The organism is Streptomyces sp. NPDC026062 (genome assembly GCF_055568375.1).
Map to the genome: position 1 here is coordinate 1 of NZ_JBVHOQ010000039.1, position 84,368 is coordinate 84,368.

The window sequence follows — 84,368 nt, forward strand, 5'->3', positions numbered from 1 at the left end:
GCACGGCGGCGCAGCTCAAGGGGGTAACGGGAGGGTCGTGCCATGACTCAATCCTTTCACGGAATCGAGCCTCCACCTGACCCGGGACGGTTCACCGGAGAAGTCCCGATCGTGGTGCCCCGAGAACTACTGGTCGACTTCGCTCCCAAGACCCGCACCCCGCGCATCATCGACCTGGAGGCGTTCGGGAGGCTGTTCGAGACGTTCGAGCACACGGCTTGGCGGCTGGAATCGCGGCGTCGGTTCGCGTCCGATGAAGTCACCGATACATACGCGCAGTTCGCCGCCGGTCTGCCTGCCCAGTGGGACTACGACGACGACTGGTGCCGGAACGTCCGAGCGCAAACCGGACAGGGAAAGCGGTTCGAGCGAGTCCGGACCGTCGACAGCCCGCCGACGCCGGGGCAGTTGTACCTCCTCGACAACGCGAGGCGTAACTGCTCCGCTGGAGAGGACATCCGGAACCTGGGGCGGGCCGACGCCGACCGGCTGAGGCTTCCCGCAGAGGACTTCTGGATCTTCGACTCACGCCTCGTGGCACTCCTCAACTTCGATGAGGACGATGACCTCGTCGATGTTGAGCTGATCACCGAGCCGGCTGAAGTGAACCGCTACGCCCAGGCTCGGGACGCGGCATGGCATCACGCGATCCGGTACGACGTCTTCGCCTCGAATCTCTGACAGTTAGCGTGTGACCGGTGAGCACAGACTTCCAAACGGCGCGAGACGCCCTCGGCGCACGGCTCCGGGAGCTCCGGATCTCGGGCCCCGAGGGCCGGCTCACCGGTCCGCAACTGGGCGAACGGCTCGGCTGGCCGCACTCCAAGATCTACAAACTGGAGAATGGGCGGCAAACCGCGACCGCCGCCGACCTCTCGGCATGGGCGGCAGCCACCGGCAGGCCCGACGCCGTGGCCGAACTCCACTCACGTCTCAGAGGCCTTGAATCCCACGTCAGGTCCTGGCGCCGCCAACTGGCCTCAGGGCACCGCCCCGTCCAGGACGCGATCACCGCCGAGCACGCCCGGACCACCACCCTGTACGTCTGGGAGAACGCCCTCATTCCCGGGATGGTGCAGACTCCGGACTACGCCCGCGCCGTGTTCACCCGTCATGCCCAGTTGATGCGCTCCCCCAAGGACACCGAAGAGGCCGTACGGGCCCGGGTGCGACGCCAGGAAGCGCTGTACGACCGCAGGAAGCGGCACCGGATCATCATGTGGGAAGGGGCGTTGCGAGCCCTCGTATGCACCACTGCGGTGCTGGCAGCCCAACTCGACCGGCTGTCCGGCCTCACCGGTCTCGATACGGTGGAGCTGGGGATCGTACCGTTCGCCGCCCCGCTGAAGATCCAACCCGCGAACGGGTTCTGGATCTATGACGACAGGCTGGTCGTCGTCGAGGACTGGCACGCGGAACTCTGGATGGACGACGCCGACAGCATCGCCGTCTACCAGCGCACATGGGCTCTGCTACGCGAGTCGGCCATGTTCGGCGTGGACGCCCAGCGCATCATCTCGCAGGTCCAGCGCAACAGCTAGGGGCTGTCCCCGCGCCGCGACTCCGTCGCCCCGCCTCCTCCGGCATGTCCCGCGCCGCGACTCCGTCGCCCCGCCTCCTCCGGCATGTCCCGCGTCGCGTGATGCTGCCGGCCGGGCTCAGGACCCCGTCCGCGCACCGTCCGGCAGCCGCCCCTCCCGTGTCCAGCCGAGCAGTTCGTCCGCCGTCCACGTCGTGACGACGCGTTCCGCCGGGACACCGCACTCCTCGGCGCGGGCGCAGCCGTAGGCCTGCCAGTCCAGTTGGCCGGGGGCGTGGGCGTCCGTGTCGACGGCGAACAGGGTGCCCGCCGCCACGGCGCGGCGCAGTAGGCGGCGGGGCGGGTCCAGGCGCTCGGGTCTGCTGTTGATCTCCACCGCCGTGCCCGCCTCGGCGCAGGCGGCGAAGACCTCGGCCGCGTCGAAGCGGGATTCGGGGCGGCCCCTGCCGGTGAGCAGGCGCCCCGTGCAGTGGCCGAGGATGTTCGCCCGGGGGTGGCGGACGGCGGCGAGGAGCCGGCGGGTCATCGGCGCGGGGTCCATCCGCAGTCTGGAGTGGACGGACACCACGACGAGGTCCAGCCGTTCCAGCAGTTCGTCCTCCTGGTCGAGGGAGCCGTCGAGGTGGATGTCGCACTCGATGCCGGTCAGCAGCCGGAACGGCGCCCAGCGCTCGTTGAGTTCGGCCACCGTGTCGAGCTGCTGCCGCAGCCGCTCGGGCGAGAGCCCGTTGGCGACCGTCAGCCGGGGCGAGTGGTCGGTGAGCACCGCCCAGTCGTGGCCGAGCTCCGCCGCCGTACGGCCCATCTCCTCGATGGTGCTGCCGCCGTCCGACCAGTCGGAGTGCAGATGGCAGTCGCCGCGCAGCAGAGCGAGCAGGCGTTCACCGCCCTCGGTGAGCGGGCCGCTCTCCTCGGCCTCGGTCTCCAGGCGCTCAAGGTAGGCGGGCGTCCGTCCGGCGACCGCCTCGCGGATCACCTGGGCGGTGCGGGGGCCGATGCCCCTGACCCGTTCCAGGGAGCCGTTCGTGACCCGTTCCACGGCCTCGCCCTCGCCCATCGCCGCCACCGTGCGGGCGGCGGTGCGGAAGGCCTGGACGCGGTAGGTGTCGGCCTTGCCCCGCTCCAGCAGGAAGGCGATCCGCTCCAGGGCCAGGACCGGGTCCATGGACACCTCCTGGCGGGACGGGACGGGGCGGGACGGGACGGGGCTGGTCGGCCGGGACGGGCGGGGCTGGTCGGGGCGGGACGGCTGCCCGTCCAGCTTGGCCCAGTCCCGCCCGGCCCGCACACCGGCCGCGTCCCGCCGTGCCGGTCAGCCGAAGGAGGACCGGGCCAGCCAGAAGTCCAGCAGTTCCGCGTCACCCAGCACCTCGACGCGGTCGCTGTCCGGGGCCAGGCGGCGGTTGAAGACCAGCATCAGGTCGGTGAGCGGGCCCCGCAGCGCCACGGTTGCCTTTCCGTGTGCGCGGCGCCAGGTGAAGCCGTCCTCGCCGAACTCGATCAGCCACTCGGCGTCCGGTACGTCCGTGGCGTGCAGGTGGAGGGAGCGGCCGCCGCCGCGCAGCTCCGCGGCCTCCGGATCGCCCTCGGCCTGGGAGAAGGAGACGATCTCCAGCCACTCGTCGATCGTGTCGGCGGCCAGCTCGGGCGCCATCGTGTACGGCACCTCCGCGGCCAGGGCCGCGTCCGCCAGGTGGACGACTGTCTCTATCGCCATGCGCCGCGCCCAGAAGCCCGCGTTCCGGTCCCGGTACCAGGACCAGAGCTCCGTGTCCGGGCCCGCTTCCCGCAGCGCCTCGGCGGCGCCGGCCGCCCCGTCCGCCAGCCAGGCGTCGAGCACGGCGGGGTCGTCGCCGTCGGGGGTAGCCGACGGCACCTGGCCCTCCGGAACCTCATCGGTGGCCCGGGTGCGGATGATCTCGGTGACCCAGCGGTGGGCGCCGCCGACGTGGACGGCGAGGTCGCGCAGGGTCCACTCCGGACAGGTGGGAACCGTCACGCCGAGGTCCGCGCCACTGATCGCCTTTCTCAACGTCTCGGTCAGCAGGACGATTTCGTGGCAGTAGCGCTCATGCGCGAGGTGGGTCATGCCCGTACTGTAGTGCGGTCACGACCCGCCCCACATGGGGTTATCCGCTGAGCTGCGAGGCGGACGGCACCTTGTCCTTCACCTCGGCGCCCGCGCTCTTCCCGGCGTCCTTGACGCTGTTGATGACGCTCTCGAACGTGCCGATCTCCCCGTCGCCCGTCTCGCCCTTGCGGAGCTTGGTGGCCATGCCCTTGAGGGACTCGATGCCCGCGGTCAGCGGGGCGACCGCCTTCGCCAGCAGCGGATCACCCTTGGCGTTGTCGGAGGCCGCCCGGAGCCGGTTGTAGGCGAATCCGCCCGCGAGCCCGGCCTTGACCAGTGCGAAGGTCCGTCCGTCCGTGCCCTTCTTGAACTTCCCGGCGCGGTAGGGCTTGACGATCCACTGGTACGTCGCACCCGCCGCGAGCCCCGCGTTGGCGACGAACCGCGTCTTGGCGAACTTCTGCGCCTGGGCCGAGGACGTGACGGTGGGCGAGGCCGAACCGCTCGCGCCGCCGCCGTTGTCGTCGTCGCTCCCGCACGCGGTGGCGCTCACCAGCACCGAGCAGGACAGCAGCAGCGCCACGAGGAGTCGGCGCAGCGGTACGGAACGGGGCACGGCGGGCCTCCCTGACCGGGGACATCACGGGAGGCGCCGGGGCCCGGCGCTCCCCCGCCAGGCTGGCTCCGGCGGTCCCGCCCCGCCACCCCGGCACCGCCGTCCGTGTTTCACCGGGCCGAAAACGGCAACCCGGAGTCCATGTCTTACAGACGAGGCAACGGAAGCAGTACCGCAGCACGTGTCATAGCCCTGGTGGCCGACATCATGGCTTTCATCATCGGCCTGTGGATCCTGATGTACCTGCTCGACGCCAACCGGGGCAACGACCTGGTCGAGTTCGTGCGGGACAGTGCCCGGTGGCTCGCAGGCTGGTCGTACGACATGTTCACCTTCGACGCGGCATGGGCCCGGGTCGTCTGCGGATACGGCCTGGCAGCCGTCGTGTACCTCTTCATCGGTCACGCGGTGGCAGGCCGTATCCGGCGCTGAGCAGGCCGGAAGGCCGGCGGGCGCTCAGCCGCAGCAGTCCGGCTCAAGCCCCTTCGGCAGCCGTTCTCCGCCGAAGACAGCAGTGGTCGCCTCGTCCCCTCCGAGCGCGGCCACTGCCAGCAGGAGCGATCCGGCGGTCCACGCCGTGTGCTCCTCGGGCCAGAACGCCCGGTTGCCCTCGAAGACGTACCCCGTCCAGTACATCCCGCCCTCGGCCCGCAGGTGCTGGATGGACTGGAGGATCTCCAGGGCCCGGTCGGACTCGCCCATCACCCAGAGGGCCAGGGCCAGTTCGCAGCTCTCACCGCCGGTCACCCAGGGGTTGGGCAGCACACAGCGGACCCCGAGGTCCGGGACGACGAAGCGTTCCCAGCCCTCGTCGATCCGCTGCTGGGCGGCCGGTCCGCCGATCGCGCCGCCGAGGACCGGGTAGTACCAGTCCATCGAGTAGCGGCTCTTGTCGAGGAAGCGCTCGGGGTGGCTGCGGATCGCGTGCCCCAGCGCCCCGGTCGCCAACTCCCAGTCGGGCTGCGGCTCTTCCCGGCTCTCGGCAAGTGCGAGCGCGCAGCGCAGGGCCTGGTGGATGGAGGAGGAGCCGGTCAGCAGCGCGTCCGCCACCCGGGTTCCGTCGGGCTCCTGCTTCCAGCCGATCTGGCCGCCGGGCTGCTGGAGCCGCAGGACGAACTCGACGGCGGCGTAGACCGTCGGCCACATCCGGTCGACGAACGCGTCGTCGCCGGTGGCGAGGTAGTGGTGCCAGACACCAACGGCCACGTAGGCGCAGAAGTTGGTCTCCAGGCTGCGGTCGGTGGGCTGTTCCGGGTCACCGTCGTGGTAGGCCGCGTACCAGGAGCCGTCCTCGTTCTGACTGCGGGCCAGCCACTCGTACGCGCGTTCCGCGGCGGTGTGCTCGCCGGCCGCGTCCAGGGCCATGGCGGCCTCGGTGTGGTCCCACGGGTCGAGGTGGTGGCCCCGGAACCACGGGATCGCGCCGTTGTCGCACTGCACGGCGAGCACGGCGGCGACGGTCTCCGCGGCCTGCTCGGCGGTGAGTACTCCGGGCAGGACGAGGTGTTCGGTCCGCTCGGGAAGACTCACGCCTCGGCCTCGGCCTCGGCGGAGTCGGCGGCCGGCGCGGGGGCCGCGGCGGCGCGGGCCAGCGGCAGGTGCGGCTTGGTCGCGTAGGCCACGAAGCTCTTGCCGACGATCGGGTTGAGCAGCTGCTCGGCGACCCGGGTGGCCATCGGCTTCTTCATGATGTCCCAGACGAGCAGCTTGTGGTACGCCCGCACCGGCAGCGCCTTTTCGTTGTCCACCCCGAAGGCACACTTGAGCCACCAGTAGGGCGAGTGCAGGGCATGGGCGTGATGGCTGCCGTACGGCTTGAGACCGGCGCCGCGGATCTTGCCCAGCAGCTCATCGGCCTTGTAGATACGGATGTGGCCGCCCTCGACCTCGTGGTAGGCGTCGGAGAGCGTCCAGCAGACCTTCTCGGGGCCGTAGCGGGGCACGGTGACCGCGATCCGGCCGCCGGGCTTGAGGACCCGGACCATCTCGGCGAGCACGCCCTTGTCGTCGGGGATGTGCTCCATGACCTCGGAGATGATCACGACGTCGAAGGACTCGTCGGGGAACGGCAGATTGAGCGCGTCACCCTCCATCGCGGTGGCGGTGGCCCCCTCGGGCGCCTCCCCGGCCTCCTTCATCGCGGCGAACCACTTCGCGACCTCGCGGATCTCCTCGCCGTTCTGGTCGAGAGCCACGACCTGGGCGCCGCGCCGGTAGCACTCGAAGGCGTGGCGTCCGGCGCCGCAGCCCAGGTCGAGCACTCGGTCGCCTGCGGCGAGCGGGAAGCGGGTGAAGTCCACGGTCAGCACGAATGCCTGCTTTCGCGGTCGAGGGAGTCGGGAGGGTGTGCGGGGTCAGGGGATCGGGAGGCGGGGCGTCATCGTCGGCCGCCGGGGCCGGTGGCGGCGCGGGCCGCGATCGCCTCCCGGTAGAGCGCGGCGGTGCCGATCGCCGCCTGCTTCCAGGTGAACCGGGTGAGGACCCGTTCGCGTCCCGCGGCCCCGAGCCGCGCGCGCAGCTCCGGGTCGCCGAGCAGCCGGCCGAGCGCGTCGGCCAGGGCCCCGGCGTCGGCGGGCGGGACGGCCAGACAGGTCTCGCCGTCGGGGCCGGCGACCTCGGGGATCGCGCCGCCGGTGGTGGCGACGAGGGGCGTGCCGGTGGCCATGGCCTCGGCGGCGGGCAGGGAGAAACCCTCGTACAGCGAAGGGACGCAGGCTATCTGGGCGCCGCGCACCAGGTCGACGAGTTCGGTGTCGCTGATGCCCTTGACGAACTCGACGGCGTCGCCGAGTCCGTGCCGCTCGATGGCCTGGGCGACCGGCCCGTCCTCGGCCCGGCGGCCGACGACCACGAGATGGGCGGCGGGGTTCCCGGTACGGAGCTTGGCCAGCGCCTCCACGAGGTGGACGAGGCCCTTGAGCGGGACGTCGGCACTGGAGGTGGTGACGATCCGGCCGGGCACCTCGGCGACGGCGGGATCGGGCGACCAGAGGTCGGTGTCCGCGCCGATGTGCACGACACGGACCCGGTTCGGACGCACCCCCAGGTGCTCGACGATCTCCTGTTTGGAGGAGCCGGAGACGGTGAGCACGGACGGCAGCCTGCGCGCGACCCGCTTCTGCATGCGGGTGAAGGCGTACCAGCGGCGCACGGACGCGCGGCGGCGGCGGGTCGGGGCGGCGTCGAGGTCGAGCTTCCGGTCGACGGTGATGGGGTGGTGGATCGTGGTGACGAGGGGGGCGCCGAGGTCGGCGAGGAGCCCGTAGCCGAGCGTCTGGTTGTCGTGTATGACGTCGAACTCGCCGCGCCGGGCGGCGAGATGGCGCCGGACACGGAGGCTGAAGGTGAGCGGTTCGGGGAAGCCGCCGGTCCACATGGTGGCGACCTCGGTGGCGTCGATCCAGTCCCGGTACTCGCCGCGCTTCGGGGTGCGGAACGGGTCGGGCTGCCGGTAGAGATCCAGGCTCGGCAGTTCGGTGAGCGGGACGCCCTCGTCGAGTACGGGGTAGGGCTGGGCGCCGATCACCTCGACGCTGTGGCCGAGGCGGGCGAGCTCCCGGGCGAGATGGCGTACGTAGACGCCCTGGCCGCCGCAGTAGGGGTTGCCCTTGTAGGTGAGGAGGGCGATGCGCAGAGGGCGGTCGCCGACGGCCTCCGTGTCCGATGATCTGTCCGCGCCCGCACGGGGGCCCGACGCTATGGCCTCAGCGGTCACACTCGGCCCCCTTCTCACTGCGTGTTCGCCGGAGCGTAACCGCTCACGCTAATCTAGAACAAGTTATAGACCGACCGGCAAACGGAGGGCGGCCGGTCGGGGGCTCGAACGTTCGATGAGCTATGAATCTACCGGCAGGTAGCAGTGGCGCAACGGCCGGATCAGGTGATTCGCACCACGGCACGCACCCTGGCATGCTGTGCGCCGCCGGACCGGCCGCCGCGGTCTCACGGCCGCGGAGACAAGCCCTGGGGATGGGACACATGACAGCGGAAGCCAGACCGGCATCGCCGCCCCTGACGGAACGCCAGGAGGCCCGCCGCCGCCGCATCCTGCACGCCAGCGCCCAGCTCGCCAGCCGGGGCGGTTTCGAGGCCGTCCAGATGCGCGAGGTGGCGGAGGCCGCCGGGGTGGCCCTGGGCACCCTGTACCGCTACTTCCCCTCCAAGGTCCATCTGCTGGTCGCGACCATGCAGGATCAGCTCCAGCACATGCACGGGACGCTCCGCAAGCGGCCTCCGGCCGGGGACGACGCGGCGGAGCGGGTCGCCGACACCCTGATGCGCGCCTTCCGCGCGATGCAGCGCGAACCGCACCTGGCGGACGCGATGGTGCGCGCCCTGACCTTCGCGGACCGCAGCGTGAGCCCCGAGGTGGACACGGTCTCGCGGCTCACGACGGCGATCATCCTGGACGCGATGGGCCTCGACCACCCGACGCCCGAACAGCTCTCGGCCGTCCGGGTCATCGAGCACACCTGGCACTCGGCGCTGATCACCTGGCTGTCCGGCCGGGCCTCGATCGCGCAGGTGAAGATCGACATCGAGACGGTGTGCAGGCTGATCGACCTGACCGCGGGGCGGCCCGCCGGCTGAGTCCGGCGGGCGGCTGCCCATGTACGGCGCCCACATGGCCTCCGGGTCAGGTGGGGCGCCCTGCACCATATCGACGACGGCACGGTGTTCATACGGTTCGGCGACATCACAGGAACACGCCGAGGAGCCGGTCACCATGCGTCGCAGAGCCAGCAGATCCCGCAGATCCCTCACCGACACCCGTACCGTCGCCGTACTGGCCGCCGCCGGTCTGCTGCTGACCGGCTGCACCGCCGCCGGCACGGCGGGCGAATCCGGCTCCGGCGGGTCAGGGAAGTCGGCCGCCGACGCGCCGGTGAAGGTCGGCCTGGTCTACTCCCGGACCGGGCTGCTCGCGGACTACGGCAAGCAGTACCGCGACGGCTTCATGGCGGGCCTGGACTACGCGACGAAGGGCACGGGCAAGGTCGCCGGCCACCGTATCGAGGTCACCGAGCAGGACGACGCGGGCGACCCCGGCAAGGCGGTCTCCGCCGCGAAGAACCTGATCGGCAAGGGCTACAAGGTGCTGGCCGGCACCACCGACTCCGGCGTCGCCCTCCAGATGGCACCGCTCGCCGCGCAGAACAAGGTGCTGTACGTCAGCGGTCCGGCGGCCACCGACGCGGTGACCGGCGTCAACGACTACACCTTCCGCTCGGGCCGCCAGTCCTACCAGGACATCCTGACGGCGGGCGCGATGCTCGGCGAGGCCAAGGGCAAGAAGGTCACGGTCCTCGCGCAGGACTCCACGTTCGGCCAGGCCAACGTCGCCGCCGTGAAGGCGGTCCTCGGCGGCAAGGGCGCGAAGGTCGGCTCCGTACTGGCGCCGCCCAGCGCGACGGACCTGACGCCCTTCGCCCGGCAGGTCAAGGCGGGCGGGCCGGACCTGGTCTTCGTCGCCTGGGCCGGGTCCACCGCCCCGGCCCTGTGGACCGCGCTGGACCAGCAGGGCGTGCTGGGCGCGGGCAAGGTCGTCACCGGCCTCGCCGGAACCGCCTCGTACCCCGTCTTCGGGGCGGCCGGGGCCAAGGTGTCGTTCCTGGCGCACTACTTCCCGGGCGCGGGCGGCGGCAACGCCGTGGAGAAGGCGATGCTGGACGGGGTGACGAAGGCGGGCGGCACACCCGACCTGTTCACGCCGGACGGCTTCACCGCGGCCCAGATGGTCGTGCGGGCCGTCGCGGAGGGCAGCGCCACCGACCCGGCCGCGATGGTGAAGGCCCTGGAGGGCTGGGCCTTCGACGGGGCCAAGGGCAAACAGCGGGTCCGGGCCGAGGACCACGCGCTGCTCCAGCCGATGTTCGTGGCCCGGCTGTCCGGCAAGGGCACCGCCCTGAAGCCGGAGCTGCTGGACACCGAGGCGATGGACACCGTGGCACCGCCCGCGAAGCCCTCGGCGGGCTGACCCATGACCGCACCCCACACCCTCGGACACCGGAACGGCGGCCCGGCGGAACCGCCGGCCCCCGTCCTCCGGCTGGACGGGCTCGGCTGGAGCGTCGGCGGCGCGACCATCGTCCAGGACGTCTCCCTGAGCGTCCGCGAGGGCGAGTTCCTCGCCTTCATCGGCCCCAACGGGGCAGGCAAGACATCCCTGTTCAACCTGGTCAGCGGGATCACCCTGCCCACCGACGGCACGATCGCGCTGGACGGCGCGGACATCACGGACCGGCCGGCGCACGTCCGGGCCCGGCGCGGCATCGGCCGGACCTTCCAGACGTCCAGCCTCTGGCCCGCGATGAGCGTGGCCGACCACGTACGGCTCGCCGCGCAGGCCGCCCGGGGCGGTTCGTACCGCCTCTGGCGGCGCGCCGACCCGTACACCGCCGATGTGGCGGGCGTCCTGGAGCGCACCGGCCTCGGCCACCGGGCCGGGGCCACGGCCGCCGAACTGTCGCACGGCGAGAAGCGGAAGCTGGAGCTCGCCGTGCTGCTGGTCGGCGAGCCCCGGCTGATGCTGCTCGACGAGCCGATGGCCGGGGTGAGCGCCGAGGAGGTCCCCGCTCTCACCGAGCTCATCCGCACCCTGCACCGGGAGGAGGGGCGCACGGTCCTCATGGTCGAGCACCACATGGACGTCCTGCTGGGCCTCGCGGACCGGCTGGCCGTGATGCACCACGGCCGGCTGCTCGCCCTGGACACCCCCGAGGCCGTCACCGCCGATCCGACCGTGCAGCAGGCCTACCTCGGGGAGGGGCTGTGACCACGGAGCAACCCCTCCTCGACGTGCGGGACCTGCGGGTCCTGATCGGCGGCCGTCACATCCTGCACGGCGTCGACCTGGATGTCGCCGCCCACGGTGTGACCGCACTGCTCGGCCGCAACGGGGCCGGGAAGACCACGACCGTACGCGGCATCCTCGGCCTCGTCCCGCGCGAGGGCAGCGTCCGCCTGGACGGCGAGGAGACCGTGACGCTGCCGACCCACGCGCTCGTCCGGCGCGGGATCGGCTACGCCCCCGAGGACCGGGGCGTCTTCGCGGGGCTGACGGTCGCGGAGAACCTGCGGCTGGCGGAGCGGCGCGGGGCGGGCGAGCCCGCGTATGCGCTGGTCCATGAACTCTTTCCCGAACTCAGGAAAAGAGCACGTCAGTTGGCCGGGACCCTGTCCGGCGGACAGCAGCAGATGGTCGCCATCGGCCGCACCCTGCTCAACACCAACCGGCTGATCATCGCGGACGAACCCACCAAGGGCCTGGCGCCGAAGGTCGTCACCGAGGTCGCCCAGGTGCTGGAGCGGGCCGCCGAGGCGGTACCGGTACTGCTCGTGGAGCAGAACCTCGCCGTCGTCCGGCGCCTCGCCGCGCACTGCGTGGTGCTGGCCGACGGCCGGACCGCCCACCGCGGCCCGGCGGCCGGGCTGCTCGGCGACGCGGAGGCGGCCCGCAGGCTGCTCGGCGTGGGCCACGGACCGCTGACCCCACACACCGCGGAGGCGGATTCCTGATGTCCACCGTCGTGCTGCTCACCATGACCGGACTCGGTCTGGGAGCCCTCTACTTCCTCGTGGCGTCCGGACTCTCGCTGATCTTCGGCCTGATGGACGTCCTCAACTTCGCGCACGGGGCGCTGCTCTCCATCGGCGCGTACGGCACCTGGTGGGCCGCGTCCGGGAATCTGCCCGGCGCGGGGCCCGGCGGCGCCGGCTTCGTCCTCGCGGTCCTGTTCGGTACGGCGGTGGGCACCGCGGCCGCCGTGCTGCTGGAACTCGCCGTCGTCCGCCCGCTCTACACCCGGCCCCGCGAACAGGTACTCGCCACGGTCGGTGTCGGGCTCGCCGTCCCGGCACTGCTGTCGGGCATCTGGGGCTCGGACGCCCGGACCTTCCCGGGACCCGAGGCACTGTCGGGCACCTTCGGACTGCTGGGCGCGCAGGTCCCCGTCAACCGCCTCGTCCTGGTCGCGGCGGCGGTCGTGGTGCTGGTGGCGCTGCGGCTGTTCCTGGGCCGGACCCGGCACGGGCTCGTCGTGCGGGCCGGTGTCGAGGACCGGGCGATGGTCACCGCGCTCGGCGTCGACGTCCGCAAGGCGTTCACGCTCGTCTTCGCGATCGGGGGCTGCGCCGCGGCGCTCGGCGGGGCGCTCGGCGGGCTGTACTTCGGTTCGGTCGACCCCCGCCAGGGCACCTCGCTGCTGATCTTCGCGTTCGTCGTCGTGGTCACCGGCGGCATGGGCTCGGTGACCGGCGCCGCCGTGGCGTCCGTCGTCATCGGCCTGGTCCAGCAGTTCGCCAACTACTACACCGCGGCGGGCCTCGGCGATCTGGCGGTCGTCGTCCTGCTCGCCGCGCTGCTGCTGATCCGCCCGCGCGGACTGACGGGGAGGCTCGCGTGAGCACCGCCATCGAGGCACCTGACCGTACCGAGGGCGCGGTGGCCCCGAAGGGGGCGGCCAACACATCCCGGCTGCTGCGCTGGTGGCCGGCGGCCGTCCTGCTGGTCCTGGCCGTCGCGCCGTTCAGCGCCGTACCCGTACCGGGTCTGCTGGACGGCCCGCTCGGCAGCGCGGGCAGCCTGCAACTCCTGGCCACGTGCCTGCTGTTCGGCGCGCTGGCCACGGGCTACGATCTGCTGCTCGGCCGCACCGGACTGCTCTCGTTCGGCCACGCCCTGTACTTCGCTTCGGGCAGTTACGCCACACCAACATGTTCCTGCTGGAGGCGGGGCTCCCCTTCGCCCTCGCCGCGGTCCTCGGGCTGCTCTTCGGGACCGCCCTGGCCCTGGTCCTGGGATCGGTGAGCCTGCGGGTCACCGGCATCGGCTTCTCCATGGTGACCCTCGCCTTCGCCCAGGCCGGCTCGATCCTGGTGTCCCGCAACCCCGGCGGGTTCACGGGCGGGGAGGAGGGCCGGGCGGCCCCGGCCGATCTGCTCCCGTCCTGGCTCGTGGGCATCGACCACACCGCGAACCTCTACTGGATCGCGCTGGCCTATCTCGTCCTCACCCTGTCCGTCGTCGCCTGGGCGGTCCGCTCCCCCACCGGGCGCGTCTGGGAGGGCATCAAGGAGAACGAGCGCCGGGTGGAGGTGCTGGGCCTGAAGCCGTACGGATTCAAGCTGACGGCCTTCGTCGTCGCGGGCGCGCTCGCCGCGCTCGGCGGCATCGTCCACCTGCTCCTGACCGGCGGCTCCACACCGCAGACCACCACGTCCGACTTCACGCTTTCGCTGCTGGTGATGGTGGTGCTGGGCGGCTCGGGCACCCGCTGGGGCCCGATGGTCGGCGGCATCCTCTACACCTGGGCCGACCACCGGCTGGGCGACCTGGCCGGTTCGGGAGCGGTCGCCGATCTGCCGGGGGTGCTCCGGGTCCCGCTCTCCCAGCCGCTGTTCCTGCTGGGGGTGCTGTTCGTGGCCGTGGTACATCTGCTGCCCGGCGGCCTGGCCCGGCTGCCGTCCAGGCTGAGGGCTGTCGCGCACCGGAAGGAGAACGGAGACCGATGACCGCGTACGAGGAGATCGAAGTCCCTGTGAACGGGGGCCTGCTGGCCGCGCTGCGCTGGCCGGCCACCGATCCGCAGGCGCCGACCGTGCTGGCACTGCACGGCATCACCGCCAACGCGCTCTCCTGGGGCACGGTGGCCCGGCAGCTGGCAGGACGTGTCACGCTGATCGCCCCGGATCTGCGGGGCAGGGCCGGGAGTTCGGCTCTTCCGGGCCCGTACGGCATAGCCGCGCACGCGGACGACATCGCCGCCCTGGCCGAGGCCCTGGGCCTGGGCCGGGTGGTGCTGGCGGGTCACTCGATGGGCGCGTTCGTGGCGGCACTGGCCTCGGTGCGCCACCCGGACCGCTTCGGCCCGCTGCTGCTCGTCGACGGCGGCATCGGCTTCCCCGCGCCGACTCATCTCTCCCCCGACGAGCTGATGACGGCGGTGATCGGCCCGGCGATGGACCGGCTGTCGATGACGTTCCCGGACCGGGCGGCCTACCGCGCCTTCTGGCAGGCCCATCCCGCGTTCGCGGACTCCTGGTCGGACGAGGTGGACGCGTACATCCAGCGCGATCTGACGGGCGACGAGCCCGCCCTGCGTTCGTCCTGCCGGATCGAGGCCATCCGCACGGACGGCGTCGGCCTGTTCGACGCGGAGGTGCTGACGGCGGTACGGAAGCTGCCCGTCGAAGCGACGCTGCTGTGGGCGGCGCGGGGCCTGATGGACGAGGAGCAGGGGCTGTACGACGAACAGCGGCTGGCGGCGGCCGACCTGGGCGGGACCCGGGTGGAGCCGGTGGCCGTGAAGGACGTCAACCACTACACGGTCCTCACGGGCGGACAGGGCGGACGGGAGATCGCCGCGCGTCTCGTGGCGTCCGCGTACGCCTGACGGACGGGAAGGGACGGAACGGGACGGGAAGGACGGCGGGCCCCGGTGGCGCTCGGGTTCCGAGGTGCGCCGCCGGGGCCCGTCCCGTCCTGTTCCTGTCCTTCCCGTGTGTCAGGCCGTACAGCCGCTGTCCGCGATCACGAAGTAGCCCGCCGGTGACTCCTTCAGGGTGTGGGTGACGAAGACGTTGTAGAGGCCCATGTTCTGGTTCGAGCCGTTGGCGTACACGTACCCGCCGGAGGTGTGGGCCCTGCCCGCCGTCACATGCGCGTAGTTGGTGGCGGAGTGGCAGGTGGCGGGGGCGCCGCCGCCCGTGGTGGTCGCCGTCACCTGGGCCGATGCCGCGCCGGCCGTGCCCGATCCGTCGAGGGCCGTCACGGTGTAGCGGTAGGCGGTCCCGGCGGTGAGTCCGGTGTCCGTGTACGAGGTGGTGGCGGGCGAGGCGACCGTCGTCCCGTCGCGGCGGACGGCGTACGAGGCGGCGCCCTCGACCGGGTTCCAGGACAGGGCGGCCGTGGTGTCCGTGGTGCCGGTGACGGTCACGCCCCCGGGCGCCGGGAGCTGGTCGCCGCCCCCGCCGGGGGTGCCGCCGTCCAGGCCCCAGAAGACTCCCGTGTAGTACGTCGAGCAGATCGTGTTCAGGAAGTACGCGGCCGTCGTCCCGCACTGCTGGTCGCCCGTCCCGGGGCTCACGGGAAGGCCGTGGCCCATGCCGGAGACGGAGTACGTCTCCACCGCCGGGTTCCCGGAGGCGTCGTCGTAGACGCCGCGGGTGGTGTTGCCCGGGAGGGTGTCGGTGGACGAGGGCGTCTGGCCGATGCCCCAGACGTCCGTCCACTGGTCGCGCAGTGCCGTGGCGTTGGCCGGGTAGACCGTGTAGTCCGAGGTGCCCTGCCAGATCGCGACGCGGGGCCAGGGACCGGTGTAACCGGGATGGGCGGCGCGGACCTTGTCGCCCCACTGCGCGGGGCTGAGCTTCTGCGGGCCCGTCTGGCAGCCGGAGGCGGCGGCCTGGCTCGTCGCGCACTGGGCGGGCAGCCCCGAGGCCACCGAGCCGCCCGCGAACACGTCCGGGTAGGCGGCGAGCAGGTCCGCGGTCATTCCGCCGCCGGCCGAGAGGCCGGTGACGTACACCCGGCGGCCGTCGGAGCCGTAGTGCTCCTTCGCGTAGTCGACCATCTGCACGACGGAGGCGGCCTCACCCTTGCCCCGGGTGTCCTCGGCCGGGTCGAACCAGCTGAAGCAGGAGAGCGAGTTGTTCGCGGAGGTGGTCTGCGGGAAGACGACGGCGAAGCCCCAGGTGTCGGCGAACCTCGGCCAGCCGGAGTTCGCGTAGTACGCGTTCGCCGTCTGGGTGCAGCCGTGCAGGGCGACGACGAGCGGCGCGTTCGCGGGGAGCCCCGCAGGGGTGTACGCGTACATCTGGAGGTTGCCGGGATTGGTTCCGAAGCCGGTCACCTGCTGGAGGCCCGCGGCGGCGGCGGGCTGCGCGGCGGTGCCGCTCAGCATCGCGGCGAGCAGGCCGAGGACGGCCGTGGACGCCATGCGGCGGAGCAGACGTCTCAGGATGGATGGGCGCACGGGGCTGCCTCCCTGGTCGGAGAGTGGGGGGTACGGGTTGCTGCCGGAACCTATGAGCCGGGCCCGTCCCCGCCCATGGGACCGGTGGACACTCCCCGGCCCCGGCTGTGTGCGCCGCCGCCGTTGCGCTGCGGCCGGCGCCCTGGGTGCAGGGCGCCCGGGGTTGACCTGGAGCGCGCTCCAGCATGCAGACTGCGTGATTCGGCGCGCCCGTACCGATCCGGGCGCCGGGAGGGGAACCACATGCGTTACCGCACCATCGGCACCGGCCCTCGGACGCGCCGGGAGGTGAGTGTGCTCAGCCTCGGTGCCATGCGGATGGGCACGCTGACCGACGAGGCGACGTCCTTCGCGATCCTGGACCGGTACGCCGAGGCCGGCGGCACGTTCATCGACACGTCCAACAACTACGCGTTCTGGGTCGACGGCACCCAGGGCGGCGAGAGCGAGCGGTTGCTCGGCCGCTGGCGCCGCAGCCGGGGGGTGGGCGACGAGATCGTCATCGCGACCAAGCTCGGCGCCCGCCCGAACGCGCCAAGCACCGGATTCTCCCGCGACATCGAGGGCCTGTCCGCCAAGGTGATCCGGGAGTCCGCCGAGCGCAGCCGGGAGAACCTCGGGGTGGCGAAGCTGGACCTGCTCTACGCCCACGTCCAGGACGGCGCAGTGCCCATGGCCGAGACCGTCGGGGCCTTCGGTGAACTGGTCACCGAGGGCACCGTCGGACTGCTGGGCGTGAGCAACCACTGGGCGTGGCAGGTCGAACGGGCCCGCGCGCTCGCGGCGGCCGCCGGACTGCCCGGGTACGAGGTGCTCCAGTACCACCACAGCTATCTGCGGCAGCGCACGGACCAGCCGAGTCCGCGCTCCCCCGACGGCCGGGAGGGGATCATGTCGGGCGATCTGCTGAGCTACCTCCGCGCCGAGCCCTCCCTCGTCCCGGTGGCCTACTCGCCGCTGCTGGGCGGCGCCTACAGCCGTTCGGACCGGCCGCTGGGCCCGGAGTTCGAGCATCCGGGGACCGCCGCCCGCCAGGAGGCGCTGAGGACGGTGGCCGATGCCACCGGGGCGCCCCCCGGTCAGGTGGTGCTGGCCTGGCTCATCGGCGGAGAGGTCCCGGTGGTCCCGCTGGTCGGTGCCTCGTCGGTGGCGCAGCTGGACGAGAGTCTGGCGGCGGTGGACCTGGAACTGACCGAGGAGCAGCGGGCGGTGCTGGACGCCGCGCACTGACGGACCGGGCCGGTGCACACACCACGTACGCCGCCACCATGCCGGGGCGGGCGGGTGTGTGCACCGGCGCCATGTGACACGGGCCGTCGCGTACCTACGGTGACGGCCATGGAGACTTCCCGCAGACCGGATCACGCCCCCGCCGCCCCCTCCCCGGGTGGCGGACCACGACAGGCGTCCGCAGAACCGCTGCTGGCCGGGCGCACCGCGCTGGTGACCGGTGCGGCGAGCGGCATCGGGCGGGCCTGTGCGCAGGCGCTGGCCGGGGCGGGTGCGCATGTGCATGTCGTGGACAGGTCGGGCGAGGCCGCGGAGAGCCTGGCCCGGGAGCTCGGCGGGACGGCCTGGGTGGTGGACCTGGGCGACCCCGAGGTCGTCGACACGCTGCCGGCCGATGTCGACGTCGTGGTCAACAACGCGGGGATCCAGCACGTCGCGCCCGTCCACACGTTCCCGCCGGACCGCTTCGCGCTGATCCAGCGGGTCATGGTGGAGACCCCGTTCCGCATCTTGCGCCGGACCCTGCCGGGGATGTACGAACGCGGCTGGGGGCGCGTGGTCAACATCTCGTCGGTGCACGGGCTGCGCGCGAGCCCGTACAAATCGGCCTATGTGACGGCCAAGCACGCACTGGAGGGGCTGAGCAAGGTGGTCGCGCTCGAAGCGGCGGAGCACGGGGTGACGAGCAACTGCGTCTGCCCCGGTTACGTACGCACGCCGCTGGTCGAGAACCAGATCGCCGACCAGGCACGGACGCACGGCATCTCGGAGGCGGACGTGGTGGCGCGGGTGATGCTGGAACGCAGCGCGATCAAGCGGCTGATCGAGCCGGCGGACGTCGCGGAGGCGGTCCTGTGGCTGTGCGGGCCGCGCACCGGGCACATCACGGGCACCTCGCTCTCCATGGACGGCGGCTGGACCGCGAACTGACCGGCCCCGAACCCCCTATCTACGAACGCTGGACGCCATGCCTGAACCGCTCCCCTCCGCCGCACCCCACCTCCGGCGCCTGTTCGACCTGCTGGCCGACGACGCGCCCGCCGAGGCTCTGGGCGCGGTCTCCTCGCAGGCGCGGGGGGACGGTGTGCCCGCCGAGGAGCTCGCGGAGGTGGAGCGGGCCACGGCGACCGCGCTGCGGATCCGGGGCGTCCTGCGTCAGCACCGGCGCCGGGAACTCCAGCTCACCGCACTGTTCGACACGGCGGGCGACCTGGCGGCCTCGCGGGAGCTGGACGATGTCCTGAAGGCGATCGTGCGCCGGGCCCGGATGCTGCTGGGCACGGACACCGCCTACCTCACGCTTCCGGACGAGGAGGCGGGCGACACGTACATGCGGGTGACCGACGGGTCGGTGTCGGTCGTCTTCCAGCGGCTGCGCCTGGAACTCGGCGAGGGGCTCGGTGGTCTGGTGGCGCAGACCGCGAGCCCGTACGCGACACCGGACTACCCCGCCGACGAGCGCTTCCACCACACCCGCGACATCAACGCCGGGGTCCTCGACGAGGGGCTGGTCGCGATCCTGGGCGTGCCCCTGCTCCTCGGCTCCAGCCGGGGCGGCACGGGGAAGGTGATCGGTGTCCTCTTCGCGGCCGACCGGTCGCCCCGGGTCTTCAGCCCCGACGAGGTCGCCCTGCTCTGCTCGCTGGCCGCGCACGCCGCGATCGCCATCGACACGGCCCGCGCGCTCGCCGACACCACCTCCGCGCTGGCCGAACTGGCGGAGGCGAACGCGGAACTGGCCGAGGCCAACGCCTCCGTACGGGCGCACTCGGCGGCCATGCGGCGGGCCGAGGAGTCGCACGACCGGCTGACGGACCTGGTGCTGCGCGGGCGGGACGTCAAGGACGTCGCGGCGGCCGTCGCCGGGCTGCTCGGCTCGCCGCTGACCATTCACGACCCGGGCGGCCGTCCGCTGGCCGCCGTGCGCCCGGACGGTACGGGCTTCGCCGCCGACAGCATGGACGCCGGGTGGCTGGCGGACGCGGCCGAGGAGTCCCGGACGGGGGCGCGTGCGGTGCGCCGCGACGGGCGGGTGGTCTGCGCGGTGCTCGCCGGTCAGGAGCTGCTGGCCGGCCTGGTGCTGCACCGCGGCCGGGCGCTGGACGACTCCGACCGCCGGCTGTTCGAACGGTCGGCGGTGGTCACCGGGCTCCTTCTGCTCCTGCGGCGCACGGTGGCCGAGACGGAGAACCGGATCCGGGGCGAGCTGATCGCCGATCTGCTGACGGACACCGGCCGCGATCCGGCGGGGCTGGCCGAACGGGGCCGCCGTCTGGGCGTCGACCTGGACCGCCCGCATCTGCTGCTGGTCGCGGAGACGGGGACGCGGGAGCGGCTGGCCCCGGCCGCCATGCGCTATCTGTTCGGCGGCGGCATCCACGGGGTGAGCGCCGAACACGCGGGCGCGGTGGTGCTGTTGATCGAGGACGACGGTACGGGCGCGGGCCGGGCCGCCCGTTCGGCGGCGGCCCAGCTGGGCCGGCTGGCGCAGTCCCCCGTGACGGTGGCCGCCGCCGGGCCCGCCCGGGGCCCCGGGGAGCTGGCCGCCGCGTACGGCGAGGCCGCGCGCTGTCTGCGGGCGATGCGGGTGCTGGGGCGTACCGGCGAAGGCGCCTGTGTGGAGGAACTGGGCTTCCTGGGTGTCGTCCTCGGCAACGCCCAGGACGTCGACGGCTTCGTGACGGCGGCGCTGGGGCCGCTGCTGGACTACGACGCCCAGCGCGGCACCCAGCTGGTGCGGACACTGGGCGCGTACTTCGGCGCGGGCGGCAGCCTGATCCGGGCCAAGGACGAACTGCATGTGCATGTGAACACGGTGGTGCAGCGGCTGGACCGGATCCAGGTGCTGCTGGGCCGGGACTGGAACGAGCCGGACCGGGCGCTTGAACTGCAACTGGCCCTGCGGCTGCATCTGTTGTCCGGCCCCCGTCCCGTGGACAGCCGCTGAGGACCGCCTGCCGGGGCGGGTGTTCTACGGCCGGATCGGACCTGGTCTCCGTCACCGACGTCGACCGGGCAGGTGTCCGGATCGGGGTGAAGCGGGGCTCCGCGTACGACCTGTTCCTGGACCGCACCCTTGAGCGGGCGACCGCCGTCCGCGGCACGGAGGGCGTCGGCGTCTTCCGCGAGGAGGGCCTGGAGGCCGCGGCGGGCATCCGGCAGCCGCTGACCGCGTACGTCGCGGGGCACCGGGCGAGGTACGGCTGATCGAGGACCGGTTCATGGAGATCCGGCAGGCGGTGGGTACGACCCGGAGCCGGACGCCCGAGACGGTGCGGTTCCTGCGGGACCTGGTCGAGGAGCTGAAGGCCGACGGCTTCGTGGCGGACTCGCTGCGCCGCTCGGGCCGGTCCGCGGCGCCGGCCGCCCCGCCCGCCTGACGGGCGCGGACGGGGCGGTTCGGGAACACCCTGCGGGCGGGCGGACGGGGCGGTTCGGGCCCTCCTCAGTCCTCCGGCGGGAACACCACCTCTCCCGAGTCGGCCAGCGCGACCGTGATGGCCTCGACCGGGCATCCCTCGGCGGCGGCGAGGACCCGTTCGTTGGCGTCGGTCTCCGGGGCGACGGGGTGCGACTGCATGGCGGTGTCCAGCCGGAACCCGTCCGGCGCGTGGTTCACACACATCCCCGACCCGATGCAGACGCCCCGGTCGACCTCGACGCTCCAGCGGTCGCCCATCAGGCCTCGCTCCCGTATCCGGCGGGCAGGTGGATCATCTTGTGCTCGAAGTACTCCCCGTACCCCTCGGGGCCGAACTCCCGTCCCAGGCCGGAGTTCTTGTAGCCGCCGAACGGGCCGAGCATGTCGAGACTGAAGGTGTTCACGCTGTACGTACCGGTCCTGACCCGGCGGGCGATGTCGATGCCGCGCTCGGTGTCGGCGGTCCAGACGCTGCCGCTGAGGCCGTACTCGGAGTCGTTGGCGATCTTCACGGCCTCGTCCTCGTCGCCGTACGGCAGCAGGCAGATGACCGGGCCGAAGATCTCCTCGCGGGCGACGCGCATGGAGTTGTCGACGTCACCGAAGAGTGTCGGCTCGACGTACCAGCCCGTCTCCTGCGACGCCGGGCGCCCGCCCCCGGTGAGGACCTTGGCCCCCTCCTCCTGGCCGATCCGGATGTAGTCGAGGGAGCGCTGCTGCTGGCGCCGCGCGACGAGCGGGCCGAGTTCGGTGGCGGGGTCCAGCGGGTCGCCGATCTTCAGCGCCCCGGCGGCCGCGGCGAAGGCCTGGGCGGTCTCCTCGTACCGGGAACGCGGGACCAGGATGCGTGTCTGGGCCACGCAGGCCTGTCCGTTGACCATCCAGGCGAAGGGCACGATGCCGGCGACGGCGGTGTCCAGGTCGGCGTCGGGGAGGATCACCGCGGCGGACTTCCCGCCGAGTTCCAGGGTGACGCGGGTGAGGTTGCGCGAGGCGACCTCCATCACGCGCCGGCCGGCGGCGACGGACCCGGTGAACGAGACCTTGTCGACGCCCGGATGCCCCACGAGGTACTCGCTCACCTCGCGGTCGGCGGGCAGGATCGACAGCACTCCGTCGGGCAGCCCGGACTCGGCGGCGATCTCGGCCAGGATGTAGGCGTCGAGCGGCGATTCGGGCGACACCTTGAGGACGGCCGAGCACCCGGCGAGCAGCGCGGGCGCGAGCTTGGCGGCGGCGGTGAACTGGGGCACGTTCCACGGCACGACCGCCGCGACGACCCCGACCGGCTCCCGCCTCACGAGCAGCGGGCCGAGCGCCCCGTCCCGGCGCTCCTCGTACGGGAAGGTGCGGGCGACGGTGATCGCCGCGTCCCACACCATCATCGCGGCGAGGGCCTGCACCATGACGCTGGAGGTGTACGGGGTGCCGTTCTCCGAGCTGATGACCCGGGCGATCTCCTCGTACCGGACGGCGAACGCGTCCTTGATCCTTGTGACGACGGCGATGCGCTCCTCCAGCGACATCTGCGGCCAGGGTCCGTGGTCGAACGCCTGCCGGGCGGCGGCGACGGCCCGGTCCACGTCCCCCTCGGCGGCATGCGGCACGCGGCCGATGACCTGCTCGGTGTGCGGGGAGATGACCTCGATGACTTCCCGCCCGAGCGGATCGACCAACTTCCCGCCGATGAACAGTTTTCCGTGTTCGACAAGCTCGCTCATGGCTGCTGCCTCCCGCGACGCGGCACGTGACCCGACTCGTTGACTGGTTCCGCATCCGAACCCGGCATCCGGCATCCCACATCCCGTATCCGGCGTCCGGCGTCCGGCATCCCGAATTCACCTGACTGTGTGTCAGAACTGATACCAGTTCCAGTTCCAGTAGTCCACGGCTGGGACGACGACGGACCGGACTTCCTCGCACGGCGGAGGAACCGTCTTCCACGTCCACCCTCCTGGCACACCCCGCCCCCGAGGCGCCCGGACCGGAAGGAATGGATGACGGCCGGGGCTACCACTGGAACAAGTTCTCGTTACAGTGGACGCGGCGCGTCGTGGCCGTACCCGCACGCCGCCCAGACCGCTCGGAGATGGGGAGTCCATGACGCAGGTGATCAACCACGGTGGCGGCGTCCACAGCATCAAGGTCCCCATCCCGGACAACCCGCTGGGGCACACCCTGGTCCACCTCCTCGACACGGACCGGGGCCCGGTCCTGATCGACACCGGCTGGGACGACCCGGAGGCGTGGGACACGCTCACGGCCGGGCTCACCACCATCGGCGTGGACATCGCCGGCATCCACGGCGTGGTCATCACCCACCACCACCCCGACCACCACGGCCTCTCCGGCCAGGTCCGCGAGGCGTCCGGGGCCTGGATCGCGATGCACGCCGCCGACACCGCGATCGTCCGCCGCACCCGCGCGTCGGAGCCCGGCACCTGGCTGGCCTACCTCGCGGCGAAGCTGGCGACGGTCGGCGCACCCGAGGACCACATCGCCCCGCTGCTGGCGGCCCGCGAGGAGGGCGGCCGCATGCGCACCCTGCCCGGCCTGCGGGCCGCCGTCCCGGACCGCGAGATCGTGCCGGGCGAACTCCTCGACCTGGCGGGCCGCGCCCTGCGCGCGATCTGGACCCCCGGCCACACCCCGGGCCATGTCTGCCTGCACCTGGAGGAGGACCACCCGGCCAACCTCCCGGGCCGGGGCCGCCTCTTCTCCGGCGACCACCTGCTCCCCGGCATCAGCCCGCACGTCGGCCTCTACGAGGACCCGGACGACGCCACGGCGACCGACCCGCTGGGCGATTACCTCGACTCCCTTGAACGCATCGGCCGCCTCGGCGTCGCCGAAGTCCTCCCGGCCCACCAGTACGCGTTCGCGGACGCGGCAGGACGCGTACAGGAACTCCTCGACCACCACGAGGAGCGCCTGACCGGCCTGCTCACCCTGCTCTCCCGGCCGCTCACCCCGTGGCAGCTGGCCGAACGGATGGAGTGGAACCGCCCCTGGGAGCAGATCCCCTACGGCTCCCGCAACATCGCCGTCTCGGAGGCCGAATCGCATCTGCGCCGGCTGGTGAAGCTGGGGCGCGCGGAAGCGGTGGCGGGAAGCGAGCCGGTGACGTACGTGGCGGTGTGAGGAAGCGGTACGCGGAAGCGGTACGCGGAAGCGGTACGCGGCAAGGTCTGCGCAAGCGCGGGAGCCACCCCGCCGGGGTCACACCGCGGCACCGGAGTCCTCGCGCGGCCCCGCCGGGGCAGCCGGTCCCGGGGCGGCCTCGGGGGCCCGGCCGGCGGGCAGCGCGGCGGGGCGGGCGTCCGGTTCACCGGCGGGGACGCCGGCCGCCGCGCGACGACGTGCCACGAAGGCGGTCGCGATCAGGGCGAGCGCGACGGTCCCGGAGAGCGCCGGCCAGTACACGTAACGGTAGTTGGACTCCGGAGCCGTGGGCAGATAGGCCAGGAGGTACAGGAGTGAGCTGGCCCCGAGCAGCCGGATCTCCCGCGTGTACGGGCCGGCCCACCGGCGACGCAGCACCAGCACCAGCGAGACGGCCAGCCAGAACCAGCCCTGGAAGAGCATCGGCAGGTCACGGGCGAACCCGGTCACGTAGTTCCGCAGCGCGAACCGCAGCGTGTCGTTCAGCGGCTGTTCGCGCACCTCGGGGTTGAGCCGGGCACCGGCGTTGACACGGGTGCCGTCCCAGAAGATCTGGTTGCTCCGGAAGAGCAGTTTGGAGAAGACCCGGCCCCGGTACTCGGCATAGCCCTTCCAGTGCCTGGGCATCTGCTGCGCCCACATCCGCACGATCACGTCCGCGTGCCGATCGAGATACGTCACATCGAACGGCCGGCGCTGCGGGAAGCACTGGAGGTACCCGTCCGAGGTGATGTGCCGCTTCCGGCAGGTGACGGCCGCGGCGACCATACGGTCCCGCAGGTCCGCGTCCGCACCCGCCCGTTCGGCGGCGGCGCGCACCTGCTCCGGGGTGAGTACGTGGACGAGGTCGTCCACCGGGATCACCGCGTACACGCGTGTGGCCAGCGGGGCGGTGGCCGCGTCCACCGCGACACTGCCGCCCAGCACGACGGCGACGAAGACCCCGGTGGCGGCCAGCCGGTGACGCCGTCCGGGGGCGGGCCGGGCGGCGAGGACGAGCAGGGCGAAGACCGGGACCGCGGCGGGGATGCCGTTCTTGCGCACGAGGGCCGCGTAGCCGAGGAACAGCACGCCCAGCACCAGCAGTGCCCAGCGGGTCCCGACCCGGTCCCGGGGCAGCTCACGCACGGTCAGCGCGATCGCGAAGACCGCGAGGAGCGCGTACGCCAGGTGCACGTCCTTCCACACCACTCCCGTGAGGTTCATGATGTGCGGCGCGAGGCCGACCGCCGGCACCACGAGGGAGAGCCCGCGGCTCCCGGTCCGCTTCCACACCAGCAGGGCGAGGGCCCACAGCGTCCCCCACAGCACCGCGGCCTGGAGGGCGGCCATGGTGGAGAAGTCCCCCGTGATCAGGATGAGCGTCCGCCACGCGAGCGCCATCACCGGCGGATGCCAGTCGTTCACCGGCTCGTCCCCGAGCGCCTGCCCCAACTGGGTGTTGCTGTCCGCGCTGAGGTACCCGGGGTGGAAGACGGTGGCCACGGCGTAGCCGCACGCCGCCGTGATCGCCGCCAGGCACCACGGCCACGCCGTGCCGCCCTTCCAGGCTCTGCGCAGTGCGGTGGTCCACCGGTCGACGGTTGCGGACATGGGGCGGGGCCCTCCCAGCCGATGATGACGGGTCGCGTGGTCGCTCAACTGCGAACCGAGGGATAACAGTTCGCGGACAGCGTGGACGGGAATCTATGCGTAACGGATGACAGAGGACAAACCGGAACGACTATTCACCCGAACGGGAGGGCGAGGTGCGGCGGTCGGAGCCCCGGCCGCGGAGGAGCGTGTTCGCGGGAGGACAATCCCCGGCTGTGACGATCACCGCGCGCGAACTCAACCGGGCGACCCTCAGCCGTCAGCTCCTGCTGGCGCGCGAGCCGCTGAGCGTCCCCGACGGGGTGCGGCGGGTGGTGGCGCTCCAGGCGCAGCATCCGGCCTCTCCGTACATCGCCCTGTGGAACCGGCTCACCGATTTCGCTCCGGCCGAGCTGGACACCGCTTTCGCCGAGCGGGCGGTGGTCAAGGCCACCCTCATGCGCATCACCCTGCACGCCGTGCACGCCTCGGACTACCCGGCCTTCCGCGCGGCCATGGAGCCGACGCTGTACGCCTCACGACTGGGCGCCCGTTTCGCCGACGCGGGGCTGACTCCGGCGGACGCGGAGAAGCTGGTTCCGGAACTGCTGGCCTTCGCCCGCCGGCCACGTACCTCCGCGGAGATGCAGGCATGGGCCGAGAAGCGGCTCGGCGCCGAGAAGAAGGACGGCGGGTGGTGGGGGCTGAAGGGGTACGCGCCCCTGCACCACGCTCCGACGGATGCGCCGTGGTCCTTCGGCCACCGGCCGTCCTTCGTCGCGGCGGCCGACAGCGGACCGGCACCCATGGGCCGGGAGGGAGACGTCCGGGCCCTGCGGACCTTGATCCTGCGCTACTTGTCGGGGTTCGGGCCCGCGTCCACAGCGGACCTGGCGCAGTTCGCCATGGTGCGGCGGACCTCCGTCCGCGCGGCGCTCCGGACCATGGGCGACGCCGTCGACCAGTTCCAGGGGCCGGACGGCGGTCCGTTGTTCGACCTCCCGGGCGCATCCCGGCCGGCCGCCGACACCCCCTCCCCGCCCCGCCTCATGGCCATGTGGGACAGCGTTCTGCTGGCGTACGCCGACCGCAGCCGGGTGATCCCCCCGGACTACCGCCCCCTGGTGATCCGGCGCAACGGCGACGTGCTGCCCACCCTGCTGGTCGACGGCTACGTCGCCGGCGTGTGGCGCCCCACGGCGGACGGCATCGAGGCCACGGCGTTCCATCCGCTGCACCCGGCCGCCTGGGACGGCCTCGCCGCCGAGGCTCGGTCCTTGACGACGGCCCTCCTCGACGACCGCGAGACTCAGGCCTACAGCCGCTACCACCACTGGTGGGCGAAGCTCCCCGAGGGCGAGGTGCGAGTGCTCTGAGGGTGGCGGACCCGGGGATCACGATCAGCGGGAACGGCCTTGCCGCGAAGGCGAGCGGACGCTCGGCAGACACCGAGGGGCTCACGCGAGCACGGGCCGGGCCCCGCCTCCAGCTCCGTTTCGGCGCGGGACGGACCTGAGCGCCGGGAAGCCCTTCGCCCCTTCCGCGCCGAAGGCCGGACGATCGGAGATCCGAAAGCGCACGCGATGCCAACGGCCCTATTTCACGACCGAGTTCGGCGACGGACGCCGGCCGTTCCCCTCGACCGCACCATGACGGGCGGCGCTGCCCGATCGCCGTTCCTTCCGGCTATTGTCACCTGATCCACGCATGATGCCCGGCCGCGCCGGGCGTTCCCCCGCCCAGGAGGCCACATGAGCGAGGCGTACTCGCCCATACCGGAGTTGAACCTGCTCAAGGGGTTCGCGGACCGGATGGGGCCGGTCTACTACTCGGAGAGTTTCGAGCTGCGCGAGTACGGCGCGGACGTCGGCCTCGGCACCTGGTCGGAACATCCGGAGTTCCTGAGCCGATTCATCCCCTTCGCGCGAGCCACCCGCTCCGGCTCCGACTACGCCCTGTGGCGCTGCGACGATCGCACCGATCTTGCCACTCTGCCCGTCGTCCTGGTCGGCGACGGAGGGGACCTCTATGTGATCGCGCGAAGCCTGACGGAACTGTTCCGGCTTCTCACCATCGACAGCGAGCCCTTCTCCGATTGCGGGTTCTCCGGCTCCGAAAGCGTCGAGAGGCACAGCGAGGGCCACCAGGAGTTCCTCACCTGGCTGGACCAGAACTTCGGGATCGAGCCACCGGAGGACGTGGACGCGCTGTGGGCCGAGCGAGACGAGCACGACGATCGGTTCAGGGCATGGGCGAGCCGGTTCATCGATGTGGGCGATGACTGAAGGGCCACCGCAGTTCACGCCGTGACTCCGCCGCCGTCCGCGGTCTTCGATTCCGGCTCGGACGCGTCACCACCGGCCTCATGTCGCCCGACCAGGTGGTGTCACCGAAGTGCTGGAAACGGCTCTGGACACCGTAGGCGGCGGCAGGACCGAGGCATTCGCCGGACGACGGAGCGGCCCCGGACAGCGGCGCCGGCCGGGGAGGCTCCGCGATCGCGTCCTGGTGGTCACCGTGGACGCGATCATGCGACAAACGCTCTGCAATCCGTCTGCAGCCGTCTTGCAATGGGGACATGGCACTCTCCAGCGTGTGGCGCATCCGATCCACAGTGAGGAAGTCTCCATGCGCAAAATCACGCGTTCGTCCATCGGCGTCGCGGCCGCCCTCGTCGCCCTTGCTTTCTCGACCGGGGCGGCCCCGTCACAGGCCGACCCGGGTCAGCCGCGGCTGCTTGATGCGAACCCCACCTCGTACTACTACATAGACCCGCCCCGTGTTCCGGCAGCACAGGTCGACTGGTGGGACTTCGACCCGGACACGCTCGCCGATCTGGATGAGTTCTTCATCTACGACATCGCGAAGGACGGCTACGGCGTCTACGCGTCGTTCGCCCATCCCAACGGAAAGACCTATTCGGCCACGAACACCAATGGCGCGAACGCCAACGGCGTGGCGCTGAACATCGCCAATCTCAAGGACAACACAACGGGCAAGCTCAAGATCTGCCTGACGCAGAACGGGAAGCCCATCTCGTCCATGTGCCAGTCGTGGAACATCACCGAATAGTCACGGAAGGGAATGACGGGCGTGAACAACCTCACCAGGACCGCCGTCGTGGCGGTCGCAGGCATTGCCCTCGCGGTGGGCTCGCAGGGTTTCGCATCCGCGCAAGTGGGTGTGGACACCCCCAACGGGGCCGAGTTCTACCCGGCGAACGCGCAGACGGGGGTGGTGGTCTGGAACGACTACTACAAGCCTGAGCCGACCAGCGACGCGGACAGTTTCTCCGTCTCCGACACCCGTGCGGACGGGCACGGAGTCTTCCTGAGGGTCGACCATCCCAACGGGCAGACCTACTTCAAGGCATTCAACCAGGGCTACGGCGGCGGCGGCCTCGAATTCAAGCCCCCGAACCTCCCGAACGGGCACACCGAGTGGATCACGGTCTGCCTCAGCGAGAAGAGCAAGCCCATCGAAAGCACCTGCACGATGTCAAGCATTACCGAGTAGCCGACCTCACGGTGCAAGGAAGGGCGGAGTGTTGGGGCACTCAGCTCTTCCGGCCTCGTGTCGATGCGTGGTGAAGGATGGGGACAGCCTTCACCACGCCGGTGATTCAGCCGGTGTCTCGGCGGAGATTCCGTATGCGCATGCTCACACGGCCGGCAGGGCCACTCCGAACGCCGGCCCGCCCGGGTCGTCGATGTACGAAACGGTGCCGCCCTTGCGGGCGGCATGAAGCACGAGCGGGCCCGTCACGGACTGCCCCGGCCGGTACATGGTGTCGAGGCCGGGGCCTTCCGTCGTGCTGCCGGTGGTGGCGACCTGCGGGGACGTCCGCGCGTCCTCCCACGTGACAGCCCCGTCCAGCGCGACGGCGCCGGTCTCGCGCCCGATGTTCTTGATCGTGAGCGTGAGGACGACCCATTGCCCCGTCGCCCCGCGCTTGCCGCCCGCCTCCGGCGCGGCGACGTACCGGGCCTTTGGGGACTTCAGAAAGACAAAGGCAGCTGACCGGAAGGCAGTTCGGGCGTGGAGGGCCGGGGGTCAGGGCGACTTCGGCCACACATAGAGCCTGCCGCTGACCGACGCCTCGTCCGATCCGTCGTCGATGTGGTCGATCAGCGCCATGGAGACGGCACCCCGGTCCGTGACGGAGCACAGCGCCGCGCCTTCGGCGAAGCCCCGCTTGCCCCGTTCGTAGCTGTCGAGAAGCGCGAGGGCTCCGAAGCCGGTCCTCGAAGCCGCCCTGCAGGACTCGAAGGACTTCGGCATGTCGGCCTGCAGCAGCCCCACACGGGCGTTGGGCAGCGCGCGCAGCAAGTAGTTGTCCTGGTCGTTGCAGCTGCCGGGCCAGTAGAGGAGCTCGGCCCCGCGGGGATCCTTGGTCGTGCCGTTCTCCTCGCCCCTGACCGAGGCCTCCACCCGGCTCATGCCGTCGTCGAGATCGACGAGCTGTTGTTCGTGCTGGTTGCAGGGAGAGGGTGCCAGCCCCCACATCGTCCTGGTCGCCTCAGCGAATCCGGCGGGCGCCGTGAGGTCCGCGCCGGAGGAGTCGGAGGCGTCCGGGGAGGCCGGAGCGCTGCGCGAGGCCGGGTCGTCCGGGGTCGCGGCGGGAGGCTCGGTCTCCGTCGACGCGCGGTCCGGGTCCGGACGGGCGGAGGGGTCCGACGGTGCGCCGCTGGCGGCGGGGGCCGGGGCGGGCGCCGAGACGGGATCGCGATCGGAGCCGTTGCTGAAGACCACCGTCACCACGATCCCGACCAGCGGGACGGCGATTCCTCCGACCCACCACGCCCACCGGGGCGGATCCGTGCGCGGCGGCGCGGGGGGATGGGGCGGCGGGGTGGCGGGGGGCCGGGAAGGAGGCGGAGGGAATCCCCCTGCACCTGTCGTCATACCCGTCCGCCCCTTTTCAACCCGAGTGATTCGTAAGCCAGTTGCAGTTTAACGATCACTCCGCGAAAGAGCCATGGACTATTCCGGGCGTTCCGGGCGGCCCTCACCTGCTCCGCCACCGCTCAGGCCCCGGCGCCCGGCAGGGCCCCCTGAGCACCCGCCCGGTAGAGTGGGCAAGTCGTCATCATGTCCGTTCAGGGGGAAGCCGGTGCGAATCCGGCGCTGACCCGCAGCCGTGACCGCCGTACCCGGCGGGAGCCGGAATGCCCTGTCCGTGTCGTGACCGGCTCGTGTCGCCGGGGCCCCCGGCGGCCGGCACCGTCGAGGATACGGAGCCGGAGCCTGGTGCCTGTGTGTGCCTGTGCCCGGTTCCCCCAGGAGAGGCCCCGCCCGCCATGACCGTACGCCGCAGCGCAGCTGCGCTCGCCGCCACCGCCACCGTGCTCTGTGCGGCCGCAGCCCCGGCCGCGGTCGCCGCGCCGTCCCCCTCCCCCTCCGTGGCCCTGCCCTCGGGGCTGTACGGCACGAAGGACCCGACGTACGACGGCGTCTGGCGGCAGTCGCTGGCGTTCATCGCACAGCGGACCATGGGTGTCACGCCCGCCGCCAAGGCCGTCGACTGGCTGGCCGGCCAGCAGTGCGACAGCGGGGCGTTCCCCGCGTACCGGCCCGACGCCTCCGTGCCCTGCGACGCCAAGACCATGATCGACACCAATGCGACCGCCGCCGCGGTGCAGGCGCTGCACGAGGTCCGCGGCCACGAGGACCTCGTCGCGAACGGCGTCGCCTGGCTGAAGTCCGTACAGAACGAGGACGGCGGCTGGGGTTACACCGCCGGCAGCCCCAGCGACGCGAACTCCACCTCGATCGTCATCGGCACGCTCGGCCGGGCCGGGCAGAAGCTCGGTGACGTGACGACGGACGGCGGCAGGACCCCGTACGACGCCCTGCTCACCTTCGCCATCCCCTGCGGCGGCAAGGACGGCGGCGCGTTCGCGTACCAGCCCGACAAGGCCGGCAAGCTCGTCGCCAACGGCGACGCCACCGCCGCCGCCGTGCTCGGCGCCCTCGGCAAGGGCTTCGTCATCGGGGACAACGCCGCGGTCAAGGACCCCACCTGCACGAAGAGCAAGGCGCTCAAGCCCGAGCAGGCGGCGCAGAACGGCGCCCACTACCTCGCCGGGGCCCTCGCGAAGACCGGCCACCTCGACCTGGCGCCGATGCCCGGCGCCGAGGACAGTTCCCCGCAGCCCGACTTCGGCAACACCGCCGACGCGGTCGTCGCCCTGTCCGCGTCCGGTCACAAGGACAAGGCGGACGCGTCCGTGAAGTGGCTGGCGGAGAACTCCGCGGCCTGGGCGAAGGAGGGCGGCCCGGCCGCCTACGCGCAGCTGGTCATGGCCGCCCACGCCACCGGGGCGGACGTCCACGACTTCGGCGGCGCCGACCTCGTCGGCCAGCTCAACGCGACCGGGCCGGAGCCCGCCGCCGTCAAGAAGCCGACGGCCTCCGCCACCGAGGAGGAGAAGAAGGACAGCGGCGACGGGGACGGGATCGGCGGCGTCTGGTGGTTCGTCGGGATCGGACTCGCCGTCGGCGCGGGCGCCGGGTTCCTGATCAGCGGCCGCCGCAAGAACCAGCAGCTGTGAGGGGCCGTCGGGCGACCGCGGCCGCCCGGTCCGAGGCCGCCCGCCGGTCACTGGGGCGGGCCGGACGGGCCACCGCACTGCTGATGGTCCTGGGCGCCGCTCTGGCCGTGCTCGGTACGGGCACGGCCCAGGCCGCCGGCTACCGCTACTGGTCGTTCTGGGAGAGCTCCGGCAGCGGGTGGGCGTATGCCACCCAGGGGCCGTCGCTGGTCCGCCCGGACGACGGTTCGGTGACGGGCTTCCGGTTCGCCGTGAGCGCGGACTCGCAGGACGCGGCCAAGCCCCGCCGCTCCCCCGACTTCGCGAAGATCTGCGCGGACACGCCCGCCGAGGACGGCAGCAAACGGGTCGCGCTCGTCATCGACCCCGGTACAGCCGCCGACGCCCCGGACGGGGAGACGCCGCCCGCTCCGCGTACCGCGTGTGCGCGGGTGCCGCAGGACGCCAGCAGTGCGGAGGCCCTCGCGTCGGTGGCCAAACCGCTGCGTTACGGCAGTGACGCGCTGCTCTGCGCGATCTCCGGCTATCCGGCCTCCGGCTGCGGCGAGCAGGTCTCCGGGAACAGCGAGGGGAACAACGAGGGGAACGGCGAAGGGGACGGCGGGACCGCCACGGCCGACGCCTCCGCGCCCGCCTCCGCGGGCGTCGCCGCCGGCGGGGACGGTTCGGACGGCGGCGGGCCGTCCGCCGGGGTCCTCGTCGGGGTCGGCGCCGTCCTGCTCCTCGGCGTCGCCGCCGTCGCACAGGCCCGCCGCCGCCGCGGATGACCGGCACGACGCCCGGCCGGACGGACGCCCCGCCGGACCGGTTCCGGGCCTGGCGCGCCCCCGCCGCCACCCGGAGCAACGCGCTGCCCGCCGGTGCCTGGTGGCTGTGGGCGCTCGGGCTCGCCACCGCCGCGTCCCGGACGACCAACCCCCTGCTGCTCGGCCTGCTGGTCGGCGTGGCGGGGTACGTGGTGGCCGCGCGCCGCACGGACGCGCCATGGGCCCGGTCGTACGGGGCGTTCATCAAGATCGGGCTGTTCGTCATCGGGGTGCGGCTGCTCTTCTCCGCCTTCCTCGGCTCGCCGATCCCGGGTACGCACGTGGTGTTCACGCTGCCCGAGGTGCCGCTGCCGGACTGGGCGAAGGGCGTCCGCATCGGGGGCCGGGTCACCGCCGAGCAGTTGCTGTTCGCGCTGTACGACGGGGCGAAGCTGGCCGCGCTGCTGATCTGTGTCGGCGCCGCGAACTCGCTCGCCAATCCGGCCCGGCTGCTGAAGTCGCTGCCCGGTGCGCTGTACGAGGCCGGGGTGGCCGTCGTCGTCGCGATGACCTTCGCGCCGAACATGGTCGCCGACGTGGTGCGGCTGCGCACCGCCCGGCGGCTGCGCGGCCGTCCGACCGGTGGGGTGCGCGCCGTGCTCCAGATCGGGCTGCCGGTGCTCGAGGGCGCGCTGGAGCGGTCGGTCGCGGTGGCGGCCTCGATGGACGCACGGGGGTACGGGCGTACCGCGCAGGTGCCGGCCGCCGTCCGGCACACCACGAACGTCCTCACGCTCGGCGGGCTGCTGGGTGTCTGCGCCGGTACGTACGGGCTGCTCGCCGCGCAGGGTGCGGTGTACGGGCTGCCGCTGCTGATCGCCGGTCTCGTCGCCGCGACGGCCGGACTGCGGCTGGGCGGCGCCCGTTCGGTACGGACCCGCTACCGGCCCGACCGATGGGGGGCGCGGGCCTGGCTGGTCGCGGGATCCGGCGCGGCGGTCGCGGTGGCGATGATCTGGGCGGGGAGCGCGGATCCGGCGGCACTGCACCCCGGTGTCGTCCCGCTGACCGCGCCCGTACTGCCGCTGTGGCCGGCCGCCGCGGTGCTGATCGGCCTGCTGCCGGCGGTCGTCGCGCCCGTCCCGCCGTCCCCCTCGGGCGCGCCCGTCCCGCCCGCCCCCGAAGGCTCGCCCGTCCGGCCTTCCCCCACAGGCTTCGAGGAGCAGGTGTGATCCGGTTCGACGATGTTTCGGTGCGGTACGAGGGGGCCGGGCGGCCCACCCTGTCGGGGGTCGATCTGACCGTTCCCGAGGGTGAGCTGGTGCTCCTCGTCGGGCCGTCCGGGGTCGGCAAGTCGACGCTGCTGGGCGCGGTGTCGGGGCTCGTACCGCATTTCACCGGCGGCCGGCTGAACGGCCGGGTCACCGTCGCCGGGCGGGACACCCGTACGCACAAGCCCCGTGAGCTGGCGGATCTGGTCGGCACCGTGGGCCAGGACCCGCTCTCCCACTTCGTGACGGACACGGTGGAGGACGAGCTGGCGTACGGCATGGAGTCGCTGGGCCTCGCCCCCGGCGTGATGCGGCGGCGGGTCGAGGAGACCCTTGATCTGCTGGGGCTCGCCGGGCTGCGCGACCGGCCGATCGCCACCCTGTCGGGGGGCCAGCAGCAGCGGGTCGCGATCGGTTCGGTCCTCACTCCGCACCCCCGGGTCCTGGTGCTGGACGAGCCGACGTCCGCACTGGACCCGGCGGCTGCCGAGGAGGTCCTCGCGGTGCTCCAGCGGCTCGTCCACGACCTGGGCACGACCGTCCTGATGGCGGAGCACCGGCTGGAGCGCGTGGTGCAGTACGCGGACCAGGTCGTCCTGCTGCCCTCGCCGGGCGCCGCCCCGGTGATGGGCGCGCCCGCCGAGGTGATGGCCGTCTCTCCGGTGCATCCGCCGGTGGTGGCGCTGGGGCGGCTGGCGGGCTGGGAGCCGCTGCCGCTCTCGGTCCGCGATGCCCGGCGGCGGGCGTCGGAGCTGCGGGAGGGGCTGGCGGGCGTGGAGCCGGGGCCGGTCGGCGGTGACGGAACCCGCAGGGCCCTCCCGTCCCCGTCGCCCGCCGTCCGTCCCGCGCCCCGGCGGTCCGCCCTGTCCAGGCTGTTCGGCCGTACCCCGCAGGAGACCCCGGCCCCCGAGCCCGTCACCGGCACCGGCACCACCGCCCGCGTCGACCGTCTCGGGGTGCGGCGCGGGCGCGTCGAGGCGCTGCGGCGGGTGACGCTCGCCGTCGCCCCCGGCGAGACCGTCGCCCTGATGGGGCGCAACGGCGCGGGCAAGTCCACCCTGCTCTCCGCCCTCGTCGGCATGGTCGAGCCCACCTCCGGCACCGTGCTCGTCGGCGGCCGTACCCCGCACCGGACACCGCCGCGCGAGATGGTGCGCCGCGTCGGTCTCGTACCGCAGGAGCCGCGCGATCTGCTGTACGCGGACACCGTCGCCGCCGAGTGCGCGGCGGCCGACGCCGACGCGGACGCCGCGCCGGGCAGCTGCCGGGCACTGGTCTCCGAACTGCTGCCGGGTGTGGCGGACGCCACGCATCCCCGTGATCTCTCCGAGGGGCAGCGGCTCGCCCTGGCGCTCGCCCTCGTGCTGACCGCCCGGCCCCCGCTGCTGCTCCTGGACGAACCGACCCGTGGTCTGGACTACGCGGCGAAGGCCCGGCTCGTCGGGGTGCTGCGCACGCTGGCGGCCGAGGGCCATGCGATCGTGCTGGCCACCCATGATGTGGAGCTGGCCGCCGAGCTCGCCCACCGGGTGGTGATCCTCGCCGACGGGGAGGTGGTCGCGGACGGGCCGACCGCGGAGGTCGTGGTGTCCTCGCCGGCGTTCGCCCCGCAGACCGCCAAGGTCCTGGCCCCGCAGAAGTGGCTCACCGTGTCACAGGTCCGGGCCGCGCTCGGGGGTGCCGCATGACCGGCACGACCGGACGGGGCGCGCGCCCGGTGCGGCTCGGGCCCCGGGCCGTCGCCGCGCTGGTGCTGGTCAGCGCGATCGGGGTGGCGGCCTTCGGCTGGCCGCTGCTGGCCGGACCGGATTCCGGGCTGGCGCACTCCCAGGACGCGCCGTGGCTGTTCGCCGCGCTGCTGCCGCTGCTGGTCGGGGTGGTGGTCGCGATGATCGCGGACGCCGGGCTCGACGCGAAGGCGGTGGCGATGCTGGGGGTGCTGGCCGCGGTCGGGGCAGCGCTGCGCCCGCTGGGGGCGGGCACGGCCGGTCTGGAGCCGATGTTCTTCCTGATGGTGCTGAGCGGGCGGGTGCTCGGGCCGGGCTTCGGCTTCGTGCTGGGCTCGGTGACGATGTTCGCCTCCGCGCTGCTGACCGGCGGGGTGGGGCCCTGGATGCCGTTCCAGATGCTGTCCATGGGCTGGTTCGCGATGGGCGCCGGGATGCTGCCCGGACCGGACCGGCTGCGCGGGCGCGCCGAGCTGCTGATGCTCGCCGCGTACGGGGCGGTGGCCTCGTTCGCGTACGGGACGGTCATGAATCTGTACGGGTGGACGATCGTGCCGGGGCTCGGCTCGGGCATCTCCTTCCACCCGGGTGACGCGGTGGCCGACAACCTGGTGCGGTTCCTCGCCTACTGCACGGCCACCTCGCTCGGCTGGGACCTGGGCCGTGCCGTGCTCACCGTCGTGCTGACGCTGACCGTCGGAGCCGCGCTGCTGAAGGCGCTGCGCCGGGCCACGAGGCGGGCCGCGTTCGAGGCCCAGGTCACATTCGGGGTCCCGGAGGAGTGAGGGCACCCACAGGACCTTGGTCCCGTACGAAGCGGCTTAGGAGCCGCGAGGGGCCGACCTCGGACACCGTCACACCCCCTCCGGCCTGCTATGGAGCGCTTTGGGGTGGTTCGGGACCTTCGGCCCTGGGTGCGAGGCGGGGTCGTACGGAGGGTCGTTGCGGTGGTTGAACGGCGCGGCTAACACTGGACACGTCGCCGAGCACCGCAGCGTCCACCGGATCGGACAGCGGTCAACGCGCAACGGTTCACGCAGGATTCGGACCGGAGCACGCGACTCCCCCGTACCCGACGTTAGGTTCCCTGTGTCGTTCGCCCGTAACATCCTCGCCCGTCGCAAGTCCGCCGTCGCCGGTGCAGCGCTGCTGCTCGGTGCGTCCGGTGTGGCTCTGGGCGTCTCCCCGGCCATGGCGGCCACGTCCGCCGCGCCGACGTCCGCTGCCGCGAGTGCGCAGGACACGGCGAGGCAGATGATCGGTGACGACGCTCAGTTCCAGTGCTTCAGCAACATCGTCAGCCACGAGAGCGGCTGGAACCCGAGCGCGACCAACGCCTCCTCCGGCGCCTACGGCCTGGTCCAGGCCCTGCCCGGTTCGAAGATGGCTTCCGCCGGCTCCGACTGGCAGACCAACCCCACCACCCAGATCAAGTGGGGCCTGGACTACATGGACTCCCGTTACGGCAGCCCGTGCGGCGCCTGGACCTTCTGGCAGGCCAACAGCTGGTACTGAGTCCACCCGGACCCGGACCGCTGACACCGAGGACCCCCGACCGCGTTCGTTCGCGGCCGGGGGTCCTCGGCGCTTTCCGGCCACCACCGGGAGGAAGCGGCTGCGGCCGGGAGCCGGCTGTGTCTGCCGCGACCGGGAGGCGGGTGCGCCTTGCGGGTGCGCGTGCGGCTGCGGCTGCGGCTGCGGCTGCGGCGAGTCGTGGCTGCGGCCGGGAGCCGGCGGGTGCGGCGCGACCGGCCGTCGGCCTACAGCCGCTGAATGATCGTGCCGGTCGCCAGCGCGCCGCCCGCACACATCGTGATCAGCGCGAACTCCTTGTCCCTGCGCTCCAGTTCATGCAGGGCCGTGGTGATCAGCCGGGCTCCGGTGGCGCCCACCGGGTGGCCGAGGGCGATCGCGCCGCCGTTCACATTGACCTTCGACAGATCCTGGTCGAAGACCTGTGTCCAGCTCAGCACCACGGACGCGAAGGCCTCGTTGATCTCCACGATGTCGATGTCCTTGAGCGACATCCCGGCCTTGCCGAGCACCGCACGGGTCGCGTCGACGGGCCCGTCGAGGTGGAAGTGCGGGTCGGAGCCGACCAGCGCCTGGGCGACGATCCGGGCCCTCGGCTTGAGCTTGAGGGCCCGTGCCATCCGCTTGGACGCCCACATGATCGCGCAGGCTCCGTCGGATATCTGTGAGGCGTTGCCTGCCGTGTGCACGGCGGTGGGCATGACGGGCTTGAGCCGGGCGAGCCCCTCCATCGTGGTGTCACGCAGCCCCTCGTCACGGTCGACGAGCCGCCACATGCCCTGGCCGGCGGCCTGTTCGGCCTCGGTGGTGGGCACCTGGACGGCGTACGTCTCCCGTTTGAAGCGTTCCTCGGCCCAGGCGACGGCCGCCCGCTCCTGCGAGATCAGGCCGAGCGAGTCGACGTTCTCCCGGGTGAGGCCGCGTTTGCGGGCGATGCGCTCGGCGGCCTCGAACTGGTTGGGCAGGTCGACGTTCCACTCGTCGGGCCAGGGCTTGCCCGGCCCGTGCTTGGAGCCGCTGCCCAGCGGTACGCGCGACATGGCCTCGACACCACAGCTGATGCCGACGTCGATCACACCGGCCGCGACCATGTTGGCGACCATGTGGGAGGCCTGCTGCGAGGAGCCGCACTGACAGTCCACGGTCGTCGCGGCGGTCTCGTACGGAAGTCCCACGGTGAGCCAGGCGTTGCGCGCGGGGTTCATGGACTGTTCGCCGGCGTGGGTGACGGTGCCGCCGACGATCTGTTCGACGCAGTCGGCGTGGATGCCGGTCCGGCCGAGAAGTTCACGGTAGGTCTCACCCAGCAGATAGGCGGGGTGCAGATTGGCGAGCGCGCCTCCACGCTTGCCGATGGGGGTGCGTACGGCTTCGACGATGACGGGTTCCGCGGCCATGAGCTCGTCCTCTCCTCGCACTTCCGCGGAGGCGTCCCGGCGCCCACGGAAGGAACTAGTACGCGTTCTAGTTCTGCAAGCAGTCTTATGAGGCTTACCCACGGTACGCAAGGGTCTTGCACGCACCTTGCCCAGCCTTCACCGCCAACACCCGCCGGAAGAAGGCCGGTTCACCGATGCTTCACGCAACAGATCCAGCCATGCCCCTTGTCAGTTGTAGAACTCGTTACTACCTTGCGGGCAACATCTGATGGATCGTCAGACACTACTCGGACGGCCCTCGGACCGACCTGGAGTTCTTGACCTGGAGCTGCCGATGCCCTGCCCCCATCTGCCCGAAGGGTTCGACTTCACCGATCCCGACCTGCTCCATGCCCGGGTACCCCACCCGGAGTTCACCCTCATGCGGGAGACGGCGCCGGTCTGGTGGTGCACCCAGCCCGCCGGGATCTCCGGCTTCGACGACTCGGGCTACTGGGTCGTCACCCGGCACGCGGACGTCAAGTACGTCTCGACCCATCCCGAGCTTTTCTCGTCGAACACCAACACCGCCGTCATCCGCTTCAACGAGACGATCAGCCGGGACCAGATCGACGTCCAGAAGCTGATCATGCTGAACATGGACCCGCCCGAGCACACCCGGGTCCGCCAGATCGTCCAGCGCGGCTTCACCCCCCGCGCCATCCGGTCCCTGGAGGAGGCGCTGCGCAACCGGGCGCGCTCCATCGTCGAGACGGCCCTCGCCGGGGCCGGCGACGACGGCTCGTTCGACTTCGTCACCAACATCGCCGTGGAACTGCCGCTTCAGGCCATCGCCGAGCTCATCGGCGTACCACAGGAGGACCGGGCCCGGATCTTCGACTGGTCGAACAAGATGGCCTCGTACGACGATCCGGAGTACGCGATCACCGAGGAGATCGGCGCCGAGGCGGCGATGGAGCTCATCTCCTACTCGATGAACCTCGCGGCGGCCCGCAAGGAGTGCCCGGCCAAGGACATCGTCTCGACGCTGGTCGCCGCCGAGGGCGAGGGCAACCTCTCCTCCGACGAGTTCGGCTTCTTCGTGATCCTGCTCGCCGTGGCCGGCAACGAGACCACCCGTAACGCCATCAGCCACGGCATGCACGCGTTCCTGACCCACCCCGAGCAGTGGGAGCTCTACAAGCGCGAGCGGCCGGAGACGACCGCCGAGGAGATCGTCCGCTGGGCGACGCCCGTCGTCTCCTTCCAGCGGACCGCCACCCAGGACCTGGAACTGGGCGGTCAGCAGATCAAGAAGGGCGACCGGGTGGGGATGTTCTACTCTTCCGCCAACAACGACCCCGAGGTGTTCGAGAACCCGGAGCGGTTCGACATCTCCCGCGACCCGAACCCGCATCTCGGTTTCGGGGGCGGCGGTCCGCACTTCTGCCTGGGCAAGTCCCTGGCCGTGATGGAGATCAACCTGATCTTCAACGCGATCGCGGACGCCCTTCCGGACCTGCGGCTGGTCGGTGATCCGCGGCGGCTGCGGTCGGCCTGGCTCAACGGCATCAAGCAGCTCCAGGTGAGTACGTCCACCTGAGCGTCACCCTCGTACCCCTGCCCGCATGGCGGTCAGGGGTACGGGGATCATGACGGCCACGCACGCGCCGCTCTCCGGTTTCGTCCGCGCTCGCCCGCACGAGTGGGGTGGCCTCCGCGGTGGTGCCGATGGTGACGCCGTCCTTCGCCGCCCGGGCGCTGGGGCCGTCCCACTGATCCGTTGAAGTGGCGGGCCCCGCCGGACGGGCGGATCCTGGGAGGGCGACGATCCACATGCGAAGGGGTGCCGGACGTTTTCGCGTCCGGCACCCCTTCGATGTCTGTCCGTCGGCCTTCGTCCGTCGCCGGACACTCCGTCGTCAGACGGCCCCGGTGACGTGCCCGACCGGTTTCGCCGGCGCCGTCGCCCCCGTACCGTCCCCCGGCCCCTCCCCGCCGGCCGTGGCCCTCGGCTTCTCGCCACCGTCCGCGGCCCCGGGCCTCTCCCCCGGTTCCCGCAGCCTGCGCGGGCCGCAGAGTACGTAGGTCAGGCCGAAGCCGAGGGCGACCACCGCTGCCCCGCCGACCGCGTCGAGCACCCAGTGGTTGCCGGTCGCGACGATCGTCGAGACCGTGAACAGCGGGTGCAGCACCCCCAGCGCCTTCATCCAGATCTTCGGGGCGAGCATCACGATCACCACCCCGCACCACAGGGACCAGCCGAAGTGCAGCGAGGGCATCGCCGCGTACTGGTTGGTCACGCCGGTCAGCGTGCCGTAGTCGGGCTTCGCGAAGTCCTGGACACCGTGGACCGTGTCGATGAAGCCGAGTCCGGGCATCAGCCTCGGCGGAGCCAGCGGGTAGAGCCAGAAGCCGACCAGGGCGAGCAGCGTGGCGAAGCCGATGGAGCTGCGGACCCAGCGGTAGTCCGCGGGGCGGCGTACGTACAGCACACCGAGGATGCTCAGCGGCACGACGAAGTGGAACGTCGAGTAGTAGTAGTCGAAGAAGTCCCGCAGCCAGCCGATCTCGACGACGGCGTGGTTGACCCAGTGCTCGATGTCGATGTGCAGCCACTGTTCGATCGAGTGGATCTGCTGCCCGTGATGCTCGGCGGTGGCACGGCCCGCCGTCGCGGCCAGCCTGACCTGCTGGTACGCGGAGTAGACGACCCTGATCAGCAGAAGTTCCAGCAGCAGGTTCGGCCGGGTGAGCACCCGCCGCCACAGCGGCAGCAGCGGCACCCGGCTCCAGCGGGCGGCGACCGGCGAAGCGTGGTCGGTGGGAATCGGCTGCTGCCAGTGCGGCGAGGTGCGCGGCAGGAACGGGGCGATGCACGCTGCCGCGAGCGCGGCGATCAGCAGCACGTTGTCGCGGACCGGGAACATCGCCTCGATGTTCGGCAGCAGCATGGTGCCCGGCAGGGTGACGACGAGGATCACGACGGCCGGCCACACCAGCCGGTCGGAGGCCCGTTTGCCGACCCGGCCGACCACGGCGAGCAGCACCCACAGCAGCTGGTGCTGCCAGGCGGTGGGCGCCACGGCGACACTGACGCAGCCGGTGACGGCCACGGCGAGGAGCAGCTGGCCGTCGCGCGCGTACCGTGCGGCGCGTCGCAGCCCGAGGAAGCAGACGGCCGCGGCGAGCACCACGAAGAGGGCGATCTCCAGCGGGCCCTCCAGACCGAGCCGGAGCAGCGCACCGTGCATCGACTGATTGGCGAGGCTGTCCGCCTGGTCGCCGAGCCCCGCGCCCGCGACATGGTGCACCCAGTACGTCCACGAGTCGTGCGGCATCGCGGCCCAGGCCAGCGCCGTGCAGACGGCGAAGGCCGCGCCGCCGGTCAGGGCGGCCCGGCGTCTGCCGGTCAGCCGGAGCAGGACGGCGAAGAGCAGTACGGTCGGCTGGAGCGCGGCCGCGATCCCGATGAGTACGCCCGAGGCGCGTTCGCTCCGGACCGCGAAGCAGCCGACGAGGACCAGGAGGACCGGCAGGATGCTGGTCTGGCCCAGGTGGAGGGCGTTGCGCACCGGCAGCGAGACCATCAGCAGGCTGATGGTGACGGGGGCGGCGAGCAGGGCCGTGCGGCGGCCGACGGGGGCGGGCAGGGCGCGCGCCGCGACGACGCCGAGCGCGGCGACGAGCAGCAGGGAACCGAAGGTCCAGGCGACGCCGAGGCTCTGTTCGGCCGTGCGGGTCAGCGGCTTGAGCACGAGGCCGGCGAAGGGAGTGCCGGTGAACCGGTCGGTGTCGTACAGCGAGCCCGTCACATGAAGCACACCGTTCTCACCGATCCAGGTCTCCAGATCGGTGAGGCGTTCACCGGGCGGCTTCCGCAGCACCACCGCCATCTGCCGCACGGCCAATGCGGCCACGACCAGCCAGAGCACGGCGCGGGCAGCCCCGGTCCTCGCTCCCGTCGCCGCGTCTGTGCGCACACTGTGCTCCGCGTTCGCCACGTTGCGCCGACCCTCCCAACGTTTGGTGCCGGTTCTCTGTCCGGCATGCTGTGAAACCTTCGCATTGCCCTATGAGGTAGACACAATCACCCCCTCTTCACCTGACTGTCATCCCGCTTTTATCCGAAAGAATGCTCGGCTGTGCAGTGCGGACAGGCCGGGACGGCCGGAACCGGTGGGGCCACCCGCACGTCTGAGCCCCTGATCGGTGACTACGGGGGAGGAACACGGGACATGCGGTGGACGGGGAGAAATCGAGAGGTGCGGTCTCGGCCGCGCGGGTGGGCACTCCGTGCGCTGTCCCTGGTCATGCTGGTGTTCGCGGCCCAACTCGGCTCGTTGATCGCACCGGCGTACGCGTGCGGCTGCGGGGCGATGGTCGTGCACCGCGACTCCCGGGTGTCGGTCGACCGGGAGACGTCCGTCGTCGGCTGGGACGGCAGCACCGAACAGATTGTGATGCGCCTCACCGTGCGCGGGAACGCCCCCGAGGCCGCCTGGATCATGCCCGTGCCGCACCGGGCCTCGGTCGAGCTCGGTGACACCTCGCTCTTCTCCGAGCTCGACACCCTGACCGCACCGGTGACCGCCACCCGCCACTACTTCTGGCCACGTGCGAAGGACTGGCCGTTCGGTGGTTCGCACCACGGGTCGGGGGACAGCGCCGCCGCTCCCTCGGCCGCGGCGCCGGTCGAGGTGGTGGGCCGGGAGCGGCTCGGCCCGTTCGACGTGGCCCGGCTGGCCGCGACCGACCCGGCCGCCCTTGAGGACTGGCTGAAGGAGAACGGCTTCGAGCTGCCGGACCGGCTCGCCGCGGCCCTGCGCCCGTACGTCGAGCAGAAATGGGAGTACGTGGCCGTGCGCCTGGCCCCCGAGGAGTCCGGCGGCCCGCTGAGCGGCGAGCTCGATCCGCTGCGGCTGCGTTTCGCGAGCGACCGGCTGGTCTACCCGATGCGCCTGTCCCGGCTGGCCGCGACGCCGCAGTCCCTGGGTCTGTACGTGCTCGCCGCGCACCGCATGGAGCCGAGCGGCACCATCGGCGGGCTGCCGCCCGTGGTGAGGTACGCGGGCCGGGTGGACACCGGCCAGGAGGAGGGCGCGTACGGGGCGCTGGACGCGCTGACCGGCGGGAAGCCGGTGTATGTCACGGCGATCGACCAGTCGTTCCCCCGGCCGGCGCTGATCGACGGGGACCACGAACTGCGGGCGGCCGCCTCGGACACCCCGTACCGGACCACGTACTACCGGGACAGGCTGCTGACGGTGGGCGGCTTCCCGGCCTGGGTGCTGACGCTGCTCGGTGCGGCAGTGGTGGTGGCCGCGGCCCTGCTGCTGGTGCTGCGGGCGCGGGGGAGGCGGCCGGTGACACCGCCGCCGCCGGTGACCGTGCCACCGCCGCTGAGGTGAGAACGGGTTCTCCGCCGATGCCGGAACCGGGCTCTTCCCGGGCCGGCGGCCTGGACATGCGTACGTCGGGTGAGGCGCGGGACGGTACTCCTCGCGGCGTCCGCGCCTCCGGTGGGCACCAGCGGCACCGAAATCGTTTCTCCCCGCGGCAGGGCGCACACCAGAATGACGCGATGACCTGGACCATGAGCCCCGAACGCTTCGACTCCCCGGACGCCTCCCTGCTGCGCCGGGACTACTACGCCGAGGTGGCCGGCCGTTACTGGGACCGCCCCGCGACCGCGGCGGAGATCGACGACGGGCTCACCGACGACGGCGCCGAGCGCCTCGTCCCGCCGACCGGCGAGTTCGTCGTCGGCCGCTTCCGGGGTGGTGCGGCGGCGTGCGCCGGGCTGCTCGTGACGGACGCGGACACGGCGGAGCTGACCCGGGTCTACGTACGCCCCGAGGCACGCGGCACGGGCGGTGGCGGGCTGCTGCTCGCGGCGGTCGAGGACCTGGCGCGCGCCTTCGGCGTGCGGCGGCTCCGGCTCGACACCCGTGCCGACCTCGTCGAGGCGCGCGGACTGTACGCGAAGCACGGCTACCGCGAGGTCCCGGCCTTCCACCACCGCGCCTACGCCGAGCACTGGTTCGCCAAGGAGCTGTAGGCGTAGCGCGAGGCCCGGGCGGGGCGCCCGTACGGGACACCGGGGCAGAACGCCCGGGCGGGGCGGCGAGGGAGGACTCGGGCAGGACGCTCAGGAGGCTCGGGCAGGACGCTCAGACGGGACGCTCGTGCGGGTGTCCGGCCGCGTGGTCCCGCTTGGGCTCCGGGCTGTGCGGGCGCTCCTTGCTCGACCCGCTGGTCTCCGCCGTCAGTTCCGACACCAGGGCGACCAGGTCGGTCGGCCGGTCCGGACCCCACCAGTCGCCCAGCAGCTCGGCCAGGGATTCCTCACGGGCCTGCGCGAGCTTCACGACGGCTTCGGCGCCCGGTTCGGTGAGCACCATCTGCACCCCCACCCGGCGGGCCAGACCGCGCTCCTCCAGCTGGCGGGCGGCGTCGCTGATCACCCGCAGCGGTACGGGGGCGACATCGGCGAGCCGGGCCGGTTCGACGGTGCCGTGCCGTTTGATGCGCAGCAGCATCCAGCTGGCGGCCGGCAGGAGGTCGTAGCCGGCCCGCTCGGTGATCTTCTCGTAGACCTCGCGGCGGCCCTCTCGGGTGGCGAGGACGGAGAGGGCGCGCGCGCATTCGTCGTACGAGGACCGCTCGACCGGGTTCGAGGCCAGCGTCTCGGTGGAATCGGGGGCGGTCACCGAGCCGCGCAGCTTGTCCTCCTTGAGCAGCCACGCGAAGAGGAAGGCGATCAGGACGACGGGGGCGGCGTACAGGAACACATCCGTGATGGACGTCGAATACGCGTGGAGCACGGGCTGCTGGAGCGAGGGCGGCAGCTGGCCGATGGCGCGCGGGTCGGCGGCCAGCCCCTCGGCGCTGACCCCGGGCGGCAGCGGCCGGCCGGTGAGCGCCGCGCCGAGCTTGTCGGTGAGCCGGTTGGTGAAGATGGTGCCGAAGATCGCGACACCGAACGAGGCGCCGATGGAACGGAAGAAGGTCGCGCCCGAGGTGGCCACGCCGAGGTCCTGGTACGAGACCGCGTTCTGCACGACCAGGACCAGGACCTGCATCACCAGGCCGAGGCCCGCACCGAAGACGAAGAAGTAGATGCTCATCTCCCAGGTGGGGCTGGTCTCCGTGAGCCGGTGCAGAAGCAGCAGGCCGATCGCGGTGAGACCGGTGCCGGCGATCGGGAAGACCTTCCAGCGGCCCGTACGGCTGACGATCTGGCCGGACACGGTCGAGGTGATGAGCAGACCGAACACCATGGGGAGCATGTGGACGCCGGACATCGTCGGCGTGATGCCGTGCACCACCTGGAGGAACGTCGGCAGATAGGTCATCGCGCCGAACATCGCGAAGCCGACGACGAAGCTGATCACCGCGACGAGGGCGAAGGTCCTGATCCGGAACAGTTTCAGCGGCAGGACCGGCTCGGCCGCGCGCCGTTCCACGTACACGAAGGCGATCAGCAGCACCACGCTGAGGGCGGCGAGGCCGATGATCTGCGCCGATCCCCAGGCCCAGGTGGTGCCGCCGAGCGAGGCGACGAGGACCAGGCAGGTGGCGACCGAGGCGATGAGGAAGGTGCCGAGGTAGTCGATGGTGTGCTTCGTCCGGCGGACCGGGATGTGCAGCACGGCGGCGATCACGGCCAGGGCGACGACACCGATGGGAAGGTTGACGTAGAAGACCCAGCGCCAGCTGAGGTGCTCGGTGAAGAGACCGCCGAGAAGGGGTCCGAGGACACTCGTCGCACCGAAGACCGCTCCGAACAGCCCCTGGTACTTGCCGCGTTCGCGCGGCGGGACGATATCGCCGACGATCGCCATCGAGAGCACCATCAGCCCGCCGCCGCCGAGCCCCTGAAGGGCGCGGAAGCCGATCAGCTGCGGCATGTTCTGGGCGATGCCGCAGAGGGCGGAGCCGATCAGGAAGATGACGATGGCGGTCTGGAAGAGCCTTTTGCGCCCGTACTGGTCACCGAGCTTGCCCCAGAGCGGGGTCGCGGCGGTCGATGCCAGCAGATAGGCCGTGACCACCCAGGACAGGTGCTCCAGACCACCGAGATCGCTGACGATGGTCGGCAGCGCGGTGGAGACGATGGTCTGGTCGAGTGCGGCGAGGAGCATGCCGAGAAGCAGCGCGCCGATGGCCACGAGGACCGACCGCGTGGAGCGGTCGGCGCCGGGGGCCGGGGCCGGAGGGCTCAACTGCTGGGCCATAGAACATCTCCTTGGATCCGCTACTCCCCCATCCTGTCCGTTGTGCACCGTTATGGCCTGCCGAGGGCCGCCATGATTGGGCTTCCTGGCGGCGGGCTGCATAATCGCAGGCAGTTCAAAGGGGAGGGGACCCACCATGACCGGACATATATGCCCGGAGTGCGGTACGGACAACAGACCGGGCACCGGCCCGCACTGCGCCTGCGCTCCCCGCGCGGCCCACGGTGGCACCGGACCGGGGCACGACACCGGGCAGCACGGCGTGACGGGACAAGGGCAAGGGCGGGAGCAGGGGCAGGGGGGCCACGGCGCGGCCTTCGCGGCGGAGCGGACCGGCTACGGCGCGGCCTTCGCGGCGGGGCAGGCGGGGCAGACCGCCGGCCGTCCCGACGACCTGGCACGCGCCGCCGAGCGGCAGCGCCTCACGGAACAGCACCACGCCGAGCGGTCGGCGGAAATGGCGGCGGCGGAAAACTTCAACCCGCTGCGCATCCGGCCGTACGTGACACTGGGCGGCGATGACGCGGTGGCGGCCGGCTCCGGCCCCGCCGAGGCGCACACGCCGGGCGGGCAGCAGGGGGACGCCGCGACGACGATGCCACTGTTCCTGGATCCGGCGGGACCGGGCCCGCTGCCGGACACGACGTCCCCGGACGGTGCGGCGGACCTCGCCGGCACCGCCCTCCTGACGGCCGGCCCGGACCCCGTGCAACCGCGCCGCCGCCGGCCCTTCGCGGCGCTGGTCGCGGGAGCGGCCGTGGTCACGGTGGTCGGCACGGCGGCCTTCGTGGGCGGGCTGTTCAACGGGGACAGGAGCCAGGAGGCCGACCTGGACCAGTCCCTGCCCTCCACGGTGGCCAGCCTCCCCGAGGACGGCATCGAGCCCCCGGCCTCCGCTCCGGCGTCCGCCTCCCCGTCGCCGTCCAGGCCGGCGTCCGGCTCCCCCTCCGCGTCGGCCTCGGCCTCGGCCTCCACGTCCGTGTCGCCGTCCCCGTCCGCCTCGGCGTCCGGCTCCGCGTCGGCGTCCCCGTCACGCTCGACGGCACCCTCGTCCCCGGCGGCCACGACGGGGAGCAGCAGCCCTCCGGCGCTGGCGCCGCCCCCCGAGCAGGGCGCGCCGACACTGCGGCCCGGCGACTCCGGTCCGGAGGTGGCCGAGTTGCAGCGCCGGCTCCAGGAGGCCTGGGTGCTGACCGGCCCCGTCGGCGACGCGTACACGGACCGGGTCGAGAACGCCGTGCACCAGTACCAGATATGGAGAAACATCGAGGGCGACCCCGAGGGGGTCTACGGGCCGAACACCCGGAGCGTGCTGGAGGCGGCCACGACGGGCGAGGGGCGCCACTGACCAGCGCGGAGGACCGGGCGCCGGCCGGGATTCGCTTTCCCGGCCACGTTTTTGTATCGTGATGGAACAAAGTGGCCTCCGCGCGCACACCCTGACCGGCGAGCGGGGGCCACTTGTTCTCCTCCCGCGCCGCCCGTACGTCCGCGGCGTTCGCTTCCCCCCGCTCTGGAGCCCGCCCATGCCGGCCGCCGTTCTCACCGCCCACGCGCTTCTCCTCGACATGGACGGAACGCTGGTCAACTCCGACGCCGTCGTGGAGCGCTGCTGGCGGCGCTGGGCGCTGCGGCAGGGACTGGACCCGGAAGAGGCCCTCAAGGTCGTCCACGGCCGGCAGGGCTACGCCACGATGGCGGTGCTCCTCCCGGACCGCCCGATGGAGCAGAACTACGCGGACAACCGGGTGATGCTCGCGGAGGAGACCGCCGACACCGAAGGCGTCGTCCCGATCGGCGGCGCCCCCGCGTTCATGGACGCGATCGCCGAGCTCCCGCACGCCCTGGTCACCTCGGCGGACCTGGCACTGGCCCGCGCCCGGATGACGGCGGCCGGACTGCGGATGCCGGACTTCAAGGTCACCGCCGAGAGCGTCGGCGCCAGCAAGCCGGACCCCGAGGGCTTCCTCAAGGGCGCGGCCGGGCTCGGCTTCGCACCGGCGGACTGCGTCGTCTTCGAGGACTCCGAGGCGGGCATCGCGGCCGGCCGGGCGGCAGGCATGCGCGTCGTGGGCGTCGGTCCGCGCGCGGCGGCGCTCTCCCCCGACGCCCACGTCGACGACCTCTCGCAGATCCGGGTGGAAGCGGCGGCGGACGGCTCGGTCGTGCTGCACATCAGCGCCTGACGGCCCCGGCTCCCGCGCAGCCGCCCACCCCCGCGCACAACCGCAGGGACACGACCGCAGGGACACCGGACCGCGGGAACGCAGGGACACGGGAGCGCAGGGATACGCGAACGCACCGCCGCAGCGGCGTCAGCGCACCGCGTCCGGCACCTCCGCCCGCTCCTCCGTCGGCTCGCGGTGCAGCCGCCCCCGCGCCACCAGTTCCAGCACGGTCGCGACGGCTGCCGCCTGTACGGCCATCAGGGCGACCAGCACAAACAGTTGTACGGCGCCCGCCTGCACCGGTGAGGCACCGCCCAGCAGCATGCCCACGAAGGCCCCCGGCAGCGTGACGAGCCCCACCGTCCGCGTCTGATCGAGCCCCGGCAGCAGCGCGTCCGACGCCGCGGGCCGGGCGATCTCCAGCCGTGCGTCGCGGTCCAGGAATCCGAGCGCCACCGCCGCCTCCACCTCACCCCGCCGCGTCGACAGCTCGTCCAGCGCCCGCCGGCCTCCGAGCACCGTCGCGGTCAGCGCGCCCCCGATGAGGATGCCCGTCACCGGGATCAGCGCGATGCCCCGGACCGGTACGAGCCCGGTGAGCAGCAGCACGGCGACCACCGGCGCGACCGCCACCCCGATCGGCACGGCCGCCCACCACCACGTGCGGTTTCGCGTGACGCGGCGCCCCGCCGTCCACACGGCCACGGCGTACATCAGCGCGATGAACGCGAACATCGGCGCAAGGGCGTGGACCACCCAGCCGATCAGCGAGGAGACCGCGGCCCGCAGCCCGGCCACGACGATCTCGCGCGACCGGCCGAGCGAGGCGAACCTGGCGACGGCGGCGGCTGCCGCGAGCAGCAGGGCCAGGACGACGCCCAGAGTGATGTTGACCGGAAGCAGCACGCGGCCACCCCAGGACCACGCGCGCCCGGACCGCGCACGTCCGAACCCCGCCACGAGGCGATTTCCACGCTGTGCGCCAAAGCCCTTCGCCACCCGTGGACCTGCCGCCCCCTCAGTTTCGTACGCCCGCGCACGTACTTCAGTACGCCCCTGTAACCCGAGCCCCTTTGTCAGACCTCTTGATGTGACGTGCGCATGTCGCCACTCTGTTACCTGGCGCCCACCCCACAGAAACCTGGCGCCGTCACGATGGCCGGGCAGTTCCCAACGGACCGCCCACAGTCCCCCCACATCAAGGGAGTTCGCATGTCAGGTGTCTACGCGCGTCACATAGCCGTCCTCGCCGCATCAGCCGCCCTCGCCGCAACCACCGGACTGCTCACCGCCCCCAGCGCCCAGGCGGCCATGCCCACTCCGGTCTCCGCATCCACCGCCCGCACGTATCTGAGCCAGCTGACCGTGAAGGCGGAGGGCTCGTCCACCGGATACAGCAGGGACAAGTTCCCGCACTGGATCACCCAGTCGGGTGCCTGCAACACCCGCGAGGTCGTCCTGGAACGTGACGGGACGAACGTCTCGCAGGACTCCAGCTGCGCGGCCGTCAGCGGCAGTTGGTACTCGGAGTACGACGGGGCCACCTGGACGGCCGCATCCGATCTGGACATCGATCACATGGTCCCGCTCGCCGAAGCCTGGCGTTCGGGAGCGTCCAGCTGGACCAACGCCCAACGCCAGGCGTACGCCAACGATCTGACGCGCCCTCAGCTCATCGCGGTGACGGACAACGTCAACCAGTCCAAGAGCGACAAGGACCCGGCGGCCTGGCTCCCGCCGCGCACCGCGTACCGGTGCACGTACGTACGCGCCTGGGTGCACGTGAAGCACTACTACGACCTGACCGTCGACTCGGCCGAGAAGGCGGCCCTGCAGTCCGTGCTCAACGGCTGCTGACCGCCCGGTGACCCCGCCGGGGCCGTCCGACGGCCCCGGCGCCCGGGACGGGCCCCTCCTCCCGCCCCGGAACCGCACCCCGACCACCCCGTCGTTCCGTACCGCACGAACCCGCCACAACCGCACGAACCGCGGCGCACATCTGCCGCACGGGAACCGTCTCCGGGCCGGACGCCGCCCCGTACAGAAGCCGTCGCGTACGGAACCGTCCCACACGGGACCAGGGGACGACGGACGCCCCGGACACCCCGGACGCCCACGGAAGCGGTGCGCCGGTTCGTCGCCGTGCCCTCCGAGAGCCCCAGCCGTAACCGCTGGAGCACCGACGCATTTTCGGCCGAGTACGGCCGATCGTGGCCGACGGCTACGCGGCCCTGCCGCTCGTCGGACAAGGGCGGGCGACGCTCCGCCCTCAAGTAGGCCGCACGAGACCGCGCGCGGCCGCACGGCTGCGCGAAAAGGCGCTCGCCGCCCCCGATTCCCGGGACCGTCCCCCGCTCACCGTCCCGCCGTCGCGGCCGCTCGCACCCCCGGTCCACGACGCGGAGCAGTGCGGCACCGCGCGGCGCCGGGGCGGGCGATACGGGCCGGACCGCCGCTGGGCGTGCGACGGCGAGTTCCGGCGGCAACGCTCCGACCTGGGGCTTTGGGCAGTCCTCCTTGAGCCGCCCGGCCGACCGAAGCGGCGGTTCCGGAACGCGGCCGAGAAGCCGGAGGCCCCGGCGACGGTATGCGCGCTGTCGGGCGATGTGCACCATGCGTACGTCGCGGCGCCCGCCCGTCCGCTCCGGCCCCCCGACCGCGCGTCGACGGCCCGCACCCTCGACTGACCTGCCCTCCCGCGCGCAACTCCACACCCGCACCGCTCAGGGGTGGCTTCCGTTTCACCCGGAGCGGGGCGGGCCGGCCGCCAGGAACGCCGTTCGCGCGGCACGGGCCCACCGGAACGCCGTAGGCGCGAGGGTGGAGGAGGGGACGGGCCCCGGTTCGGCAATCAGCTGACGACGCCGGCCTTGAGTGGCCGGAAAGACGCGCTGCCATTGGTTCAGGCCAAACCGAGGAGGCCGGGGACCTTGCTGGAGCTGGCCTTTGGTCGCTCACTGACCGATGACGCACCGTCGACTTTCAGCCAGTCGACAAAACGTTGAACTTGCAAGTATTGGTGAGGCCTACCTAATCTGTGGCGCTCAGTCGGTTCACGTCCCCACCAGACCGAAGGAGCTCCCCCCCATGCATGCGCGCCTGAATCAAGCCCAGCCCTACGCCCTCGCGCTCTTCCGCATCGTCGTAGGCCTGCTCTTCGCCTGCCACGGTGCCGCCTCACTCTTCGGCGTCCTCGGCGGCGCCATGGGCGGCGGCTCGATACCCGCCGGCACGTGGCCCGGCTGGTACGCGGCGGTCATCCAGCTCGTCGGCGGCGGTCTCGTGGTGCTGGGCCTCGGCACCCGTATCGCCGCGCTCGTCGCGTCCGGCTCCATGGCGTACGCGTACTTCAAGGTCCACCAGCCCGAGGCGCTCTTCCCCCTGGAGAACGGCGGCGAGCCCTCGGCCGTGTACTGCTGGGCCTTCCTGCTGCTCGTCTTCACCGGCCCCGGCGCCCTGGCCCTGGACCGCCTGTTCACGTCCCGCACCACCACGAAGTCCGGCCAGGACCGCGCCCCCGAGCCGAGCTCCCCGGTAGCCGTCTGACACGTTCCGCTCACCCACCCCACGGGTTCGCACCGACCGGACCCACCCACAGCGCGACCTCGCGCCCGCCGGGAACCGCTCCCCGGCGGGCGCGGGTACGGGTCAAAAGGGGCAAGAAGTGCCGGCAGAGCCGCAGGGGAGCGCACGGTACGCCTGTGACGCACGTGAGATGCCCAACATCGCGCATATATAGGGATCTCCAGCTGAACGGCAGGCGTACGCTGTACAGCTGTCCCTGCCGCTCCTGCCGCTCCCCTGCGACGTCGCGGCGTTGTTACGAATCGGGGAGTAGAAGGTGCTTGAGAGTGTCGGTGCGCTGACCGGCAGCCCATGGATCTACGCCGTGGTCGCCCTCTCCGTACTCCTCGACGTCTTCCTCCCCGTCCTGCCGAGCGGCGTCCTCGTGATCACGGCCGCCACGGCCGCCGCCGCGGGCACCACCGGTGTGGCGGCGGACGCCGCGGGCGCGGCCCGTCACGTGACCGAGGTCCCCTCGGTCCTGGCCCTGATCCTCTGCGCGGCCACCGCCTCCGTCCTCGGCGACCTCGTCGCGTACCGGCTGGCCTGGCGCGGTGGCGAACGCCTGGACCGCGCCATCGCCCGGTCGCGCCGTCTCACCTCGGCACATGAACGCCTCGGCGCCGCCCTGAGCCGCGGCGGCGGGGCACTCGTCGTCATCGCACGCTTCGCACCGGCCGGCCGCTCGGTCGTCTCGCTGGGCGCCGGCGCCTCGCACCGGGACGTGAAGGAGTTCCTGCCGTGGTCCGCCGTGGCAGGCGTGGCCTGGGCGGGCTACAGCGTGGGCCTCGGCTACTTCGGAGCGACCTGGCTCGGCGCGAGCTGGCTGGGCACGGCCCTCTCGGTGCTGGCCCTGTTCGTCGCGGGGGCGTTCGCCGCACTCCTGATGAAGCGCCCCGCCGCAGCCGCGGCCGCCGCGGCGGCCCGGGTCTCGGTACCTACGGCGTCCTGACACCACCCCGCACTTCCAGACCGTCCAGCAGCCGGGCGGTCGCTTCGGCGATCTCGTCCACTGCCCGGTCGAAGACCTCCCTGTTGTGGGCGGCCGGGGCGCGGAAGCCGGACACCTTGCGGACGAACTGCAGGGCGGCGGCGCGGATGTCCTCCTCGGTCGCCTCTTCGGGGAGGGCCGGCGGACGAAGGGTCTTGATACTGCGGCACATGTCTCCAGTGTGGACCGCGCCACCGACAACGTCCCGGACCACGGGAACGCCCCGGCCGGACAGGGCCCGGGGCGCGCCCCCGACGCCACGGCGCACGCCGGGCCCAGCACGCCCCGTCACAGCACGCCCCCGTCACAGCACGCCCTCGTCACAGCGCGTCCACGTCACAGCGCGCACCGCACACACCGCAGGCCTCGCTCGCGCGCCCGCCCGTGAGCCCGCTCGCCCGTCAGCCGGCCAGCCCGTCAGTCGGTCAGCCGGTCAGCCCGCTGATCGCGTCGCCGATGTACTTGGCGCCGAGGACGACCAGCACCGTTGTCATGATTGCCGCGTTGTGCCGGCCCATCCAGGTCTTCCACTCCCCCAGCACCTTCGAGGACCGCTCCCCGCCGAACAGGTAGACGGCCAGCGGCAGCGCTGTACAGAGCGAGGCGACGACCACCATCAGCACACCGGCGACGGCCTTGCCGCCCGCACCCGCCGTGCTGGAGGCGATGGAGACAGCGCCGCCGACCGCCAGCACCAGGTTCTTCGGGTTGGCGACGGCCAGCACGGCTGCCAGCCCTGCCGACTTGCCGGGGGTGAACCCGTCGATCGCCCGCATCCACGTGGGTTCCGCGGCGTCCTGGCCCTCCCCCGGCCGCCCTTTCCACTGCTTGGCCGCCATCAGCACGAACAGCACCCCCAGCCCCAGTTTCAGCCACAGCGTCCAGGTGGCAGGGCCCTCGTCGCCCTCGGAGGCGTCCGCCCCCGAACCGGCGAGCACGATCACCGTCACCAGGACGGCGAGCGACACCGTCCAGCCGAGGGCGAACGCGATGCCGTTGGACCGGCCGCGCGGGGTGGCGAGCATGAGGATGACGGCGATCAGCGGCAGCGGGCTGATGGCGATGCCCACGGCCGAAGCCAGCATCTGCCCGATCGCGTCACCCACGGCCGGCCTCCTCGATCCGGCGGACGGCGGGGATCTCGTACCCCCCTTCCAGCACCGCCCGCTGGGGCATGTACAGCCTGATCATGGGCCGGAACTCCCCCTCGGGCGCCGGCAGCCAGTTCGCCGCCGCATCCGGGTCGGACGGACGCTCCCGGCTGAGGTGAAGGGTCAGCGACCCGTCGGCGGCGCGAACGATCCCGGGCGTACGGTCCCCGATCGAGTAACGTCCCGCCGGATTGGCGACGAGGAAGTAGTCCGGGGTGTCGTACATGGTCACGGACCAGAAGGCGTCGACCGGCGGCGGCTCCTCGAAACGGAGCTCGTAGCGGTGCGCACCGCTGAGCGGCGCACCGTCGGCGTCGTGGAAGGTCTGCGCGTACACGGCCTCGTAGCCGTGGTTTCCCCACAGACCGACGCGGGCCGCCACGGCTCTCGTCAGGTAGGAGGCCTCCCGGTCCGCGATCCTCCACTCCGGCGAGTCGATGGTCCCGACGCCGAACCGGTCCAGGTTGTAGTCGAACAGATGAGGATTCATCGACCACCCTCCACCGGCCCCGGACCCTGCCCCGGGCCCGCCCCCCGACCGGCCGGCCGCCTCCACCCGTTCCTTGCCCAGCGCCAGCCCCTCGGTGAGGGCGCGCACGAGAGCGGAACCGGCCGGGACGTACGGCGAAGGCCCCTCCTCCAGGAGTCCCAGCGGCTGGAACCGGTCCTGATAGGCCCGGTCGGCGGCGGACGGCGGGAAGTCGGCCATCCACACCCTGAGCTGCTCGAAGAAGCGGAGTTCCGCCGGTACCCCGGCATCGGGGGCCGGCAGACCGGTGCGGTGCTCACCCGGTTCGAGGTGGGTGAGGGTGAGCTGCTCCTGGAGGGGACGGACCCGCCTCTCCAGGTCCTCGGGGCCGTCACAGGCGTAGCGGCCGACGAGGGTGACGACGGTGGTGGGAGCGTCGATCACCCCGCGCACGTCCTCGGGCGCGGTGCCTGCCCAGCCGGGCGGCACGACGAGCCAGTCGCCGGCCTGCGTCCCGGTGGCCCGGCGGCCGACGTAGGCGAAGTTGTTGGTCCAGGCGTCGACGAACTGGAGGACGTAGTAGGCCCCGTCGGTGTCCGGGACGTGCAGCAGGACCGGTCCGCCGGAGAGGTCGAGCTGGGCGATCGAGTACACGGTGTCGTTGTTGACGGAGACGAAGTGCGCCTCGGCGTCGGCGAGCCGGTCCGCGTGGGAGAAACGGTTGAAGGGCGCGGCCGCCAGAGTGCCGAACCCCTTGTGCAGACACGTCTCGACCATCGACAGGTCGAAGACGAGCGGATACCCGTAGACGTACGCCTCGGCGGCCAGCTCGACGAGCTCGTCCGTGTGCTCCTCGGCCATGGAGAACCTCCCCTTCAGTGGTCGTGCGCGGCGGGTTCGGCGGACGCGCGGAGTGGGCGCCGGAATGGTCCGGCCGCCGCCGGCCCGGGCGGGCGGTACGAGCGCGTGCCCGAGGACCCGCGACGGTGAAGGACCCCGGACGCGGGCGTCCGCCGCCGCCCGACGCGGTGGCTCGCCGCTGCCCCAAGCGCCGGCCCGGCGGTGGGAGCCACCGCCGGGCCGGCGCCGTTGCCGTTGCCGGCGCGCATCAAATGACCGCCTTCGAGCGGTCCGTGCACAGGGCCCAGATCACGAAGGTGTCGATGGCGAGGGAGACGACCGCCCAGATCGGCTGGTAGGGCAGCCACATGAAGTTGGCGATCATGTTGAGCGCGGCCAGCCCCACACCGGCGCCGCGCGCCCAGACGGAGCCCTTGAGGATGCCCCATCCGACGACGGCGATGATGATGCCGAGGACGAGGTGGATCCATCCCCAGGTCGTCACGTTGAACTCGAAGACGTAGTTGTTGATCCTCGCGTAGACGTCGTCGGAGGCGATTCCGGCGATGCCCTTGATCGCCCCCAGTACCCCGTCGACCATCAGCAGAACACCGGCGAACATGACCCCGCCGGCCGCCCAGGGGTTGACGTCTCCGGGCTGGGACGGGGACGAGGGGGAAGTGCCCGGCGTGGGCGCGGTCTGTGCCATGAGGACTCCTGAGCCGGTGGGACTGCACGTCAGACCGACCCTGGTCGGCACGTTCGGGCGCGGCCACTCGGGCGCGTCCGAACGGGTGAAGGAAAGAACCCCGTTGCTATCCTTCGGCCAACACGTGATCCTTCAGGCAGGACACGCAGGACACGCAGGACATGCGGAACAGAGCAGGACGGACAGGAGTCGAGATGCCCGGTCGCCCGAGCACGCGCTGACGTCGTAGGTCGTGATCGACCCGTCATCGCGTGCTGCCTCCCCTCTGCGGCACAGCGAGCCCTTCTCGCCCGAACCACCGGTGCGCCTTCCCGCGCCCCGGCCGGCGAGCGTTGTCCTCCGCAGCTCAAGGAGCTTCCGTGCAGCCGGTCCCGTACCCCCCGTCCTCCCCCGCCCACCAGCCGCCGGGCCTGTGGCGGGACGCCGACTTCCGCAGGCTCTGGGCGGGTCAGACCGCTTCGCAGTTCGGGGCGCAGTCCACCCTGGTGGTCCTGCCGCTCCTCGCCGTGGTGTCGCTCCACGCGAGCTCCGGTCAACTCGGCGTCCTGCGTGCGGTGGAGCAGGCTCCGATCCTGCTGCTCTCGCTCTTCGCGGGCGCGTGGGTGGACCGTCGGCGCGCCCGTACGGTGATGGTGTCGGCGGACTGCGGACGGGCACTCGCGCTGGCGGTGGTCCCCGCCGCGTATCTGCTCGGCCTTCTCGGACTGCCCGTCCTGCTCGTGGCCGCGCTGCTCGTCGGCGTACTGAGCGTGTTCTTCGACGTGGCGTACCAGGCCTCGCTCGTACGGCTGGTGGAGCGCGACCGGCTGACGCGGGGCAACAGCGCGCTGGAGGGCAGCAGATCGGCGGCGCAGATCGGTGGTCCCGCACTCGGTGGACTGCTGGTGTCGCTGTTTCCCGGTCCGCCGGCCGTCGTCCCCGGCGCGTTCTTCTTCGCGCTGTCGGCGGTCTCGATCCGGCGGATCCGCAGGCGCGAACCGGTCCCGGAGCGCGGCGACGGCCCGGCCCGCGTCCGGCAGCAGATCCTTGAGGGCCTCCGCTTCGTGGCCGGCAACGCCTCCCTGCGGGCGGTGGGTGTGGCCTCGGCCCTCTTCCAGTTCTGGTTCGCCGCCCTGATGACCGTCTATCTGCTGTACCTGCCGCGCGCACTGCATCTGTCGGGCACGGCCGTCGGGCTGGCGCTCGCCGCGACGGGCCCCGGCGCGGTCGTGGGGTCGCTGCTGGCGGCGAGGCTGCCGGAAAGGCTGGGGTACGGCAGGGTGCTGGTGTCCTCGGCGGTGATCGCGGACGGCGTGATGCTGTGCGTACCGGCGCTGCGTGACTCGGCCGCCGTCACGCTCCCGGTACTCGTCGGCGTCAACTTCGTCTTCGGCTGCTTCGGCCAGCTGGTGAACGTGACGATCATGGCGGTGCGGCAGGCGGTCACACCCGTACGGATACAGGGCCGGGTCGTGGCGACGATCAACTTCGCCGGCATGGGGCTGACCCCGGTCGGTTCGCTGCTCGGCGGCTTCCTCGCGGGCCGGTGGGGGCTGCGGACGACCCTGCTGGTGACCGCCGTCGCTCTCGCCCTCTCCCCGCTGTTCATGGCGTTCTCCCCGCTGGCACGGCTGGGCAGGCACCTTCCGTACGAACAGCGGAGGGAGCCGCTGGACGCCTGCCGCCAACGCACGGGCGGCGCCCGTACGACTCCGGAGCTCCTCAAGGCGGAGTTCAGCCCGCCCGGCGGATCCGGTGCACATCGCGTACGCACACGTTGGCAAGGGTGGCGACGAGGATGATCACCGAACACCCGAGGAGGATCTGCCGGTTGCTCCAGTGTGCCGAGGCAGCCGCGACCAGCAGATACGCCCCGGGGACGGCGATGCGCTCACCCACGTTGTTGAACGCGGAGAGGCGGCCCAGCTCCCCGTCGGGCACCTGCTGTTGCAGGACGGTGGACCAGGAGACGATGGCCACGTCCAGCCCGGCTCCTGCGACGACGGCCGCCAACAGCACCCAGATCAGGGGCAGTTCCAGCCCGAGAGCCGCCAGGGGAAGCATGATGCCCGAACTCGCCAGGACACAGACCAGCATCAGTCGTCGCGGCTTCCAGAGGAGGCAGACGACCGTACCGGCGAACAGCCCGGCGGCGAAGGCGCCCTGCACCAGCCCCCAGGAGCGGGCCCCGGAGTAGCTGTGGCCGGCCACGAGCGGGCCGAGCAGCTGGTAGCCGGCCAGCCAGGCCGCCACGACCGCCGTACCGGCGGCGGTATAGCTCCAGAGCCAGCTCCGGGAGCGGAACCCGGCCCAGCCGGTACGGAGATCGCCCACGACACCGCCACCGCCACCGGAGGGGACGGACCCGGCCCGGAGCCCCAGCAGGAGCAGAGCGGCCACGACGAAGGTGGCCGCGTCCCAGCCGAGCGCCCAGGCGGGCCCGCTGAACGAGACGACGAACCCGCCGATGACGGGTCCGACGACCTTGACCGCGTTCCCTGGCACCCGTACCAGCGCGTTGGCCTGCTGAAGCCGCTCCTTCGGTACGAGCCGGCTCGCGATGCCCTGGGCGGCAGGTGTGACGAAGGCGGACGACACCCCCGCGAGGCAGGCGCAGACGCTGATCGCGAGGGTCGTCGCCGTCCCGGTCGCGACCAGCAGCGCGACGGCCGCTTGGGCGGCCCCGGCACCGAGGTTCCCCAGGAAGAGGATGCGGCTGCGGGACATCCGGTCCGCGAGCACGCCGCCCACGAGGAGGAAGACCAGGGTCGGCACGGTGTTCGCGGTGAGCACGATCCCGAGCGACTGCGCTCCCCCGCCCTGCCCGATCACGGCGAACGCCAGCGCCACGGGCGCCATCGCCGACCCCGTGGCCGAGACCAGATGAGCCAGCAGGAACCGCCGTTAGGCGGGGATGCGCAGAGGGGACTCGGCGGGGAGCTCCATACGCTCGTACTGATCGGCGGTCATCGACCTTCGGCCCCACCGGTGTTGTCCGTGCCGACACTCAAATCGCCGGCGAACGGGCCGAGACGGAGCGGTTCTCCGGTTCGCGCTTCCGCGCGCCCCTGGCCCTCCGTACGGAAGGAGGACCGATTCCCGTCTGCCATCGGGCGATTATGACCCACCCGCGCCAACCACCGTGCGGCTGCGGGCGGAAGACACCTCCGCCCGACGGCACCGGCGACCGGAGGCAGCCCTCAGACGGTGATCCGGAGCTGTGCGGGGCCGAGGTGGTGCACGGCCGTCTGCTGGACGTGCGGAGCAAGCAGCTCCCGCAGTTCCAGCGCCGCGGCCTTCAGGAGGTGGCCGTCGCGGGTGGCGTCGAGCGTTTCGAGGACGAAGGCGACGTGGGTGGAGTCCTCGGTGACACGGGTGCGGTGGGCGTCGCGATGGTTCCAGTGCCGGGTCAGGACGCCGCTGGTGTCCACGTAGATGATCTCGCCGGGCTTGGGGTTCTCGACCGTGCCGGGCTCGCCGAGCGGGGTGAACTCCTCGCCGCCGTCCGCGTATCGGATGCCGACACCGCCGGTGACGTGGCCGAGGTCGAAGGCGCCCGCGGGAAGGCCGTTGCGGACGGACACGGCGTTGTAGGAGTCGACCGGCGGGTTGATGCGCGGCAGCGCACCCTTCTTGGCGAGGCGCCGCCCGAGCGCGTCGACGCTGGGCCGGATGCGCCGGGGGTTCGTACCGAAGGAACGGTAGGCGGCGTGCCAGGCCTCGATACGGGGGTCGGTCTCGTCAGCGGGCTGCCAGGTGCCTTCGGCGAGCTGCCGTTCCAGTTCCGCCAGGGCGGCGTCCGTGCCGGGCCACCCCTCGCGGCCACGCAGGCCGGTGGCGGTGACCACGGCGATGAGAGTGCCGGGGAAGGCTTCGGCGACGGCGGGGGCGAGATGGAAGTCGGTCATGAGCGGGAATTCCGTTCGTTCGTACATACGACACTGACAGCAGCGGCGAGGGTGGGGGCGGGATGGGGTGGGGCGACGGGCGGGGCAGGAGCAGGACGGCGGAGGCGGGGCCGGGCCGGGCTGGGCTGGGCTGGGCTGGGGCAGGGGCAGGGGCAGGTTGGGGGTCAGGGCTTCCAGGGCCCGATGCGGTCCAGTCGGCGGCGCTGCTGTTCCGCCGTGGGGGCGTCGAGTCCCGTCGCCCGCCGGATGAGGCTGTCTGCCACCGCCGTACGGTGCTCGACGGGTTTGTGGTCGTCGTACTTGAACTTGGCCATGACTTCGGTGACCTCCAGCCGAAGCCCGCGGATGCCGGGCAGCATCCGGCCGTAGGGGGGCCGGCCGACGGCGACCGCGGCGTGATCGCCCTCGGGCTGGAAGTGGGCGAGCTGACGGCGCAGCAGCTCGGCCTTGGCCTCGGGGTCGTCGACGACGGTGGCGCGGCAGGCGAACTGTACGGCCGCGTAGTAGCTGGTCGGCACGCCGTCGGTGGGCGGGGTGCCGGGCGCCGCGCGCCAGGGGGCGGGGATGAAGGCGTAGTCGCCGATGACGGTGAAGGTGACGTTCGGGTCGTGCTCGATCGCCTCCCACACCGGGTTGGGCCGGGCGAGGTGGATCAGCAGATCGCTGCCGTCGGTGGTGAAGTGAGTGGGGACGACAGCGGGCGGCCGACCGGGCAGGCCATTGACGCTGAGCTGCCCGAAGTCGTGACCGGCGGCGATCCAGGTCTGCCATTCGGCTTGGTCCAGGGCCGCGTCCCAGGGCTGGATGAACATGCTGCTCCTTGCGCTCGTGGTCGATGTCGGTGGTGGGGCGGGCGGGGCGCCGGGACGGCGTCGAGGTCGAGGTCGAGGTCGAGGTCGAGGTCGAGGTCGAGGTCGAGGTCGAGGTCGAGGTCGAGGTCGAGGTCGAGGTCGAGGTCGAGGTCGATCAGGGTCGGGGGTATGTGGCTCGGGGGCTCAAGGCCCGGTGGCTCAGGTGAGGGCGAGGAGGCCGACGGCAGCGGCGGCGGTGCCGAGGCCGATGAGCTGGCCGCGGTGGATGCGCTCGGCGAGCACGCTGCGGGCGAGCAGGACGGTGCCGGCCGGGTAGAGCGCGGTGATGACGGCGACGACCGCGAGGTCACCACTGCGGGAGGCGAGCAGGAACAGCAGGTTCGCCACCGAGTCCAGCACACCGGCGGCGACGGACATCGCGTAGGCGGGCCGCTCGGACCCCAGCCTGTCCAGCATCAGCCCGGCGACGCCCAGGGTGACGGCCGAGGACACCGCCCTGCCGATGATCAGCGGGGCGACGCCGCTGTCGGACGGCGCCTGGTGCAGGAAGATCAGCTGGAGGGCTATGGCGGCGCCCGCACCGAGGGCCGACAGCAGTGCGGTACGGGAGGGCCGCGCCACCCCCGAGCCCTGCCCGGCGCTGACCAGCACCACCGAGGCCAGGGCGAGCGGCAGACCCACCAGCCCGGCGACGCCCAGACGCTCCCCCTGCACCAGGCCGACCCCTACGGGCAGCATCGCGGACACCAGCGCGGTCACGGGTGACAGCACGTTCATCGGGCCGATCGCCAGCGTCCGGTAGAGCAGCGCGAACGCGGCGGCCGACACCACGCCGGACGCGGCGCCCCAGACCAGTGCCCCCACGCTGAACGACGCGCCGAGGAAGGGCCACAGCAGCAGCTCGACCACGAGGGAGGCCGGGGCCGCGATCATCACGGTCCGCAGCACATGGGCCTTGCGCGCGCCGAGGCCGCCGAGGAAATCGGCGCAGCCATAGGCGAGCGAGCTGCCCAGAGCCATCAGTAGAGCAATCACGGACAAATCCCTTACCATTCACTGGAACGACCCAAAGGTACAGCGAACCGACCGCTCAATGTCAACCAAACGACCGCACGGTGCATTCCAGTGGTCATTCGCAAGGAAGGTGATCGGATGGCCGAGACGGACACAGCGCTTCGGACCCTCGCGCACAACGTCAGAGGGGCCCGCACCCGCGCGGGCCTGTCCCTGGACGAGCTCGGCCGTCGCGCACAGGTCAGCAAGGGCGCGCTGGTGGCCCTGGAGAAGGCTCAGGGCAACCCCAACTTCGCCACCCTGGTCAGACTGGCGGACACGCTCGGCATCTCGGTGTCCGCCCTGCTGGACGGACCGCCGGAAGGCCGTGTCCGCGTCGTGACGGCCGATGCCGTGGCCCCTCTGTGGACCGGGGCACAGGGCAGCGAGGCCCGGCTCATGCTGACAACCTCGGGGGCTGCCCCGGTCGAGGTCTGGCGCTGGCGGCTGGAACCGGACGAGGAGTACCCCAGCCATCCGCACCAGGCCGGGGTCGTGGAAACGGTCAGTGTGACGTCCGGCCGGATGACACTGGTCGTGGACGGCACCGAACACCTCGTCGAAGCGGGCCAGACGGCGGCCTTCAACGGCGACGCCCCCCACATCTATCGCGGCGCGGGTACCGAGGCCTGCCACCTGATCATGACGGTCCAACTGCCGCCCGGTCCGGCATCTGCCGCCTGACGACAACGCCCGGACCACCGGACGGGGTCCCGTCCGCCCGAGCGTGGCCGGGCACCGTCGCCGCCACCACACCGGGCCCGGCCCCGAACGGCCACCACCGCCGTCGGGCAGCTTTCCCCGCTTCAGCACGCCCGATCCCCCACCCGGTCCCCCACCCCAACCCCCATCGCCGACCACGATCACGAGCACGAGGGCAAGGAAGCCCCGAGGCGCGGCCCGACGGGACCCGCATCACGGCAACGAGCGTACGAGCCAAACCACTTCACCGCTGTCGTCCGTGGAAATGTGATCGCGATGGAACCCGAGCTTTTCCAGGACACGGAACGACGGCGTGTTCCACGAGCCGACGGTCGCCCAGAGCCGTTTGCGCCCGGTCGCCGCAGCGGCTTCGAGCACAGCACCGGCCGCCTCGGTGGCATACCCCTGCCCATGCGCACGCCGGAACAGCTCATACGCGATCTCGGGCTCCTCCACGGTGGAGCGCCCGGTGATCAACCCGCAGTAGCCGATGAAATCGCCTTCGTCACGGCGCTGGACGGGCAACAGGGCCAAACCGGTCGTCTCCGTCTCGGCGAGCAGCTTCGCGATGGACGTGCGGGTGCGCTCCACCGTGGGTGTCCCTTTGCCGCGTTCGGCGAGGAGGGCGCTGAACTCGGCAGCGTCCGAATCGGTCCACGGCCGCAGTATCAGCCGTTCGGTTTCGAGGTGGAACGGCATCGTCTCGTACGTTGACATGCCCCCACCCTGCCGCACAGGCCACCGGGCGCCACCGGGACGGGACCCACAACGGACGAGGCGGTTCCCGGCGGCACTCACGGACATCGGGTGCGCGTGCCGCGCGTACACCGGCTCGACCTCGACGCGCCGGCGGACGGGCTGCCCGGGCGCAGGTCCGCGCCCGTCCGCGCCCCCGCACTCCTGGGGATCGGCGTATGCCGCGACACGGCGATCCGGTGATCTACTGCATGGAAACATCCCCGCCCGGCCGGTCCGTACGAGGGCCTCCGGCGGCAAGCGAATGAGGCGGCAATGAGTGAACCGACGAAGCCCGGGATCGACCTTCCGGAGGGTGACGCGCCCACCGAACTGACGATCCGCGACCTCGTCGTCGGGGACGGGCTGGAGGCGAAGCCCGGCAGGGTCGTCCACGTTCACTACGTCGGGGTCACCTTCGCGTCCGGAAGGGAATTCGACTCCTCCTGGGACCGGGGCCGACCGTTCAAGTTCGCCGTGGGCGGCGGCAAGGTCATCAAGGGCTGGGACCGCGGCGTCAGAGGGATGAGGGTCGGCGGCCGACGCGAGATCATCGTTCCCCCGCGCCTCGGTTACGGCAACCAGGCACCCTCGTCCCTGATCCCGGCGGGCTCGACACTCGTCTTCGTGGTGGACCTGCTCTCCGTCGCGGTCTGAGGCGCCGGCAGCGTCCGGCAGTCCCGGGAAGGATCGAGCCCCTCCACCGCAGAGCCCACTACCGGAGCGTCCGGACCCGGTCCGCGCTGGTGAACGTCACCTCGGCGCTCTTCGCCACCGGCATGTGCCGGGCGGGCAGCAGCACCATCTGGGCCCGCCGCCACGTCACCACCGACCCGGTGCCTCTGCGGATGATCCGCAGCAACCGCCCGCCCTCGTCGTCGTCAATCTCGCGGACCCGCAAGCGCTCAGCCACATGATCATTCTGGCGCTCCGGTACAACCCTGACGAGCGACCGGGCGACACGTCAGGACAGGGTGAACATGGCCTGATGCGGCACCAGATCAAGTGCGGGCCGATGCCCGGCCGCTCACGGTGCGCGCCTCTTCAGCAGGCCTTCATGCCATCGAAGGTGGCCCACGGGTTGGAACGACTGTGTGTCCATGTCTGCGTAGGAGGCTTGAAAGGCAGGCACATGCTGTCGACTCCGTTGTTCCAGACGAACTTGCGATAGAGCGTGACCCCGGTCGAACAGGTGCTCGTGGCAGTTGCCTTCGAGTGATCGGGCCAGACCCGGTACGTCACGTAGCATCCACCGGCGGCTGAGGCCGACGTTGCGGTCGCCATGCCCAGCCCGGCACTGGACAACAGAACGACAACGGACAACAGGCCGACTTTCGCGCGTCGCGCATGTGTGCGCACATTTCCCCCTCGAACCTGGCGCCAAATCTGGCGCTCCAGCTGTATCTCATAAGGCTGACATATGGGAACGGAACACGGAACCCGCAACTGTGAAGGTTCGGCCGGGGGCCTCGCCCATTGCGCTTCAAGCCCCATTACCCGATCGGTAGCCACTCAAGGAGTTCCCTGAATTCAGAGACGGCTGCGGCGCTCCGAACGGTAAGCCGGGACGCCACACGACGGCTTGCCCGATTGGGCGAGAATGTTCTTGGTCTTTCGGCCGGCGGCGGGCGACCTACAGCCGCTACGGCGGAGTGCGCCACCTCTTCACCGCCTACGACCTGGGCAAGGACAAGCTCTACGGTCACATCAAGCCGGTCAAGAAGCGCCCCCGGTTCCTGGAGTTCTGCCGCTGCCTGCGCACCCTCCACCCGGCGTCAGTGCGGATCGCGATCGTCTGCGACAACCTCCCACCGCACCCGACGGCCAAGCGCTGCCGGCGCGTCGGCGACGGAGCCGCCACCAGTAACGTCGAGATCGCCTGCACCCCGACCAACAGTTCCTGGCTCAACCGGATTGAGGCCCAGTTCACGGCCCTGCGCCACTTCACCCTCGACGGGCCGACCACCCCAGCCATAAGGGACAAGGAACAAAGCAGCATGATCCGCCGCTACCTCATGCGGCGAAACCGCCGTGCCGACGACCGGCACCTACGTGACGTCGTCGGCAGGGAAAAGATTGCCTGATCCGGCACCACAGTGCGATGCGCGCCGGCTGATCCACCTGAGGGGAGGCCGACTGACCTGAAGCTCGGGGGCCGGGTCCGGATCCAGGCCGGTGTCCGGTCCGGACCGGACACCGGCAATCAGCCGCCGCTCACCCCGTACGGCGGGCAACAGCCTCACGGGGCCGTCATACCGCCACCCGACCACACCCGCGCGACGTCAGCAGCAGATATCAGCTCACAGTTCCTGCAGCCGCTCGTCAGCAGCCGGGCGCGGTCGCGCCAGGACTGCCGCAGCCCGCCTGTCGTCCGCATGTTTCTGCTCTATCGAGAATCGCAGTTCACCAGGGGTCGGCCATGGTGCGCGCCGGTGAATCATGCGGTGGCAGTTGGCACAGATGAGGGCGAGGTCGATGAGCTTGGTCCGCCCCTCTCCCGCCAAATGGAGCGGAACGACGTGATGGCACTCGATGTACCCGGCGCCGCGGTCCCCGTTGACCCGCTCGAAGTCGAAGCCGCATGCCTCGCAAGCGAGCCGGCGCCCCTGACGCAACACTGCATCGATCTTCCTCTTGCGCAGCGCCTTGCTCCGCTCGCGGCGCCGATGACTGCGTAGCAGCAACTTGCCCTCGGGAGCACCGTGGTCATCCTCCTCATCGGCCTCCGGGAGCAGGTCCTGGAAATCGCCTGAAGTCAGGCCATTCCTGATGCGCTGGGCTACCTCCGCCATCTCGGCAGGCCGTGCCAGGAAGTCGTTCATGACTTCGACATCGAGAGCGTTGCCGTTGGTGGGCTTCCCTCGGTACCCCGGGTGCCGGGAAGTGATGTCGACCGTTTTACGAGCTACACCATTGGGATTCCTGAACAACTCGTTGCGAATTTCTACAGGATGGATCGGCATGGTCTGCAGGAGTGCAGACAGCTCGATCACACGCGGGTCGTCGAACTCCAGCCTTTTCCAAGCGTTGGCCATGGCCAGATCGCAAGCGAGGATGATTTCGTCGCGGGTCCAATCGGGACTTCGGGACGAGCGGATGACGAACCCGAGCTGGGCGAGCCACCTGGCTGCGTGAGAACGTCCCCCGATCAACTCGTCCGGCCTCAACGCGCGCCCCTGACCGAACTTATGGGCTACGCCGGCGATGGCCTTGGAGTCGTACGTCCGGTTCTCGTGCACGAGGAGATACCCGGTCGCAGGCTTGTATCCGTACTCGGACAGGAACTGATCACGGCCCAACTCGTCGTACAAGGCGATGGATTTGAGGACATCGTCCTGATTGATCGCACCTCTGCGCTTGGAGGAAGCGTACGTGCGGCCACTGACAATGCCTCGCGTAGTGTCGGAATGGTGATTGAGACCATCGTCTTCGACGTCGGCGAGACCCTGATCCGCGACGACCGGTACTGGGGTGCCTGGGCGGCCTGGCTCGACGTACCGCCCCATACACTCAGCGCCCTCGTTGGCGCTGCGGTGGTCCAGGGACGGGACAACGCCGACGCCGTGCGGCTGCTGCGACCCGGCATCGACATTGCCGCTGAGTACGCAGCCCGCGAGGCGGCCGGCCGCGGTGAATCTCTCGACGAGCGTGACCTGTACGAAGATGTCCGCCCGGCGCTTGCCGCGTTGCAGGGCCTCGGCGTACGCGTCATCGTGGCCGGCAACCAGACCGAGAAGGCGGCAGTGCTTCTGCGCGCCCTCGATCTCCCCGCCGACCTTGTGGTCATGTCCGGGGAATGGGGTGTCGCCAAGCCGGCGCCCGAGTTCTTCGCCCATGTCCTGGAGGTGTCCGGGACGGCTCCCCGGTCAACGCTGTACGTGGGCGATCACCCCGCGAACGACATCTTTCCGGCCAAGGAGGCAGGGTTGCTGACTGCCCACATCCGCCGTGGTCCGTGGGGCTTCTGGTGGGCGGACGACCCCGAGGTCCGCGCTGCAGCAGACTGGTCGATCAACTCGCTGACCGACCTACGGGACGTCATCTCTCCGTGACCGAAGCGGACCCGCCCCGAGCCCGTATCGGAGTGGGGCCGTCTGCTCACCAACTCGCACAGCGGCCGGTACGGTTCGAGGTGGAAGCCTCGAACGGAGCAAGAATGCCACCGACCCGGCGGGGTTCGGCAGGCCGACGCATTGCTTACTACCGCAGCGTCGCCCGCCCGAAAATGACCCAGCAGCAACTCGCCGAGCGCGCCCATGTCTCACTCGGCACCATTCGGAAGATCGAGCGCGGAGAGCGTGGTGTCACCGACGACACTCTCGACGCCATCGCCCGCGCGCTCAACGTGGCCCCGTCCCGCCTCGTTGCCGACCGCGAGCACGTCTCCACCCGCATCCGGGACGCGCTCCCCGCGTTGTCGGCGACCCTCGCCACCTACGACATGCCGGAGGACGGACCGGTCCGGCCGCTGCCCCAGCTGCGGGCGGCGGTGGCCGAGGCGACGGCGTGGCGCCTGTCCGCCCAGTACCTCCAGATCGCCCGGACGCTGCCAGGCCTGCTGGCCGAACTCGCCCGCGCCAGGAAGGCACTTCACCGAGCGGACCGGTCCGACATCGCCGGCCTTCTGGTGACCGCGTATCGCTGCGCAGACTCCGTCGCGTACAAGTACGGAGCACACGACTTATCCGCCCGACTTGTCGAGCTGATGCGCTTGGCGGCACCTGGCGCCGACGACCCGCTCCTGCACGCCACGGTGAGTTACGTCCGTACCGAGACATTCTTCGCCGCCCGAGCCCACGCTCCTGGGCTGCGCGCACTGGAACAGGCTGTCGACGCCTGCCCTGAGCCTGCCGGCCACGAGGCGATTGCGGCCCGCGGCGCCCTCCACATGCGGGCCGCCGTCATCGCTGGGCGGGCCGGTTACCCAGATGCCGCCGACAAGCACCTGGGCGAGGCACGCGCCCTGGGCGACCGAGTGAGCGAGGGTATCTACCGGGGCACCGCGTTCGGCCCGGACAGTGTCCGCATTCACGAGGTCAGCGTCGCCGTCGGCCTCGGCACCGATCACGTGCAACGCGCCTTCGACGTGGCGCGCGAATGGAAGCCGCCCGCCCACCTGCCGGCCGAGCGACGCAGCGGCTTCTACATTGAGCTCGCCCGGGCGCAACTGTGGGGCGGGCACACATACGACTCGTTCGAGTCGCTCAAGGTCGCCCGACACATTGCCCCACAGCACACCCGCGAGCACCCCTGGGTGCGAGAGGACGCGGCCACGCTGCGGCGCCTGAAGCGAGCTGACGCCGAGACGCTCACCAACTTTGCCGAATGGTGTCACGCCGACTAGATCCCCCCGCTACCCCTTGCTGGGGTACTTGTGCACCGTGCCGCAGCCCATGATCTGTCCCGTCAGCAGGAACCGGGCAGATGGGACAGGCCATGAGTGCACCGAGCACCGAACCGGCAGTAGACCAGCCACACTTCGCCCGACTACATGGCGAGGCGTGTTGGGACCGCGGAACCGCGACAGGGCCACTCACCCCGGCCGACGACATCATCCTCGATGACGACGCCCGGAACTGGGCGGTCATGACCTGTCCGGCCCACCAAGGCAGGCGGCTGTCGTGAGCACCAGAGCACTACCGCCTGTCATGTCGTTGACAGAGCAGCAGCAGCGCGGATGGCGCTGCGTCTGGTGCCGGCACCCGCTCACCACGGGGGCGGACGTCAATCTGGGTGAGCAGCGCGCCACACCGGATGGCGGCGCCGCGTACTCCTGGTTCCCGAGGGCCTGCCGCGACGCCGCCGCGTACGCCGACCGGGAAGCGGGGCAGGCCCGATGATCCGTTCAGTGATCCGCCATGCGGACTGGTCGATCGGCGTCGGCGCCACGCCTGGCGCCTCGGGCCCCATGCACGAAATGGAGTGCACCACCTGCATGCGGCGGTCCGACGCGGACGAGCAGCGGACGCCGCCCGAGGACTGGGCCCTGCGGCATGCCGGCCGCGATCCGGACCACCGCGACTACCGGGCGATCATCACGTCGTTCCTCCGCGTCACCCCGGCCCCGGGCAACCCGCTGCACAGGGAGAAGCCGTGACGACGCGACCGAAACCGCAGTGCATCTCCTGCGGCACCGACCGGCGGGTGGAGCTGATCGGCGGTCGCCGGGCCGGCGAGGCGTACGGATGTCCGGCACATCTGGGCGGTCTGCGCGGGCGAGTGGGCAGCGTGGTCGATGACCTGATCTGGCTCCAGGAGACGCGACCACAGCGCATGCTCGACCGAAAGCTCTGAGCTTCGCGTCGCACCCGAAGCCGTCGGCGGCCGGAGTGCAGCGTGCGACGGGCCTGTTCCCGGACGAGGTCGCCAAGGGCTCCGACACCCGGAACAGAGCTTCCGCATCAGGGGGACGGGCGAAGCGATGCCGCTCCCCGGAGGAGTCGCGGCGGAATCACTGAGCAACGAACAAGGCCCAGGCTCTCGGCATACTGCCGGTGACCTGGGCCTTCGTCGTGCTACCTATGGGTGGGCGCGGACGGTTTCGAACCGCCGACATCTGCTTTGTAAGAGCAGCGCTCTACCCCTGAGCTACGCACCCGTGGATGAGGCAACAGGTTACATGCCTCACGGCGCCCGCCGACAATCGGTTACCCGGCCCGACGCCCCCGGCCAGCGCCCCCGGCCGAACGGCCCCGACCGCCCCGCACGCCAGGCCCGACCCGACCGACCCCACCGCCCGCGTCGCCCCAGCCACCTCTGCCGTCCCAGCCGCCCCCGCCGCCCCGCCCCGCCCCGCCCGCAGCCGGTACGGGGGATATCCCCACCCCCAAGACGGTAGCCGTCCGGATCGTCCCCCTGGCCGGGCACTGCCTACGGTGGGCGCATACCGGCAGCACCAGCCAGGGGGACCCCATCACCATGACCGCCCGCACCCGCACCCGTACCCGCGCCCTGAACCGCACTCGCGCCCGCACCCGTGTCCGTACCAACGCCCTCGTGGCCGGCGGAGGTGCCGTTCTGCTTGTCGGGGTGCTCAGTGGGTGCGGCAGTACCGATGTGGAGGGCGCCCCCGCCGAGCACAAGTCGTTCGCGTACAGCGGGAAGGCGCTGACCATCGACGCGAAGAACTCCACCGTGGATGTCGTCCCCGCCGATGTGGAGCGGATCGAGGTGACCCGCAAGGTCGACGGGTGGGTCATGTTCGGGGACGGGCCGGATCCCGTATGGAAGCTGGAGGGCGACACGCTGACGCTCCGGGTGACATGCGACGCGCTGATCAGTGACTGCGGCGCACAGCACCAGGTAAAGGTGCCTCGTGGGCTCGGCCTGACCGTGGATGCGGGCAACGGGAAGGTCACCGCTTCCGGGTTCGGTACGCCTCTCAAGCTGTTCTCCGACAACGGCGGAGTCGTTGTGCGGGATGTCAGCGGGCCCCTGGAGCTGAAGAGCGACAACGGTTCCGTGCGTGCTGAGCGGATCTCGGCGGCGTCCGTGGTGGCCCGTTCGGACAATGGTTCGGTGAAGCTCGGCTTCCAGCGTGTGCCGAATCTCGTGGACACCGTCAGCGACAACGGGGGCATCACCATCGATCTTCCGGCAGGCAGCACCCGGTATGCCGTGGCCGCGTCGGCCGACAACGGGCACGTCTCCGTGAAGGTGCCCCGCAGTGACGACAGCCGTCATGCGGTGAAGGCGCACAGCGACAACGGCCAAGTCACTGTGCGAAGCGCGAACTAACAGGCCCGTGTGTTCGTCTTTACCTGGTGGGAGAATGTACCGGCAGGACGGGCACAGCACGGGAGAGGGATGTGACGGCGACACACGCGAAGCCGCAGGCGAGAGCGGGTGGGAGTTCCGCCGTCAGTGCTGTCCCAGTCGGTGACGCATCCATCGGTGACGTATCCCTCGGCTCTGTTCCCGTCGGCGATGCCCCTGCCGGTCGGTACGGGCGCGGGCGCGGCACGCGCGGCGTGCGCGACGTTCTTCTGCTGATGCTGCTGCCCGTGCCGCTGTTGGTGTCGGCTCTGCCTGCCGCCGTCGCCGGGGGCGGTACGCGGCGTTGGTTCGGCGGGCGCGGCGAGGGGCAGCGGGCCGAGGCACAGGCGGCGAAGGATGCCGCCGCCGAGGCCTTCTACGAGCTCGACACCGCTCAGCGCGATCTGCAGATCTCCATCGAGACCATCACGGCCGTGGACAGTTCGCCGGCCGCCCGGAAGGCCGTCGACGGTTTCGCCGCTCTCGGACTGCGTATCGACGAGGCCAGCCACGCCTACATCACGGCCGTCGACGCGCACGATCTCGACCGCGATGATCTTGAGTCTGCGATTGCCTCCCGCGCCAGGGCCGAGCTGTCCTCCGCGAAGGACGAGCTCGTACGGGTCAAGGGCGAGCTCGACCGGTTCGCCGCCGGACTCGGTCCGCTGCTGGGGAGCGCCGAGACCCAGCTCGCCCGGCTCGCCCCCGCAGTGGAACGGGCGCGACAGGCGCTCCTCGCCGCGAGCAATGCTCTCGACGCGGTGCGGGCGTCCGGACTGCGGGCGGACGACCTCGCCGCACGGCTGGCCGCCCTCGCCCCCGAGCTGACCAAGCTCAACCAGGGCGCGGGCCGACACGGTGTGCCCGAGACGCTCCAGCGCGCCGATCAGGTGCTGCGCGATGCCGAAGCCGTACGCGCCGAGGCGGCACAGCTGCCCGAGCGGGCCGCCGAGATCGACAAGCGGCTGGTGACTCTGCGTACGCGGGCCCAGGCGCTGACCACCCGGTCGGCCTCCGTCGAGCCCGTGCTCAGCGAGCTGCGGCGGCGGTTCTCGGCAGCCTGCTGGCAGGACCTCCAGCCCGTTCCCGAGCAGGCGGCCGTCAATGTGCGCCAGGCCGAGGACAAGCTGAAGGAGGCCGCGAAGGCGCGTGACGAGCAGCGCTGGGCGGACGCCACGTCGCGGTTGAGTACCGTACGGGCCCTGCTCAACGCCACGGACGAAGCGGTGTCCGCGGCCGGTGACCGGCTGCAGCGGCTGGATGCCGTCGCCAAGGACCCGCAGCAGGAGATCCAGCGCACCCGGTTCGCGATCCGTGACGCGCAGCGCCTCGCCATGGCCGGGCGCCACACGCCCGAGCCCCGTCACGCCCGGCCGCTCGACGACGCGGTGGCCCGGCTCGACCAGGCGGTCACCGCCCTCGACGGACGCCATCCCGACTACTGGCACTTCCTGACCGTGACGGAGGGCGTACGGCAGACCGCCGCCCGCGTCGTCTCCGAGATCCGCGAGGAGCGCGGCGCGGGCACCTCATGACCGGCGTCGGCGCGCTGTGACCGGCACCGGCACCTCATGACCGCGGCGCCCCATGACCGGGCCGGGGCAGGATCCGGGCCGGGGGCAGGATCCGGGCCGGGGCCGACGCTCGTACGTACCGCTGTCCGGGCCGCCTGGCGTGCGGCGGCCGGGTAGCGGCGGGATCCTGGTAGTACGCGAAGGAGGCCCCATGGCCACCCATGTACTGCGTCCCGCCCGACGGCAGGCCGCCCACCGCAAGGCCACACGGCTCGATGAGCACCTGCCGGTGGACCACCGGCTCAGCCGCGTCTACCGGATCGGCGCCGGCCTGATGGGGCTGGTGCTTCTCGCCTTCGGCATTCTCGGGCTGACCGGCCAGGTCGGCTTCTTCGACACCGGCGGTGACACCGTCGCGGGTCTCAGCACCAATGGCGCGCTCAGCGTCCTGTCGATCTGTGTCGGGCTGCTGCTGTTCATCGGAATGGTCATCGGCGGCAACTTCGCCTCGACGCTCAACATGGTGCTGGGGATCGCCTTCGTCCTCAGCGGTTTCGTCAATCTCGCCCTGCTGGACACCGGGGCCAACTTCCTTGCCTTCGAGATCCAGAACGTGCTGTTCAGCTTTGTGGTCGGGCTGCTGCTGATGATGTTCGGGATGTACGGGCGCGTCAGTGGCGGGCTTCCCCGTGACAACCCCTACTGGCGGGCCCGCCATCCCGAGGAGGCCGCGCGTGAACAGCGGCTCGCGCGGCGACGGGCCGTCGAGGAGATGCCCGTCGTCCGGCGCGGTGGCTCACAGCCCGGCGGATCGTAACCGGCCAGTTCACAGTCCGGTGGTTCACAGCCCGGTGGCTCACAGCCCTGCGATTCACAGCCCGGCAGTCCGCAGCCCAGCGATTCGTCACCCTGCGGCTCATGGAACGTGCGGGCTGTCCGGCTCCCGTCGGCCGTGTCGGCCGCTAGCCTGGGGCCATGCCTCGTTACGAGTACCGCTGCCGCTCCTGTGGAGACACCTTCGAGCTCAGCCGCCCGATGGCCGAGTCCTCGGCCCCCGCCTCCTGCCCCGTCGGGCACGAGGACACCGTCAAGCTTCTCTCGGCCGTCGCCGTGGGCGGTTCGGCCGGTTCCGCTCCCGCGCCCTCGGGCGGAGGCGGCGGCGGTTGCTGCGGCGGAGGCTGCTGCGGCTGACCCGTCACGCAAGGCGGCCCGGCGCCCCGCGCTACGGCTACGGCTACGGCTACGGCTACGGCTACGGCTACGGCTACGGCTACAGCTACAGCACCGCTACCGCTTGCGCGACAGCGTCAGTCCGTCCGACACCGTGAGCAGCACGCTGTCCATCCTCGGGTCGGCGGACACATGGTCGTTGAACTCCTGGATGGCCGCCGCCGACCCGGTCGCCCCCGGGTCCGTCACGTCGCCGTGGAAGAGCACGTTGTCCGTGGTGATGAGGCCTCCCCGGCTCATCCGGGGCACCAACTCCTCCCAGTACGCGATGTAGTTCTCCTTGTCCGCGTCCAGGTAGGCGAAGTCGATGTGCGGCTCCGCGGGCATGGCCCGCAGGGTGTCGACGGCCGGGGCGATCCGCAGGTCGATCCGGTCGGCGACGCCTGCCTTCGCCCAGGCCTCACGGCCGTAGGCGGTCCACTCCTCCGAGATGTCGCACGCGATCAGCCGGCCGCCGTCCGGCAGCGCCTGGGCCATCGCCAGGGCGGAGAACCCGGTGAAGGTCCCGACCTCCACGATGTGCCGGGCCCCGGTCAGCCGTACGAGGAAGGCGAGCAGCGGGCCCTGTTCCTCGGCCGACTGCATGCCGGCGTGGCCGGGCAGCCGGGCGTAGGTGGTGTCGACGAGTTCGCGCTGCACCGCGTCCAGCGGCGGGTTGTGGGCCAGCATGTACGCGTACAGCTCGTCCGTGATCTTGGTCTGGTTGCCCTTGGTCATCGCACCGCTCCTTGCTGAGAACTGGAACGCTCCCTCCGATGAGCGGGCGGGAACGCGGTGACTGTAGCCGCAGGCCAGGGCCGTGTACGAGCAATTTCGGCGCGCGTCGCGGTCGGCCCGTCCCTCGCCCCGGACCGGTCGGCCCCGCCCCGCCCTCGGCTCGGACCGCCCGCTCCTCCCGGGCTCGGACAGCCGCCCCGCCCTCGGCTCAGACCGCCCGGCGCGGCTCCGGCTCCGTCGCCGCCAGGAAGCGTCGCAGGATCTCCTCGCCCGCCGCCACGCCGCTCTCCGCGGTCGCCTCCACATGCGGGGCGCTCCAGCCCGCGTCGGCCAGTTCGCCGTGGCCGGGGCGCCAGCCCCGGTCGGCGGCGAGCAGCAGGTCGGCGTCGAGGAGCGAGTCGCCCGCGGCCAGGGTGAGCGTGGCGCCGGTGCGGCGGGCGACCTCGCGCATGGCCGCGCTCTTGGTGAGCGGACGCGGTACGACGTAGATCTTGCGGCCCTGGAGCGAGACGGTCCAGCCGCGCGGCTCCGCCCACGCGGCGAGTTCCTTCGTCCAGTCGGCCGGCAGAAGGGCCCGGTCGACGACGAGGTAGGCGAAGAGGTCCTCGGCGACCCGCTCCTTGAGCAGCCAGGCGGGGTCGGCGGCGGAGACGAGGTGGGCGCGGACCTCGTCGAGCGAGGCGCACTCCTCGGCCAGCCGGCCGGTCACGGTCCGCTGCCAGTCGCGGTCGGACGCTCCGTCCACCAGGATGTGTCCGCCGTTGGCACAGATCGCGAACTCGGCTGCGGGGCCCGGGAGATGAATGCGGTGGTACTGCTCGCGGGTGCGGGTGGTGGTCGGTACGAAGACCGTGGAGGGGGAGCCCGTCAGTTCGGCGAGCAGGGCGGCGGCCGTCTCCGTGACGTACGAGAGGGGCGTCCTGTCGTACACCTCGACGCAGAGCAGGCGGGGGGCCTCGGCGTCCGGCATCGGGAGCTGGAGGGCCGCCGCCGAGTAGATGAGGGTGCGGTCGAGGTCGCTGGCGACCAGCGTCACGGGGGAAGCGGACGAGGAGCCGGGCAGGGGCGCCACCTGAGGGGTCACCTGGGGTGCCGTCCGAGGGGTCAGCTGGGAGGTCACTTGGAATCGACCGCCCTGCCGTCCGCGCCGGTCGCCCCGCGCGTGTACTTGGGGTGGATCAACCCGACGCAGGTGTAAGGGAGTTCGTCGACCTCTTCGACCGGGACGCCGCGCTGGTCCGCCAGCAGTCTGATGTGTTCCAGGTCCGCGCCGGCGCCGCGCTTGGCGAGGATCTTCCACGGGACGCGGCGCAGCAGGACGCGGGTCGTCTCGCCGACGCCCGGCTTGACGAGGTTGACGTCGTGGATGCCGTGCTCCTCGCTGATGCGCTCCACCGCGGCCCAGCCCTCCCAGGTCGGTGCGCGGTCGGCGGTGAGCAGTTCCTTCACCTCGGCGTCCACGGCGTCGGCGACCTCACCGAACCGGTCGGTGACGGTGTCGAGGAAGTGGCCGGAGACATCGGATCCGGCGAGCTCCCGGTAGAACTTCGCGCCGTGGAAGTCATCGGGTCCGACCAGGTCGGAGCGGAGGACCGTACGGGAAATCAGTCCGGACACCGTGGAGTTGAGGCAGGCGGAGGGGATCAGGAAGTCCTCGCGGGTGCCGTACGTGCGGACGCAGCCGCCCGGGTCGGCCAGGACGGCGATCTCCGGGTTGAAGCCCTCGGTCCCGTCGGACTCCTCGAACTCCGCGATCGCCGCGGCCAGTTCACGGGTGATGGCACCCTTGCCCGTCCAGCCGTCGACGAAGACGACGTCGGCCGGGTTGTGGTGGGCGGCCAGCCAGCGCAGGGCGTTGGCGTCGATGCCCCGGCCGCGCACGATCGAGACGGCGTAGTGGGGCAGGTCGACGCCGCTGCGGAGGCGGGCCCAGCGGCGCATCAGTACGCCGACGGGGGTGCCGGCGCGGGCCAGCGAGACGAGCACGGGGCGGGGGCCGCGCTCGGCGAGGACGGTCTCGGTGACCGTGCCGACGGCGCGGGCGATGCGGGCGGCGGACAGACTCAGGGCCGCCTTGAAAAGGTCCTGGTACTGCTCGGACGGCTGGTACTCGACGGGCAGCGACTCGGCGTAGTGCGCGCCACCGCTCTGTATCGCCTCCTCGCGCTCCTCGGTGGGGGCCTCCAGCTCGGTGTCCGACAGGTCCTGGAGCAGCCAGCCGACCTCGTCGGGTGCGTAGGAGGAGAAGGCGGGGCCACGGAGGGGCTCGGGCAGCATGGCGGTCTCTTCCTGCCGTTGGGGGGCGTACGACGGGGCCGGTCCGGCGGCGGACGCCCCGGGCGGCGCGTACGAGGGGACGACCGCCAGCAGGACGTGGGCGGTGTGCGGTGCGAGCTGGTGCAGCAGGCCGCCGGGGCCGTGCAGCGCACGGGTGTCGGCGGTGGAGTCGACGACGAGGACCACGGCGTCGAAGCCGCCGCCCGCGACGTTGTACGCGTAGCGCTCGCCGGGGCCGTCGGCCGGGTCGTCGTGGGCCGGGAAGACCAGCCGGGTGCGTATCGCGTAGCCCGGGTCGTCCACGGCGAGGACCGGGGAGCGGGTGGTGGTGGAGTAGCGGATCTCGGCGCCGGTGCGCTCCTCCAGGGCGGTGCCCAGGCGCAGGGGCGCGTACATCAGCTCTTCGAAGCCGAGGACGAGGACCCGGCCGGGGTGCTCGCCCAGCGCCTGCGCGATGCGGTCCGCCATGGCGGGGAGGGCGGGTTCGAGGAGTGCGCGATGTGCGGGGGTGAAGCCGTGCCGGCCGCCGTCGGGCACTCCGGCGGGCCATTGGAGGTCGATCCGGGTGGGGGGGCGGGGAGGCGTGCGCCGCGGTCCGGGGCCTTCCCCGGGGCGCACCGCCTGCGGCGCCGTCCGGGCCGATTCCTGCGCGGCGACCAGCGCCTGGCCCTTCTCCAGGACACCTTCCGGGAGGCTGACCGTGCCCGTGTTCCTCACGATCAGTTCGACCCGGGCGCCTATCTCCTCGGCGAACTCGGCGAGCCGTCCCTGGTCGGCCGGTGAGCGCATGTCGACCAGGGCCACGATGACGTACCGCTTGCGGGGGTAGCGCTCGTGCAGGGCGCGGATGGTGTTGAGGACGGTGTTGCCGGTGGAGAACTCGTCGTCGACGAGGACGAGAGTCGTACCCGTCCCGCCGCCCTCCTCGCCGGCCAGCAGGTCCGGGTCCTCCGGGAGCAGCAGGTGCGAGGTGGCGTGCGAGTGCGATTCCTCGAAGCCGCCCGCCCGCGTCACGCCTTCGACGGGGCGTCGCGTCGAGTGGAGGTAGGGCGCGGGTCCGAGCCCGTCGGCGACGGCGTGCCCGAGCCCGGTGGCGGTCTCCGCGTAGCCGAGGACGACCGCGTGCCGTGCGCCGTCCTCGCCCAGCAGTTCGTGCACCCGGCGGCCGAGCTCGAAGCCGGCGCCGTACACGACGGAGGGGCGTTGCGGCACGTGCTTGCCGAGCACGTTGGACACGAGCAGATGTGCCCGCTTGGGGTTGCGCCGCAGGGCGAGGCCCAGCAGCTCGCGCAGCTCCCCGTCGCCCGCCAGCTCGACGCCCAGCCGCTCCGCGACCCAGCTACCCGACCACACCACGTTCGCCGTTTCCTTCCGTCGGCCTGTCACGCGCACCCGTTCACCGGGGCCCGCCGTCCTGTCACACGCACGCGCCCGTTCGCCCGGGCCCGTCGTGTCGTCTCTCCCGCGGCCCCGCTCGTCCACCGGCACCGCCGTCTGTCCCACGCACGCGCCCGTTCACCGGGCCCGTCCGTCAAGCATCACTCGCCCGCGCGCGCGGGCGCTCCATGGGGGTGGTGCCCAGGCCGAGGAAGGCGCAAATCACCCGCCCACCCTCCCGGGCGCTCCGCTCACTCCACGACGCTCGCCGCCAGCAGTTCCACGAAGCCGACGTCCTCCTTCGCCACACCGAACACCTCGGCCCGTCGCAGGGTGCGCTCGGCCCAGGCGCGGTGGGGCTTCACTTCGTTCATCTTGTTCGTGTACGACGAACGCAGTACTCCGCCGCCGTCGCGCTCCGGCCGCAGGATGTCCCGCGCGTCGCTGTACTCCTCGTGGCTGACCACGGACAGCGCGTGCACGGGTGCGACGTGCGACGGGTGGATACATGTCTTGCCGAGCAGGCCGTTGGCCCGGTCGAGCTCGATCTCCCGCAACAGCCCGTCCAGGTCGTGCTCGATCAGGGTCGTGCGCAGCTCCTCCTCCCGGCCCTCCAGGAAGGGGCTCCGCCGCAGCTGCGGCTTGAACATGCGCTCCTGGAGCCTGAAGTACTCCCAGACGGGGCCGGTGATGGTGAAGCCCGTGCCGTCCGCCCGGCCCAGCACATTGACCACGTCGGCGATGACGTCGCCGACGATCCGGACGTCGTACGCCGTCATGTCGGGCGCGCGGCGGAGTCCGTAGGCCGAGCAGAAGTCGGTGACGCCGAGCCGCAGCGCGAGTACCCGGTCGCGGTAGGTGCCGACGGTGCGGGCGATCTTCTGGAGGGATTCCTGGCGGGTCTCCAGATGGAGCAGCTCGGGGGATTCGAGAACGGGCATGGCGAACAGCCGCTGCCCGGCGGTCCCCTCGGCCTCGGCGAGCGCCTCCATGAACAGGACGCCCCGCTCCTGGGTGAACTTGGGAAGTACAAAACCGGACAACAGTCGGACGGATCCGCCGAGCCGGCGCACGAGATCCCCGATCTGGCGCGGTTCGCGGACGCGGATGAACAGCAGGGGCAGTTCGGCGCCGCGCTCGGCGAGGTCGGCGAACTGCCTGACCAGGTTCTCCTCGGCGCCCGGCACCTCGGAGTCGTCGATCGAATCCTCCAGGCAAAGCACCATGGAGACGACTCCGCGACGGGCCTGCTTGATGACGTCGTCGGCGAGCGCGGGCCGGGTGGCGGGGCTGTACAGCGTGGCGCCCAGGGCGGCCGCGAGGACGGGCGCCGGGGAACCGGCGTCGAAGTCACCCGGCTCCTGGAAGAACAGATCGCCTCGCATCGCAGCCGTGATATGCCCGAAATGACGCATGTGATTCCCCCCGTGCTGCTTGGCCGACCGGACAACGTGTGGCCGGTAATAGTACGTACGGACGGGTGCCGACAGTTCCCTGCCCACATGAATTCCGGGTAACTCGTCCATTTAGCGATGGTTCCGAAGGGCGCGGAGGACCCCGCTCCGGACTGCGCGCGGGACACGGCTCGCGACCCCCGCGTTGTCCGCACGGGCAGCCAGCAGGCAGGATGACCGGCATGACGCACGCGATGCTGAAAGGTTCGAACGTCCCCCTCGACGCCATGGCCGTACGGGCCGTGCTGCGCTGGACCCCGGGCACCGGGGTCCCCGATGTGGACGCGTCGGCCCTGCTGCTCGGCTCGGGCGGCCGTGTGCGCTCCGACGAGGACTTCGTCTTCTACAACCAGCCCCGCCACCCCTCCGGCCTGGTGCGACGGCTGCCGAAGCGCAGCCTGCCCGAGGGGCTGACGGACACCGTCGAGGCCGATCTGAACGCACTCGACCCCTCGGTCGACCAGGTCGTCATCGCCGCGTCCTCCGACGGAGCCGCCTTCGGCCAGGTGCGCGATCTCCGCATCCTGATCTACGACGCCGCGGCGGCGGGCGGCGAACCGCTCGCCTTCTTCGACGTGCGGGCGGAGACGGGCGAGGAAACCGCGATCATCTGCGGCGAGCTGTACCGCCGAGGCGATGGCTGGAAATTCCGGGCCGTGGGCCAGGGGTACCCGACCGGCCTGATCGGTCTGGCGACCGCCTTCGGCATCTCGGTGGACGAGTCGGAGGCCCCCGCCGAGCCCGGCCCGGCGGCCCCGCCCGTTCCCGCGTTCCCGCCGGCGTCGGCGGCCGACCCCGACGCGCAGGCCACGATCCAGCACCAGCAGCCCGCGTACGGCTATCCAGGGCCCACCGCGGCCCCTGCGACACCCGCCCAGGGCCCCGCGTACGGCTACCCCCAGCCGGCGTCCGCACAGCCCGCCTACGGCTATCCGCAGCCCGCGGCGGCGGCAGCGTACGCACCCGACCCGAATTTCGTCCTGCCGCCGCAGGGGCCGCAGTTCATACGGCCGTGACCAGGCTCGCCGCCCGGACCGCCGCCGCACTCGGGCTCTCCGCCCCGCACGCACGGCACCTCCGCCCCCGCGCCCGGATCCTCCCCCTTCAGGCGCGGGTCTTGTAGCCGCGCCCCCACTGCATGCCGTACCCGTACAGCCGGTCCAGCTCCGACTGGAATCCGTATACGAACTTCACCTCGCGCCGCACGATCAGCTCGTCCTTGACGTTCTCCAGCGTGAAGACGGCGCACGAGCGGGCCTGCGGGGCCCGTTCCTCCAGCTCGATCTCGATGCGCGGCCCGTTGCCCGGGTAGAGCGTGACCTTGGCGTGCGTGCGGTCGAAGGCCGGCGTCTGGTCGTAGATGTAGACGAAGAACAGCATCCGCTTCATCTGGTCGCGCTGGTCGAGGTTGACGTAGACGGTCTCCCCGGACGCCGATCCGAAGCGGTCGTCCCCGCTGAGCTTGATGTAGGGCGGCCCGTTCAGATCACCGAGCAGATTGCCGAGCGGCTGCACCACGCCCCTGGTGCCGTCCGCCAGCTCGTACATGCAGCCCAGGTCCAGGTCGACGTTGGCCACACCCTGGGTGTGGGCCTGGACCACGTCGGGCTTGAAGAGCTTCAGCGGCTGCAGCAGACGGCCGCTCTGCCGGGACCGGCCCTCGATGTCGGACGTGCGCATCTGCCAGGAGAGGTTGACCCGGAGGTTGCCGCTCAGCGCGCCCTGTTTGGTCAGTGAGACCGTGGCGTGCCGGCGCGAGAGCACGATGGAGTTGGTGGCCGCGCTGCCCGATTCGAACTGCGATTCCCGCCCCGGCCACAGGCTGTCCCAGAACGCCATCTCCAACCCCCTACATGTCGGCCCCACCGGTCGCACACGGCACGTGCGGCGCACGTACCGCTACGGGGCGGCTCCGGGCCGGATCCGGGTGTTCCCCGAAGCCTTCGCCGCACGAGCCGCCCCGCAGAGAGCGTTCCTCATTCCCTGCCGGGTCACACCCCGGCGGAGACTTCCGTACTGCCTTCGCCTCCGTCGGCCGCGATCGCGCGGTTGCGCCGGACCGAGGACCAGAAGGACCAGCCGATCAGGATGACACCCACGGAACCGGTGATGAGTTCGGGGATCTCGTACTGGATCGTGACGAGCAGGATGGCGGCCAGGGCGCCGATCGCGTAGTGCGCGCCGTGCTCCAGGTAGACGTAGTCGTCCAGGGTGCCCTGGCGGACCAGGTAGACCGTGAGCGAACGGACGTACATGGCGCCGATACCGAGACCCAGGGCCATCAGCACGATCTCGTTGGTGATCGCGAAGGCGCCGATGACGCCGTCGAACGAGAAGGACGCGTCGAGCACTTCCAGGTAGAGGAACATGAAGAACGCGGCCTTGCCCGAGAGAGCGACCGCGGAGATCTTCTTGCCGGACCGCTTGGCCTCTTCCTCCGCCTCGTGCTCGCGTTCCTCCTCCTCTTCGAGCTTGTTCTCGAAGAAGCCGGAGAGACCGCCGACGATGAGGTACGTGATCAGACCCGCGATGCCCGCGAGCATGACCGTCTCGGCCTTGTCCGCGTGTCCGCCGCCGTGCTGGTGGGCCTTGGTCGCGAAGGTCAGGGCCGAGATCAGCAGGACGATCAGCGCGATGCAGACCGACAGCATGTCGACCTTGCCGAGCTTGGCGAGCGGGCGCTCGATCCAGCGCAGCCACTGGATGTCACGCTCCTCGAAGATGAAGTCGAGGAAGATCATCAACAGGAACATGCCACCGAAGGCGGCGATCGCCGGGTGGGCGTCGGTGACCAGTTCCTTGTATTGGTCCGGGTCGTTGAAGGACAGATCGATGGCCTCGATCGGTCCCAGGTTGGCAGTGACGGCCACGATCACGACGGGGAATACCAGCCGCATACCGAAGACCGCGATGAGCACACCGATCGTGAGGAAGATCTTCTGCCAGAAGGCACTCATCTTCTTCAGGATTCCGGCGTTGATCACCGCATTGTCGAAGGACAGCGAGATCTCCAGGACGGAAAGGATCGCCACCACTCCGAAGGCTTCCCACCCCCCGTAGAACCACGCTGCGACCAGACCGATCGCGGTAATCGCGAACGACCAGCCGAAGGTTTTCAGAACCACTGGCTACCCCATCATGTGTGTAAGGGTCTCCCCCGAAGAGCACGGGGCTCCCCCGCGCCCGTGCGCGGCTTTACGAAACGTTGACCCCGAAGTCTAGAGCGATGCCTCGCAGCCCCGACGCGTACCCCTGCCCCACTGCACGGAACTTCCACTCGCCGTTGTAGCGGTACAGCTCACCGAAGATCATCGCGGTCTCCGTGGAAGCGTCCTCGCTGAGGTCGTAACGCGCGAGTTCCTGGCCGTCGGCCTGGTTGACCACCCGGATGAACGCATTGCTGACCTGGCCGAACGTCTGTCCGCGATTGTCGGCCTCATGAATGGAGACCGGAAAGACGATCTTGTCGCAGTGGCCCGGCACCTCGTTGAGGTTCACGATGACCGACTCGTCGTCGCCTTCGCCCTCACCCGTGAGATTGTCACCGGTGTGCTCGACGGAGCCGTCGGGGCTCGTGAGGTTGTTGTAGAACACGAACCATTCGTCGCCGAGCACCCGGCCCGACTGGCACAGCAGAGCGCTCGCGTCGAGGTCGAAGTCCGCCCCCGTCGTGGATCGTGCGTCCCAGCCGAGACCGATGAGCACCTGGGTGAGATTGGGTGCGGCCTTGGAGAGGGAGACATTGCCTCCCTTGGCGAGCGTGACGCCCATGGTGTGTCCTCCCCGAGTCGATGAACCGGTGATGAACCGGTGAAATCCGTCTGCCGAGCGCGTCCGGCGCCGCCCCGGGTGGGGCGGCGGGCGGGGCAAGGAGGTGGCGCACGGGGTTGGGGCCCCCCCCGGCGGGCCCCCCCGCCCCCCCGCAGAAACCTGGTGGCCCACTACAG

At 71.5% G+C, this 84,368-nt stretch carries 80 protein-coding genes, 1 tRNA gene, 3 pseudogenes and 1 riboswitch; of the genes and pseudogenes, 50 read left to right on the forward strand and 34 right to left on the reverse strand.

The genetic code is table 11. The annotated features are described in order from the left end of the window. Positions 1-42 precede the first annotated feature (42 nt). Both ACZ4LX_RS29180 and ACZ4LX_RS29185 read left to right on the forward strand, forming a co-directional pair. Positions 43-681 (forward strand): DUF6879 family protein, encoded by a 639-nt coding sequence (locus tag ACZ4LX_RS29180; RefSeq protein ID WP_467641710.1) that lies wholly within the window; start codon positions 43-45, stop codon positions 679-681. A gap of 17 nt (positions 682-698) precedes the next feature. Next, complete coding sequence (locus tag ACZ4LX_RS29185) at positions 699-1,541, forward strand: helix-turn-helix domain-containing protein (RefSeq protein WP_467641713.1); 843 nt, start codon at positions 699-701, stop codon at positions 1,539-1,541. A gap of 117 nt (positions 1,542-1,658) precedes the next feature. Here ACZ4LX_RS29185 and ACZ4LX_RS29190 read toward each other — a convergent pair whose 3' ends face one another. From ACZ4LX_RS29190 to ACZ4LX_RS29200, 3 genes are all read right to left on the reverse strand, one after another. Beyond that, on the reverse strand, positions 1,659-2,705 hold the full coding sequence (locus ACZ4LX_RS29190) for a PHP domain-containing protein (RefSeq protein ID WP_467642194.1): 1,047 nt from the start codon (positions 2,703-2,705) through the stop codon (positions 1,659-1,661). Positions 2,706-2,852: 147 nt separating this feature from the next. Beyond that, the gene (locus ACZ4LX_RS29195) at positions 2,853-3,629 is read right to left on the reverse strand and encodes a maleylpyruvate isomerase family mycothiol-dependent enzyme (RefSeq protein WP_467641716.1); all 777 of its coding nucleotides are present in this window, start codon (positions 3,627-3,629) and stop codon (positions 2,853-2,855) included. 40 nt (positions 3,630-3,669) lie between these two features. Then, positions 3,670-4,227 carry a hypothetical protein gene (locus tag ACZ4LX_RS29200; protein WP_467641719.1) on the reverse strand — a complete coding sequence of 186 codons (558 nt, stop codon included), beginning with the start codon at positions 4,225-4,227 and terminating at the stop codon, positions 3,670-3,672. A gap of 141 nt (positions 4,228-4,368) precedes the next feature. On the opposite strand from ACZ4LX_RS29200, the gene ACZ4LX_RS29205 reads away from it, so the two are divergent. After that, on the forward strand, positions 4,369-4,659 hold the full coding sequence (locus ACZ4LX_RS29205; protein WP_467641722.1) for a hypothetical protein: 291 nt from the start codon (positions 4,369-4,371) through the stop codon (positions 4,657-4,659). Between the two features lie 24 nt (positions 4,660-4,683). Here the strand turns inward: ACZ4LX_RS29205 and ACZ4LX_RS29210 are convergent, their stop codons facing one another. The 3 genes from ACZ4LX_RS29210 to ACZ4LX_RS29220 form a co-directional block, all read right to left on the reverse strand. Continuing rightward, a complete protein-coding gene (locus ACZ4LX_RS29210) occupies positions 4,684-5,757 on the reverse strand; it encodes a prenyltransferase/squalene oxidase repeat-containing protein (protein ID WP_467641725.1) in 1,074 nt (357 codons plus the stop codon). Further along, entirely contained in the window at positions 5,754-6,536 is a 783-nt protein-coding gene (locus ACZ4LX_RS29215; RefSeq protein ID WP_467641728.1) for a class I SAM-dependent methyltransferase, read from the reverse strand. Before ACZ4LX_RS29215 ends, ACZ4LX_RS29210 begins: the two co-directional genes overlap by 4 nt. A 68-nt stretch (positions 6,537-6,604) precedes the next feature. Then, a complete protein-coding gene (locus tag ACZ4LX_RS29220) occupies positions 6,605-7,942 on the reverse strand; it encodes a glycosyltransferase family 4 protein (protein ID WP_467641731.1) in 1,338 nt (445 codons plus the stop codon). Positions 7,943-8,205: 263 nt separating this feature from the next. On the opposite strand from ACZ4LX_RS29220, the gene ACZ4LX_RS29225 reads away from it, so the two are divergent. From ACZ4LX_RS29225 to ACZ4LX_RS29255, 7 genes and pseudogenes are all read left to right on the forward strand, one after another. Next, positions 8,206-8,817, forward strand: coding sequence for a TetR family transcriptional regulator (locus ACZ4LX_RS29225; RefSeq protein ID WP_467641734.1), 612 nt, complete (start codon positions 8,206-8,208; stop codon positions 8,815-8,817). A gap of 136 nt (positions 8,818-8,953) precedes the next feature. Continuing rightward, positions 8,954-10,204 (forward strand): substrate-binding domain-containing protein, encoded by a 1,251-nt coding sequence (locus ACZ4LX_RS29230; protein WP_467641737.1) that lies wholly within the window; start codon positions 8,954-8,956, stop codon positions 10,202-10,204. A 3-nt stretch (positions 10,205-10,207) separates the two neighbouring features. Continuing rightward, positions 10,208-11,002 (forward strand): ABC transporter ATP-binding protein, encoded by a 795-nt coding sequence (locus tag ACZ4LX_RS29235; RefSeq protein WP_467641739.1) that lies wholly within the window; start codon positions 10,208-10,210, stop codon positions 11,000-11,002. After that, positions 10,999-11,745: an ABC transporter ATP-binding protein gene (locus tag ACZ4LX_RS29240; protein WP_467641742.1), complete on the forward strand. Its 747-nt coding sequence runs from the start codon at positions 10,999-11,001 to the stop codon at positions 11,743-11,745. The genes ACZ4LX_RS29235 and ACZ4LX_RS29240 overlap by 4 nt, the downstream gene beginning before the upstream one ends. Beyond that, positions 11,745-12,632, forward strand: coding sequence for a branched-chain amino acid ABC transporter permease (locus tag ACZ4LX_RS29245; protein WP_467641745.1), 888 nt, complete (start codon positions 11,745-11,747; stop codon positions 12,630-12,632). The genes ACZ4LX_RS29240 and ACZ4LX_RS29245 overlap by 1 nt, the downstream gene beginning before the upstream one ends. Then, positions 12,629-13,740, forward strand: a pseudogene (locus ACZ4LX_RS29250) (branched-chain amino acid ABC transporter permease). Before ACZ4LX_RS29245 ends, ACZ4LX_RS29250 begins: the two are co-directional and overlap by 4 nt. Then, positions 13,737-14,621 (forward strand): alpha/beta hydrolase, encoded by an 885-nt coding sequence (locus ACZ4LX_RS29255; RefSeq protein ID WP_467641748.1) that lies wholly within the window; start codon positions 13,737-13,739, stop codon positions 14,619-14,621. The pseudogene ACZ4LX_RS29250 and the gene ACZ4LX_RS29255 overlap by 4 nt, the downstream one beginning before the upstream one ends. Before the next feature lie 111 nt (positions 14,622-14,732). Here the strand turns inward: ACZ4LX_RS29255 and ACZ4LX_RS29260 are convergent, their stop codons facing one another. Further along, positions 14,733-16,202 (reverse strand): extracellular catalytic domain type 1 short-chain-length polyhydroxyalkanoate depolymerase, encoded by a 1,470-nt coding sequence (locus ACZ4LX_RS29260; RefSeq protein ID WP_467641751.1) that lies wholly within the window; start codon positions 16,200-16,202, stop codon positions 14,733-14,735. 243 nt (positions 16,203-16,445) lie between these two features. On the opposite strand from ACZ4LX_RS29260, the gene ACZ4LX_RS29265 reads away from it, so the two are divergent. The 5 genes from ACZ4LX_RS29265 to ACZ4LX_RS29285 all read left to right on the forward strand — a co-directional run bounded on the left by ACZ4LX_RS29265 (position 16,446) and on the right by ACZ4LX_RS29285 (position 20,812). After that, entirely contained in the window at positions 16,446-17,432 is a 987-nt protein-coding gene (locus tag ACZ4LX_RS29265) for an aldo/keto reductase (RefSeq protein ID WP_467641754.1), read from the forward strand. Positions 17,433-17,540: 108 nt separating this feature from the next. Beyond that, positions 17,541-18,362: a 3-hydroxybutyrate dehydrogenase gene (locus tag ACZ4LX_RS29270; RefSeq protein WP_467641757.1), complete on the forward strand. Its 822-nt coding sequence runs from the start codon at positions 17,541-17,543 to the stop codon at positions 18,360-18,362. Between the two features lie 37 nt (positions 18,363-18,399). Continuing rightward, on the forward strand, positions 18,400-20,379 hold the full coding sequence (locus ACZ4LX_RS29275; protein WP_467641760.1) for a helix-turn-helix domain-containing protein: 1,980 nt from the start codon (positions 18,400-18,402) through the stop codon (positions 20,377-20,379). An 86-nt stretch (positions 20,380-20,465) separates the two neighbouring features. Next, entirely contained in the window at positions 20,466-20,639 is a 174-nt protein-coding gene (locus ACZ4LX_RS29280; RefSeq protein ID WP_467641763.1) for a hypothetical protein, read from the forward strand. Positions 20,640-20,653: 14 nt separating this feature from the next. Beyond that, positions 20,654-20,812 carry a hypothetical protein gene (locus tag ACZ4LX_RS29285; protein ID WP_467641766.1) on the forward strand — a complete coding sequence of 53 codons (159 nt, stop codon included), beginning with the start codon at positions 20,654-20,656 and terminating at the stop codon, positions 20,810-20,812. 65 nt (positions 20,813-20,877) lie between these two features. On the opposite strand, the gene ACZ4LX_RS29290 is transcribed toward ACZ4LX_RS29285, so the two are convergent. Continuing rightward, positions 20,878-21,111, reverse strand: coding sequence for a ferredoxin (locus ACZ4LX_RS29290; protein ID WP_467641769.1), 234 nt, complete (start codon positions 21,109-21,111; stop codon positions 20,878-20,880). Next, positions 21,111-22,574: an aldehyde dehydrogenase gene (locus ACZ4LX_RS29295; protein ID WP_467641772.1), complete on the reverse strand. Its 1,464-nt coding sequence runs from the start codon at positions 22,572-22,574 to the stop codon at positions 21,111-21,113. Before ACZ4LX_RS29295 ends, ACZ4LX_RS29290 begins: the two co-directional genes overlap by 1 nt. Positions 22,575-22,953: 379 nt before the next feature. On the opposite strand from ACZ4LX_RS29295, the gene ACZ4LX_RS29300 reads away from it, so the two are divergent. After that, entirely contained in the window at positions 22,954-23,994 is a 1,041-nt protein-coding gene (locus ACZ4LX_RS29300; protein WP_467641774.1) for an MBL fold metallo-hydrolase, read from the forward strand. A 78-nt stretch (positions 23,995-24,072) separates the two neighbouring features. Here the strand turns inward: ACZ4LX_RS29300 and ACZ4LX_RS29305 are convergent, their stop codons facing one another. Then, positions 24,073-25,608 carry a hypothetical protein gene (locus ACZ4LX_RS29305; RefSeq protein WP_467641777.1) on the reverse strand — a complete coding sequence of 512 codons (1,536 nt, stop codon included), beginning with the start codon at positions 25,606-25,608 and terminating at the stop codon, positions 24,073-24,075. A gap of 215 nt (positions 25,609-25,823) precedes the next feature. Between ACZ4LX_RS29305 and ACZ4LX_RS29310 the strand changes: the two genes are divergently transcribed. The 4 genes from ACZ4LX_RS29310 to ACZ4LX_RS29325 all read left to right on the forward strand — a co-directional run bounded on the left by ACZ4LX_RS29310 (position 25,824) and on the right by ACZ4LX_RS29325 (position 29,103). After that, entirely contained in the window at positions 25,824-26,963 is a 1,140-nt protein-coding gene (locus ACZ4LX_RS29310) for a winged helix DNA-binding domain-containing protein (protein ID WP_467641779.1), read from the forward strand. A gap of 375 nt (positions 26,964-27,338) precedes the next feature. After that, positions 27,339-27,872, forward strand: coding sequence for a hypothetical protein (locus ACZ4LX_RS29315; protein ID WP_467641782.1), 534 nt, complete (start codon positions 27,339-27,341; stop codon positions 27,870-27,872). Positions 27,873-28,215: 343 nt separating this feature from the next. Continuing rightward, the gene (locus ACZ4LX_RS29320; RefSeq protein ID WP_467641784.1) at positions 28,216-28,659 is read left to right on the forward strand and encodes a hypothetical protein; all 444 of its coding nucleotides are present in this window, start codon (positions 28,216-28,218) and stop codon (positions 28,657-28,659) included. Positions 28,660-28,680: 21 nt separating this feature from the next. Then, positions 28,681-29,103 carry a hypothetical protein gene (locus tag ACZ4LX_RS29325; protein WP_467641786.1) on the forward strand — a complete coding sequence of 141 codons (423 nt, stop codon included), beginning with the start codon at positions 28,681-28,683 and terminating at the stop codon, positions 29,101-29,103. A 537-nt stretch (positions 29,104-29,640) separates the two neighbouring features. Here ACZ4LX_RS29325 and ACZ4LX_RS29330 read toward each other — a convergent pair. Beyond that, positions 29,641-30,339: a hypothetical protein gene (locus ACZ4LX_RS29330; RefSeq protein WP_467641789.1), complete on the reverse strand. Its 699-nt coding sequence runs from the start codon at positions 30,337-30,339 to the stop codon at positions 29,641-29,643. Positions 30,340-30,690: 351 nt separating this feature from the next. After that, positions 30,691-30,761, forward strand: a riboswitch (cobalamin riboswitch). A 126-nt stretch (positions 30,762-30,887) separates the two neighbouring features. Between ACZ4LX_RS29330 and ACZ4LX_RS29335 the strand changes: the two genes are divergently transcribed. The 6 genes from ACZ4LX_RS29335 to ACZ4LX_RS29360 all read left to right on the forward strand — a co-directional run bounded on the left by ACZ4LX_RS29335 (position 30,888) and on the right by ACZ4LX_RS29360 (position 37,400). Next, positions 30,888-32,141, forward strand: a complete 1,254-nt coding sequence (locus ACZ4LX_RS29335) for a prenyltransferase/squalene oxidase repeat-containing protein (RefSeq protein ID WP_467641792.1) — start codon at positions 30,888-30,890, stop codon at positions 32,139-32,141. Positions 32,142-32,224: 83 nt separating this feature from the next. Continuing rightward, positions 32,225-32,908, forward strand: a complete 684-nt coding sequence (locus ACZ4LX_RS29340; RefSeq protein ID WP_467642196.1) for an SCO2322 family protein — start codon at positions 32,225-32,227, stop codon at positions 32,906-32,908. Continuing rightward, on the forward strand, positions 32,905-34,119 hold the full coding sequence (locus ACZ4LX_RS29345) for an energy-coupling factor transporter transmembrane component T (protein ID WP_467641795.1): 1,215 nt from the start codon (positions 32,905-32,907) through the stop codon (positions 34,117-34,119). Before ACZ4LX_RS29340 ends, ACZ4LX_RS29345 begins: the two co-directional genes overlap by 4 nt. Then, complete coding sequence (locus ACZ4LX_RS29350) at positions 34,116-35,846, forward strand: ABC transporter ATP-binding protein (RefSeq protein ID WP_467641798.1); 1,731 nt, start codon at positions 34,116-34,118, stop codon at positions 35,844-35,846. The genes ACZ4LX_RS29345 and ACZ4LX_RS29350 overlap by 4 nt, the downstream gene beginning before the upstream one ends. After that, positions 35,843-36,670 (forward strand): ECF transporter S component, encoded by an 828-nt coding sequence (locus ACZ4LX_RS29355; protein ID WP_467641800.1) that lies wholly within the window; start codon positions 35,843-35,845, stop codon positions 36,668-36,670. Before ACZ4LX_RS29350 ends, ACZ4LX_RS29355 begins: the two co-directional genes overlap by 4 nt. Positions 36,671-36,974: 304 nt before the next feature. Continuing rightward, positions 36,975-37,400, forward strand: coding sequence for an aggregation-promoting factor C-terminal-like domain-containing protein (locus ACZ4LX_RS29360; protein ID WP_467641803.1), 426 nt, complete (start codon positions 36,975-36,977; stop codon positions 37,398-37,400). 245 nt (positions 37,401-37,645) lie between these two features. Here the strand turns inward: ACZ4LX_RS29360 and ACZ4LX_RS29365 are convergent, their stop codons facing one another. Next, positions 37,646-38,815, reverse strand: coding sequence for a steroid 3-ketoacyl-CoA thiolase (locus tag ACZ4LX_RS29365; RefSeq protein WP_467641806.1), 1,170 nt, complete (start codon positions 38,813-38,815; stop codon positions 37,646-37,648). 316 nt (positions 38,816-39,131) lie between these two features. On the opposite strand from ACZ4LX_RS29365, the gene ACZ4LX_RS29370 reads away from it, so the two are divergent. Then, positions 39,132-40,379 carry a cytochrome P450 gene (locus ACZ4LX_RS29370; RefSeq protein ID WP_467641809.1) on the forward strand — a complete coding sequence of 416 codons (1,248 nt, stop codon included), beginning with the start codon at positions 39,132-39,134 and terminating at the stop codon, positions 40,377-40,379. A gap of 319 nt (positions 40,380-40,698) precedes the next feature. On the opposite strand, the gene ACZ4LX_RS29375 is transcribed toward ACZ4LX_RS29370, so the two are convergent. Next, positions 40,699-42,711 (reverse strand): bifunctional glycosyltransferase 87/phosphatase PAP2 family protein, encoded by a 2,013-nt coding sequence (locus tag ACZ4LX_RS29375; RefSeq protein ID WP_467642198.1) that lies wholly within the window; start codon positions 42,709-42,711, stop codon positions 40,699-40,701. Positions 42,712-43,089: 378 nt separating this feature from the next. On the opposite strand from ACZ4LX_RS29375, the gene ACZ4LX_RS29380 reads away from it, so the two are divergent. Together ACZ4LX_RS29380 and ACZ4LX_RS29385 are read left to right on the forward strand one after the other, a co-directional pair. After that, complete coding sequence (locus ACZ4LX_RS29380) at positions 43,090-44,187, forward strand: DUF2330 domain-containing protein (protein ID WP_467641812.1); 1,098 nt, start codon at positions 43,090-43,092, stop codon at positions 44,185-44,187. A gap of 173 nt (positions 44,188-44,360) precedes the next feature. Continuing rightward, positions 44,361-44,837 carry a GNAT family N-acetyltransferase gene (locus ACZ4LX_RS29385; protein WP_467641815.1) on the forward strand — a complete coding sequence of 159 codons (477 nt, stop codon included), beginning with the start codon at positions 44,361-44,363 and terminating at the stop codon, positions 44,835-44,837. A 112-nt stretch (positions 44,838-44,949) separates the two neighbouring features. Here ACZ4LX_RS29385 and ACZ4LX_RS29390 read toward each other — a convergent pair whose 3' ends face one another. Further along, the gene (locus ACZ4LX_RS29390) at positions 44,950-47,016 is read right to left on the reverse strand and encodes an MDR family MFS transporter (protein WP_467641818.1); all 2,067 of its coding nucleotides are present in this window, start codon (positions 47,014-47,016) and stop codon (positions 44,950-44,952) included. 136 nt (positions 47,017-47,152) lie between these two features. Here ACZ4LX_RS29390 and ACZ4LX_RS29395 point away from each other — a divergent pair, with 136 nt between their 5' ends. Then, complete coding sequence (locus tag ACZ4LX_RS29395; RefSeq protein WP_467641820.1) at positions 47,153-48,364, forward strand: peptidoglycan-binding domain-containing protein; 1,212 nt, start codon at positions 47,153-47,155, stop codon at positions 48,362-48,364. 178 nt (positions 48,365-48,542) lie between these two features. Continuing rightward, entirely contained in the window at positions 48,543-49,202 is a 660-nt protein-coding gene (locus ACZ4LX_RS29400) for an HAD-IA family hydrolase (protein WP_467641823.1), read from the forward strand. 129 nt (positions 49,203-49,331) lie between these two features. Here ACZ4LX_RS29400 and ACZ4LX_RS29405 read toward each other — a convergent pair whose 3' ends face one another. Next, positions 49,332-50,090, reverse strand: coding sequence for an ABC transporter permease (locus ACZ4LX_RS29405; protein ID WP_467641826.1), 759 nt, complete (start codon positions 50,088-50,090; stop codon positions 49,332-49,334). 306 nt (positions 50,091-50,396) lie between these two features. On the opposite strand from ACZ4LX_RS29405, the gene ACZ4LX_RS29410 reads away from it, so the two are divergent. The 4 genes from ACZ4LX_RS29410 (at position 50,397) to ACZ4LX_RS29425 (ending at position 53,700) form a co-directional block, all read left to right on the forward strand. Continuing rightward, positions 50,397-51,041, forward strand: coding sequence for an HNH endonuclease family protein (locus ACZ4LX_RS29410; protein WP_467641829.1), 645 nt, complete (start codon positions 50,397-50,399; stop codon positions 51,039-51,041). Between the two features lie 353 nt (positions 51,042-51,394). Continuing rightward, positions 51,395-51,871 (forward strand): hypothetical protein, encoded by a 477-nt coding sequence (locus tag ACZ4LX_RS29415; RefSeq protein WP_467641830.1) that lies wholly within the window; start codon positions 51,395-51,397, stop codon positions 51,869-51,871. Positions 51,872-52,271: 400 nt separating this feature from the next. Then, positions 52,272-52,730 carry a DoxX family protein gene (locus ACZ4LX_RS29420; RefSeq protein WP_467641833.1) on the forward strand — a complete coding sequence of 153 codons (459 nt, stop codon included), beginning with the start codon at positions 52,272-52,274 and terminating at the stop codon, positions 52,728-52,730. A 295-nt stretch (positions 52,731-53,025) separates the two neighbouring features. Next, positions 53,026-53,700, forward strand: coding sequence for a DedA family protein (locus ACZ4LX_RS29425; RefSeq protein ID WP_467641836.1), 675 nt, complete (start codon positions 53,026-53,028; stop codon positions 53,698-53,700). Here ACZ4LX_RS29425 and ACZ4LX_RS29430 read toward each other — a convergent pair. From ACZ4LX_RS29430 to ACZ4LX_RS29445, 4 genes are all read right to left on the reverse strand, one after another. Further along, on the reverse strand, positions 53,687-53,911 hold the full coding sequence (locus tag ACZ4LX_RS29430; RefSeq protein WP_326662624.1) for a DUF2277 domain-containing protein: 225 nt from the start codon (positions 53,909-53,911) through the stop codon (positions 53,687-53,689). The genes ACZ4LX_RS29425 and ACZ4LX_RS29430 overlap by 14 nt on opposite strands. A 253-nt stretch (positions 53,912-54,164) precedes the next feature. Continuing rightward, positions 54,165-54,845, reverse strand: coding sequence for a GAP family protein (locus ACZ4LX_RS29435; RefSeq protein ID WP_467641839.1), 681 nt, complete (start codon positions 54,843-54,845; stop codon positions 54,165-54,167). Then, the gene (locus tag ACZ4LX_RS29440) at positions 54,838-56,220 is read right to left on the reverse strand and encodes a DUF1254 domain-containing protein (protein ID WP_467641841.1); all 1,383 of its coding nucleotides are present in this window, start codon (positions 56,218-56,220) and stop codon (positions 54,838-54,840) included. The genes ACZ4LX_RS29435 and ACZ4LX_RS29440 overlap by 8 nt, the downstream gene beginning before the upstream one ends. Before the next feature lie 247 nt (positions 56,221-56,467). Continuing rightward, entirely contained in the window at positions 56,468-56,908 is a 441-nt protein-coding gene (locus tag ACZ4LX_RS29445) for a DUF7144 family membrane protein (RefSeq protein ID WP_467641844.1), read from the reverse strand. Between the two features lie 359 nt (positions 56,909-57,267). Between ACZ4LX_RS29445 and ACZ4LX_RS29450 the strand changes: the two genes are divergently transcribed. Next, positions 57,268-58,689 carry an MFS transporter gene (locus tag ACZ4LX_RS29450; RefSeq protein WP_467641847.1) on the forward strand — a complete coding sequence of 474 codons (1,422 nt, stop codon included), beginning with the start codon at positions 57,268-57,270 and terminating at the stop codon, positions 58,687-58,689. On the opposite strand, the gene ACZ4LX_RS29455 is transcribed toward ACZ4LX_RS29450, so the two are convergent. The 3 genes from ACZ4LX_RS29455 to ACZ4LX_RS29465 form a co-directional block, all read right to left on the reverse strand. Beyond that, a complete protein-coding gene (locus tag ACZ4LX_RS29455) occupies positions 58,622-59,782 on the reverse strand; it encodes an MFS transporter (protein WP_467642200.1) in 1,161 nt (386 codons plus the stop codon). The genes ACZ4LX_RS29450 and ACZ4LX_RS29455 overlap by 68 nt on opposite strands. Before the next feature lie 305 nt (positions 59,783-60,087). Next, the gene (locus ACZ4LX_RS29460) at positions 60,088-60,795 is read right to left on the reverse strand and encodes a B3/B4 domain-containing protein (protein ID WP_467641850.1); all 708 of its coding nucleotides are present in this window, start codon (positions 60,793-60,795) and stop codon (positions 60,088-60,090) included. 164 nt (positions 60,796-60,959) lie between these two features. Next, a complete protein-coding gene (locus ACZ4LX_RS29465; protein WP_467641852.1) occupies positions 60,960-61,607 on the reverse strand; it encodes an FMN-binding negative transcriptional regulator in 648 nt (215 codons plus the stop codon). 8 nt (positions 61,608-61,615) lie between these two features. On the opposite strand from ACZ4LX_RS29465, the gene ACZ4LX_RS29470 reads away from it, so the two are divergent. Beyond that, on the forward strand, positions 61,616-61,813 hold the full coding sequence (locus ACZ4LX_RS29470; RefSeq protein ID WP_467721317.1) for a hypothetical protein: 198 nt from the start codon (positions 61,616-61,618) through the stop codon (positions 61,811-61,813). Here ACZ4LX_RS29470 and ACZ4LX_RS29475 read toward each other — a convergent pair. Then, on the reverse strand, positions 61,806-62,642 hold the full coding sequence (locus ACZ4LX_RS29475; protein ID WP_467641857.1) for an EamA family transporter: 837 nt from the start codon (positions 62,640-62,642) through the stop codon (positions 61,806-61,808). The genes ACZ4LX_RS29470 and ACZ4LX_RS29475 overlap by 8 nt on opposite strands. Positions 62,643-62,759: 117 nt before the next feature. On the opposite strand from ACZ4LX_RS29475, the gene ACZ4LX_RS29480 reads away from it, so the two are divergent. After that, positions 62,760-63,344 (forward strand): helix-turn-helix domain-containing protein, encoded by a 585-nt coding sequence (locus tag ACZ4LX_RS29480; RefSeq protein WP_467641860.1) that lies wholly within the window; start codon positions 62,760-62,762, stop codon positions 63,342-63,344. A 231-nt stretch (positions 63,345-63,575) separates the two neighbouring features. Here ACZ4LX_RS29480 and ACZ4LX_RS29485 read toward each other — a convergent pair whose 3' ends face one another. Next, positions 63,576-64,079, reverse strand: a complete 504-nt coding sequence (locus ACZ4LX_RS29485; RefSeq protein WP_467641861.1) for a GNAT family N-acetyltransferase — start codon at positions 64,077-64,079, stop codon at positions 63,576-63,578. 294 nt (positions 64,080-64,373) lie between these two features. On the opposite strand from ACZ4LX_RS29485, the gene ACZ4LX_RS29490 reads away from it, so the two are divergent. Next, the gene (locus ACZ4LX_RS29490; protein WP_467641864.1) at positions 64,374-64,754 is read left to right on the forward strand and encodes an FKBP-type peptidyl-prolyl cis-trans isomerase; all 381 of its coding nucleotides are present in this window, start codon (positions 64,374-64,376) and stop codon (positions 64,752-64,754) included. Between the two features lie 70 nt (positions 64,755-64,824). On the opposite strand, the pseudogene ACZ4LX_RS29495 reads toward ACZ4LX_RS29490, so the two are convergent. Beyond that, positions 64,825-65,010, reverse strand: a pseudogene (locus tag ACZ4LX_RS29495) (IS630 family transposase); the annotation flags it as partial. A 706-nt stretch (positions 65,011-65,716) separates the two neighbouring features. Here ACZ4LX_RS29495 and ACZ4LX_RS29500 point away from each other — a divergent pair. Further along, positions 65,717-66,181, forward strand: a pseudogene (locus tag ACZ4LX_RS29500) (hypothetical protein); the annotation flags it as partial. A gap of 216 nt (positions 66,182-66,397) precedes the next feature. Here ACZ4LX_RS29500 and ACZ4LX_RS29505 read toward each other — a convergent pair. Next, positions 66,398-67,486, reverse strand: coding sequence for an HNH endonuclease (locus tag ACZ4LX_RS29505; RefSeq protein WP_467642202.1), 1,089 nt, complete (start codon positions 67,484-67,486; stop codon positions 66,398-66,400). 18 nt (positions 67,487-67,504) lie between these two features. Between ACZ4LX_RS29505 and ACZ4LX_RS29510 the strand changes: the two genes are divergently transcribed. From ACZ4LX_RS29510 to ACZ4LX_RS29530, 5 genes are all read left to right on the forward strand, one after another. Next, positions 67,505-68,149 (forward strand): HAD family hydrolase, encoded by a 645-nt coding sequence (locus tag ACZ4LX_RS29510; RefSeq protein ID WP_467641868.1) that lies wholly within the window; start codon positions 67,505-67,507, stop codon positions 68,147-68,149. A gap of 104 nt (positions 68,150-68,253) precedes the next feature. Continuing rightward, positions 68,254-69,441: a helix-turn-helix domain-containing protein gene (locus ACZ4LX_RS29515; RefSeq protein WP_467641871.1), complete on the forward strand. Its 1,188-nt coding sequence runs from the start codon at positions 68,254-68,256 to the stop codon at positions 69,439-69,441. Positions 69,442-69,745: 304 nt separating this feature from the next. Beyond that, entirely contained in the window at positions 69,746-69,937 is a 192-nt protein-coding gene (locus ACZ4LX_RS29520; protein WP_467641874.1) for a hypothetical protein, read from the forward strand. Positions 69,938-69,945: 8 nt separating this feature from the next. After that, positions 69,946-70,194, forward strand: coding sequence for a DUF7848 domain-containing protein (locus ACZ4LX_RS29525; RefSeq protein ID WP_467641877.1), 249 nt, complete (start codon positions 69,946-69,948; stop codon positions 70,192-70,194). After that, positions 70,191-70,391, forward strand: a complete 201-nt coding sequence (locus ACZ4LX_RS29530) for a hypothetical protein (RefSeq protein WP_467641879.1) — start codon at positions 70,191-70,193, stop codon at positions 70,389-70,391. Before ACZ4LX_RS29525 ends, ACZ4LX_RS29530 begins: the two co-directional genes overlap by 4 nt. A 232-nt stretch (positions 70,392-70,623) precedes the next feature. On the opposite strand, the gene ACZ4LX_RS29535 is transcribed toward ACZ4LX_RS29530, so the two are convergent. After that, positions 70,624-70,695: transfer RNA gene (locus ACZ4LX_RS29535), tRNA-Val, on the reverse strand. Between the two features lie 320 nt (positions 70,696-71,015). Between ACZ4LX_RS29535 and ACZ4LX_RS29540 the strand changes: the two genes are divergently transcribed. The 4 genes from ACZ4LX_RS29540 (at position 71,016) to ACZ4LX_RS29555 (ending at position 74,557) form a co-directional block, all read left to right on the forward strand. Further along, positions 71,016-71,834: a DUF4097 family beta strand repeat-containing protein gene (locus ACZ4LX_RS29540; protein WP_467641881.1), complete on the forward strand. Its 819-nt coding sequence runs from the start codon at positions 71,016-71,018 to the stop codon at positions 71,832-71,834. Positions 71,835-71,905: 71 nt separating this feature from the next. Further along, on the forward strand, positions 71,906-73,387 hold the full coding sequence (locus tag ACZ4LX_RS29545; protein ID WP_467641884.1) for a hypothetical protein: 1,482 nt from the start codon (positions 71,906-71,908) through the stop codon (positions 73,385-73,387). Between the two features lie 190 nt (positions 73,388-73,577). Next, the gene (locus ACZ4LX_RS29550; protein WP_467641887.1) at positions 73,578-74,183 is read left to right on the forward strand and encodes a DUF4383 domain-containing protein; all 606 of its coding nucleotides are present in this window, start codon (positions 73,578-73,580) and stop codon (positions 74,181-74,183) included. A 158-nt stretch (positions 74,184-74,341) separates the two neighbouring features. Then, the gene (locus ACZ4LX_RS29555; protein WP_467641890.1) at positions 74,342-74,557 is read left to right on the forward strand and encodes an FmdB family zinc ribbon protein; all 216 of its coding nucleotides are present in this window, start codon (positions 74,342-74,344) and stop codon (positions 74,555-74,557) included. Between the two features lie 96 nt (positions 74,558-74,653). Here ACZ4LX_RS29555 and ACZ4LX_RS29560 read toward each other — a convergent pair whose 3' ends face one another. The 4 genes from ACZ4LX_RS29560 to ACZ4LX_RS29575 all read right to left on the reverse strand — a co-directional run bounded on the left by ACZ4LX_RS29560 (position 74,654) and on the right by ACZ4LX_RS29575 (position 80,382). Continuing rightward, positions 74,654-75,313, reverse strand: coding sequence for an O-methyltransferase (locus tag ACZ4LX_RS29560; protein ID WP_467641893.1), 660 nt, complete (start codon positions 75,311-75,313; stop codon positions 74,654-74,656). Positions 75,314-75,521: 208 nt separating this feature from the next. Beyond that, positions 75,522-76,349 carry an HAD family hydrolase gene (locus tag ACZ4LX_RS29565; RefSeq protein ID WP_467641896.1) on the reverse strand — a complete coding sequence of 276 codons (828 nt, stop codon included), beginning with the start codon at positions 76,347-76,349 and terminating at the stop codon, positions 75,522-75,524. An 80-nt stretch (positions 76,350-76,429) separates the two neighbouring features. After that, the gene (locus ACZ4LX_RS29570; RefSeq protein WP_467641899.1) at positions 76,430-78,982 is read right to left on the reverse strand and encodes a phosphoribosyltransferase; all 2,553 of its coding nucleotides are present in this window, start codon (positions 78,980-78,982) and stop codon (positions 76,430-76,432) included. 236 nt (positions 78,983-79,218) lie between these two features. Further along, the gene (locus ACZ4LX_RS29575) at positions 79,219-80,382 is read right to left on the reverse strand and encodes an HpcH/HpaI aldolase/citrate lyase family protein (protein WP_467641902.1); all 1,164 of its coding nucleotides are present in this window, start codon (positions 80,380-80,382) and stop codon (positions 79,219-79,221) included. 221 nt (positions 80,383-80,603) lie between these two features. Here ACZ4LX_RS29575 and ACZ4LX_RS29580 point away from each other — a divergent pair, with 221 nt between their 5' ends. Next, positions 80,604-81,437 (forward strand): TerD family protein, encoded by an 834-nt coding sequence (locus ACZ4LX_RS29580; protein WP_467641904.1) that lies wholly within the window; start codon positions 80,604-80,606, stop codon positions 81,435-81,437. An 88-nt stretch (positions 81,438-81,525) separates the two neighbouring features. Here ACZ4LX_RS29580 and ACZ4LX_RS29585 read toward each other — a convergent pair whose 3' ends face one another. The 3 genes from ACZ4LX_RS29585 to ACZ4LX_RS29595 all read right to left on the reverse strand — a co-directional run bounded on the left by ACZ4LX_RS29585 (position 81,526) and on the right by ACZ4LX_RS29595 (position 84,192). Next, positions 81,526-82,260, reverse strand: a complete 735-nt coding sequence (locus tag ACZ4LX_RS29585) for a TerD family protein (RefSeq protein WP_467641907.1) — start codon at positions 82,258-82,260, stop codon at positions 81,526-81,528. Between the two features lie 152 nt (positions 82,261-82,412). After that, positions 82,413-83,546, reverse strand: a complete 1,134-nt coding sequence (locus tag ACZ4LX_RS29590; protein WP_467641910.1) for a DUF475 domain-containing protein — start codon at positions 83,544-83,546, stop codon at positions 82,413-82,415. Between the two features lie 70 nt (positions 83,547-83,616). Beyond that, positions 83,617-84,192 carry a TerD family protein gene (locus ACZ4LX_RS29595; protein ID WP_362541134.1) on the reverse strand — a complete coding sequence of 192 codons (576 nt, stop codon included), beginning with the start codon at positions 84,190-84,192 and terminating at the stop codon, positions 83,617-83,619. Positions 84,193-84,368: the final 176 nt, after the last annotated feature.

Excerpts from the sequence above, each read along its gene's own strand:
- ACZ4LX_RS29410 (WP_467641829.1), top strand. The coding sequence starts at position 50,397 with ATGTCAGGTGTCTACGCGCGTCACATAGCCGTCCTCGCCGCATCAGCC.
- ACZ4LX_RS29510 (WP_467641868.1), top strand. The coding sequence starts at position 67,505 with ATGGTGATTGAGACCATCGTCTTCGACGTCGGCGAGACCCTGATCCGC.
- ACZ4LX_RS29300 (WP_467641774.1), top strand. The coding sequence starts at position 22,954 with ATGACGCAGGTGATCAACCACGGTGGCGGCGTCCACAGCATCAAGGTC.
- ACZ4LX_RS29560 (WP_467641893.1), bottom strand. The coding sequence starts at position 75,313 with ATGACCAAGGGCAACCAGACCAAGATCACGGACGAGCTGTACGCGTAC.
- ACZ4LX_RS29275 (WP_467641760.1), top strand. The coding sequence starts at position 18,400 with ATGCCTGAACCGCTCCCCTCCGCCGCACCCCACCTCCGGCGCCTGTTC.
- ACZ4LX_RS29245 (WP_467641745.1), top strand. The coding sequence starts at position 11,745 with ATGTCCACCGTCGTGCTGCTCACCATGACCGGACTCGGTCTGGGAGCC.
- ACZ4LX_RS29485 (WP_467641861.1), bottom strand. The coding sequence starts at position 64,079 with ATGTCAACGTACGAGACGATGCCGTTCCACCTCGAAACCGAACGGCTG.
- ACZ4LX_RS29305 (WP_467641777.1), bottom strand. The coding sequence starts at position 25,608 with ATGTCCGCAACCGTCGACCGGTGGACCACCGCACTGCGCAGAGCCTGG.
- ACZ4LX_RS29445 (WP_467641844.1), bottom strand. The coding sequence starts at position 56,908 with ATGGCACAGACCGCGCCCACGCCGGGCACTTCCCCCTCGTCCCCGTCC.
- ACZ4LX_RS29295 (WP_467641772.1), bottom strand. The coding sequence starts at position 22,574 with ATGAGCGAGCTTGTCGAACACGGAAAACTGTTCATCGGCGGGAAGTTG.
- ACZ4LX_RS29460 (WP_467641850.1), bottom strand. The coding sequence starts at position 60,795 with ATGACCGACTTCCATCTCGCCCCCGCCGTCGCCGAAGCCTTCCCCGGC.
- ACZ4LX_RS29270 (WP_467641757.1), top strand. The coding sequence starts at position 17,541 with ATGGAGACTTCCCGCAGACCGGATCACGCCCCCGCCGCCCCCTCCCCG.
- ACZ4LX_RS29540 (WP_467641881.1), top strand. The coding sequence starts at position 71,016 with ATGACCGCCCGCACCCGCACCCGTACCCGCGCCCTGAACCGCACTCGC.
- ACZ4LX_RS29385 (WP_467641815.1), top strand. The coding sequence starts at position 44,361 with ATGACCTGGACCATGAGCCCCGAACGCTTCGACTCCCCGGACGCCTCC.
- ACZ4LX_RS29365 (WP_467641806.1), bottom strand. The coding sequence starts at position 38,815 with ATGGCCGCGGAACCCGTCATCGTCGAAGCCGTACGCACCCCCATCGGC.
- ACZ4LX_RS29345 (WP_467641795.1), top strand. The coding sequence starts at position 32,905 with ATGACCGGCACGACGCCCGGCCGGACGGACGCCCCGCCGGACCGGTTC.
- ACZ4LX_RS29235 (WP_467641739.1), top strand. The coding sequence starts at position 10,208 with ATGACCGCACCCCACACCCTCGGACACCGGAACGGCGGCCCGGCGGAA.
- ACZ4LX_RS29285 (WP_467641766.1), top strand. The coding sequence starts at position 20,654 with ATGGAGATCCGGCAGGCGGTGGGTACGACCCGGAGCCGGACGCCCGAG.
- ACZ4LX_RS29255 (WP_467641748.1), top strand. The coding sequence starts at position 13,737 with ATGACCGCGTACGAGGAGATCGAAGTCCCTGTGAACGGGGGCCTGCTG.
- ACZ4LX_RS29440 (WP_467641841.1), bottom strand. The coding sequence starts at position 56,220 with ATGGCCGAGGAGCACACGGACGAGCTCGTCGAGCTGGCCGCCGAGGCG.
- ACZ4LX_RS29190 (WP_467642194.1), bottom strand. The coding sequence starts at position 2,705 with ATGGACCCGGTCCTGGCCCTGGAGCGGATCGCCTTCCTGCTGGAGCGG.
- ACZ4LX_RS29355 (WP_467641800.1), top strand. The coding sequence starts at position 35,843 with ATGACCGGCACGACCGGACGGGGCGCGCGCCCGGTGCGGCTCGGGCCC.
- ACZ4LX_RS29290 (WP_467641769.1), bottom strand. The coding sequence starts at position 21,111 with ATGGGCGACCGCTGGAGCGTCGAGGTCGACCGGGGCGTCTGCATCGGG.
- ACZ4LX_RS29480 (WP_467641860.1), top strand. The coding sequence starts at position 62,760 with ATGGCCGAGACGGACACAGCGCTTCGGACCCTCGCGCACAACGTCAGA.
- ACZ4LX_RS29515 (WP_467641871.1), top strand. The coding sequence starts at position 68,254 with ATGCCACCGACCCGGCGGGGTTCGGCAGGCCGACGCATTGCTTACTAC.
- ACZ4LX_RS29465 (WP_467641852.1), bottom strand. The coding sequence starts at position 61,607 with ATGTTCATCCAGCCCTGGGACGCGGCCCTGGACCAAGCCGAATGGCAG.
- ACZ4LX_RS29335 (WP_467641792.1), top strand. The coding sequence starts at position 30,888 with ATGACCGTACGCCGCAGCGCAGCTGCGCTCGCCGCCACCGCCACCGTG.
- ACZ4LX_RS29380 (WP_467641812.1), top strand. The coding sequence starts at position 43,090 with ATGCTGGTGTTCGCGGCCCAACTCGGCTCGTTGATCGCACCGGCGTAC.
- ACZ4LX_RS29555 (WP_467641890.1), top strand. The coding sequence starts at position 74,342 with ATGCCTCGTTACGAGTACCGCTGCCGCTCCTGTGGAGACACCTTCGAG.
- ACZ4LX_RS29340 (WP_467642196.1), top strand. The coding sequence starts at position 32,225 with ATGGTCCTGGGCGCCGCTCTGGCCGTGCTCGGTACGGGCACGGCCCAG.
- ACZ4LX_RS29315 (WP_467641782.1), top strand. The coding sequence starts at position 27,339 with ATGAGCGAGGCGTACTCGCCCATACCGGAGTTGAACCTGCTCAAGGGG.
- ACZ4LX_RS29585 (WP_467641907.1), bottom strand. The coding sequence starts at position 82,260 with ATGGCGTTCTGGGACAGCCTGTGGCCGGGGCGGGAATCGCAGTTCGAA.
- ACZ4LX_RS29430 (WP_326662624.1), bottom strand. The coding sequence starts at position 53,911 with ATGTGCCGCAGTATCAAGACCCTTCGTCCGCCGGCCCTCCCCGAAGAG.
- ACZ4LX_RS29580 (WP_467641904.1), top strand. The coding sequence starts at position 80,604 with ATGACGCACGCGATGCTGAAAGGTTCGAACGTCCCCCTCGACGCCATG.
- ACZ4LX_RS29180 (WP_467641710.1), top strand. The coding sequence starts at position 43 with ATGACTCAATCCTTTCACGGAATCGAGCCTCCACCTGACCCGGGACGG.
- ACZ4LX_RS29320 (WP_467641784.1), top strand. The coding sequence starts at position 28,216 with ATGCGCAAAATCACGCGTTCGTCCATCGGCGTCGCGGCCGCCCTCGTC.
- ACZ4LX_RS29225 (WP_467641734.1), top strand. The coding sequence starts at position 8,206 with ATGACAGCGGAAGCCAGACCGGCATCGCCGCCCCTGACGGAACGCCAG.
- ACZ4LX_RS29595 (WP_362541134.1), bottom strand. The coding sequence starts at position 84,192 with ATGGGCGTCACGCTCGCCAAGGGAGGCAATGTCTCCCTCTCCAAGGCC.
- ACZ4LX_RS29195 (WP_467641716.1), bottom strand. The coding sequence starts at position 3,629 with ATGACCCACCTCGCGCATGAGCGCTACTGCCACGAAATCGTCCTGCTG.
- ACZ4LX_RS29370 (WP_467641809.1), top strand. The coding sequence starts at position 39,132 with ATGCCCTGCCCCCATCTGCCCGAAGGGTTCGACTTCACCGATCCCGAC.
- ACZ4LX_RS29550 (WP_467641887.1), top strand. The coding sequence starts at position 73,578 with ATGGCCACCCATGTACTGCGTCCCGCCCGACGGCAGGCCGCCCACCGC.
- ACZ4LX_RS29265 (WP_467641754.1), top strand. The coding sequence starts at position 16,446 with ATGCGTTACCGCACCATCGGCACCGGCCCTCGGACGCGCCGGGAGGTG.
- ACZ4LX_RS29205 (WP_467641722.1), top strand. The coding sequence starts at position 4,369 with ATGTCTTACAGACGAGGCAACGGAAGCAGTACCGCAGCACGTGTCATA.
- ACZ4LX_RS29420 (WP_467641833.1), top strand. The coding sequence starts at position 52,272 with ATGCATGCGCGCCTGAATCAAGCCCAGCCCTACGCCCTCGCGCTCTTC.
- ACZ4LX_RS29400 (WP_467641823.1), top strand. The coding sequence starts at position 48,543 with ATGCCGGCCGCCGTTCTCACCGCCCACGCGCTTCTCCTCGACATGGAC.
- ACZ4LX_RS29575 (WP_467641902.1), bottom strand. The coding sequence starts at position 80,382 with ATGCGTCATTTCGGGCATATCACGGCTGCGATGCGAGGCGATCTGTTC.
- ACZ4LX_RS29390 (WP_467641818.1), bottom strand. The coding sequence starts at position 47,016 with ATGGCCCAGCAGTTGAGCCCTCCGGCCCCGGCCCCCGGCGCCGACCGC.
- ACZ4LX_RS29395 (WP_467641820.1), top strand. The coding sequence starts at position 47,153 with ATGACCGGACATATATGCCCGGAGTGCGGTACGGACAACAGACCGGGC.
- ACZ4LX_RS29230 (WP_467641737.1), top strand. The coding sequence starts at position 8,954 with ATGCGTCGCAGAGCCAGCAGATCCCGCAGATCCCTCACCGACACCCGT.
- ACZ4LX_RS29490 (WP_467641864.1), top strand. The coding sequence starts at position 64,374 with ATGAGTGAACCGACGAAGCCCGGGATCGACCTTCCGGAGGGTGACGCG.
- ACZ4LX_RS29520 (WP_467641874.1), top strand. The coding sequence starts at position 69,746 with ATGTCGTTGACAGAGCAGCAGCAGCGCGGATGGCGCTGCGTCTGGTGC.